Here is a 112,833-nt window from a genome sequence, read left to right as displayed (position 1 = left end):
GCCCCAGCAGTGGGACCTGCCCGCCATCAAGGCGGACAAGGCGCACGAGAAGTCGCTGGGCAGCTCGAAGGTCACGGTCGCCGTGATCGACACCGGTGTCGACGACACCCACCCCGACATCGCGCCCAACTTCGACCGCGGCGCGTCGGTCAACTGCGTGTCGGGCAAGCCGGACACGGCCGACGGGGCCTGGCGGCCCAGCGCCTCGGAGAGCCCGCACGGCACGCACGTGGCGGGTGAGATCGCGGCCGCGAAGAACGGTGTCGGCATGACCGGCGTCGCACCCGGGGTGAAGGTCTCCGGCATCAAGGTGTCCAACCCGGACGGCTTCTTCTACACGGAGGCCGTCGTCTGCGGCTTCGTCTGGGCGGCCGAGCACGGCGTCGACGTGACGAACAACAGCTATTACACCGACCCGTGGTACTTCAACTGCAAGAACGACCCGGACCAGAAGGCGCTGCTGGACGCGGTCACGCGGGCGTCGCGGTACGCGGAGAAGAAGGGCGCGGTCAACGTCGCGGCGGCCGGCAACGAGAACTACGACCTGGCCTCCGACGAGATCACCGACCCGTCGTCCCCGAACGACACCACGCCGGGTGAGCGGGTCGTCGACCCGTCCGAGTGCCTCGACATCCCGACCCAGCTGCCGGGTGTCGTCACGGTCGCCTCGACGGGTGCGAAGGGCCTCAAGTCGTCCTTCTCCAACTACGGCCTCGGCGTCGCCGACATAGCCGCCCCGGGCGGCGACTCGACCGCCTACCAGAAGCCGGAGCCGCCCGCCACGAGCGGTCTGATCCTGGGCACGCTGCCGGGCGGCAAGTGGGGCTACATGGCCGGTACGTCGATGGCGTCCCCGCACGTCGCGGGCGTCGCGGCGCTCATCAAGTCGACGCACCCGTACGCCTCTCCGGCCCTGGTGAAGGCCCTGCTGTACGCGCAGGCCGACGCCAAGGCCTGCACGGACCCGTACGACATCGACGCCGACGGCAAGATCGACGCGGTGTGCGAGGGTTCGAAGAACCGCAACGGCTTCTACGGGTGGGGCATCGCGGACGCGCTGGACGCGGTGACCAAGTAGAGCTCGTGTGGAGGTAGTCCGGGCCGGGCGGGGACACCCGCCCGGCCCGCTGCGTCCCTGCGGCAGGATTCCTTGTCATGGACGTGTATGAAGCCCCCTCGACCTGGACCGCCGAACCGGTGAGACCGGTGGCAGTTGGCCCTGCGGTTCGCGGGGAGCATCGTGTGGTTCCCGCTGGTGTGCGTGCTGTGGGGGGCGGTCGCGGCGGCGTTCATCGTCGTCGGGATGTTCGCCGAGGTGATCACGGCGTTCAGCAACACCCTCGAACGCGGCTATCTCGGCGCCATGGACGTGATGCTGAACCGGGTCGCGCGCCTGGCCTCCTGGTGCGTGTCCTGGCCGGAGTTGCGCCACGAGGGTGACGCCGGGTTCTACAAGGCGCGCGTGGACAAGGCGGTCGCGAAGTGGACCGCCCGGGCCTCGGCCCCGGTCGACCCGAACAAGCCGCGCCCGCCCGTGGAGTGTGCGATAGGCCTGCGCGCCTACCGCGGTGTGGGCGGCTGGTACGTCGCCGAGGTGGCGCTCGCGCAGGGATGGGAGCTGCGGCCGACGGACGTGCGCAAGGGAGTCCGGTTGTGGTGGTCGGCCGCGTCGAAGGTCGCCTGAGTTCGCTCTCGCGGACTTGCCAGCCATGTGAAGGCTGGTGAAGATCTCGAGGTGACCTTGACAAGACCCGTCGCCGTCCTGGTGCTGGTGGCACTGGCCGCGCTCATCCCGCTGCTCGGCCCGTCCACCGCGCTGCACGGCACCGGGGAGGCCTCCGTGCCAGGCGTCGGCGGGATAGCGCTGCTGCGCACCGTGCTGTTCGCGGCCCTGTGCGTACCGATCGGCGAGCTGTTCGTGGACCGGCTGGCGCGTTCCGTGTCGGGCACGGCCACCGGCCGACCAGCCGTGCCTCGTAGCTGGTCACCGCCCGCGGCCGCCGCCGGTTTCCTCGCCGCTCTCGGGCTCGCCTCGGTCGTGGCCACGGGCAATCTCGTCCCTGACGGCCTGTCGGACATCGACGTGGGCGGGCTCTACGCGTCCCGGGACGGCAAGCTCGCCCTGCTGGAGGTCAACGCGTTCCTCGTGGCGGGGCTGTGTGCCGTGTCGCGCCGGCCGGCCACGCAGCTGTGGCCGCTGGCCGCCGTGGTCGTCGCCGAGGCCCTGCGCGCGCACCCCGCGACCGAGCACGCCCCGCTGACCGGCTCCGGACTGACCCTCGTCCACCTGACCTGTGCGGCGCTGTGGACGGGCGGTCTGCTGCACGCGCTGCGGACCCTGCGGCTGTGGCGCTGCCGGTACGGCACGGAGGCGGGCGCCGCCCTGCTGGGCCTCTACGCGCGCGTGGCGGCCGTTCTGCTCGCCGTCATCACCGCGACGGGCGTGTGGAGTTCACTGCGCCGGATGCCCCCGGAGACGGTGCTGGGGCAACTGACGGCGACGGCGTACGGGCGCGTCCTGCTCGCCAAGGTCCTCCTCGTGGCCGCCGTGGCCGCCCTCGCCCTGTGGGCACGGCGGCGGCTGCGCCGGGCGGCCGACCCGTTGACCGCCTGTGCGCCGGCCCGGGCGGAGGTGGTCGCGCTGGGCCTGGTGGTCGCCGTGTCCGGACTGCTGACGGCCCTGCCGGTCCCCATCCGCTGGTGACGCTCCCGGACCCACTGGTGCCGTTCCCCGACCGCCGACGAGCCTCAGACGGCGCGCATCTCTCCGTACGTCGCGGCCGGCGCCCTGCGCGCGTTCAGCGCCTCGATCGTGCCGCCGGCGAGGAGGACCTGTGCGGCGATGTACGTGAGCATGATCCAGAAGTTCGGCACGGGCGGCTGCGGCCAGTCGGCGACGCCGGTGGCGATGAGTGTGTCGGAGAGCAGGAAGAGCGCACCGCCGAGCCCGGCGAAGAGACCGAGCCGGACGGCGGCTCTGTACGCCATGGCCGTGAGCAGGAGGCTGTACCCGGCGACGGGCAGGCGCAGGTCCGCGGGCAGGTCCGGCCACAGCAGCGCGACGGTGGTGACCAGGGCGGTGGCGTAGCCCAGGGCGAGCAGGCCCGCACGCGCGCGTGGGACCGCGTACCGGCTGCCGTGCGCCCGGAAGAGGACGAGGTAGCAGACGTGTCCCGCCGCGAAGCAGCCCATGCCGGCGAGGAAGGCCGGTTCGGCGTCGGACAGCAGCAGCACGTCACCGCCCCAGCCGAACAGCAGGGCGGCAACGAGCGGCCGGGGCGCCCGGCGCAGGACGGCCCAGAGCGCCAGGAGCGGCATCAGCAGCGGCTTGGCGACGGTGTGCCCGGCGTCGAAGCCGGCCGCGAGGGAGCCGAGGTCGACGGCGACGGCGAGAGCGAGGGCGCCGAGGAGGAGTCGGGAGTGGCTCACGCCGACGTGCTCTCGGCAGGCGTGCCGGCGGTGGACACCGGTGCCGCGGCCGGCGCGGGCCCCCACCCCGGCCCCCGGAACACCCGCCCCGCGCGCTCGCGCCAGTCGCGCGCCGCCTTCAGGTCCTTCGCGATGGACACGTACTCGTGCGTCGCCACCTTGAGCGGGTTGTACGTGTCGATGTTCTTGGTCAGTCCGTACACGGGCCGCACGGTCTCGGCGGCGAAGGACCCGAACAGCCGGTCCCAGACGATGAGGATGCCGCCGAAGTTGCGGTCCAGGTAACCGCCTTGGGATGCGTGGTGGACACGGTGGTGCGACGGGGTGTTGAAGACGAACTCGAACCACCGGGGCATCTTGTCGATCCGCTCGGTGTGGATCCAGAACTGGTAGACGAGGTTCGCGGAGGAGCAGAAGGCGAGCGCGGCCGGGTGCACTCCGGCGGCGATGAGGGGCACGTAGAACGGCCACACCGTCAGGGACGTCCAGGGCTGACGCAGCGCGGTGGTGAAGTTGAACTTGCGGCTGGAGTGGTGGACCACGTGGCAGGCCCACAGGATGCGGATGACGTGGTGGCCGCGGTGGGACCAGTAGTAGAAGAAGTCCTGCGCGAGCAGCATCAGCGGGACGGTCCACCACAGCACGGGCACGCGCAGGGGGGTGAGTTCGTAGAGGGCCGTGTAGAGGGCGACGATCGGGATCTTCCAGAGGAAGTCGAAGGCGAGGCTGCCGAGCCCCATGCCGACGCTCGTCGCGGCGTCCTTCGCCTCGTAGCCCGCCGCGTCCTCGTCGGGGTGGAGACGGTAGCTCACCATCTCGACCACGGTGAGCAGCACAAAGGCGGGTATCGACCACAGCACGACATCGGGCAGGTTCGGCATGCCTGAACCGTAGGACCGCCGTTCCGCCCCGGCTAGACGTTGTTACCGACAAGTATTACCGACGGTACGCGCTTGCTTCTTGGCGATCTCCGCCAATCGCCGCGCCGTCAGCACCGCCGCGTCGGCGTGACCGACCGGACCGTGCCGATCGGGATACTGCTGTACGCGCCTCCCTTCGCCGGTTTGATGGTCACCGCCGTGGCGTCGCTCATCACCAGCTCCCCGCACCGCACGCCGCCCTCGGTGGTCACCACCACGTACGGCCCGCCCTGCTGGGAGTTCGCGGGATCATCGACGGGCACGAGCCAGGAGACCGCGATCGCGGCGACGATCGCGCACAGCCCGGCAACGGACAGCCGCCGCGCCCGGATGAGGGCGGCCTGCGTGCGCACGACCTCGTCCAGGACGGCGGCGAGCAGCCGGTCACCGCTCAGCCAGGTCTGCCGTCCGAGCGGACCGTGGGCGGCCCGCACGGCTCCCAGGGCACCGGAGAGCAGCAGCACGAAGGCCAGCACCAGCAGCAGTGCCGTGGTCCAGCGCCAGGCGCCCGGCATGCCCGCGACGCTCTCGCGGCCCTTCAGGACGAAGACCACGCCGACCAGCCCCGTGAGCCCGGTCAGCCCGTTGCGCCAGCCCTCGGCCTGCCGGCGCACGGCGCCGAGCTGGTCGTACTGGAGCTGCTGCCCGAGCTGGGCGAACCGTTTCCTGGCGAGGTCGCTCACGACGCCGCCGCGCGCGCGGGCGGCACCGGAACGTCCCAGAAGGCACCGCAGCCCGAGTCGGGGGACTCCGGCGGCCGTTCCGGGTGGGGGTAACCGCAGGCGCAGTAGACCGGGATGGAGCCCGTGAGGGGTTCGGGCTCGCTCCGGTCCCGGCGCCACAGCCGCTTGGGCGGGCCCAGCACTCCGTACGCCACCCGGAAGACGGTCGCCGCTCTGCACGTCGGGCAGAGTCCCGTCACGGTGTACCAGCGGCCGTCCTCGGACCGTGCGACGGTGAAGGGCTCCTCCGGGTCGACTGCGACCTCTTGTTCACGGAACTCGGTCGGAACGTGATCGGGCATGGCTCCTCGCAGGGTTGTGTCAACGGCCTGACCGGCCTGACGGTTGTCATCGAGCCCGGTAAGGCTCCGCCGGCGGCGTCGGGGCCGGCTCGGCGGGACAGTCCGGCGGCAGGACGAGGCCGAACAGCGGCGCGTACCGGGCGAGCCGGTCGTACACCCCGCGGGGCGGCTGCCCGAGCTCTCGCGCGGTTACGGCGACGCGGTCGGCCGTCACCTCACCGCTCAGCGCGGGCGCCCGCCCGGTGTACTGCTCGGTGAGCATGATCAGGTCCTGCCAGGTCGGCACCGTGTCCGTGTCCGCTCCCGGCCGTTCCACCAGGAGGCGGAGGCCGAAGGGACGGTAGAGCGCGAGCCGGTCCCACGCCTTGGTCAACGCCCAGCCGAAGCGGGCCGCGACGCGCAGCAGTTCGAGCGGGCCGACCGGTCCGTCGCCGACGAGGTCCGGCCGGAACGAGGCGCTGTCGTGCTCGGTGGGCCGGTGCTCGCGCCAGGCGTCGGATCCGCCCTCGGCGCCGTCGGCGGGTTCCCGCCAGGGGGCTCCGAGAGGGGCGTAGCGGGCCAGGACGGCCACGCTTTCGCCGAGGGTCGCGTCGTTGGCCCGGGCGTGGGGCACGAGGACGGCAGGGTTCGGACGGGGGCGCCAGCGCGGGACATGCCCACCCCGCCTGGACAGGAGGAAGGCATTGTCCTCGTCCGTCTGCTCCGGCATGCAGCAGGCCACGACGTCAGCGGCGGTGGGTCGCAGATCGGCAGGTGCCTCGTCGGCCAGCCGGTCCAGCGCCGAGACGTCGAGCCCGACCAGCGGGCCGAGCGCGGTGAGCCGTTCGATCGCGGAGCCGAGCGTGCTGCGGGTCATCGCCGCGGCATACAGAACGAAGAAGACGTCGAGGCCATGGCGCACGGCGACGGCGCGGACCGCGTCGCCCGTGTTGCTCAACTGCAACGACTCGTCGGCGTCGTAATACCTTCGGCGTGACAGCACGTCTCGCTCCGGCCACATGAGCAGGTACCAGTCACCGGCCGAGACAGCGCGCCACTGCTCCACGAGCGCCGGCGCGCGTCCGTCCACGAAGCCCGCCTCGGCGAGTTCCGTGAGCCGTTCCGCCACCAGCGCGCCGTCGGCCCGGACCTTCCGCACGGCCTGAGCCGTCTCCAGCAGGGGCGCGGGGCATCCGGTCGGGTCGCACGGCCAGCTGTCGGTGGACCTGTCGTCGATGACGGCGCCGAGGAGGTCGCTGTCGAGCCTGGTGAAGACGCGGTCGTCCTGGTCCCCGGGAGGCGGGACGCGCAGCTGCTGCGCCGCGAGGACATCCGCAAACCGTTCGGGCACCTCGGCCACCGGGATCCCCAGCAACCCCGATGCCCTGGCCATCTGCCGGGGCGACAGGTCCAGATCGGCGTCGTAGGCGGCGATGCCGAGGCACATCGTGAACTCGGTGCGCTGCTCCTGCGTCCAGGACCGGGGTACGTCAAATCTGTAGGGCGTGGCGGCGGGAGCTCCGGCGGGAGCCGGTCCCTCCGCAGGCCAGCCGAGCCACGCGTACCGACGCAGGATCTCCTCGTACTTCTCCTGGGCCGGTGGCGTCCCCGCCTTCCGCTTCCCCGGGGCCGTGAACCGGGGGTGCCAGGCCAGCACGTTGAGCTCCTCGTGGGTGGCGATGACGTCGGCGGGGACGGCATCGGTGTCGTCCGGTACGTGCAGGGGGAATCCGGCCTCGGCGAACCGCCTGGCCCTGTCCAGGGCCTCCCGGAGGGGCAGACCCTCCACGACGCTGAACCTCCGGAGCACCGCGACTGCATCATTGACGAAGTGGCGTGCGTAATCCTCGCGCAGCAACGCGTCATAGCGCTCACCGCCGAGGAGGATCCGGCGGTCCGTGGCGTCGAGCAGCATCCGGTGCGCCGCGTCGAGTCCGGTGACGGCGGGCACGTCCAGGCCGGCGATGACGTACCGGCGCAACCGCCTCATGAGTTCCCCCAGAGTGATGCTCTCGTCCGGCGACCGCGGCAGAGCCGCCTGCCTCGTGGCACCGGACAGCCACACCTCCCGCGGGCTGACGGCGGCCTCCCAGGACTCGGGAGCGGGATAGCCGACCACGGACTCCGGCAACGCAAGTCTCTCCCAGGCCCGGTCGCCCAGTTCGATCCCGACGTTGCGCAGAACCGCCGCCCGCCAGGACAGCACCCCGGTTTTCTCCGGCAGAACGGCCACCCCGATGTCCTGCAGCGGCACCAGCCCCACGTCCAACGGGAAGCACCCCACCCTGCGGAAGTCGAGGACCGTCGCCCGGTCCCAGCCGATTCTGCTGGTCAGACGGGTATCGGCCGCCAGCAGTCGCGCTGTCACCCGGACCGCCGCAGCCGGGTGCAGCCGGGCGAACGCCCAGAGCCACTCCAGTGTCAGCCACTCCGGGGCCCCGAACGCGCGGGCGCTGTCCAGGAGTTGCTCGTCCACCCAGGCCCGGTCGTACGAGAGGATCCTGGTCCTGTCGGTGCTGATGTCCGGAGCGTGCGTCTCGCGCAGGTCCATCACGAAGCCGAAGGGATGCCCGTCCAGGTCGTGCCAGTTCTTGCCGGCACTGTTGTGCCGGTCCAGCTTCCCGGCGCTGGTGCGGAGCCAGGCGGCGGCGCTGCTGTCCTCCTGGGTCATGGACGCCGGATCCACGAGGATGCCGTCGGCCAGGAGGCATCCCTTTCCTTCCACCCACCACGCGTCGGGGCCTGCGGGAAGCGGGCGCCGGGCATCACCGAAGTAGTACAGCGCTCCTGGTTCCCACGTGCGCACGGCCTCCCCGTCCCGCTCCACCCGCATCGCGAACTCGGACCGCCACACCCGCTTGGCCAGCTCCTCCGCCACGTCGATGTCGCCGGACTGGAGGTACAGCCGCACTCGGGTGCCGCCCCCGGGCTGCGCCCCGTCGTTCCTGCGAACCCGGAACAGACTGCCGGTCGAGGCCACGTCCACGCGCAGTCCGCCGTCCGTGTCCGCGCGCCCGTACTCGTCGGTCGCCCGGGTCCAGATGCTGATCTCGTCGGCCAGCATGAAGTAGCTGAACACACCGACGCCGAAACGGCTGTTTGGATAGACCCGCAGGTCCGGGTCCGCGCGGCGCCAGCGGGCCTGTTCCCTGCGGTACTCGCGGGACTGCTCGAAGCGGCGGCCGGCCCGCGAGAAGGTGCCCCGCAGGCTCTTGTGATCCATGCCGACGCCGTTGTCCTCGCACTCCACGTAGGAGCGCCCCTCCGCGTCCGTGCCCTGCCGGAAGACGATCTCGCCCTGCCAGGTGTACGGGACGCTCCCGTCGGCCTTTCCGTAGCGCAGCCGGGCCTGCCGGTAGCGGCAGGCGTCCAGGGCGTTCTGGTACATCTCCCGGAGCGCGAGGACCGGGTCGCCGTACAGATGGGTGCCCATGAGCAGTTCGCGCATCTCGTCCTCGGCGAGGCTGAACCGCATCAGCGGGACACCGTAGGCGTCGCCCTTGACGGCGCTGTCGTACCGCGGGCGCAGCCGACGGCATGTGATCCGGTCGGGCACGTGGGCGAGGAGCGCGGCGGGCTGGGCGGAGGTGAGGTGCCGTCGCACGTTCTGTACGGCCTCGTCGGCCCAGGCGGCCAGCGTCTCCAGAGCGGCGTGCACCGCGGGGTGCGGGCAGGGCAGGTCCAGGTCGAGTGTCTTGCTCAGCCGGTCCCGCGCCCAGCGCAACTCCCGGACACTCGCCACGGCTTCGCCCGGCCGCAGCCCGTCGGCGACCCCGATGTTGTCCACCAGGACACCGGGCAGTTGCCTCAGGTCGCCGCCGAGCAGGCCCGCGACGCCCAGCAGCCAGGTCAGCTCCCGGGGGCGCCAGCGCTCCGTCGTACCGTCCGCGCGGGCGAGTTCCTCCAGGCGCCAGTGGGTGTCGGTGCGGTCCCGCTCGCCCTGGTCCGGCTCGGTGGGGGCGACCGCGATCTGCCGGCAGACCCGTACGAGTTCGTCGGTCAGTTCCTCGGTCCGGGCCGGTGCGGAGTCAGGACCGATCAGCGCCTTCGCGAGCGGAGCGAGCAACTGGGGCGCGTACGTGTCCCACAGTTGCTCCTTGCCTCCGACGTGCCGGTGCAGCAGCCAGGCGGCGACGGCCGCGGCGTCCTCGGCCCGGTCGCGTCCGGCCAGCTCGCGGCCCTTCCGCCAGAGCAGGGCGTGCGCGGCGAAGGTGTGCTCCAGGTCGACGCGTTCCGGGTCGCGCCCCAGGGAGCCGGCTTCCGGATCCAGCCGGAAGGGCTCGACCGCAGTGGTCTCCTTGACGCCCATGGCGTACACGGCCTCGCGGACGAAGGGTGCGGCCGCGAGCACCGCGAACTCGCCCGGGTCCAGGAGCGGGCCGCCCTGTGTCTGTGAGGGTGCGAGCAGGGGTCTGAGCCCGCGGGCCAGCACGCGCACCGGGTAGTCGTCGTCCGCCCAGGGGTCGGGGACCCTCGCGAACGCGGTGCTGCGCCACTTGGCGCACTCTGCCGTCAACCGCACGAGGACGCGTTGGAGTTCAGTGCGACGCGCGTCGCCGCCACCCTCGACGGCCGACCAGAGTTCGGGGTCGCGGACTGCCGCGGCCCACTCCTCGTGGAGGGTGCGGCCGGCGCAGAGTTCGACCTTCCGGATCGCCTCCGGGCCGCTGGGCGCGTAGTGGGCGGTCGGCGTCTGCCGCTGGCGGGCGGCGCGGGCGAACTCGGCGGTCCTGCGGACGGTGTGGGCGATGACGTCGGCGACCGTGCGGGGCGCGGTGTCCGACTGCAGGGCGTCGGCGAGCGCGCGGGTGAAGTGGCTGCCGAGTTCCTTGTCGGAGCCGCAGGTCTGGCCGGGGCCGCAGCCGAAGAGCACGGCCACCCGTTCCCGCCCGGCCGGGAAGTTCGTCGCCGGCCCGCCGTACGACGTGCCGCCCGACGCGGCTTCCTCGCGACAGGCGTCGACGGTCAGCAGGACCGTACCGGCACGGCACCCCTGGAGCAGTTGGGCGAGGTCGAGGCCGATGAGGCTGTCCAGCGCCACCTGCGGCGGCGTGGTCGCCCAGGTGAGTTGGGCGTCCGCGGGCACGAGGTGGTCAGCGCCGTCCACGGACAGCCCGTGTCCGGTGAAGTGGATGAGGACCGTGCCGTCTTCGGGCGCGGTGGCGCAGACCCTGCTGATCGCACTGCGGATCCGGGAGCGCAGGGCGGGCTCGTCGGGGGTCGCCCCGATCCGTTCGACGCTGTACCCGGAGGAGCGCAGCGCCCCGGTCATCAATTCGACGTCACGTCCCACCGTCTCCGTCAGGTCGTGGAAGCGCTCCGAGAGTTCGTACTGCGGAACGGCGACGATCAGCGCCTGCCTGCTCTCCCCCATCAGCCCGCTCGTCCCCCTTCGACCACTGCGCGGCACGGGCAAGAATGGCACAGGAGAGATGCGGCACATCCGGCTCCGCTCCTTGCTCCGCAGCCCCGTTGCCCTCCACCCGCCACAGCAGATGTCCCGTCAACTGCATGCGGGATGCCCGGAGAACCGCGAGCGGAATCCCCCGGTTCCTCTTGCCCGGCCACGGCGGACGCGGCACGGCACCTGACGGACCGGGCTGTCAGTCCCGGCCCGTATCCTCAGTGACCATGCTGGAAGACCTGACGACCGCGGCGTTCTCTCCCACGTCGTGGCCGGCCGCGTATCCCAAGGGGTACGCGGTCGTTGACGTGGAGACCACGGGCCTGGCCCGGGACGACCGCATCATCTCCGCGGCCGTCTACCGGCTGGACGCGCGCGGCGAGGTCGAGGACCACTGGTACACGACGGTCAATCCCGAGCGTGACCCCGGCCCCGTGTGGATCCACGGACTGACGAGCGAGGCGCTCGAGGGCGCGCCCCTCTTCCCGGACATCGCCGAGGAGTTCACGGCCCGGCTTGAGGGGCGGGTACTCGTCGCGCACAACGCCGTCTTCGACTGGCAGATGATCGCCCGGGAGTACGCGCGCGCGAAGTGCGAGGCGCCCGTGCGGCAGCGGCTGTGCACCATCGCGCTCTCCAAGGAGCTCGGCCTTCCGCTGCCCAACCACAAGCTGGAGTCCCTCGCCGCGCACTTCGGCGTCGTCCAGCGGCGGGCGCACCACGCGCTGGACGACGCGCGCGTGCTGGCGGAGGCGTTCCGGCCCAGCCTCAGGGCCGCGGCGGCGAGCGGCGTACGGCTGCCGCTGCACGAGTGCCGGCCGCTGACGGAGTGGTCGGACCGCCCTGCCACGCCCCGCATCGGCCAGCAGGCGGGCCCGCGGAGCTACGGCGGCTACCGCCAGACCGGTTGGCGCCCCTCCCGGAAGCGCCCCGCCTGCCCCTACCCCAACCCGGGGCGCTACGAGGCGGGCGGGCGGCTCAAGCAGGGCATGCGGGTCGCCTTTTCGGGTGACACCTCGACCGAGCGCGAGCTGCTGGAGGACCGGGCGACCGAGGCCGGGCTGCACGTGGCCACCAGCCTGTCCCGGCTGACCAGCCTGCTCGTCACGAACGACCCGGACTCGGGCACGTCCAAGGTGGTCAAGGCCCGGCAGTTCGGCACACCGGTCGTGGACGAGGCGGCGTTCGGGCAACTCCTCGGGGATGTGGAGCCGGCGTCGGAGGGGTGACCTTACGCGGAGCGGTGTCGCCGGGGCGACGTACGGACGGGTGATTGGCGGGCGACTCGCCCGGCGGCCGCTCGCCCGGGCCGGGGCGACGGCTCACCCTGTGGCGCATGGCGACCTGTGAGGTATGTGGCAATCAGTACGGAATGACCTTCGAGGTGCACGCACAGGGGGCGGTGCACGTCTTCGACTGCTTCGCCTGCGCGATCCACCGCATGGCCCCCATCTGCGAGCACTGCCGGGTACAGATCATCGGCCAGGGCGTCGAGGTCGACGGCCAGTGGTACTGCGGTGCCCACTGCGCCCGCGCGGAGGGAAAGGCGGGAATTGTCGACAAGGTTTGAACCCGTACCCGCCTGAATACACCCCACGACCGAGTTGTACGGTCGTGGGGTGTACCGCTTCCTGATGTCCCGGCAGTGGGTGATCCTCACACTGGTCGCCCTGCTTCTCATCCCCACGATGATCAGGCTGGGCATCTGGCAGATGCATCGCTACGAGGAGCGCACCGCACGGAACCAGCTGGTCACCGACGCACTGGCGGCCGAGCCGGTCCCCGTGGAGAAGCTGACCGCGCCCGGGCACACCGTCACCAGCGCCGAGCGGTACCGGACCGTGACCGCGAAGGGCCGCTTCGACGCGGAGGACGAGGTCGTCGTCCGCCGCCGCACCAACTCCGACGACGAGGTCGGCTACCACGTCCTGACCCCGTTCGTCCTCGACGACGGCAAGGTCCTGCTGGTCAACCGGGGCTGGATCCCCTCGGACGGCCCGAGCCAGACCACGTTCCCGAAGGTTCCCGCACCGCCGGGCGGCGAGGTGACCGTCGAGGGTCGGCTGATGCCGAGTGAGACGACCGCGGCGAGCGGCATCAAGAACCTCAAGGGCCTGCCGGACCGGCAGATCATGCTGATCAACAGCGAGCAGGAGGCCCGGCGCCTGGACGCGCGGGTGCTCGGCGGCTACATCGCGCAGACGGCTCCCGAGCCCGAGGGCGACACCCCCGAGCTGCTCGGCGACCCCGGCAAGGAGGACGCGGCGCTGAACTACGCGTACGCCGTCCAGTGGTGGCTGTTCTCCGCCGCCGTCCCGGTCGGCTGGGTGGTCCTGGCCCGCCGCGAGGCCCGGGACCGGGCGCAGGCGGCGGCCAGAGAAGCCGACGCGAGCAAGGCGGAGCCGGCGGCGGTGTGACCCCCGCCGGCCTCCCCCGGCCGCGTCAGCAGCAGCGTCCCTGCCGGCACTCCTCCCGGTGCGACCGGTTCAGTACCTCGGCCAGTTCCCGCACGTACCAGCGCACCGCCCGTGCCCAGCGCACCGCCCTCACGTCCGGGCTCCCGCCAACGGCTCGTCCGGCACGTCGAGTCGGGACTCGACGTACGGCGCCTCGGTGACCGGGGTCGAGCCCGGGGCCCGTATCGCCCGCACGCAGACCACCGCGGCGTTGCCGATCACCACGGCGACCAGCAGCAGGAACAGGGCGATCAGCACACCGTCGACCGTGGAGTTGGTGACCACGGTGTGCATGTCGTCGAGGTTCTTCGCGGGCGGCAGGACCTGACCGGCGTCGAGGGCGTCGGCGTACCGCGCGCGCTGCGCGAAGAAGCCGATCTTCGGGTCGGAGGAGAAGATCTTCTGCCAGCCCGCGGTGAAGGTGATCGCGACGACCCAGGCGAGCGGGACGCCCGTGACCCACGCCCAGCGCAGCCGGCCGGACTTGATCAGGATCGTGGTGCAGACGGCGAGGGCGATCGCGGCGAGGAGCTGGTTCGCTATGCCGAAGAGCGGGAAGAGCTGGTTGATCCCGCCGAGCGGGTCGGTGGCGCCGGTGTGGAGGAAGTAGCCCCAGGCCGCCACGACGAGGGCGCTGCACACCCAGATGCCCGGCTTCCAGTTGACCCGGCCGGCCGGCTTCCACACGTTGCCGAGCATGTCCTGGAGCATGAAGCGGCCGACGCGGGTGCCCGCGTCCACCGTTGTCAGGATGAACAGCGCCTCGAACATGATGGCGAAGTGGTACCAGAAGGCCTTCATCCCGGCGCCGCCGAAGACCCCGGAGAAGATCTCCGACATGCCGACGGCCAGGGTCGGGGCCCCGCCGGAGCGGGCGATCAGCGTCTGCTCCTCCACGGCCTTGGCGGCCTGGGTGAGCTGGTCGGGGGTGATGGTGAAGCCGAGACCGGCGACGGCGTGGGAGGCCGACTCGGCCGTCGTGCCGAGGAGGGCCGCCGGGGCGTTCATGGCGTAGTAGAGGCCCGGTTCCAGGGTCGCCGCGGCGATCAGCGCCATGATCGCGACGAACGACTCCATCAGCATGGCGCCGTAGCCGATCATCCGGACCTGGGACTCCTTCCGGATCAGCTTCGGTGTGGTCCCGGAGGAGACCAGCGCGTGGAAGCCGGACAGCGCGCCGCAGGCGATGGTGATGAAGAGGAAGGGGAACAGCGCTCCGGCGAAGACGGGCCCCGCACCCGACGAGGCGAAGTCGCTCACCGCGTCCGTGCGCAGGACCGGCGCCGCGACGACCACGCCGACCGCGAGCAGGGCGATGGTGCCGATCTTCATGAAGGTGGAGAGGTAGTCGCGCGGCGCGAGCAGCATCCACACCGGCAGGACGGAGGCGACGAAGCCGTAGCCGACGAGGCAGAACACCAAGGTCGTGGGACTGAGCGTGAAGGCGGAGGCCAGCGAGGACTCCTGGATCCAGCTGCCACCGACGATGGCGAGCAGCAGCAGGACCACGCCGATCAGACTGGTCTCGACGACCCGGCCCGGGCGGATGACGTGCAGCCAGAAGCCCATGAACAGGGCGATGGGGATGGTCATCGCGACGGAGAAGGTGCCCCAGGGGCTGTGGGCGAGGGCGTTGACGACGACCAGCGCCAGGACCCCCAGCAGGATGATCATGATGGCGAACACGGCGATCAGGGCGGCGGCCCCGCCGGCCCGGCCGATCTCGTCGCGGGCCATCTGCCCGAGCGACGTGCCGTCCCGTCGCATCGACAGGAACAGCACGACCATGTCCTGCACCGCGCCCGCGAAGATCACCCCCGCCACGATCCACAGGGTCCCCGGCAGGTAGCCCATCTGGGCCGCGAGCACCGGCCCCACCAGCGGCCCGGCGCCGGCGATCGCGGCGAAGTGGTGCCCGAGCAGCACCCGGCGGTCGGTGGGGTGGTAGTCGACGCCGTCCTCGAGGCGTTCGGCGGGGGTGGCCCTGCGGTCGTCCGGCTCCAGGACGCGGCGGGCGATGAACCGGGAGTAGAAGCGGTAGGCGATGGCGTACGACCCGAGCGCGGCGATCACCAGCCAGACCGCGGAGATCCGCTCGCCACGCGCCAGGGCGAGGACGCCCCAGGCGACCGCACCCAGGAGGGAGACGGCGGCCCAGAGCAGAATCGGCCGCATTCTGGACCTTTCCGGCACTTCTGGTTCGGATTCGGGAAGGGCTGATACGGGCATGGCGGCTCCTCACCTCGACGGGTGTGCACAACAGGGAGTGCGGATCAGCGGTGTCGGTCCGTCAGCGCGTACGCGGCGAGCAGGCACAGGCCGCAGCCCGGTACCCACGCGAGTTGGTACCAGTAGAAGAACGGCGTCCCCGCGAGCCGCGGACCGGCACCGGCGTACAGCGGGACCCACAGCAACCCGGCCGCGGGTGCGAGCAGCAGCAGGGCGACGGCGACGCGCCGTAGCCGGGGGTGCCCGGTGCGTGCCATGACCTGTGCTCCTCTCCCGCTCGCTGTCGGTCTGTGCAAGAGTTGCGCACTCGCCGGGAGTGGTTGACAGGACGTTCGAGAAAGATTTCCCGCCGGTTTCCTGTCCTCCGGACGGGCCGTCCGCGCAACTCTCGCGCGAGGGCACAGGCACACCAAGGACGGTGACCCATGGCTGACGGCGCCATGACCGCGACGTTCCTCGCCGTGATCGGCGGGGCGTCCCTGCTCGCCGTCACCGCACGGCGGCTGCGCCCGGTCGACCGGCTGCCCTCCCTGGAGGGCTGGGCCCTGGCCGACCGCTCCCTCGGCCCCGGCTGGACCTGGCTGCTGCTGGGCGGCACGATCTTCACCGCGTACACCTTCACCGCGGTACCCGGACTGGCCTACGGCAACGGCGCGCCCGCCTTCTTCGCCGTGCCGTACACGGTGATCGTCTGCCCGCTCGCCTTCGTGCTGCTGAGCCGGCTGTGGAGCGTGGCCCGGCGGCACGGCTACATCACCGCCGCCGACTTCGTGCGCGGCCGGTACGGGTCGCCGCCGCTGGCCCTGGTGGTGGCGCTGACGGGGATCCTCGCCACGATGCCGTACCTGGCGCTGCAACTGCTGGGGATCAGGGCGGTCCTGACTGCCGGGGGCGTGTACCCGCGGGGCGCTGCCGGGGACCTGGTGCTGGTCGCGCTGTTCGCGGGGCTCGCGGTGGCCACGTACCGGCACGGACTGCGGGCGCCGGCGGTCATCTCCGCGCTGAAGGCGGTCGCGGTGTTCGTCTCGCTCACCGCGGTGACCTGGCTGGTCCTCGCCCGGCTGGGCGGACCGGGCCCGGTCTTCGAGGGCGCGGCGCAGCGGCTGGGCGGCCCGGCGCTGCTGCTGTCCCCCGCGCAGCAGCCGGCCTACGCCACGCTCGCGCTCGGCTCCGCCCTCGCCCTGCTGATGTACCCCCACGTGCTCACCGCCGGCTTCGCCGCCGACGGACCCGGCACCCTGCGCAAGGTCTCGGTGGCGCTGCCCGCCTGGACCGGGCTGCTCGCGCTGTTCGGGTTCCTCGGTATCGCCGCCCTCGCCGCGGGGGTGCGGGCGCCGCGCGGCGGTGCCGAGGCCGCCGTGCCGATGCTGGTGGACCGGCTGATGCCGGCGCCGCTGGCCGGCCTGGTGTTCGCCGCGATCGCCGTGGGGGCGCTCGTCCCGGCGGCGGTGATGTCGATCGCCGCGGCCACGAGTTTCGTCCGCAACGTGTACGTCGAGTACGTCCATCCGACGGCCACGCCGAAGCGGCAGGTGCGCATCGCCAAGGCGGTGTCGCTCACCGCGAAGGTGGGGGCCGTGGCGTTCGTGTTCGGGCTGCGCGACCAGGACGCCGTCAACCTCCAGCTGCTCGGCGGCGTGTGGATCCTGCAGATCTTCCCGGCCGTCGCCGTCGGGCTGTTCACCGGGTGGCTGCACCCGCGGGCGCTGCTCGCCGGGTGGGCCGTGGGCATGGCGTCGGGGACGTACCTGGTGGTGCGCGAGGGGTTCTCCTCGATCGTGCCGCTCGGCACCGGCGCCCAGCCGCTGGAGATCTACGCAGGGCTCGTTGCCCTGCTGTTCAACCTGACCGTCGCGGTGGCCGGCACCGCGGTGCTGACCCGCCTCGGCGTCCCGCGCGGCGCCGACGCGACCGACCTGCCGTCCCGCCTGACCGTCCGGCGACGCCCGGAGACCGGAGCGAAGAACCCGTGAGACGCAGACAGAACCCCACACTGCCACCAGCACCGGCACCGGCAGCGGCACCGGCCGAGCCCCTCGCTCCCCCGGCCGGCGACTCCGCGGACCTGGAGCGCGAGGCCGGTGTCGCCCACCTCTTCGAGCTGCACTACTCCTCGATGCTGCGCCTCGCCGTCCTGCTCGGCGCCGACGATCCGGAGAACGTGGTGGCCGAGGCGTACTACCAGATCTACCGCAAGTGGCGGCGACTGCGGGACGCGGCCGCGGCGGAGGCGTATCTGCGCTCCACCGTCTGCAATCTGACGCGGATGCGGATCCGGCACCTCCAAGTCGCCCGCAGACACGAGGAGAACCCGCCGGACGACACGGTCGCCTCCGCCGAGCACGCCGCGCTGCTGCGGGACGACCAGCGCGTGCTGATCGACGCGCTCCAGCAGTTGCCGCCCCGGCAGCGCGAGGCTCTGGTGCTGCGGCACTGGCTCGGTCTCAAGGAGAGCGAGATAGCCGCCGCGATGGGCATATCCGGCGGTTCGGTCAAGACGCACACGGCACGCGGCATCGCCGCCCTGACCCAGGCGATGGAGGCCCGGCGATGACGCATCGAGACAAGACCCCGTCGCGTGGCACCGGTCCGGACCGGGCCGGTCACGGCCGCACCGAGGAGGAGCTCCGCGAGGCGCTCCGGGTCCTGGCGGGCGGGGTGCTCCCCGACCCCGACGCGTACCGCACGGCACGCGGTGACTGGCTGCGGCGCGAGCGCCGGCGGCGCCTCGTGCTCGCCGTGCTCATCACCGTCGTCTTCACGCTGGCCACCCTGATCGGCCTGTGGGTGCTCAACCAGGCCCCGTCGGACCCGGGGGTGATCTTCTCGGGCACGGGCGCCCCGGTCGCCGAGGGCACGTCACTCCCCCGGCCCTCGCCCTGATTGCCGCGCCGACTTGCCGGGAACCCGCACTCCGTGGACCCGAGCATCGAGGATTACGCGCTCATCGGCGACGAACAGACCGCCGCCCTGGTCGGCACCGACGGATCCGTGGACTGGCTCTGCCTGCCCCGCTTCGACTCGGCCGCCTGCTTCGCCAAGCTGCTCGGCGACGAGGACAACGGCTTCTGGCGCATCGCCCCCGTGGGCGCGGACCGGTGCACCCGGCGCGCCTACCGCCGCGACACCCTCGTCCTGGACACCGAGTGGGAGACCGGGAAGGGGACGGTACGCGTCACCGACCTGATGCCGCAGCGCGACGAGGCCCCCGACCTCGTGCGCGTCGTCGAGGGCCTGGACGGCGAGGTGACGCTCCACAGCGTCCTCAAGCTGCGCTTCGACTACGGCTCGATCATCCCCTGGGTACGCCGGGCCGACGGCCACCGCGTCGCCGTCGCCGGACCCGACTCGACCTGGCTGCGCAGCGAGCCGGAGGTGCGCAGCTGGGGCGAGGACTTCGGAACGCACGCGGAGTTCACGGTCCGGAAAGGGGAGAAGGTCGCGTTCGTCCTCACCTGGCACCCCTCCCACGAGCAGCGCCCGCCGCTCGTCGACCCGTACGAGTCGCTGCGCCACAGCGTCGAGGACTGGCGGGCCTGGGCAGCGCGCTGCCGCTACGACGGACCGTACCGGGACGCCGTCGTCCGCTCGCTGATCACCCTCAAGGCGCTCACCTACGCCCCGACCGGCGGCATCGTCGCCGCCGCCACCACCTCCCTGCCCGAGGAGCCGGGCGGGGTGCGCAACTGGGACTACCGCTACTGCTGGCTGCGCGACTCCACCCTCACCCTGGGCGCGCTGCTGGCTGCGGGCTACCAGGAGGAGGCCGAGGCCTGGCGCAACTGGCTGCTGCGCGCGGTCGCGGGCGACCCGGCGGACCTCCAGATCATGTACGGCCTGGCGGGCGAGAGACGGCTGCCCGAGTTCGAGCTGCCGTGGCTGTCCGGCTTCGCCGGGTCCGCCCCCGTACGCGTCGGGAACGACGCCGTGAAACAGCTACAGCTGGACGTCTACGGCGAGGTCATGGACTCCCTGTCGCTGGCCCGCATCTCGGGCCTGTCCGCCCAGCCGGACGTGTGGGCGCTCCAGACGGCCCTGATGGACTTTCTGCGCAGCCACTGGCAGCAGCCGGACGAAGGACTGTGGGAGGTGCGCGGCGGCCGGCGCCAGTTCGTGCACTCGAAGGTGATGGTGTGGGTCGCCGCCGACCGTGCCGTGCGCACCCTGGAGCGCCATCCGGAGCTGGACGGCGACCTGGACGGCTGGCGCGCGCTGCGCGACGAGGTGCACCGCGAGGTGTGCGACAAGGGCTACGACCCCGAGCGCAACACGTTCACGCAGTCCTACGGCTCGCGCGAACTGGACGCCGCGCTGCTGCTCATCCCGCGCGTCGGCTTCCTGCCGCCCGACGATCCACGGGTGATCGGCACCATCGACGCGGTGCGCAAGGAGCTGGACCACGGCGGCTTGCTGCACCGCTACAGCCCCACCGACTCGGACCAGGCGGAGATCGACGGACTGCCCGGCTCCGAGGGCACCTTCCTGGTGTGCTCGTTCTGGCTCGCGGACGCCCTGCACATGACGGGCCGTACGAAGGAGGCCCGGGAGCTGTTCGAGCGGTTGGTGGGGCTAACCAACGACGTCGGCCTGCTCTCCGAGGAGTTCGACCCGGTGACCGGCCGGCAGCTCGGCAACTTCCCGCAGGCGTTCAGCCACATCGGCCTGGTGAACACCGCCATGGCCCTGTTCGGTGAGGACGGGGCAGGATAGGGACCATGGATCTTGGACTGAAAGACCGGGTGTACGTCGTCACCGGGGCCACACGGGGCCTCGGCAACGCCACCGCGCGCGAGCTCGTCGCGGACGGGGCGAAGGTGGTCGTCTCGGGGCGGGACGAGAAGAGCGTCGCCGAGGCGGCGGCCGCGCTGGGCCCGAACGCGGTCGGGGTGGCCGTCGACAACGCCGACCCCGACGCGCCGGCCATGCTGATCGGGGCCGCGCGGGAGCACTTCGGGCGCTTCAACGGTGTCCTCGTCAGCGTGGGCGGGCCGCCGGCCGGGTTCGTCTCGGACAACACGGACGAGCAGTGGCAGGCGGCGTTCGAATCGGTGTTCCTCGGCGCGGTGCGGCTGGCTCGCGCGGCGTCGGCGGAGTTGGAGTCGGGGGGTGTCATCGGTTTCGTGCTGTCGGGGTCGGTGTACGAGCCGATTCCGGGACTGATGATCTCGAACGGGCTGCGGCCGGGGCTGGCCGGGTTCGCCAAGTCGCTGTCCGACGAACTGGGGCCGCGGGGGATCCGGGTGGTCGGCGTGCTTCCCGGGCGCATCGACACGGATCGCGTGCGCGAGCTGGACGCGTTGTCGGCGGATCCCGAGGCGACCCGGGCGGCGTCGGAGTCGCGCATTCCGTTGCGGCGGTACGGGGCGCCGGAGGAGTTCGGGCGGGTGGCGGCGTTCCTGCTGTCTCCGGCGGCTTCCTATCTGACCGGGGTCATGGTGCCGGTGGACGGCGGAGCGCGGCACGGGTTCTGAGCGCCGGGTACGGCCGGGGGCCGTCAGCTCACTCTCCCCGCACGGTGCTTGACGCCCCGCAGCCGTACCTCCGCCGGCAGTGACGCGAGACCCGCCGATGTTCCGGCGTGGGTCAGGGCACCGGTCGTCAGGTCGTGCAGGGCCGCGCCCGGGTCCACGTGCGGTTCCAGTGCGAGCCGTACATGGGCCTCGGGTGCGCTGCGGCGGCCCGTCAGACGTGCGCGGGCCCGGTCGACGCCGTCGACCCGGGACGCCTCCCCGGTGAGGACGTTCTCCAGGGCCCGGCCGCGCAGCAGGGCTCCCTCGCCGTCGCCGGTGTCCACGAGGACCTCGGCCAGGCGGCGCCGGCGCAGTACCGAGACCAGCCACCACAGGGCGAGCAGCATCGCAACGGCGAGTACGGCGATGACGATCGGCCACCACCAGCCGTCGTCCCGCCAGCGGGTGCGTTCGGCGTCGCTCATCAGCACGTCGTGCCGGCTGTCGTGGATCCACCACGAGGGTGCCGGAGCGCCGAGGCCGACGGCCAGCACGGAGCCGCCCAGCACCAGCAGCACGAGGCCCACGATCCCGAGGAACACGCGGTTGACGACTCTGAGCATCGCTGTCACCCCTTCCGGCCGGGCCGCCGGACGCGCACCGACAGCGCGGGCGGCCGGGAGAGTCCCAGTCCGCGGACCGCGTCGGTGAGCACGGCGTCCAAGTCGGTTCGAACGTCGTCCAGTTCACGGAAGTGCGACATGGCACGGACGCGCGCCCGCCTCCGGCGCACCCGCACCCGCGCCGACTGCACGCCCGCCACCTCCATGGCCCGGTCGCGCAACGCGGTCGCGGCGGCCTCCCGGTCCAGTCCGGCGCGTACGTCGGCGTGCGTGCGCCGCATCGGGAGCACGTCACGCAGGCCGGGCGTCACGGCCAGGGCCAGCAGCCAGAGCCCGAGAGCGGCGGCGACCCCGGCCCCGACGAGCACCCAGATGTCGTCGAGGGGCCGGTCGGCGAGCTGCCGGGCCAGCTCCCGGCGCCAGCTCATGACGGGCCGGTCGGCGCGCACGGACGCGATGTCGTAGAGGAACAGTCCGGCGAGTCCCAGGAGCAGCAGGGCGACGATGCCCGCAGGGACGCGGCGCGCCGACCAGAAGCGGCCTTCGCGGCCGCCCTCGCCGTCGGGTACGGGCGGCGTTCCGTTCTCGTCCGCCGACGCGGACCGGTCGGGTCCGGTGCCGGTCTGCGACTTGTCGAGGACCGGCAGGCGCTGTGTGGCGCCCTCGGGCTCGGGCGGTTCGGTGCCCCGGGGTTCGTTCATCGCGTCCTCCCCTGTCCCTCGCCGGGCCCGGCGACCAGGTGCAGCCCCTCCACCTGGACGACGACCTCCGGCACCTGCATCCCCACCAGGGCGCCCACCCGCTCGACGACGTGACGACGCACCTGGCGGCAGCGCGCGCCGACGTCGCAGGGGTAGTCGAGTTCGACGTGCACACGGACGTGCGCGACCTCGCGGTGGACCACGACGGTGGCGGACGGCCTGTCGGCGTCGGGCGGCAGCGTTCCGACGGCCTCGCGGGCCGCCTGGGAAGCGATCTTCGCGACGACCCGGTCGGCGATCCGGGTCGCGCCCCGCTCGCCCGGCGGGACGACGGTCAAGGGTCTGTCGAGCTCACCGGCCCCCGCGCTCACGGCCGTCACCGCCGCCGTTCACGGGGACGGAAGAAGTCGCCGAAGTCCATGTCCCCCTCCAGGAACCGGCCGACGACGAAGCCGACGGCGCCCAGCGCCGCCACCAGCAGGAAGGCGCCGAACCCGCCGAAGTACCCGGCGAATCCGAGTGCCATGCCGGCGATCATGCCGACGACGGCCATGCTCATGCTGCGCTCCTCAGCTCCTCATTGGCTGCGATGTCCGGTGGCCGGTGCCTCACTGGATCCGGCGCTCCGGTTCCTCTTCCTCCTCGTCCGGCAGCTTCACGTCGCTCACCGCGATGTTGACCTCGACGACCTCGAGGCCCGTCATCCGCTCGACGGCGGTGATGACGTTCTCCCGTACGTCCCGGGCCACATCGGCGATCGACACGCCGTACTCGACCACGATCTCCAGGTCGAGGGCGGCCTGGACCTCGCCGACCTCGACCTTCACACCGCGCGACACCGACTTGGCGCCGCCGGGCACGCGGTCGCGCACTGCTCCGAACGTGCGGGACAGGCCGCTGCCCATGGCGTGCACGCCGTCCACATCGCGGGCAGCGAGCCCGGCGATCTTCTCCACGACGCCGTCCGCGATGGTCGTCCGCCCGCGGGAGCCGGGGTCTCCCCCGCCCCGCTTGGTCAGCGGGCTCCGGCGCGCCGCCGACGTCTCGGTCTCCCCGCCCCGGTTCTCGGTCATGTCAGTCATCGCCGTTCGTCCTTTTCGGTTGTCGTCCTGCGACCACCGTAAGCACGGTTGCGTGGTTGCGCGCCTTTGATGCGGCAGGCTGGAGGAATGACGGCCGATCGGTGGACACAGGCAGTGAGACAACAGTTGGGCCTCGGCAGGCTCCTGCCGCTGGGTGATGCGCGCGACGGCGCCTGGATCGCCGAGCGGGCGGCAGAGGCGGTGCTGCGGCGCGCGGCATGGGACGCCCCGGGAGTGCGCCTCGACGCGCTCCGGGTCGCGCTCGCCGATCCGGCGGGCACCGGGATCCCGGCCGTGCCGGCCCCGCCGAGCGCTCTGCCGCCCGGGCCGCTGCGGGTGACGGCTGAGTTCGCGGCCACGGCCTCGCAGCCGCTGCCGACGACGGCGTCCCTGCTGCGGGCGACGCTCGCGACGGCCGCGACGCAGCGGCTCGGTCTGGCGGTGACGGAGGTGGATCTGCGCGTGACGGGCCTGCTGGACGAGGAGGCGGAACGACCCGGGCCCGCCGCGCCCCTCCCCGAGCCGCCGCGCGCCGCGCGGGCCGAGGGCGACGACGAGGGCCGCGTCGCCGCCGCCGCGCTCAAGGTCCCGGGCGTGCTTCACCTGACCGGCGCGCTGGGCCACCCGGTGCACATCGAGGAACTCCCGGGCGGGGCCGCGCTGTCGCACCGCCACGTCCGGCTGGAAATCGCGGCGCGCGAGGACCACCGGTCCCGGGACGTGGCGCGCGAGGTCCGCAGGGCGGTGCGGACGTCACTGTCGGACCACCCGACGGTGGCGGTCCTGGTGAGCGGGATCGGCTGAGGGGCGGCACCCGACGTGGGTCACGGGCACCGCACGGCCGACCGTGGCGCCCCGGCGCACGCGAACACCCGACCGGGCAGCACCCGCCACGGATCGCGATGACCGCACAGCCGGCCGTGGCGCCCAAGACGCACGGGAACAGCCGATCGGCCAGCAAGCGCCACGGATCGCAAGGACCGGACAGCCCACCATGGCTCCCCGGCGCACAGGAACAGCCGACCGGCCAACACCCGCCATGGGGCGCGGGCATCGCCCAGTCGGCGGCAACTCCCCTGGTGACGCCGGGAAGCCGCCCGGCTCAGTCCCCGATGCCCGCGAGGTCCCGCAGGCGGCGGGCCTGGGACTGGCGTTCCGCGGTGCGCTGGTCCTCGTAGGTGCGGTCCTGGGCGCCGCGCAGCAGTGCCTTGGTCTCGACGACCGCGTCGCGGGGCGCGGCGAGCACGGCCGACGCGAGGTCGCGGACCGTGTCGTCGAGTTGGTCCGCGGGCACGGCCACGTTGGCCAGCCCGGTGTTCACGGCCTCCTCGGCCGTGACGAAGCGCCCGGTCACGCAGATCTCCAGCGCGCGGGCGTATCCGACGAGTCCCACCAGCGGATGCGTGCCCGTCAGATCGGGCACGAGTCCGAGGCTGGTCTCGCGCATGGCGAACTGCACGTCGTCCGCGACGACGCGCAGATCGCAGGCGAGGGCGAGCTGGAAGCCCGCCCCGATGGCGTGCCCCTGGACAGCGGCGACGGAGACGATGTCGCTGCGCCGCCACCAGGTGAACGCCTCCTGGTACTCGGCGATGGCCGCGTCCAGCTCGGCGTCGCTCCCACGCGCGAGGTCGATGAACGACGGTTCCCCGTCGAAGCCCTCGGGCGTGAACGCCTGCCGGTCGAGACCGGCCGAGAAGGACTTGCCCTCGGCCCGCAGCACCACGACGCGGACGGAGCCCGGCAGCTGCCGCCCGGCCTCGGTCAGCGCCCGCCACAGAGCGGGGCTCTGCGCGTTGCGCTTGGCCGGATTGGCCAGCGTCACCGTGGCGATCGCGTCGTCGACGGTGAGCCGTACGCCGTCCTTGTCGAGTACGGGAACGAGGTCCTTGTCGGGCGAAGCCATGGGACGCCTCCGATGTGTGCGGTCAGCTAAGTGACTGCACAGTAACCACCCGGCCGATCAGTCGACCGACCGGGTGGCCACCATCGAAGCCGAAGGGGCCACCCGGGGTCAGGCCGTGGCCTTTTTACCCCGTGTCGCCCCGCCACGCCCTCGCAGCGTGACGCCCGACTCACTGAGCATGCGGTGCACGAAGCCATACGAGCGGCCGGTCTCCTCGGCCAACGCCCGGATGCTCGCACCGGCGTCGTACTTCTTCTTCAGGTCTGCCGCGAGCTTGTCGCGCGCGGCGCCGGTCACCCGGCTGCCCTTCTTCAGAGTCTCGGCCACCCGTGCCTCCTCATGGGAAGTGCGCTCTGGTCTCCTCATGATCACCCCTCCGGGCCCTGATGGCCACCCATTCGGCAAGGTCCGTGAGACAAGGTTGTGACGACGGGAGCGCGTGCCCACAAGTGGAATAAGAAATTCCGAAGAGTGGCGTCCGTACACCCGAACGGATCGCCACGGGAAATGCCAGGTCAGAAAGGCGTCGCGGCCGAGCCCGGAAGAATCGGGGGCTCGGCCGCGAAATCGATGTAGGACACACCTCGGTACGAGGAGATCTCACACAGATGATGGATCACCGCTAGGCCGAATGATCCATACGCCGTTGATCACGCATTCGATCAAGCGAGGGCGACGAGGTCCGCGTAGTCGGCGCCCCACAGGTCCTCGACGCCGTCGGGCAGCAGGATGATCCGCTCCGGCTGGAGCGCCTCGACGGCGCCCTCGTCGTGGGTGACGAGGACGACCGCGCCCTTGTACGTGCGCAGCGCGCCGAGGATCTCCTCGCGGCTGGCCGGGTCGAGGTTGTTGGTCGGCTCGTCGAGCAGCAGCACGTTCGCCGAGGACACGACCAGGGTGGCGAGCGCCAGGCGGGTCTTCTCGCCGCCGGAGAGGACACCGGCGGGCTTGTCGACGTCGTCGCCGGAGAACAGGAACGAGCCGAGCGTCTTGCGGACCTCCACCAGGTCCAGGTCGGGGGCGGCCGAGCGCATGTTCTCCAGGACCGTGCGCTCCGGGTCGAGGGTCTCGTGCTCCTGCGCGTAGTAGCCGAGCTTCAGACCGTGGCCGGGGACGACCGCGCCCGTGTCGGGCTGCTCCACGCCGCCCAGCAGCCGCAGCAGGGTGGTCTTGCCGGCGCCGTTGAGGCCGAGGATGACGACGCGGCTGCCCTTGTCGATGGCCAGGTCGACGTCGGTGAAGATCTCCAGCGAGCCGTACGACTTCGACAGACCCTCGGCCATCAGCGGGGTCTTCCCGCAGGGCGCGGGCTCGGGGAAGCGGAGCTTGGCGACCTTGTCGGACTTCCGCTCGGCCTCCAGGCCGGCCAGCAGCTTGTCCGCTCGGCGGGCCATGTTCTGCGCGGCGACGGTCTTGGTGGCCTTGGCCCGCATCTTGTCGGCCTGCGAATGCAGCGCGGAGGCCTTCTTCTCGGCGTTCTGCCGCTCGCGCTTGCGGCGCTTCTCGTCGGCCTCGCGCTGCTGCTGGTAGAGCTTCCAGCCCATGTTGTAGACGTCGATCTGGGCGCGGTTGGCGTCCAGGTAGAACACCTTGTTGACGACCGTCTCGACCAGGTCGACGTCGTGGGAGATCACGATGAAGCCGCCGCGGTAGGTCTTGAGGTAGTCGCGCAGCCAGATGATCGAGTCGGCGTCGAGGTGGTTGGTCGGCTCGTCGAGCAGCAGCGTGTCCGCGTCGGAGAACAGGATCCGGGCCAGCTCGATACGGCGGCGCTGACCACCGGAGAGCGTGTGCAGGGGCTGGCCGAGCACCCGGTCGGGCAGGTTGAGCGCGGCGGCGATGGTGGCGGCCTCGGCCTCGGCGGCGTACCCGCCCTTGGTGAGGAACTCCGTCTCCTGGCGCTCGTACTGCTTGAGCGCCTTCTCGCGGGTGGACCCCTGGCCGTTGGCGATGCGCTGCTCGTTGTCGCGCATCTTGCGGATCAGTACGTCGAGGCCGCGCGCGGAGAGGATGCGGTCGCGGGCGAGGATGTCGAGGTCGCCGGTGCGGGGGTCCTGCGGGAGGTAGCCGACCTCGCCGGAGCGGGTGATGGTGCCGCCGGCGGGCATGCCCTCGCCCGCGAGGCACTTGGTGAGGGTGGTCTTCCCTGCGCCGTTGCGGCCGACCAGGCCGATGCGGTCGCCCTTGGCGACTCGGAAGGTGGCGTTTTCGATGAGGACGCGGGCACCGGCGCGCAGCTCGATACCGGAGGCGGAGATCACGGACAGACTCCAGGGCGGATACGGGGGCGGGATGGGCGGCTGAGGACGTTCCCGCCGTCTAATGCGCGAGGAGAAAGGCCATGGGGGACAGTCTAACGGGGCGGTGCAAGCACTTTTTCTGCGTGCGGGTGTTCGGTTGGTCTCGCCGGGTCTCGTCTCGCCGGGTCGCTGTCAGTGGTGGGTGCGAGACTGAGCAACAGGGCCGGATCATCGGATTTCCGGCGAACCGACACAAGGGAGTGATCGGTATGGCAGGCACGTCCGGCGCGCGCCCGAGCATCTGTCCGACGCTGCTGTACGCCGACGCGAAAGCGGCGATCCGGCAGCTCACGGAGGCCTTCGGCTTCACGGAGCTGTCGGTGTTCGAGGGCGAGGACGGCGCGGTGCTGCACGCCGAGCTGGTGCAGGGCAACGGCGCGGTGATGGTCGGCAGCAAGGGCCGGGGCGGTGTGTTCGACGCGGCCATGAAGGACGCGGGCACCACCGGGGTGTACGTCGTGGTGGACGACGTGGACGCACACCACCGCCGCGCCCTGGACCACGGCGTGGAGATCCTGATGCCCCCGACGGACCAGGACTACGGCTCGCGGGACTACATGGCCCGGGACCTCGAGGGCAACGTGTGGAGCTTCGGGACGTACGCGCCGGAGATACCGGGCTGACGGCCCACGGCGGGTTCGGCTAGCTGCCTCCGGTGTGCACTTGGAACGCGGCGCGGCGTACGGCCTTGGCCAGGGCCGGGTCAGGGTGGGCCGCGGCGAGGGCGACCAGGACCTGCACGGTCCGGGGGTGTCCCACGGCCCGCACCTCGTCGAGCAGCATCGGGACGGTCGGCTGCACGGCGGACTCCAGGTGGCGCACGAGCAGCGGGGCCTCGCCGTGGTCGGCGACTGCGGCCGCGGTGTCCACCCACAGCCAGGTCGCCTCCTCCCGGGTGAGGACCTCGTGGGCGTCCTCGGGGTCGGTCCCGTCGTGCTCGGCCAGCCACAGCAGCGCGTACGGCCTGAGCGTCGGCTCGTCCAGCACGGCGCGGACGTCCGGCTCGGCGGGGGCGCCGACCACGCGCAGCGCCTCGAAGGCGAGACCGCGCAGCAGGGCGTCCTCGCCACGGGCGGCGGCCAGGAGTTCGGCGACGGCGCTGCCGACGGTCCGGGCGGCGAGCCAGGCCCGGTACTCGGCGCGGGCAGCGTTCGGGCGCAGCTGGGCGCAGCCGCGGAGCATGTCCTCGGCCGCCTGCTCGATGTTCCCGGCGGGGCTCTGCGCGGCGACGCAGATCTGCTCCAGCTTGACCCAGACCGCCCAGCTGCCGAGCGGGGTGAGCGTGGCCTGGCCGTCGCCGTAGGTGAGGGCGCCGACGGAGGCGAGGGCGCGCAGGGCCCAGTCGAGGAGCGGGGCGAGCGGGGCGTCGGTGGGCGCCGGTTCGGCCTGCGGCTCGTAGGGGATCTCGCAGCGCGCGGTGCGCAGTTCGGTGACGCGCTGCTCCAGGAGGTCGAGGAGCTGCTCCACGGGGACGGGGCCGGCGGACAGCTGGAGGAACGAGAGCACCTGCGGCATGGCCGAGACGACCTCGGCGACGGCGGCGGGCTCGTGGTCCCGGGGTTCCGGACAGGCGAGCGACCAGGCGTCGAAGAGGGCGACCCAGCCGCGCAGTACGGCACTGTCGTCGCGGTCCCAGGCGCGCAGCCGCCAGCCGGGGCGGGCGCTGTCGCCGTGCACCTCGACGAGACCGGCGAGACGGGCGGTGTCCCAGTCGGCTCTGACCTGATCCGGGGTCAGACCCAACTCGTGGGCGGCCCGTTCGGCGGTCGCGGCGGAGAGGGTGGCCTTGCCGTCGGCGGTGGCGCTGCCCCGGCCGGGGCCGAGCTCGGTGTCGGCCCAGCGGGCGACGCGGGCCGCGTCGGCAAGACCTGAGCGTGCCATTCTGGCCAGCTCCGCCGGTGCCGGGGTGCCCTCCGGGGGGCGCGGTGCGGGTCGGCGCGAGCGCCGCTGGTTCATCGCTTGGGGGGCGGCGGCCAGGGGTCGCGGGCGGACGAGTCGAAGCCTGGAGTCGCGCGGGATACGGGACGTCACGGGGGCAGTCTTCCGGTTGACGGTCCGAAAACCCAAACGGAATGTCACGGCGGGCGACGGGGATGGCCAACGCACGGGCGCCCGTGAGTGGTCGAGGGCCGCAAACAGGCCAGTGGTACGACGCTAAACGGAATCATCACGACCGGTCGGTAGGGAGCGGGACGGGACGTGGTTGCGAGGGGGCGCAGGGGGCGTGAACGGGGGGTGTGCGAGGGCAGGGGGCACTTGAGATGCGAGGGCAGGGGGCACATGAGCAGGGGTCACATGAGGGGTGTCAGGAAACGCCGCAGCGCCTCCTCGTAGCCCTGCGGGTCGGCGTTCCACATCGCTCCGTGGGGCGCGTTGCCGACGGTGCGGAGGGCGACCATGTCGGGGCGGGCGTCGGCGAGCCGGCGGGAGAACTGCCAGGGGGCCACCGTGTCGCCCGGTCCGTGGAAGAGGAGCGCCGGGATCCGGAGCCCGGCGGAGGGGTCCGTGTTCCCGCCGCGGTCGCCGTACAGGCCGGTGCGGCCCTGTGCGGCGCGGACCGCCAGGGGCAGCAGGGCGCCCGGGGTGCGGCGGGCCGCGGCGAGGGCGCGCAAGGTGGTCTCCCAGCTGAGCACCGGGGAGTCCAGGACGAGCCCGGAGACACGGTCACGCAGTCCCGAGCGGGCGGCGGCGCGCAGGGCCATGGTGGCGCCGGTGGACCAGCCGTGCAGGACGACCTGCCGGGCGCCGTAGCGCACGGCGTAGCGGATCGCCGCGTCGAGGTCGCGCCACTCGGTCTCGCCGAGGTGGTTCAGGCCGTCGGGCGGGCGGGGCGCGCCCAGGTCGCCGCGGTAGGCGAGGGCGAGCACCGGGAAGTGGCTGTTGTGCAGGAACTCCATGACGTTCATGGCGAGTTCCCGGGTGGTGCCGAGGCCGTGCACGGCGATCACCCAGGTGTCCCGGGCGCCGGGTACGAACCACGCGGGCAGGGCGCCGAGTTCGCCCGGGATGTCGATGTCGGCGTGTTCGAGGCCGAGGGCGGAGCTCGGGTTGCCGACGTGGACGTTCGGGGTGAGCCAGGCCTTGTCGCCGGGTTTCAGGGTGCCGTGCGTGACGCTCTCCAGGCGGCGCACGACGGTGTCGGCGGTGTCCGAGGCGCCGGCCAGGACGGGGCCGACGACCGCGTGGGTGCCGTTGCCGGACAGGCCGTAGCGGCCGGGCCGCAGGGCGGCCAGGTCCCGGGTGAGGCTGATCTGCCCCGCGGCGGTGCCGTGCACGGTGAGCCGGGGTTCGGTGGGCAGGGGCCGCCCGGGAGGCGCCTTGAGCGCGGCGCCGCTGGCCAACCGCCCGGCGGCCACGGCGGCCGCGCCGACCCCGATCACGGCGGTGACGGCAGCGGCCGTCGCTCTGGCAGTGCGCACGGCTCCAGTGTCCTGGCGGACCGGGCGAGCGACCAGTGGGAGGAAGCGGCGGGGTGACGGCGACGGAATCGGGGAGGGGCGGTGACACTCGGCCGGGAAGCCCCGCGTACGCCCCGGCGCATAGAGCAGGTACGCGCACCGGGGCATCGGGGGCCGTGCCCGGAGGGTGGGGAGACGCACGCTGTCGTGCGCGCTCGGAAGGTCAGCGGCGCTGGCCGTACCCGCGCAGCTGTTCCTGGACCTCCGCCAGTTGCTCCCCGGACAGCAGGCTCGGGGACAGGCCCGGTACCGATGCGGCGGTCAGCCACAGGCGGCACATCCATTCCAGCTGGGCGGTGCGGTCGTAGGCCTGGTCCAGTGTCGTGCCGTGGGTGACGGTGCCGTGGTTCTGGAGGAGGCAGCCGGAGCGGTCGGCGAGGGCGCGGAGCATGTTCTCGGCCAACTCGTCGGTGCCGTACGTGGCATACGGGGCAACCCGGACGGGTCCGCCGAGCGCGGCGGCCATGTAGTGGATCAGCGGCAGCTCGCTCACGAGCGTCGAGACGGCCGTCGCGTGCACGGCGTGGGTGTGGACGACGGCGCGGGCGCCGGTCGTGCGGTAGACCGCGAGGTGCATGGGCAGCTCGCTGGTCGGGACGAGCGTGCCGAGGACCTGCCGGCCGTCGAGGTCGACGCCGGTCACGTCGTCCGGCTTCAGGCGGTCGTAGGGGACGCCCGACGGCGTGACCAGGACCGTGTCCCCGACGCGCACCGAGACGTTCCCGGAGGTGCCGACGACGAGTCCGTCGGAGACGGTCCGGCGGGCCGTCGCGACGAGTTCCTCCCAGGCGCGCGCCTCCTGGGGGCGCACACCCCTCCCCTGCGGCTCCCTCGCATCCTGTCCGCCGCCCCGGAGGTCCCTCGCGTCCCGCCCGTCATCTCGCTGCTCAGCCATGCGGCGATCCTGCCAGGCAGGCCCTCGACATGCCGAGCCTGCCGGGTGATCAGGATCTCTTCGACGGGTCACTCGATCGACTGAAACAGTTCGCGTGCGGGGCCTAGCCCGTGGGGGCGCGGGGAGCCTGACAGCAGGGCGGAACGTTAACCCTCGATTGCGGACACCCCTGCGCCCCTCCCAGTTCATCTTCCGTTCACTCGGGTTACCTACGTTCGTCCAGCCAATGACCTCGAACGATTGCCTGGGTAAATGGAAAGCTTCTCGCTGATCCTCGCGATTGTGGTGGTAACCGCACTCGCGTTCGATTTCACGAACGGTTTCCACGACACCGCGAACGCCATGGCGACGACCATTTCCACGGGTGCCATGAGGCCCAAGGTCGCCGTCGCCATGTCCGCCGTCCTCAACCTGGTCGGCGCCTTCCTGTCGGTGGAAGTCGCCAACACGATCTCCAAGGGGCTCGTCGACGAGTCCGGCATCCGTCCCGAGGTCATCTTCGCCGCCCTGGTCGGCGCGATCCTCTGGAACCTGCTGACCTGGCTGGTCGGCCTGCCGTCGAGTTCCTCGCACGCCCTGATGGGCGGCCTGATCGGCGCCACGATCGCCTCGGCGGGCGTCGGCGCGGTGCACGGTGACGTCCTGGTCACCAAGGTGCTGATCCCGGCGATCGCCGCCCCGCTGGTCGCGGGCATCGCGGCGCTGCTCGCCACGCGGCTGACGTACTCACTCGGCAAGAAGGCCGACGGCAAGGCCTCCGAGAAGGGCTACCGCGCCGGCCAGATCGCCTCCGCGGGCCTGGTCTCCCTGGCCCACGGCACCAACGACGCCCAGAAGACGATGGGTGTCATCACCCTCGCCCTGGTCGCCGGCGGCGCCGTCGCCCCCGACTCCGACCCGCCCATGTGGGTCATCCTGTCGGCGGGTATCGCCATCGCGCTCGGCACGTACCTCGGCGGCTGGCGCATCATCCGCACCATGGGCAAGGGCCTGACCGACCTCCGGCCGCAGCAGGGCTTCGCCGCCCAGACCAGCGCGGCCACGGTCATCCTGGCCTCCTCGCACCTCGGCTTCTCGCTCTCCACGACCCACTCCGTGTCGGGCTCCGTGATGGGCGCGGGCCTCGGCCGCAAGGGCGGCGTCGTCCGCTGGTCGACGGCGACGCGGATGTTCGTCGCGTGGGGTCTGACGCTGCCGGCGGCGGCCCTGGTGGCCGCGCTCGCCGAGTACGTCACGGGCTTCGGCAGCTGGGGTACCGCGGTGGTGGCCGTCTTCCTCGTCGCCTCCAGCGCGGCGATCTGGAAGATCTCGCGGCGTGAGGTCGTCGACCACACCAACGTCAACGACACCGACGAGGCGGAGCCGGCCGGTGTGGTGACCACGGCGATGGCCGCGGTGACGCCGCCGCCGGCCGGCACGGCGACGGAGGACCCGGTGCCGTCGTTCCCGGCCCAGGCCGCCGCCGAGCGGACGCCCTCGACGACCACCACCGTCTGACCCCGCCGACCGGTAACAAGGAAGAGTCTCCGATATGAAGATCGACTGGGCGGCCCTCGGCTCCGTCTTCGGTGTCAGCCTCGTGGTCACCGTGGCCCTGGTGGCCCTGTTCACCCTCGGCATCACCGGCCTGTCCCGCCGCGAACGGGCGGTGGCCCAGGGCGGATCCGCGGGCCTCGCGGTCACCGGCGCGTACGCGTGCTTCGCCGCGTGCGCGGCGGCTGTGGGATACGGGATCTATCTGATCGTGGCCTGACGGCCTGTCCGCACGAGGTTCCCGCCGGGCGGGACAGGACTTCGGTCCTGTCCCGCCCGGTCGTCGTGTGGCAGGGGGCGGTGTGGGCTTCTCCACAGTCTCCCCTCGCAGGTCAACGGCAAGTTGACGGCTGTTCCCGGCCGTGGTGGACTGCCGGGGCCAGTAACGGCGGCAGGAGAGGAAGCCGGTGGAAGTCCGGCGCGGTCCCGCCACTGTCACCGGGGTAGCGATCCCCGGGAGCCAGGAACTCTCACCGCCGGTCTAGTCGAACCAGGGCGTGGACACCCTGAGTGAGGACATATCGCCATGCGCGGCTGCCGATCGAGGTTCAGCACCCCACCCCTGCCCGCTCCTGTGACCGGCTGAGCCCATGGGTGCCGGTCGCGTCTTCGCGTACGGCGCCGCCGCCGGTCTGATCGGTGACCTGCTGCTCGGCGATCCTCGCCGGGGGCATCCGGTCGCCGTGTTCGGGCGGGCCGCGGGCGCCGTGGAACGGGTGTTGTGGCGGGACCACCGGGGGTGGGGCGCGCTGCACACCGTGGTGTGCGCCGGAGGAGCCGTCGCGCTCGGGGGCGTCGCCGCGCGTGCCGCGCGTGACTCCGCCGTCGCCTCCGTCGCGCTGACCGGCGCCGCCACCTGGGCCGTGGTCGGGGGGACTTCGCTCGCACGGGAGGCGCGGGCCATCGGGCGTGCCCTGGAGGCGGGGGACGTCGACGGGGCCCGGGCGCGGCTGCCGCACCTGTGCGGGCGGGATCCGCAGGCGCTCGACGCCGACGGGATCGCCCGGGCCGTGGTCGAGTCCGTCGCCGAGAACACCTCCGACGCGGTCGTGGGGGCGCTCGTGTGGGGGGCCGCCGGCGGTGTGCCGGGGCTCCTCGGCTTCCGGGCCGTCAACACCCTCGACGCCATGGTCGGGCACAAGTCGGCCCGGTACCGGCGCTACGGGTGGGCCTCCGCGCGGCTGGACGATCTCGCGGGCTGGCCGGGGGCCCGGCTGACCGCCGTGCTCGCGACCCTGGCCGGGGACGACCCACGGGGAGCCGTACGAGCCTGGCGGGCCGATGCCGGCAAGCATCCGAGCCCCAACGCCGGGCCCGTCGAAGCCTCGTTCGCGGGGGCGCTCGGGGTGCGGCTGGGCGGCACCTTGTCGTACGGCGGGCGCGTCGAGCACCGGCCCGTGCTCAACGGGGCGGGGCGCGGTGTCGGCACCCGGGACATCGAACGGGCCGTACGGCTGTCCAGGCGTGTCGGCTGGCTCGCGCTCGGCGTCTGTGTCGCCGCGCGCCACATCGTGAAAGGGCGTACGTCATGACGGGCGGTGGGCTTCTCGTCGCCGGTACCACCTCCGACGCGGGCAAGAGCGTCGTGACCGCCGGGATCTGCCGGTGGCTGGTGCGGCAGGGCGTCAAGGTCGCGCCGTTCAAGGCGCAGAACATGTCCCTCAACTCCTTCGTGACGAAGGAAGGCGCCGAGATCGGGCGGGCGCAGGCCATGCAGGCGCAGGCCTGCCGCGTCGAGCCGACCGCGCTGATGAACCCGGTGCTGCTCAAGCCCGGTGGCGAGCGGAGCAGTCAGGTCGTGCTGCTGGGCAAGCCGGTCGGGGAGCTCAGCGCACGCGGGTACCACGGCGGACGGCAGCAGAAGCTGCTCGGGACCGTGCTGGACTGCCTGGAGCAGTTGCGGGGCACGTATGACGCGGTGATCTGTGAGGGGGCGGGCAGTCCCGCCGAGATCAATCTGCGGCGGACCGACATCGTCAACATGGGGATCGCCCGCAACGCCGGGCTCCCCGTGCTCGTCGTCGGCGACATCGACCGGGGCGGTGTCTTCGCCTCGTTCTTCGGGACCGTCGCGCTGCTGTCGCCCGAGGACCAGGAGTGCGTCGCCGGGTTCCTCGTGAACAAGTTCCGGGGGGACGTGTCCCTGCTGGAGCCGGGCCTCGACATGCTCGAGGGGCTCACCGGGCGGCGTACGTACGGCGTTCTGCCCTTCCGGCACGGGCTGGGGATCGACGAGGAGGACGGGCTGCGCGTCTCCCTGCGGGGGACGGTCCGGGAGTCCGTCGTGGCCCCGCCGGTCGGCGAGGACGTGCTGCGCGTCGCCGTGTGCGCCGTTCCGCTGATGTCCAACTTCACGGACGTGGACGCGCTGGCCGCCGAACCGGGTGTCGTGGTGCGGTTCGTGGACCGGCCGGAGGAACTCGCCGACGCCGACCTCGTCATCGTGCCCGGGACCCGGGGGACGGTCCGTGCGCTGGAGTGGCTGCGGGAGCGCGGGCTGGCCGGCGCGCTCGTGCGCAGGGCCGCCGAGCAGCGGCCCGTCCTCGGGATATGCGGCGGCTTCCAGATCCTCGGCGAGCACATCGAGGACGACGTGGAGAGCCGCCGGGGTCATGTCGAGGGCCTCGGGATCCTGCCCGTGCGGGTGCGGTTCGCCCGCGAGAAGACCCTCACGCGGCCTGCGGGCGAGGCCCTCGGGGAGCGCGTCGAGGGCTACGAGATCCATCACGGCGTCGCCGACGTCACCGGAGGGGCCTCCTTCTTGGACGGCTGCCGGGTCGGCCAGACCTGGGGCACGCACTGGCACGGCTCGCTGGAGTCGGACGGGTTCCGGCGGGCCTTCCTGCGCGAGGTGGCGGCCGCCGCGGGGCGCCGCTTCGTACCGGCGCCGGACACCTCGTTCGCCGCGCTGCGCGAGGAGCAGCTCGACCGGCTCGGCGACCTGATCGAACAGCACGCGGACACGGACGCGCTGTGGCGGCTCATCGAGTCGGGCGCGCCGCGAGGACTGCCCTTCATTCCACCGGGAGCGCCCGCATGAGCACTGTGTTGTTGTTGTCGACCGCCGACACGGACCTGCTGGCGGCCCGGGCCGCCGCCGGAGCCTCGTACCGGATCGGCAACCCGACCCGTGTGGACGTCCAGGAGGAGCTTCCTGCACTCCTCGACGGCGCGGACATCGCCGTCGTGCGGCTGCTCGGCGGCAAGCGGGCCTGGGAGGACGGGCTCGCCGCGCTGAAGGCGTCCGGCGTCCCGACCGTGCTGCTGGGCGGAGAGGCGGTGCCCGACGCGGAGCTGATGGCCGAGTCGTCGGTGCCCGCCGGTGTCGTGGCGGAGGCGCTGAAGTACCTCGTGGAGGGCGGGCCGGCCAACCTCACCGAGCTGGCGCGGTTCCTGTCCGACACCGTGCTGCTCACGGGCGAGGGCTTCGCCGCGCCGCAGCGGATGCCGGAGTACGGCGTCCGGGGCGAGCGCGCCCGGGCCGGGGGCCGGCCGACCGTCGGCGTGCTCTTCTACCGGGCGCACGAACTGAGCGGCAACACCGCCTTCGTGGACACCCTGTGCGACGCGATCGAGGCACGGGGCGCCAACGCGCTTCCCGTGTACTGCGGTTCGCTGCGCGGGGCCGACGCGGGGCTGTACGAGATCCTCGGGCGGGCGGACGCCCTCGTCGCCACCGTCCTCGCCGCCGGCGGCGCCCACGCCTCGCAGGCCTCGGCGGGCGGTGACGAGGAGTCCTGGGACATCGGCGCCCTCGCCGAACTGAACATCCCCGTGCTGCAAGGGCTGTGCCTGACGTCCTCGCGGCGCGCCTGGGAGGCCTCCGACGCCGCCCTGTCCCCCATGGACGCCGCGATGCAGGTGGCGATCCCGGAGTTCGACGGGCGGCTGATCACCGTGCCGTTCTCCTTCAAGGAGCAAGGCGCGGACGACGTGCCCGTGTACGTCGCCGACCCGGAGCGGGCCGCACGGGTCGCCGGGATCGCCGTACGGCACGCGCGGTTGAGGCACAAGGCGAACGCCGACAAGCGCCTCGCGCTGGTCTTCACCGCGTACCCGACCAAGCACTCCCGGGTCGGCAACGCCGTCGGGCTGGACACCCCGGCCTCGGCGGTACGGGTGTTGGACGCCCTCAGGGACGCCGGGTACGGCCTCACCGAGTACCCCGAGGGCGGTGACGAGCTGATCCACCGGCTCATCGCGGCCGGCGGGCACGACGTGGAGTGGCTGACGGACGAGCAGTTGGCCGCCGCGCCCGCGCGGGTGCCGCTGGCGGACTACCGGGCCTGGTTCGAGAAACTCGACCCGGAGCTGAGGGACGCCATGACCGAGGCGTGGGGCGAGCCGCCGGGCAGCCTCTACGTCGACGGGGACGACATCGTGCTGGCGTCGCTGCAGTTCGGGAACGTCGTGGTGATGATCCAGCCGCCGCGCGGCTTCGGGGAGAACCCGATCGCGATCTACCACGACCCGGACATGCCGCCGTCCCACCACTACCTGGCGGCCTACCGCTGGCTGGAGAACAGTTTCGGCGCCGACGCGATCGTGCACATGGGCAAGCACGGCACCCTGGAGTGGCTGCCCGGCAAGGGCCTCGGGCTCAGCGGCGGGTGCGCCCCGGACGCCGTGCTCGGGGAGCTGCCGCTGATCTACCCGTTCATCGTCAACGACCCGGGAGAGGGCACCCAGGCCAAGCGGCGCGGGCACGCCACGGTCGTCGACCACCTGGTGCCGCCGATGGCCCGTGCCGACACCTACGGCGACCTGGCCAAGCTGGAGCAGCTCCTGGACGAGTACGCGCTCGTCTCCGACCTGGACCCGGCGAAGGCCCCGGCCGTGCGCGCGCAGATCTGGACCCTCGTCAAGGCCGCCGAGCTGCACCACGACCTGCATGTCGACGAGCAGCCGGACGACGAGGCGTTCGACGAGTTCGTCATGCACATCGACGGCTATCTGTGCGAGATCAAGGACGTGCAGATCCGGGACGGCCTGCACATCCTGGGCGGCGGCCCGGTCGGTGAACCGCGCGTCAACCTCGTGCTGGCGGTGCTGCGCGCCTCGCAGGTGTGGGGCGGGCAGGCCGACGCGCTGCCGGGGCTCAGGGCGGCACTGGCGGAGCACTTCGGGCTGGTGGAGAAGGATCTGCTGGCCGAGCCGGGCGCTCCGGTGAAGGTGCCGGCGGGGCTGACGGGCCTGGTGGCGGGACCGGCCCGCACCGCCGCCGACGCGATCGACCTGCTGGAGCAGCTGTGCCGGCGGATCGCGCAGGGCATGGAGGAGCGCGGCTGGGCGGTCGCCGAGGTCCCGGCGCTGGTCCGGGAGGTGCTCGGCAGGGACGTCGCCGACGCCGTGGCGGTGCTGGAGTTCGCCTGCACCGAGGTCGTGCCGCGGCTGGCCAGGACCACCGACGAGATCGGGCACATCCTGCGGGCCCTGGACGGCGGTTACGTCCCCGCGGGTCCCTCCGGTTCGCCGACCCGCGGCCTGGTCAACGTCCTGCCGACGGGACGCAACTTCTACTCCGTCGACCCGAAGGCGATCCCGTCCCGGCTGAGCTGGGAGGTCGGGCAGTCGCTCGCGGACTCGCTGGTGCAGCGGTATCTGACCGACACGGGTGAGTACCCGAAGTCCGTAGGCCTGACGGTGTGGGGCACCTCGGCGATGCGCACCCAGGGCGACGACATCGCCGAGATCCTGGCGCTGCTGGGCTGCCGGCCGGTGTGGGACGACGCCTCGCGCCGGGTGACCGGGTTCGAGGTGATCCCCCCGGAGGAGCTCGGCCGGCCGCGCATCGACGTGACGGTCCGCATCTCGGGTTTCTTCCGGGACGCGTTCCCGCACGTGGTGGGGCTGATCGACGACGCCGTCCGCAAGGTCGCCGGGCTGGACGAGCCCGCCGGGCAGAACTACGTCCGGGCGCACGCCGACGAGGACACCGCCGAGCACGGCGACCGGCGCCGGGCGACCGCCCGGATCTTCGGCTCCAAGCCGGGGGCGTACGGGGCCGGTCTGCTGCCGCTGATCGACGCCCGCAACTGGCGCTCCGACGCGGACCTCGCCGAGGTGTACGCGGTGTGGGGCGGCTACGCCTACGGGCGGGGGCTCGACGGACGGGCCGCGCGCGGGGACATGGAGACGGCGTTCCGGCGGATCGCGGTCGCCGCGAAGAACGTCGACACACGTGAGCACGACCTCGTCGACGCCGACGACTACTTCCAGTACCACGGCGGCATGGTCGCCATGGTCCGCCATCTGACGGGCGCGAGCCCCGAGGCGTACGTCGGCGACTCGGCCACCCCGGACCAGGTGAAGACCCGCACGCTGGGCGAGGAGACGCACCGGGTGTTCCGCGCCCGCGTGGTCAACCCGCGCTGGATGGCGGCCATGCGGCGGCACGGCTACAAGGGCGCCTTCGAGATGGCCGCGACCGTGGACTACCTGTTCGGGTACGACGCCACGGCCGGGGTCGTGGACGACTGGATGTACGAGAAACTCAGCGCCGAGTACGTCTTCGACCCCGAGAACCGGGAGTTCATGAAGACGTCCAACCCCTGGGCGCTGCGCGGCATCACCGAGCGGCTGCTGGAGGCCGCCGACCGCGGACTGTGGGCGGAGCCGGACGCGGAGACGCTGGACCGGCTGCGTGCCACGTACCTGGAGCTCGAAGGCGACTTGGAAGGTGACGACAAGTGAGCACCCCGTTCCCGTTCACGGCCGTGGTGGGCCAGGACGACCTGCGGCTCGCGCTGCTGCTGAACGCCGTGTCGCCGGCGGTCGGCGGTGTGCTGGTGCGCGGTGAGAAGGGCACCGCCAAGTCGACGGCCGTGCGGGCGCTGTCCGCGCTCATGCCGGAGGTGGACGTCGTCCCCGAGTGCCGCTTCTCCTGCGACCCCGGCTCCCCCGACCCCGCCTGCCCGGACGGGCCGCACGCGCCGGGAGCCGACGGCCGGTCCCGTCCGGCCCGGATGGTCGAGCTGCCCGTCGGCGCCTCGGAGGACCGGCTGGTGGGCGCCCTGGACATCGAGCGGGCGTTGTCGGAGGGCGTGAAGGCCTTCGAACCGGGCCTGCTCGCCGCCGCGCACCGCGGCATCCTCTACGTCGACGAGGTCAACCTCCTCCACGACCACCTGGTCGACCTGCTGCTGGACGCGGCCGCGATGGGCGCCTCGTACGTGGAACGCGAAGGCGTCTCCGTACGGCACGCGGCCCGCTTCCTGCTCGTCGGCACCATGAACCCCGAGGAGGGCGAACTGCGGCCGCAGTTGCTCGACCGGTTCGGGCTGACCGTCGAGGTCGCGGCCTCGCGGGAGCCCGAGCAGCGGGTGGAGGTCGTCAGGCGGCGGCTCGCCTACGACGCCGATCCGGCCGGTTTCGCGGCCCGGTGGGCGGACGAGGAGGCCGACGTACGGGCGCGGATCGTCGCGGCGCGGGAGCTGCTGCCGTCCGTGCGGCTGGGCGACGGGGCGCTGCGGCAGATCGCGGCGACCTGCGCGGCCTTCGAGGTCGACGGCATGCGCGCCGACATCGTGATGGCGCGCACGGCGACGGCGCTGGCGGCCTGGGCGGGGCGTACGGACGTGCTCGCGGAGGACGTCCGGCAGGCCGCGCTGCTCGCGCTGCCGCACCGGCGGCGGCGCAACCCCTTCGACGCGCCGGGTCTTGACGAGGACAAGCTGGACGAAACCCTGGAGGAGTTCTCCGGGGACGACGACCCGGACCAGGACCCCGACCCGGACCCGGACCAGGGGCCGGACGGGCCCGGTGGGGGCGGCGGGCAGCCGGAGCCCGACGACGGGTCGCAGGGCGACGACACCGGGGCCACGCCCGAGGCCGGGGAGAACGGGCAGCCGCAGCCGTCGGGCGCCGGTGAGCAGTCGGCCGTACGGTCGGCCGAGCCGTTCCGGACCAAGGTGCTGAGCGTGCCCGGGATCGGCGAGGGCGCCGCCGGGCGGCGTTCGCGGGCGCGGACCGAGCACGGGCGCACGACCGGCTCCCGGCGGCCCCGGGGAACCCTCACGAAGCTGCACCTGGCGGCGACCGTGCAGGCCGCGGCCCCGCACCAGCGGGCACGCGGGCGGTCCGGGCCGGGGCTGGTGGTGCGCCGGGACGATCTGCGGCAGGCCACCCGCGAGGGGCGCGAGGGCAATCTCGTGCTGTTCGTCGTGGACGCCTCCGGGTCGATGGCGGCGCGGCAGCGGATGAGTGCCGTGAAGGGGGCCGTGCTGTCGCTGCTGCTGGACGCCTACCAGCGGCGGGACAAGGTGGGGCTGGTGACGTTCCGGGGTTCGGGCGCGGACGTCGCGCTGCCGCCGACCTCGTCCGTGGACGCGGCCGCGGGCCGGCTGGAGTCGCTGCCGACCGGCGGGCGCACGCCGCTCGCCGCCGGGCTGCTGCGCGCGCACGACGTGCTGCGGGTGGAGCGGCTGCGGGATCCGGCACGGCGGCCGCTGGTCGTGCTGGTGACGGACGGGCGGGCCACCGGGGGCCCGGAGCCGGTCGCCCTGGCCGGGCGGGCGGCACGGCTGTTCGCGGCCGAGGGCGTCGCGTCCGTCGTCGTGGACTGCGAGGCCGGGCCGGTGCGGCTCGGGCTCGCCGGGCAGCTCGCCGGTGAACTGGGCGGCACCGCTGTGACGCTGGACGAGCTGCGGGCCGACTCGATCGCCGGGCTGGTCAGGGATGTGCAGGGAACTTCGAGGAGGGCCGCGTAATGCCGCAGGGACAGCCGAGTGTCATTCCGGACGACGGTCTGACGACCCGACAGCGCCGGAACCGGCCGCTCGTGGTCGTGCACACGGGCGTCGGCAAGGGCAAGTCGACCGCCGCCTTCGGGCTCGCGCTGCGGGCCTGGAACCAGGGCTGGCCGATCGGGGTGTTCCAGTTCGTCAAGTCGGCGAAGTGGAAGGTCGGCGAGGAGAACGCGCTGCGTGTGCTCGGCGCCTCCGGCGAGGGCGGGTCCGTCGCCTGGCACAAGATGGGCGAGGGCTGGTCCTGGGTGCAGCGCGACGCGCAGCTCGACAACGAGGAGAAGGCCCGGGAGGGCTGGGAGCAGGTCAAGCGGGACCTGGCGGCGGAGACGTACCGGTTGTACGTGCTGGACGAGTTCGCCTACCCGATGCACTGGGGGTGGATCGACACCGACGAGGTCGTGGACGTCCTGCGCAACCGGCCCGGCACCCAGCATGTGGTCATCACGGGGCGCAACGCTCCCGAGAAGCTCGTGGACTTCGCCGACCTCGTGACCGACATGTCCAAGGTGAAGCACCCGATGGACGCGGGGCAGAAGGGACAGAGGGGCATCGAGTGGTGACGTCCTCGTCCGTGCCCCGGCTGGTCGTCGCCGCGCCCTCCTCGGGCAGTGGCAAGACCACCGTCGCCACGGGGCTGATGGCCGCGTTCGCCGCGCGGGGGCTCGCCGTGTCCCCGCACAAGGTCGGGCCGGACTACATCGACCCCGGGTACCACGCGCTCGCGACCGGGCGGGTGGGGCGGAACCTCGACGCGTACCTGTGCGGGCCGGAGCTGGTCGGGCCGCTGTTCCTGCACGGGGCGCGCGGGTGCGATCTCGCCGTCGTCGAGGGCGTGATGGGGCTGTACGACGGGGCCGCCGGGGAGGGGGAGCTGGCCTCCACGGCTCATGTCGCGAAGCTGTTGCGGGCGCCGGTGGTGCTGGTCGTCGACGCGTCGTCGCAGTCCCGGTCGGTGGCGGCGCTCGTGCACGGGTTCGTCTCCTGGGATCCGGAGGTGCGGGTCGGGGGCGTGATCCTGAACAAGGTCGCGTCGGACCGGCACGAGGTGATGCTGCGGGAGGCGCTGGAGCAGACGGGGGTGCCGGTGCTCGGGGTGTTGCGGCGGGCTCCGCAGGTGGACACGCCGTCGCGGCATCTGGGGCTGGTGCCGGTCGCCGAGCGGCGGGCCGAGGCTGTGGAGGCGGTTGCGGCGATGGCCGCGCAGGTCTCCGACGGTTGTGATCTCGGCGGGCTGATGGAGTTGGCCCGGAGTGCGGGGGTGTTTTCGTGCGAGGCCTGGGATGCGGCTGCGGCTGTGGCTTGCTCGCCCCCGCCGCCCCTACCCGTCCCGTCCTCCAGGGGCTCCGCCCCTTCGACCCCGCCAGGGGGCCCCGCCCCCTGGACCCCCGATCGGCCTGAACCGCCTCGTCCTCAAACGCCGGACGGGCTGGTCCTCGCCGTCGCCGGCGGTGAGGCATTCACCTTCTCCTATGCCGAGAACACCGAGCTGCTCGCCGCCGCCGGTGCCGATGTCGTGCCCTTCGATCCGCTGCGGGACGAGGAACTGCCCGAAGGGACACGGGGATTGGTGATCGGGGGCGGGTTCCCCGAGGTGTACGCCGCCGAGCTGTCCGCCAACGAGCCCCTGCGCAAGGCCGTCGCCGACCTGGCGGAGAGCGGCGCTCCGGTGGCCGCCGAGTGTGCCGGGCTGCTGTATCTGTGCCGGGAGCTGGACGGACTGCCCATGTGCGGGGTGCTGGACGCCGGGGCGCGGATGACCGGGCGGCTGACCCTGGGGTACCGGGACGCCGTGGCCGTCGGCGACAGTGTGCTCGCGGCGGCGGGGACGCGGATGCGGGGCCACGAGTTCCACCGGACCGCCGTGGAGCCCGGGGCGGGGGCCGAACCCGCCTGGGGCCTGCGGACCCCTCAGCGGCGCGTCGAGGGGTTCGTGCAGCGCGGTGTGCACGCGAGCTATCTGCACACGCACTGGGCCGCGGAGCCCGGTGTCGCCCGTCGGTTCGTGGAGAGGTGCCGGACGTCATGAGCAGCAGGCTGGTCGGTGTCGGGGTCGGGCCCGGGGATCCGGAGCTGGTGACCGTCAAGGGCGTGAACGCCCTGCGGGAAGCCGAGGTCGTCGTCGTGCCCGTGATGGACACGGGCGAGCGAGGACGCGCCGAGGCGACCGTGTTGCACTACGTGCCCGAGGAGAAGGTCGTCCGGGTCGTGTTCGCGCTGAACGAGCGGAGCGACCGCGCTCGGCGGGAAGCGGCCTGGGACGCGGCGGGCGAGCGGGTCGCCGAGCTGCTGCGCGGGCACGCGGCCGTCGCCTTCGCGACCATCGGGGATCCCAACGTGTACTCCACGTTCACGTATCTCGCGCAGACCGTCGCCGAGCTGGTGCCTGGCACCGTCGTCGAGACCGTCCCCGGGATCACCGCCATGCAGGACCTCGCCGCGCGGTCGGGCGCCGTACTGACCGAGGGGACCGAGCCCCTCACGCTGGTGCCCGTCACGGCGGGGGAGACGGTGCTCAAGGAGGCCCTCGCCGGGCCCGGGACGGTCGTCGCCTACAAGTTCGGCCGGCAGGCGCACGAGGTCGCCGAGGCGCTGCGGGAGACCGGGCGGATCGGCGACGCGGTGTGGGGGTCGGCGCTGGGGCTGGCGGAGGAGTCGATCCGGTCGGCCGCCGAACTCGGCGGCGTTCCCCTGCCCTACCTGTCGACGCTCATCTCACCGGCGCGGCGCGACGGCGGACGGGGCGGAAAGCTCTGACTCGCCCGTCCGTCACCCCGCCTGTCGGAACCCCCCTGTACGAGAGGACCACTCCATGGCCGACGCCCCCACCGGCAAGGTGACCTTCGTCGGTGCCGGCCCCGGCGCCGCCGACCTGCTGACGTTCCGTGCCGCGCGCGCCATCGCCGAGGCCGACGTGGTGATCTGGGCGGCGAGCCTGGTCCAGGCGGAGGTCCTGCAGCACGCGCGCGAGGACGCGGAGGTCCTCGACTCGGCGGCCATGTCCCTGGAGGACGTCGTGGCCGTGTACCGCCGAGCACGGGAGGAGGGTCTGCGCGTCGCCAGGATCCACTCCGGTGACCCCGCCCTGTGGGGCGGCACCCAGGAGCAGCTCGACCGGTGTGCCGGGATCGGCATCGCGACCGAGGTCGTGCCCGGGGTGTCCGCCTTCTCCGCCGTCGCCGCGCTCGCGGGGCGCGAGCTGACCGTTCCCGAGGTCGCGCAGTCCGTCGTCCTGACGCGGCTCGGCGGTGGCAAGACGCCCATGCCGCCCGGGGAGGAGGTCCGCGAGTTCGCCAAGCACGGCACCACCATGGCGATCTTCCTCTCCGCGGCCCGCAGCGGGCAGCTGGTGCGGGAACTGCTGGAGGGCGGATATCCGACGACGACCCCGGTCGTCGTCGCCTACCAGGCGACCTGGCCCGAGGAGCTGATCGTGAAGTGCACGATCAGCACGCTGGAGGAGACGGTCAAGGAACACAAGCTCTGGAAGCACACGCTGTTCCTGGTCGGCCCGGCGCTCGACGCGCACGGCACGCGCTCGCACCTGTACCACCCGGGTCACTTCCACGGCTACCGCAAGGCCGACCCCGAGGCCCGCAGGGCCCTGCGTGAACGGGGTGCCGGCCGATGATCGTCCGGCCTCCTGTACGTGTCGAGGACCTCGAAGAAGGAGTCGCGCAGTGATCGGCCTCATTTCCGCAACCGCGGCGGGAGCGGCCGCGCGAGACCGGCTGGCCGCCGCCTGGCCGGACCGCACGCGCGTGTACGAGGGTCCCGTCGGGGACGCCGTGCGGGCGGCGTTCGCGCAGTGCGAGCAGCTCGTGTGCTTCCTGGCGACGGGGGCGGTGGTACGGCTGGTGGCTCCGCTGCTGGCCGGCAAGACGGCGGACCCGGGCGTGGTGTGCGTCGACGAGGGCGGCCGGTTCGCGGTGTCCCTGGTGGGCGGGCACGCGGGCGGGGCCAACGAACTCGCCCGGGAGGTCGGGGAGTTGCTGGGCGCCGAGCCGGTCGTGACGACGGCGACGGACGCCGTGGACCTGCCCGGCCTCGACACCCTCGGCCTGCCCGTGGAGGGCGATGTCGCCGGGGTCACCCGGGCGTTGCTGGACGGTGAGGCGGTGGCGCTGCGGGCCGAGGTGGCCTGGCCGCTGCCGCCGCTCCCGGTGGCCGCCGAGGGGTCGTACACGATCCGGCTGACCGACCGGCTCGTCCGGGCGGCCGAGCGCGAGGTGGTGCTGCGCCCGCCGTCGCTGGTCGTCGGGGTCGGGGCGTCGAAGGGTGCCCCCGTCGAGGAGGTGCTCGGACTGGTCGAGGACGTCCTGCGGGAGGCCGGGCTGGCCGCGGCGTCGGTCGCCGAGCTCGCCACCGTCGACGCCAAGGCCGGGGAGCCCGGCCTCGTCGAGGCCGCACGGCGGCTCGGTGTGCCCCTGGTGACGTACCCCGCCGGTGAGTTGGCCGGTGTGGACGTGCCCAATCCGTCCGACGCGCCGCTCGCCGCCGTCGGTACGCCCTCGGTCGCGGAGGCCGCCGCACTGGTGCGCGGGGGCGAACTCCTCGTCCCCAAGCGGAAGTCGGCCGCGAGCCCTGCCATGGCGACCTGTGCCGTCGTACGGCGCCCGGGGCGCGGGCGGCTCGCGGTGGTCGGTCTCGGGCCGGGTGCCCGGGATCTGCTGACCCCGCGTGCGAGGGCGGAACTCCGTCGCGCTGCCGTGCTCGTCGGACTCGACCAGTACGTCGACCAGATCCGCGATCTGCTGCGGCCCGGCACCCGGATCCTGGAGTCGGGTCTCGGGGCCGAGGAGGAGCGGGCGCGCACGGCCGTCGAGGAGGCCCGCCAGGGGCGGGCCGTCGCGCTGATCGGCAGCGGGGACGCGGGCGTGTACGCCATGGCCTCCCCCGCGCTCGCCGAGGCCTCCGACGACATCGACGTGGTCGGCGTGCCCGGCGTGACGGCGGCGCTCGCGGCCGGCGCGATCCTGGGCGCGCCGCTGGGCCACGACCACGTGTCGATCAGCCTGTCCGACCTGCACACGCCGTGGGAGGTCATCGAGCGGCGGGTACGGGCGGCGGCCGAGGCCGACATCGTGGTGACGTTCTACAATCCGCGTTCGCGTGGCCGCGACTGGCAGCTGCCCAAGTCGCTGGGCATCCTCGCCGAGCACCGGGCACCGACGACGCCGGTCGGTGTCGTGCGCAACGCCTCGCGGCCGGACGAGTCCGCCCGGCTCACGACGCTGGCCGCGCTCGATCCGGCGACGGTCGACATGATGACGGTCGTCACCGTGGGCAACACCGCGACCCGGGAGATCGCCGGGCGGATGGTGACGCCGCGCGGCTACCGCTGGCAGGAGGAGCCCGAGTGAACCGCGTCCACCGCCCCACGTCCGCCGAGGAGAACCTGTGACCACCCCGCCCGCCCTGCTCATCGCCGGCCACGGCACCCGTGACGACGCCGGAGCCGAGGCGTTCCGCGACTTCGTGCGGGAGCTGGGGGCCCGCCACCCGGAACTGCCCGTCGCGGGCGGCTTCATCGAACTGTCCCCGCCGCCGCTGGGCGAGGCCGTCGCCGAGCTGGTGGAGCGGGGCGTACGGCGGTTCGCCGCCGTGCCGCTGATGCTGGTGTCCGCCGGGCACGCCAAGGGCGACATCCCGGCGGCGCTGGCCCGCGAGCAGGAGCGGCACCCCGGGATCTCGTACACGTACGGGCGTCCGCTCGGTCCGCACCCGGCGCTGCTGAACGTGCTGGAGCGGCGGCTGGACGAGGCGCTGGGCGGCGCGGCGGGACGCAGGCCGGGTGACCGGGCCGATGTGACGGTGCTGCTGGTGGGGCGCGGCTCGACGGACCCGGACGCCAACGCCGAGGTGCACAAGGCGGCGCGGCTGCTGTGGGAGGGGCGCGGGTACGCGGGGGTCGAGACGGCGTTCGTGTCGCTGGCGGCGCCGGACGTGCCGAGCGGGCTCGACCGGTGCGCGCGGCTGGGCGCCCGCCGGATCGTGGTGCTCCCCTACTTCCTGTTCACCGGCATCCTGCCGGACCGGGTGCGGCTCCAGACCGAGGGCTGGGCGGCGGCGCACCCGGAGGTCGAGGTGCGCTCGGCCGACGTCATCGGGCCGGAGCCGGAGCTGCTGGACCTGGTGTGGGAGCGGTACGCGGAGGCCGTCGAGGGTGATCTGCGGATGAACTGCGACTCGTGCGTGTACCGCGTCGCGCTGCCCGGCTTCGAGGACAAGGTGGGGATGCCGCAGCAGCCGCACTTCCACCCGGACGACGACGGTCACCACCACGGGCACGGCCACGGCCACCAGCACGGGGCGCACTCCCATGCCCACTGACGGCGGCCACGATCTGCGGCACCACGGGGACGCGGAGGTCCGGGACGACGGCGGCTCGCTCGTCGACCTCGCGGTGAACGTCCGCGCGGACACCCCTCCGCCGTGGCTGCGGGAGCACATCGCCGCGTCGCTGGGCGGGCTGGCGGCCTACCCGGACGGGCGGGCCGCGCGCGCGGCGGTGGCGGCGCGGCACGGCCTGCCGGTGGAGCGGGTGCTGCTGACGGCGGGGGCGGCGGAGGCGTTCGTGCTGCTGGCGCGGGCGCTGAAGGTGCGGTGGCCGGTCGTGGTCCACCCGCAGTTCACGGAGCCGGAGGCCGCGCTGCGCGACGCGGGGCACACGGTCGACCGGGTGCTGCTGCGGGAGGAGGACGGCTTCCGGCTGGACCCGGCGGCCGTCCCCGAGGCCGCGGACCTGGTGGTGATCGGCAATCCGACGAACCCGACGTCGGTGTTGCACCCGGCGGAGGTGATCGCCTCCCTCGCCCGGCCCGGGCGGCTGCTGGTGGTGGACGAGGCGTTCATGGACGCGGTGCCGGGCGAGCCGGAGGCCCTGGCGGACCGTGTCGACGTGCCCGGGCTCGTGGTGCTGCGCAGCCTTACCAAGGCGTGGGGGCTGGCCGGGCTGCGGATCGGGTACGTGCTGGCGGCGCCGGAGACCATCGAGGATCTGGAGCGGGCGCAGCCGCTGTGGCCGGTGTCGACGCCGGCGCTGGCGGCGGCACAGGCGTGCGTGGGGCCGCGGGCGGTGGCGGAGGCGGCCCACGCGGCGCACCGCGTCGCCGCGGACCGGGCCCACCTGGTGACGGGCCTCGCCCGCTTCGCCCCGGCCGGGCTGCGGGTGGTCGAGCCCGCGCAGGGCCCGTTCGTCCTGATCCGGCTTCCGCGCGCGGCGACCGTCCGCGGCCGCCTGCGCGACCTCGGCTACGCCGTGCGGCGCGGGGACACCTTCCCCGGCCTGGACGAGGAGTGGCTGCGGCTGGCGGTGCGGGACCGGGGAACGGTGGACGGGTTCCTGCGGGCCCTGGAGCGTGCCCTGGCGGGCTGACGGCTCACCGCCGGGCGGCGTCCCGGCCGTGTGCGTCCCGGTAGGTCCCCGGCCCCGCCATCCCGGCCCGGGACTTCGAGGCCGGCTCCAGCGGCGCGGCTACCCGACCACGCGCCCGTTCAGCACCACCCGGCGCGGTGCCGCCAGCACGCCCACGTCCTTCCGCGGGTCCTCGTCGTAGACGACGAGGTCGGCCGGGGCGCCCTCGTCCAGGCCGGGGCGGCCGAGCCAGGTCCGGGCCGTCCAGGTCCCCGCGGCCAGGGCCTCGACGGGCGGGATGCCCGCGGTGACCAGTTCTGCGACCTCGGCCGCCGCGAGGCCGTGGGCGAGTCCGCCGCCGGCGTCGGTGCCGACGAAGACCGGGATCCCGGCGTCGTAGGCGTTCCGCACGGTGTCGTAGCGGCGTTCGTGGAGCCGGCGCATATGGGCCGACCAGCGCGGGAACCGGGCCTCGCCGCCGTCGGCGAGCTGCGGGAAGGTCGCGATGTTGACCAGCGTCGGGACGATGGCGACGCCCCGTTCGGCGAACAGCGGGACGAGGTCCTCGGTCAGGCCCGTCGCGTGCTCGACGCAGTCGATGCCCGCCTCGACGAGGTCCTGGAGGGAGTCCTCCGAGAAGCAGTGCGCGGTGACCCGGGCGCCCAGCCGGTGCGCCTCGGCGATCGCCGCCTCCACCGCCCCGCGCGGCCAGCAGGCCGACAGGTCGCCGAGGTCGCGGTCGATCCAGTCGCCGACCAGCTTCACCCAGCCGTCGCCCCGCCGCGCCTCCTGGGCGACGTAGGCGACCAGGTCGTCCGGCTCGATCTCCCAAGCGTAGTTGCGGATGTAGCGGCGAGTGCGGGCGATGTGCCGCCCGGCGCGGATGATCTTCGGCAGGTCGTCGCGGTCGTCGATCCAGCGGGTGTCGGAGGGCGAGCCCGCGTCGCGGATCAGCAGCGTGCCCGCGTCCCGGTCGGTCAGCGCCTGCTTCTCGGCGACGTCCCTGGGGACCGCGCCGTGCCGGTCGAGGCCCACGTGGCAGTGCGCGTCGACGAGGCCGGGCAGGGCCCAGCCCCTGACGGTACGGATGTCGCGGGCGCCGGCGGGACGGTCGTAGGAGATCCGGCCGTCGACGACCCACAGCTCGTCGCGGACCTCCTCGGGTCCGACGAGCACCCGTCCCTTCACGTGCAGCACCGTGCGATCGCTCATGTACGGCACCTTAGTGAGCCGCTAGTCGGCCTTGCCCACCTGGTCCGAGGTCTCCTCCTCCACCTCGGCCATGGCGGGGTCGAGGAGGCGGGAGAGGAAGTGGCGGGTGCGGTCGTGGCGCGGGTCGCCGATGACCTGCTCGGGGGTGCCGTCCTCGACGATCACGCCGCCGTCCATGAAGACGACCCGGTCGGCGACCTCGCGGGCGAAGGTCATCTCGTGGGTGACGACCATCATCGTCATGCCCTCGTCGGCGAGCATCCGCATCACCGCGAGGACGTCCCCGACCAGTTCGGGGTCCAGCGCCGAGGTCGGCTCGTCGAACAGCATCACCTCGGGACCCATGGCCAGGGCCCGGGCGATGGCGACGCGCTGCTGCTGGCCGCCGGAGAGGGAGGAGGGGTAGGCGGCCGCCTTCTCGGACAGGCCCACGCGCGCCAGGTTCTCGGCGGCCACCTTCGCGGCCGCCGCCTTGTCGCGGCGCAGCACCCGCCGCTGCGGCAGGGTGAGGTTCTCGGTCACCGTCAGGTGCGGGAACAGGTTGAACTGCTGGAAGACCATGCCGATGCGGCGGCGTGCCGCGTCGATGTCGACGTCCGGGTCGGTCAGTTCCGTACCGCCGACGAACACCTGCCCCTTGGTCGGCTCCTCCAGCAGGTTCACGCAGCGCAGCAGTGTCGACTTGCCGGAGCCGGACGGGCCGATGACGCAGACCACCTCGCCCCGGCCGATCTCCAGGTCGATGCCGCGCAGCACCTCGTTGGCGCCGAACGACTTGTGCAGCGCGCGTACCTCGATCTCGGGTCGGCTCATTTCACGGCCTCCTGGGCCTTCGCCTCCATACGGCGTACGACGAAGCCGAGCGGGATCGTGACCAGCAGGTAGCACAGTCCGGCGACCAGGATCGGCGTGGAGTTGGCGGTCTGGCTGGCCAGGTCGCGGCCGTACTTGGACAGTTCGCGCTCCTCCAGGGTGACGCCGAGGAACAGCACCAGCGAGGAGTCCTTGAACAGCAGCACCAGTTCGTTGGTGAGCGGCGGCAGGATGACGCGGAACGCCTGCGGGATGATGATGGAGACCATGGCCCGCGTGGGCGAGAAGCCGAGCGAACGGGCCGCCTCCATCTGCCCCTTGGGCACGGCCTGGATGCCGGCGCGGATGGTCTCCGCCATGTAGGCGGCGGCCACCAGGCCGAGCGCGAGGGCGACCTTTCCGTACGTGCCGCCGATGATCTCGGTGCCGGGGAAGGCCAGCGGCACGGCGACGCCGATGAAGATGAAGATCAGCAGGGCGGGCAGACCGCGGAAGATCTCGATGTAGATCCCGGCGAGCCAGCGGTACGGGCCCACGGAGGACAGCCGCATCAGCGCGATCACCATGCCGAGGGCCAGCCCCACGGCGAAGCCGGTCACCGTGTAGAGCACGGTGTTCTTCAGCGCCAGCTCGATGACGTCCGGGAACATGCGCTCGGCGATGTCCGCCTGCGCGAACTGGTTCTGGAGCCGGTCCCAGTCGGCCGAGACCGCGAAGACGATCACGGCCGCGACGAAGACGGCGTACTGGACGCCGCGCGAGATGCCGCGCTTCTGCCGCCGGGTGAGGCCCTTCTTCTTCGGCTGGACTTCGGGCGTGGCCGTGTCGGTCATGAGGCGGCGGGCGACGCGGCGGACTCGTCGTACGGGCCGATCCACTGTTCGTACAGCTTCTTGTACGTGCCGTCGGCCTTGGCGTCCTCGATCGCCTTGTTGATCGCGGTGCGGAGCTTGGTGTTGCCCTTCTTCACCGTGAAGCCGTACTGCTCACCGGTGTCGAGGTTGTCGACCACCTCGAAGGCGTCGGCGTTGGCCTTGTCCTTCAGCCAGCCCTGGACGACGGGGTAGTCGATGACGACGGCCTGGACCTGCCCGGTGCGCAGGCCGTTGAGGACGGCGTCGGAGGACTCGAAGGAGACCGGGTCGAGGCCCTTGCTCTTGGCGTAGTCCTCACCGGTCGTCTGTGCCTGGGCGCCGAGCTTCTTGCCCTTGAGGCCGGCGAAGGAGGAGATGCCGCTCTTCTTGTCGACCAGCACGGCCTGGGTGGCGTTGAAGTACGGGTCGGAGAAGTCGACGTTCTTCTTGCGCTCCTCGGTGATGGTCATGCCGGCCGCGGCGAGGTCGCACTCGCCGGAGTTGAGGAACGCGCCGGTCTTGAAGTTCTCGAAGGGTGTGTCGAGGATGTCCTGCTGCACGCCCAGGTCCTTGGCGACCAGGTCGATCAGCGCGACGTCGAAGCCCTGCACCTTGCCGTCGATCTCCGACTGGAACGGCGGATACGGCAGGTGGGTGCAGGTGGTGAGCTTGCCCGCCTTGACGACTTCGACGCCGCCCGCGGCCGTCTTCGAGCCGCTGCCGCCGTCGTCGGTGGAAGTGCAGCCGGCCACGAGCAGCAGCCCGGCCGTCGCGGTGGTGGCGGCCAGGATGCGGGCCCGGTGCCCGGGGTGCGTGTTCACGGCGAGCCTCCTGTGAGTGAACTGTGGGTTCCGATCATAAGGAGAAGTTTGAGTGGCTCAAAACAATCCGATGGCCGCGAGGACGTCGGGCCTGCGAAGTCACCGGTCGTAGCGGGCTGGGGCGCGGTCGTGGCGGGCTGGGGCGCGGCGGTTACGCTCGTTCCCGTTGTTCCCGCGAGTAGTCCCGCGAGTTGTCCCCGCACGTGAAGAGAGTGCCACCGTGACGCATCCGTTTCTGGACCTGGCCCCGCTCGGGGCGGACCGTTTCGCCGCGATCGAGGACCGTGTGGCGCGGCTGCTGAGCACCGAGCAGGACGTCGTGATCATGCAAGGTGAGGCGCTGCTGCCGCTGGAGGGCGCGATCCGTGCCGCGGCCGGTCCGGGCACGACGGCCCTGAACGTCATCACGGGGCCGTACGGGCAGACCTTCGGCGACTGGCTGCGCGACTGCGGGGCGACGGTGGTCGACCTGGCGGTGCCCTTCCACACGGCGGTCACGGCCGAGCAGATCCGGCAGGCCTTCGCCGAGCATCCGGAGATCGACTTCGTGTCCCTGGTGCACGCGGAGGCGGCGACCGGAAACACCAATCCGGTCGCGGAGATCGGCGAGGTGGTGCGCGCGCACGGGGCCCTGTTCTACCTGGACGCGGTGGCGTCGATCGGTGCCGAGCCGGTGCTGCCGGACGCGTGGGGCGTGGATCTGTGCGTGATCGGGGCGCAGAAGGCGATGGGCGGCCCGGCGGGTGTATCGGCCGTGTCGGTGAGCGAGCGGGCCTGGGCCCGGATGGCGGCGAACCCGCGGGCGCCGCGCCGGTCGTATCTGTCGCTGCTCGACTGGAAGGAGCGGTGGATCGACGGCGGCCGCAAGGCGCTGCTGCACGCTCCGGCGCAGCTGGAGATGCTGGCGCTGGAGGCGTGCGTGGAGCGGATCGAGGCGGTGGGCCTGGAGGCGGTCATGGCCCGGCACGCGTCGGCCGCGGCGGCCACGCGGGCCGGGGCGGTCGCGCTCGGTGGCGGGCTGGAGCCGTATGTGTACGAGGCGCGGGACGCGGCGCCCGTCGCCACGACGCTCCGGGCGCCGTCCGGGGTGGTGGCGTCGGAGCTGGTGGCCAGGGCGCTGGAGGCGGATCCGGCGGTGCCGGTCGCCGCCGGCGGGGGTGCTCTGGCCAAGGAGATGATCCGGGTCAACCACTACGGGCCCGATGCGACGCCGGGGGCCGTGCGGGCGAGTCTGGCGGCGCTGGGGGCCGCGCTCTCGGAGGCCGGGCTGTCGATGGACGTGGAGGGGGCGCTGCGGGCGGCCGGGGAGGCGTGGCGGGAAACCCTCTAGAGGGCCCGCCGTTGTCGGTGGCTCGTGCCAAGCTCCCCGCATGACCACCAACACCCCCGCCGAGACCCCCATCACCCTTCCCGACGGCCGTCCCGTCCCGCACCTCACCGGTGACGAGCGGGCCATGCTCGAGAGCTGGCTGGACTTCCACCGGGCCACGCTGGCGCTGAAGTGCGCCGGGCTGGACGACGCGCAGGTGCGGACCGCGTCGGCCGAGCCGTCCACGCTGACGCTGCTCGGGCTGGTGCAGCATCTCGCCGAGGTCGAGCGGAACTGGTTCCAGCGGGTGGCCGTCGGCCTCGATGTGCCGCCGGTGTACGAGGACGGCACCGGCTACACGCTGGACCCGTCGCGGGGGATCGACGAGGCGCTCGGGATCTGGCGGCGGGAGATCGAGCGGGGGCGGGAGCTGTGTGCGGGGCTGCCGCTGGACCACATCGGGCGGGTCGCCGAGGGGCCGGTGCCCGGGATGGAGGTCAGCATGCGCTGGGTGCTGATCCACATGATCGAGGAGTACGCCCGGCACAACGGTCACGCCGATCTCCTGCGGGAACGTATCGACGGAGTGACCGGGGCTTGAATTAAACGTGTTTCCGAGACGGCCCACATGTAAGCTGGCACACAATTAGGAATTGTTTCAAGAACAGCTTCCCGTATTCTTCTGCCCGCTTTTCCTGATCCTAAACCCAAAGATTTTGAGGACACCTGGAGAAGGAATTCGGGCAGATCTCGTGGTGATTACACGGCTGTGACGCGTTACACACCGTGACTGTTTTGCCCGGTATTACCCGGGCAATATCGGGCATACCTCTGCCCTTTTGCGCGAACCCTCGCGCCCGCGCGATAACACAGGCCTGGCTCATACGTAACCCCTGTCGGCGATGCAATTTTGAATTTCCCTGGGTAAGTTCAATTCGCATGACTGCCGTACAAGCAGATCCGCAAATCGACCGCCCAACGGTGGCTGACGGAGCCGCGCTCTGGCGGATGGCGAAGGACTCGAAGGTTCTCGACCTGAACTCGTCCTACAGCTATCTGCTGTGGTGCCGCGACTTCGCGGCCACGTCGGCCGTGGCGCGTGACGAGCACGGCGAGCCGATGGGTTTCATCACCGGGTACGTGCGGCCGGACAGCCCGCACACCCTGCTGGTCTGGCAGGTGGCCGTGGACGAGGCGCACCGCGGGCGCGGGCTGGCCGCCACGCTGCTCGACGGTCTGGTCGCCCGGACCGTCGCCGAGCGCGGGGTGACGACGGTGGAGACCACCATCACCCCGGGCAACACCGCCTCGGAGCGCCTGTTCACGTCGTTCGCCGAGCGTCACGGCGCCCGGCTGGAGCGCGAGGTGCTCTTCGACACGGCCGTGTTCCCCGACGGGCCGCACGACCCCGAGGTCCTGTACCGCATCGGCCCGCTGTCCCACTGACTTCCCGCCGGACTCCCGCAGACTTCCCCCACGTACCGAGGAGCGATTCGTCGTGACCATCACCCAGCCCGACCTGAGTGTCTTCGAGACCGTTGAGTCCGAGGTGCGCAGCTACTGCCGCGGCTGGCCCACCGTCTTCGACCGTGCGGTGGGCAGCCGCATGTACGACGAGGACGGCCATGAGTACCTCGACTTCTTCGCCGGAGCGGGGTCACTGAACTACGGGCACAACAACCCCGTCCTGAAACGCGCCCTGATCGACTACCTGGAGCGGGACGGCGTCACGCACGGGCTCGACATGTCGACCACCGCCAAGCGCACGTTCCTGGAGGCCTTCCAGAACCTGCTGCTGCGGCCGCGCGACCTGCCGTACAAGGTCATGTTCCCCGGCCCGACCGGCACCAACGCCGTGGAGGCCGCGCTGAAGCTGGCGCGGAAGGTGAAGGGGCGCGAGTCGATCGTGTCCTTCACCAACGCCTTCCACGGCATGTCGCTGGGCTCGCTGGCCGTGACCGGCAACGCCTTCAAGCGGGCCGGCGCCGGTATCCCGCTGGTGCACGGCACGCCCATGCCGTTCGACAACTACTTCGACGGCACCGTCGAGGACTTCCTGTGGTTCGAGCGGCTGCTGGAGGACCAGGGCTCCGGCCTGAACAAGCCGGCCGCCGTGATCGTCGAGACCGTGCAGGGCGAGGGCGGCATCAACGTGGCCCGGCCCGAGTGGCTGCGCGCCCTGTCCGAGCTGTGCCAGCGCCAGGACATGCTGCTGATCGTCGACGACATCCAGATGGGCTGCGGCCGTACCGGCGCCTTCTTCTCCTTCGAGGAGGCGGGCATCGTGCCGGACATCGTCACCGTCTCGAAGTCGATCAGCGGCTACGGCATGCCGATGTCGCTGTGCCTGTTCAAGCCGGAGCTCGACGTCTGGGAGCCCGGCGAGCACAACGGCACCTTCCGCGGCAACAACCCCGCGTTCGTGACGGCCACCGCGACCCTGGAGACGTACTGGGCCGACGGTTCGGCGATGGAGAAGCAGACCCGCAAGCGCGGCGAGCAGGTCGAGCAGGCCATGATCTCCATCACCGAGGAGAACCTGGCCGACGTGAAGGAGTACCGGGGCCGCGGCCTGGTGTGGGGCATGGAGTTCCACGACAAGGACCGCGCGGGCAAGGTCGCCAAGCGCGCCTTCGAACTCGGCCTGCTCATCGAGACGTCCGGGCCGGAGAGCGAGGTCGTGAAACTGCTCCCCGCCCTGACCATCACGCCCGAGGAACTGGACGAGGGCCTGTCGACGCTGGCCCGCGCCGTCCGCGAGACCGCCTGACCGAGCAACCGGCACCACCCCATTTAGGAGGCATCGCAGCACCGTGATTGTCCGTTCGTTCAAGGAGATCGAAGGTACCGACCGGCACGTGAAGTCGGCGTCCGGCACGTGGGAGAGCAAACGCATCGTCCTCGCCAAGGAGAAGGTCGGCTTCTCCCTGCACGAGACGATCCTGTACGCGGGTACGGAGACGTCGATGTGGTATGCGAACCACATCGAGGCCGTCGTCTGCGTGGAGGGCGAGGCCGAGCTGACCGACCGCGAGACCGGGAAGTCGTACACCATCACTCCCGGCACCATGTACCTCCTGGACGGGCACGAGAAGCACACGCTGCGGATCAAGAAGGACTTCCGCTGCCTCTGCGTCTTCAATCCGCCCGTGACCGGACGGGAGGACCACGACGAGAACGGCGTCTACCCGCTGCTCACCGAGGAGGTGTGACGTTTCCATGACCGCCATCACCGACACCACCACCGGTATCCCCGACCTGTACCCCAGTCGTGGCGCCACCGAGGTGCTCACCCCGCGCCAGGACCCGGTCGTCTGGGGCGCTCCCGACGCGCCCGGTCCGGTCGCGCCGGCCGACCTGCTGTCCTTCGAGCGTGACGGCTTCCTCGCCATCGACGAGCTCATCGGGGACGACGAGGTCGCCGTCTACCGCAACGAGCTGAACCGGCTGATGAACGACCCGGACATCCGCGCCGACGAGCGGTCGATCGTCGAGCCGAAGTCCCAGGAGATCCGCTCGGTCTTCGAGGTCCACAAGATCAGCGAGGTGTTCGCCAGGCTGGTGCGGGACGAGCGGGTCGTCGGCCGGGCGCGGCAGATCCTCGGCTCTGACGTCTACGTCCACCAGTCGCGGATCAACGTCAAGCCGGGTTTCGGGGCCAGTGGCTTCTACTGGCACTCGGACTTCGAGACGTGGCACGCCGAGGACGGTCTGCCGCGGATGCGCACGGTGTCGGTCTCGATCGCGCTGACCGAGAACTACGACACCAACGGCGGACTCATGATCATGCCGGGGTCGCACAAGACGTTCCTCGGGTGCTCTGGGGCCACGCCGAAGGACAACTACAAGAAGTCGTTGCAGATGCAGGACGCGGGCACGCCGTCGGACGACGCGCTGACCCTGCTGGCCTCGCAGCACGGCATCAAGTTGTTCACGGGCAAGGCCGGTTCGGCGACCTGGTTCGACTGCAACTGCATGCACGGCTCCGGCGACAACATCACGCCGTTCCCGCGCAGCAACGTGTTCATCGTGTTCAACAGCGTGGAGAACACGGCGGTGGAACCGTTCGCGGCGCCGGTGCGGCGACCGGAGTTCATCGGTGCGCGGGACTTCACGCCGGTGCGGTGAACGACCCCCCGGCCGGGGGTCCGGGGGTTGGCCCCCGGAGAACACAGCATCGGTGCGCGGGACTTCACGCCGGTGCGGTGACCACTGGTCGCCGGTGAAGTGACCGCTGCGCGCCGGTGAAGCGACCGCTGGTCGCCGGTGAAGTGACCGGATGACACAGCTGCCGGGTGGGGCCTCCTCGTGTGGGACGGGAGGCCCCGCCCGGTTTTGTCATGCGGCCAGGACCTCCAGCAGACGGTCGACGTCCGCCGGGGTGTTGTAGAGGTGGAACGCCGCCCGCAGGTTCCCCGCCCGGTCGGACACCTGGATGCCCGCGCGGCTCAGCTCTTGCTGCCGGTGGCCGAGCCCCGGCACGGACACGATCGCCGAGCCCGGCGCGGGCACCGGCGCGTGGCCCAGCTCGGCGAGCCCGACGCGGAAGCGGTCCGCGAGGGCGACGTCGTGGGCGTGCACGACGTCGACGCCGATCTCCTCCAGCAGCTCCAGGGAGGCGCGCAGCCCGGCGTAGGTGAAGAGCGAGGGGCTGATGTCGAAGCGCCGTGCGGAGTGGGCGAGTTCCTCGACCGGGCCGTAGCAGCTCTCCCAGGGGACCTCACCGGCGACCCAGCCGGCGAGCAGCGGCGTGAGCCCGCCGAAGTCCTGCGGGGTGACGAAGAACGCGGCCCCGTGCGGCCCGAGCAGCCACTTGAAGCCCACGGCGGCCAGGAAGTCGTCGGCGTCGGCCTCCATCGGCAGCCAGCCGGCCGACTGGGAGGCGTCGACGTAGGTACGGGCGCCGTGCGCCCGGGCCGCCTCGCGCACGGCCGGCAGGTCGGCGAGCCGGCCGTCGGCGGACTGGGCGGTGCTGACCGCGACGAGCGCGGTGCCGGGGCGGACCGACTCGGCGAGCCGCTCCAGGGGAACGGCGCGCACCTTGAGGTCGCCGCGCGCGTGGAAGGGGTTCACCAGGGAGGCGAAGTCGGCCTCCGCAGTGAGGACTTCGGCGCCCGCGGGCAGCGAGGCGGCGATCAGTCCGCCGTACTCGGCGACCGAGGCGCCGGTGGCGACCCGCTCGGCCGGCACGCCGGCCAGCCGGGCGAAGGAAGCGCGGGCGGCCTCGACGTCCTCGTACAGGGGACCCAGGGGTGTGCCCTCCGCGCGCATCCGCACCGCCTGCTGTACGGCGGTGACGGTACGGGCGGGCAGGAGCCCGTTGCTCGCGGTGTTGAGGTAGGTGTGCTTCGGGGCGAACTCGGCACGGACGAGGTTCTCGAAGGTCTCCATGGAACCACTCTGCGTCCCCTGGATCTCCCCGTCCATTGCCGATTTCTGCGTGATGCCGCTAAGAAGCGCTTATAAATGCGCCCCGACCTGCGGTTTCAGCGCTGGGGCACCGCACAGCCGTCCGGGCCGCACGCGTCCGCGTCCCCGCTGTCCACCAGCTTCAGCGGCGAGCGCTCGCCGTACGCCTGGGTCAGGGCCTGGGCGAAGACCTCCGCGGGCTGGGCACCGGAGACGCCGTACTTGCGGTCGAGCACGAAGAACGGCACACCGCTCGCGCCGAGCTGCGCGGCCTCGCGCTCGTCGGCGCGTACCTCGTCGGCGTAGGCCCCGGGGTCGGCGAGCACCGCACGGACGGCCTCCGCGTCCAGCCCGGCGGACACGGCGAGCTCCACCAGCCGCTCGTCGTCGTCGAACACGGAGCGCTCCTCGGCGAAGTTCGCCCGGTACAGCAGGTCGAGCAGCTGCTCCTGGCGCCCCTGCTCCTTGGCGAAGTGGAGCAGGCGGTGCATGTCGAAGGTGCTGCCGTGGTCGCGGCCCCGGGTGCGGTAGTCCAGCCCCTCGGCGGCGGCCTGCGCGCCCAGGTTGTCCTCACCGGCCTCGGCCTGCGCCGGGCTCATCCCGTACTTCCTGGTGAGCATCGTGATCACGGGCTGGATGTCGCCCTTGGCGCGGCCCGGGTCCAGCTCGAAGGAGCGGTGCACCACCTCGACGTCGTCACGGTGCGGGAAGTCCCGCAGCGCCTTCTCGAAGCGGGCTTTGCCCACGTAGCACCAGGGGCAGGCGATGTCGCTCCAGATCTCGACGCGCATGTCTTCGGCTCTCTCCAGCTCGTACGGGGTGCGGAGGCTCCCTCCGCCGAGTTGGTGAACGTTCAAGCAGACGATTTCATTCCGCGGCCAGGGAGAGCCGCATCGTCAGATGGTGATCCCGCGGCTCGGCCGGTTCCGGCACCCACCCCTGCCGCCGGTAGAACCCCTGCGCCCGCGCGTTGTCGACATGCACGTCGAGAACGGCCATCCGCCGGCCGTCGGTCTGCCACTCCTCGACGCACGCCGCGTGCAGGGCGGTGCCGATGCCGCCGCGCCAGTGGTCGGGGTCGACGTGGAACTGGAACAGCTTCACCGTGTCCGCCGGGGCGCCCTCGGGAGTCCGGAAGGAGGCCAGGCCGACGATGCGCCCTGCCTCCACCACGCACAACACCCGCCCCTCCGGCCGCGCGAGGGCGCTCTCCCAGATGGCGAGCCAGTCGGTGCCGTCCTGTGGCAGCCCGTCGGGGTAGTACGTCGCCCGGGCACGCGCGTGCAGCGCGACGACGTCCGCCACCTCGGCGGGCAGGGCGGTACGGATCACTCTCTCCGGAGTCACTCGGTTCATGATCATGCAACGCAGGACGCCCCCGGCCGGGACGTGGTTCCCCGACAGGCCTCAGCTGCCGTCGCGCAGGTCGTTCGGCCAGTGCGGCCTGAACTCGACGTGGTCGTACGTCACCACGCAGCCCTCCCCCATCGGCGACTGGGTCATGAAGCCGATCAGGGCCGCGCCCGTCTCCTTTTCGTCGCCCAGCGTGAAGAGGCGGACGAAGGTCCACCGTTCACCGTCGCGGGAGGCGTGGAAGGCGAAGGCGCGGCCGGTGCGGCTCACCCGTAGCCAGACGGAACTGCCGTCGACGGTGAAGGAGTTGGCGTCGTCGGAGTGGCCCCGGGTGACCACCGTGCAGACGGTGGGCACGTCCGGGGAGTACTCCAGGCAGAGCTTGGCCCAGGCGCGCTCGCCGACATGGACGTAGAGCACCCCGGCGTCGAAGGCCGCGCCGAACCCGACCGTGACCCGGGCGATCAGCTGGAAGTCCCCTTCGGGCGCCCCGAGCAGCCGCGGCGCGTCGGAGGCGGGGTCCAGCCCTTCCCCGGTGGGCGGCACGAACCGGTCCTGCCGAGCCCCGGCCCACCCGGTCAGCACCCCGTCCTCGTAGGACCAATGGGCCTCGGGCCCGTAGGAGCGCAGGGGGAAAGGAAGTTCGGGAAGTTCGAGATCCATTCGGCCAAGTCTTTCAGGTCCGGCCTCCAGAGGCGCGGGACGGTGTCAATGTGCGGCTCCGCCGCGTGGGCGCGACAAGCCACAAAGAACCGGCAGCCCGCAACTCACCGCACCCCTACGGCGCTACCGCTCCAAACGCCCGTTGAACCGACGAGGCAGCCCCAACGGGTTCTCGTCCCGCAGCTCCGCCGGCAGCAACGCCTCCGGCGCGTTCTGATACACCACCGGCCGCAACCACCGCTCGATCGCCGTCCCGCCCACCGACGTGGACGTGGACGTCGTGGCCGGGTACGGCCCGCCGTGATGCTGAGCCGGCGCGACGGCGACCCCCGTCGGCCAGCCGTTCACCAGCACGCGCCCGGCCAGCGGCGTCAGCTCCTGGAGAAGCTCCGCGCCCCGGCCCTGGCCGGCGGCCTCCTCCTCGGACAGCTGCACCGTCGCCGTGAGGTTGCCCGGCAGACGCGACAGCACGGCCTTCACCTCGGCCTCGTCCTCGTAGCGGGCCACCACGGTGACCGGCCCGAAGCACTCCTCCAGGAGCAGGTCGTGCTCCCCCTCCTGCGCCAGCCTGCTCGCCGGAACCGTGAGGAACCCGGCGCTGACGGTGTGCTCGCCGCCCGCACCCGGGGTGACCGGGGAGTCGACGTCGGGCAGCTCGGCCCGCTCGGCGACGCCGGCGACGAAGTTGTCGCGCATGCGGTGGTCGAGCAGGACCCCGGCGTCGGTGTCGCTGACCGCGTCGGTCAGCGACTTCAGCAGGGCGTCACCGGCGGCGCCGGCCGGCGCCAGGACGAGGCCCGGCTTCACGCAGAACTGGCCGACGCCCAGCGTCATCGACCCGGCGAGGCCCGCGCCGATCGTCTCGGCGCGCTCGGCGGCCGCGGCCTCGGTGACCACGACCGGGTTCAGCGAGCCCAGTTCGCCGTGGAAGGGGATCGGGACCGGGCGGGCGGCGGCCGCGTCGAAGAGGGCCCGGCCACCGCGCACCGACCCGGTGAAGCCGGCCGCCGAGACCAGCGGGTGCTTGATCAGCTCGACGCCCGCCTCGAAGCCGTGCACCAGCCCGACGACGCCCTCGGGGATGTCGTGCCGGGCGGCGGCGCGGCGCAGCACCTTCGCGACGTACTCGGACAGGGCCGGGTGGTCCGGGTGCGCCTTGACGACGACCGGGCAGCCGGCCGCGAGGGCGCTCGCGGTGTCGCCGCCGGCGACCGAGAAGGCGAACGGGAAGTTCGACGCCGAGTAGACGGCGACGACGCCCAGGGGCACCTTGTAGCGGCGCAGGTCCGGGATCGGCGGGGTCGCGGTGTCGTCGGGGTGGTTGATGACGACGTCGAGGAAGGCGCCTTCGTCGACGATGTCGGCGAAGGCCCGCAGCTGGTAGCAGGTGCGGGTGAGCTCACCGGTCAGCCGGACCGGGCCGAGCGCGGTCTCGGCGTCGGCGGTCTCGACGAGACCGTCCTTGGCCGCCTGAAGCTCCTCGGCGGCGCTGCGCAGGAAGGCCGCGCGCACGGTACGGTCCGCGAGTGAGCCGCGCGCCTCGTGCGCGGCGCGGACGGCGGCGTCGACCTCCTGGGCTGTGGCCTCCACCGCAACCTGTTCACGCTGCTTCCCGGTTCGGGGGTCGACACTCCAGACTGGTGCTGCTGCCACCGCGGGTCCCTCCACACATGTAATGCCGCAGTACTGGGTCATCCACCAGGGGCGTTCGATATACTGAACGCTGTCTCTGATGATGAATATGCTGTGGAGACTATTTCCCGTCGAACGAAGGGGTCAAGGGCGATGTCGGCTGGCGAGACGGGCGGCGGGGCGCAGGTCAAGTCCGCGGTACGAACGGTTGAACTGCTCGAATACTTCGCCGGGCGTCCCGGTATGCACTCGCTCGCGGCGGTCCAGGAGGCCGTCGGCTACCCCAAGTCCAGTCTCTACATGCTGCTCCGCACGCTCGTCGAGCTGGGCTGGGTGGAGACCGACGCGACGGGCACGCGGTACGGCATCGGCGTGCGGGCCCTGCTGGTCGGCACCTCCTACATCGACGGCGACGAGGTCGTGGCGGCGGCCCGCCCGACCCTGGACCGGCTCTCGGACGACACCACCGAGACGATCCACCTCGCCCGCCTCGACGGCACGAACGTCGTCTACCTCGCCACCCGCCAGTCGCAGCACTACCTGCGTCCCTTCACCCGGGTCGGCCGCCGGCTGCCCGCGCACTCCACGTCCCTCGGCAAGGCGCTGCTGAGCACCTACTCCGACGAGCAGGTCCGCAAGATGCTCCCGGAGACGCTGCCCGCGCTGACCGAGAACACGATCACCGACCGCGAGAAGCTCATCGAGGAGCTGCACCAGGTCCGGGAGCAGGGCTTCGCCGTGGACCGCGAGGAGAACACGCTGGGGCTGCGCTGCTTCGGGGTGGCCATTCCGTACCGCACGCCGGCGCGGGACGCCATCAGCTGCTCGGTGCCGGTGGCCCGGCTGACCCCGGCGCACGAACAGCTCGTGAAGGACGCGCTGTTCGACGCGCGGGACCGGCTGACACTGGCCACCCGTAGGCTCTGAGACATGAATGTCGAGCTGCGCCAGGTCCACGACAGCGATCTGCCGGTCTTCTACCGGCAGATGAACGACCCGGAGGCTCTCCATATGGCGGCCTTCACCCCCGAGGAACCGGCCGACCGGGACGCCTTCGACGCCCACTGGGCCAAGATCCGGTCCTCCGACGCCGTGGTCCGCACGGTGCTGGCGGACGGCGACGTGGTCGGCAGCGCGGCGGTGTACGGCGTGCCGGGCGAACGCGAGGTGACGTACTGGGTCGACCGCGCGTACTGGGGCAAGGGCATCGCCACGGCGGCGCTGCGGGCGCTGGTCACGGAGGTCCCCGAGCGCCCCCTGTACGCCCGGGCGGCATCGGACAACGCGGGCTCGCTGCGCGTACTGGAGAAGTGCGGTTTCCGTACCGTCGCCACGGCCAGCGGGTACGCCAGCGCGCGGGGTGCCGAGATCGAGGAGACGGTCCTGCTCCTGGAGGGCTGAGCGGCGGCGCCCGCCTCTCCCCCGTCCGGCGGAGGCGGATCGTCGTCGTGCAGGAGGTGCCGCCGGCCTGCCTCGCGGGAGCCTGAGTGCATGACGCAGTCACTCGCTCCCGCAACCGTCACCGCCGTCCGTCTCAGCGGGCCCCGGCGGATCCTCCGTGCCGTCGCCGTCCTCTCCTGCGTGCCGTACCTCGGGCTCAAGGCCGCCTGGATCGCCGGGAGCCACGTCGGGATCCCCGAGGGGAGCGGCCTGCTCGACGACCGGGTGGGCATGGCCGTGATCAACGGACTGTCCGTGCTGGTGGACAGCGCGGTGATCGTGCTGGCGCTGGTGCTGACCCGGCCGTGGGGGCTGCGGGTGCCCGCGTGGCTGCTGGCGTTTCCCATGTGGATCGCCACCGGGCTGCTCGCGCCGATCATGGCGGGGTTCCCGGCGCAACTGGTCGTGAGGGCGTTCGGAGGCGGTTCCGTATCGGACCAGGCCCAGGAGCCCTTCCTCCACGAGTGGGTGTTCACCGTCGTGTACTCGGGGTTCATCCTCCAAGGGCTAGCCCTCGGCGGCCTCTTCGTGCTCTACGCCCGCGACCGCTGGGGGCATCTGTGGCGGGGCCGGGTCTGGGAACTGCCCGCTGGTGTCGTCGGGCCGGCGCACCGGGCCCTCGCCGCCGTGGCCGCCGTGCTCGCCCTGCTGCCCCTCACCCTCCACGTGCTCTGGGCCTGCGGTGTCACCGCCGGACTCAGCGAGGGCCGGGCGGCGGACCGGGGCGGTGACTTCCACGTCCTGGAAGCCGTCTACGCGGTGTTCCTCGTCGCGGCCGTCTCCGGCGGCTTCCTGCTGGCCTTCCGGCGCGGCCGGGCGCTGCCCGTGGCGGTGCCGCTCGGCCTGGCCTGGGTCGGTTCGGGCGCCGTGGCCTGCTGGGGCGGCTGGCTGACGCTCGCCTCCCTCGGCGGCGTGGAGGACATCGCCGACCGCCCCACGCCGCTGATGAACCTCGCCTACGCTGGGCAGATGCTCGTCGGATTCCTCGTCGCCGCCATCGGCGTCTACTACTTCGCCGAGCGCTCGGCCCGGGCCGCACGGCGGGCCGCGTGAGACAGGCCGCCCGGTCCCTGTTCGGCCGGCGGGCCCGGCTGCGCTGGGTGCATCTGATCCTCGGCGGCGCGCTCGCCATGCCGTACGTCCTGGTCGGCTCGGTGATCATCGGTCCGGCCACCGGCGGCACGAACGTCTTCGGGTCCTTTCCGCTCCAGCTCGCCTCCTTCGGCGTGGGGCTGCCGCTCGCCGCCGTCACGTCCGTGTTCCCGCTGACCCGGCCGCTGGAGGCCGCCGCCGCGCGCTGGCTGTGCGGTGTCGACGCGGACCGGCTCGCCTTCGGACCGGCCCGGACGCGGGGCGAGAAGGGCCGTACGGCGGGCTGGTTCACGCTGCATCTCGGGTTCGGCGGGATCATCGCCGGGATGTCGCTGGCCGTGCCGCCGTTCGCCACCGTGCTGATCCTGCTGCCGGTCTTCGCCGGACTCGGCGGCACCCGGCTCGGGCTGCCCGAAGTCTTCCACCACGCCTGGGCCTTGGCGCTCGCGCCGGTCGCTGGCGCGGCGATGCTCGTGGCCCTCGCCGGCTGCGCCGCCGGCAGCGGTGCGCTGCTGGCCCGCTGGGCGCCCGCGCTGCTCGGCCCGTCTCCCGAGGGACGGCTCGCGGCCGCCGAGGCACGCGCCGCCGACCTGGCCGTCCGCAACCGGCTGGCGCGGGAGCTGCACGACTCCGTCGGCCACGCGCTGAGCGCCGTCACCCTCCAGGCGAGCGCGGCGCGCCGCGTCCTCGACTCCGACCCGGAGTTCGTCCGTGAGGCCCTCGCCGCGATCGAGGACACGACCCGGCGTACCGTCGGCGAACTCGACGCCGTACTGGGCGTGTTGCGCGAGGGCGGCGCCCCCGGCACGGCCCCGGCGCCGACCCTCGCGGCCGACCTCGACGGTCTGCTGCGCCGCACCCGGGCGGGCGGACAGCGCGTGACGGCCACGGTCGACGCCGACCCGGAGACCCTGCCCCCTCTGCTGTCCCGCGAGGGCTTCCGGATCGTGCAGGAGGGGCTGAGCAACGCCCTCAAGCACGCGGGCGACCGGGCCGCCGTGGACGTCCGGATCGCGGTGGCGGACGGGTGGCTGGAGATCACCGTGGAGAATCCGGTGACCGGCCCAGCGACGGTCACCGGACCAGCGACGGTCACCGGCCCCGCGTCCTCCCGCCCCGGCGGCGGCCACGGGCTGCGCGGCATCGCGGACCGGGTCAGGCTGCTCGGCGGGACCATGACGGCCGGACCGGCCGCCGGATCGCGCGGACCGGCCGGAGAGACCTGGCGGCTGCACGTACGTCTGCCGATGAAAGGAACCGCATGACCCGCCCGACGCCGATCCGTGTCGTCCTCGCCGACGACGAGCGCATGGTCCGCACCGCGCTGCGCGCCATCCTCTCCGCCGAGCCGGACCTGGAGGTGGTGGGCGAGGCGGCCACCGGTGCAGAGGCCGTGTCGGTCGTGCGGGACCTGCGGCCGGACGTCGTCCTCATGGACGTCCGCATGCCGGAGATCGACGGCATCCGCGCCACCGAGCAGATCCTCGCCACCCTGGACGAGCCGCCCCGGATCGTCGTCGTGACGACCTTCGAGAACGACTCGTACGTGTACGACGCGCTGCGCGCCGGAGCCGCCGGGTTCCTGCTGAAGCGGTCGGACGCCGACGCGCTCGTGCAGGCGGTCCGGCTGGTGGCGCGCAGCGACAGCCTGCTGTTCCCGGCGGCCGTCCGCACCCTCGCGACCGAGCACGCACGCGCGCACCCGGCGCCGCCCGCGTGGGTGGCGAAGCTGACGGGGCGCGAGCGGGAAGTGCTGCGGCACATGGCGGAGGGGCTGACCAACGCGGAGATCGCCCGCCGGATGGAGGTCGGCCCCGCCACGGTGAAGTCGCACGTGGCGGCGGTGCTGGCCAAGACGGGCACCCGGGACCGTACGCAGGCGGTCATCGCGGCCTACGAGGCAGGGTTCCTGAACGTCGGATGAGAAACAGGACGGGCGGGAACGATCCGCCCGGCATTGCTCGTCCTCAGTTCGGGATGAACAAGACGATCAGGCGCGCATCGGTCTTCGCGCTGCTGCTGGTGTTCGCTCTGCTGGTCAGGGCGACCTGGGTGCAGTTCTACGAGGGCCAGGCGCTCGCAGACGACAAGGACAACCGGCGGAACGCGATCGAGACGTACTCGGCGCCGCTCGGGAACATCATCGTGGGCGGCCGGTCGGTCACCGGCTCGGCCCCGACGACGACCGGCGACCTCAAGTACAAGCGCACATACAGGGACGGCGAGCTGTACGCGGCGGTGACGGGCTACGCGTCGCAGGCGTACGCGCCGACCCAACTGGAGGGCATCTACACCGACCTGCTCAACGGCACGGACAGCCGGCTGAAGTCCGTGATGGACACCGTCACCAACCAGCGGGCCGACCCGGGCAACGTGGTCACGACGATCGACCCGGACGTGCAGAAGGCGGCGTTCGACGCGCTCGGCGACAAGAAGGGCGGGGCCGTCGCCATCGACCCGAAGACCGGGAAGATCCTCGCGGTCGTGTCGTCCCCGTCGTACGACCCCTCGTCGCTGACCGACGCCAACACCGGCGGTACGGCCTGGAAGAAGCTCACGGCGGACCCGGAGAAGCCGCTGGTCAACCGTGCGTTGCGGCAGCCGCTGCCGCCGGGTTCGACATTCAAGCTGGTGGTGGCGGCGGCCGCGCTGGAGGACGGCCTGTACGCGTCGGTGGACGACCCGACCGACAGCCCCGACCCGTACACGCTGCCGGGCACCACGCGGGAGCTGACGAACGAGAACCCGAACGCGCCCTGCACGAACGCCACCATCCGTACGGCGTTGGAGTACTCGTGCAACAACGTCTTCGCGAAGATGGCCGTCCAGCTGGGCCAGGACAAGGTGAAGTCGATGGCCGAGAAGTTCGGCTTCAACGACGACAAGCTGGACGTGCCGGTGCGGGCCTACACGAGCGTGTACCCGTCCGGCATGTACCCGTCGCAGACGGCGCTGACGGGCATCGGCCAGTTCGACGTCACCGCGACGCCGCTCCAGATGGCCATGGTGTCGGCGGCCATAGCCAACGGCGGCAAGCTGGTTTCGCCGCATATGGTTGCGCAGATCACCAACAGCGGTGGTGATGTGCTGCAGGACTACGACGACGAGGCGGGCTCGAAGGAGATCGTCAGCTCCTCGACCGCCGAGCAGTTGCAGTCGGCGATGCAGACGGTCGTGGACCAGGGTACGGGCACGAACGCCCAGGTCCCGGGCGCGACCGTGGGCGGCAAGACGGGTACGGCCCAGCACGGCGAGAACAACAGCCAGGTGCCGTACGCCTGGTTCACCTCGTACGGGAAGTCCGACTCGTCGGGCAAGGAGGTCGCCGTGGCGGTCGTCGTGGAGCAGTCGAACGCGGCCCGCTCGGAGGTCAGCGGCAACGGCCTGGCGGCGCCGGTCGCCAAGGCGATGATGGAAGCGGCGCTCAAGGAATGAACCTCAGCTGCCGATAAGCCGTCTGTAGAGACGAGACGGGCCGCCCCCCTCCCCCCGGGGGCGGCCCGTCATCGTTACTTCGCTCCCAGCAGCTGCTCGATCGGGTCGATCGCGAAGTACACGAGGAACAGCGCCGAGGTACCCCACAGCAGCCAGTGGACCTCCTTGGCCTTGCCGAGCACGGTCTTGATGACGACGTAGGCGAGGAAGCCGGCGCCGATGCCGTTGGTGATGGAGTAGGTGAACGGCATCACGGCGATGGTGAGGAACGCGGGGATGGCGATGTCGTAGCGGTCCCAGTCGATGTGCTTGACCTGGGTCATCATCAGGAAACCGACGGCGACCAGGGCGGGGGCTGCCGCCTGGAGCGGGACGATGGTGAGCAACGGGGTCAGGAACAGCGCGAGGCCGAACAGTGAGCCGGTGACCAGGTTGGAGAAGCCGGTGCGCGAGCCCTCGCCGACGCCGGCCGCGGACTCGATGTAGGAGGTCGCCGAGGAGGCCGAGGCAGCGCCGCCCGCGACCGCCGCGGCGCCGTCGATCAGCAGCACCCGGCCGAGGTTCGGGACCTTGCCCTCCTCGTCGAGCAGGCCCGCCTCGGCGCTGATGCCGACGACCGTGCCCATGGTGTCGAAGAAGTCCGACAGGATCAGGGTGAAGATCAGCAGCACGACGGTGATGACCCCGACGCCGGGGGCGCTGAAGGCACCGAACAGGTCGAAGTCGCCGATGAGTCCGAAGTCGGGAGCGTCGACGAGCTTGCCGGGCCAGGACGGTGTGGTCAGGCCCCAGCTCTTGATGTCGGCTATGGAGTTGATCACTATCGCCAGCGCCGTCATGGTGACGATGCTGATCAGGATGGCGCCCTTGACCTTGCGGGCGAGCAGGCCGATCGTCAGCAGAACGCCGAGGCAGAAGACCAGCATCGGCCACCCGGCGAGCGTTCCGGTGCCGCCCAGCTGAACCGGCACGGTGGTGTTCGCGGCGTCCGGGATGCGGCTGACGAACCCGGCGTCGACGAAGCCGATGAAGGCGATGAACAGGCCGATACCGACGCTGATCGCCTGCTTGAGCGGCTGGGGTATGGCGTGCATGACGGCCTCGCGCAGGCCGGTCACCACCAGCACGCAGATCAGCAGGCCTTCGAGGACGATCAGGCCCATCGCGTCGTCCCAGCTCATCAGCGGGGCGATCTGGAAGGCGACCACGGCGTTCAGGCCGAGTCCGGCGGCGAGCGCGAGGGGCAGATTGCCGCCCACGCCCATGATGATCGTCATGACCGCGGCCACCAGGGCGGTGGCGGTGGTGAGCTGGACGGCGTCCAGCTGGTGCCCGAACTTGTCCTTCGCGCTGCCCAGGATGATGGGATTCAGGACAAGGATGTAGGCCATCGTGAAGAACGTGGCGAAGCCGCCGCGTATCTCACGGCCGAAGGTGGATCCCCGCTCGGAGATCTTGAAGAACCGGTCGACGCTGTTCACCGCCGGTGGTGCGGCGTCGGGCCGGTCGGCCACCTTCTGGGATTCGGACATGACGGGTGCTCCTCGGTGCCTGGGTGATCGGGGTGCGGATGCTGGCTGGATTGTTCCCGCGTTGAACCACATTCAGGTTTTCTTCGTGTTACGGAATCAGAGTCCGGCCTGCCATACGCCGTTCGAAGCTCCGTACGAACCATCCTGAGAACGCTGCTACGCTTCCCGATCTCGTCCGGACCTCCCCCGGATGATCACATGTCATCTACATGACACGCATAGGCACCCCGGCCCGGAGTGCCCGAAGCCGCTGCGAGGAGAGGTCGCCCGTGGGCACAGTCGTCGACGACGCCGCCTCCGTGGAGTTCCACGCCTTCTTCGAGCGTCACTACGCCGAACTGTCCCGTCTGGCCTACCTGCTGACGGGCGAGTCGGACACCGCCGACGACCTGGCGGCGGACGCGTTGCTGGCGCTGTGGCACCGCTGGGACCGGGTGCGCTCCGCCGACCATCCGGCTGCGTACGCGCGCGGTGTGGTCGCCAATCTGGCCCGGACCCGGATCCGCAGCGCCGTGCGGGAGCGGCGGCGCATCGCCCTGTTCTGGTCGCAGCGCGAGGAGAACACCGAGAACCCGGACGTCGCGGGCGTGGTCGACGTCCAGAAGGCGTTGCGCAGGCTGCCGTTCCGCAAGCGGGCCTGTGTGGTGCTGCGGCACGCGTTCGACCTCTCGGAGAAGGACACCGCGCTCGCGCTCGGCGTCTCGGTGGGTACGGTGAAGAGCCAGACCTCCAAGGGAATGGCCGAACTCCAGCGGTTGCTGGGCACACAGGGAGTACCGCAGCGGATGCACGCGGCGGTGGGCACTCCCCGTTGCCCGCCGGTCGTGGAAAGCTTGCGGGCGCGCACCGGTGAGGGCGGAGGAAGGGACCGATGACGATGCGGCGGGACGTGCACGAGGAGCTGCGCGCCCGGCTGCACGAGGCGGCCGGGACGCACCAGCCCGACCGGGAGCAGATCCTGGCCCGGGTCGAGCGCGGTATGGCCGGTCCGGCCGGTTCCGGCCACCGGGTGACGCGTCCGCCGGTGTTCGGGTGGATGCGGGTGGCCGGTGCGACGGCCGCGGTGGCGGGTGTGCTGGCGGTGGGCGGTTACGCGGTCGCGTCCGCGGTGAAGGAGGAGACCGCCCCGCAGCAGCAGGGCGTGGCGACGACGCCCACGCCCACGCCGTCGCCGGAGGCGACGAGCCGGGCCCCCGCGCCGCCGGTGGATCCCACGCCGTCCGCCCCGCCGGAGCGCCGCGAGTCCGCTCCGCCGCCCTCACGGACGCCGAGTACCTCCGTCACGGGGCGGCCGCCCGCCGCCACGGAGGACGGGCCGCTGTGGTCGGACGGCTCGGTCGACCCGCACAGCAACGACTTCTGGGCGCAGAGCAACATCACGGTCAAGACGCGCGAGGAACTGACCGCGCTGACCGTGCGGTTGAGCGTCGCCCAGACCGGCGGGGTGTCCGACGCGGGAGCGTGGCGGTCGCTGCCCGAGCAGGACTTCACGCTCACGGTCGGCGAGCGGGACGGCTTCCTCGTCTACACCTGGACCCTGAAGGAGGGCCGCAAGGTCCCGGCGGGCGAGTGGGTGTTCGCGGGCCAGTTCGACCACGAGCGCGGCGGCCGTGACGCCGGCGCCGACCGCTACACGGTGACGGCCGCCGCCGGTGCGGAGCGGCTGTCCGTGGGCGGCGGTTTCGCGGCCGTGGACGACACCGACGACGACTCGTGAAAAATTTCTGAAGGCAACGGCAACCCTTCCCTCACCGGTGGCGACCACCAGGCGCAAGAGTCACCACCCATTGAGGAATCGGTACATGACTGCACCAGCAGAACAGCGCGTCCGCCATCGTCGCCGGGTCACCAAGCGGCGGGCCATGATCGCCGGGTTATCGGCGTTCGGCATCACGGGAGCGGCGATCGTCACCACGTCGATGCTGTCCACCGCGGGCGCCGCGTCCTCCTGGCCCACGGACAAGGGCAAGACGCCCGTGTCGGAGACCATCCCGGTCTCCGGTGTCCGCGACGGCGGGATGAAGATGTTCTACGGCTCCGGCGCGCTCGGCGGCGACAGCCAGGACGAGGGCCAGGCCCCCCTCTTCGAGCTGGCCGACGGCGCGACCCTCAAGAACGTCATCATCGGCACCCCGGCCGCGGACGGCGTGCACTGCAAGGGCAGTTGCACGCTCCAGAACGTGTGGTGGATGGACGTCGGCGAGGACGCGGCCAGCTTCAAGGGCAAGTCGTCGTCGGCCGTGTACAAGGTGATCGGCGGCGGCGCGAAGAACGCCGACGACAAGGTGCTCCAGTTCAACGGCGCCGGCACGCTGAACGTCTCGGGCTTCCAGGTGCAGAACGCCGGAAAGCTGGTGCGCTCCTGCGGCAACTGCAAGACGCAGTACAAGCGCACGGTCGTGCTGAACGACATCGACGTCACGGCGCCCATGAACTCGATCGTCGGCGTGAACGCCAACTACGGCGACACGGCCACGCTGTCGAAGATCCGCATCCACGGCGACAGCAAGAAGAAGATCAAGACGTGTGTGCGCTTCGAGGGCAACAACACGGGCAAGGAGCCCAAGGAGCTGACCCCGCCCGGGCCGGACGGCAAGACCTGCAAGTTCAAGGCCTCGGACATCAGCTACCAGTGATGCCGCAGCACGTGTGAGCTCCGGCCGGCCCGAATCCCCCTCGGGCCGGCCGGATGCCGGATGTCCGGGCCCCCAGTCGGACTTCCCGGCACCCCGACCCTCCGGAGCCCCCCTCCGGACGGTCGAACAGCCCTGGCCGAGCCCCCCTCGGCCAGACGGCAGGACGCCCCCGCCGGTTCACACCGGCGGGGGCGTCGCCATGCGGCGAGAGCCTCTAGTCCATCGTCGAGCCGACGGTCGTCGAGCCGGTGGTCAGGAATGTCGTCGCGGGGAGGGATCCGTCCGCCCGGCGCGCTCCGTACGCGCTGGTCGCGTCCGTCGACCTGAAGGGCGGGGCGGCGACGCCGCCGTCCCAGTCGTTGCCTGCGGAGACGGCCGAGGTGCCCAGCTCGGCGGGCCCGCCCTCGTCGCTCGCGGCGAGGTTCCTGCCGAGGCGGGCCTTGCCGGTGGCGAAGTGGAAACCGTTGTGGGCGTTGGCGTACGTGGTGTTGCGGTTCATGGCGATGGCGCCGGTGTTGGAGCTCTCGGTGAAGCCGTGCAGCGTGTTGCCCCAGGCGGCGTTGTTGTCGACGACATGGGCGACGGACGCTCCGCCGCCGCCCAGTTCGAAGCCGTTGCCGTTGCCCTCGAAGGCCGGGTCGTTCCAGCGGTTCTCGCCGTTGCCGAAGGCCCAGGAGTGCTCGATGGTGACCGGTGAGGAGAACTGCCAGAGGTCGAGGCCGTCGTCGGAGTTGTCGTACAGCCGGGCACCGGTGATCCTGTTGCCCGTCCCTGAGCCGAACTTGACGGCGATGCCGTCGGCGTTCCGGCCGTGGCCGGCCGGGTCGTAGTTGCCGTGGCTGTCCAGGTTCTGCACGAGGTTGCCGGTCGTGCCGTCGCCGCGCAGGGTGAAGCCGGAGTCGCCGTTGTCCGCGGTGACGAGGTTCCTGAAGACGCCTCCGACGGAGGACGTCGCGACGAAGCCCTGGGCGGGTGAGTTGACGAAGGCGAGGTTCTCGACGGTCCAGTGGTCGCCGTGGACGGCGGCCAGCCAGGAGCCGGCGGGCAGTTTCGAACCGTCGATCCGGACCTTCTCGCCGCCGTGCGCCCGCAGGGTGATGCGTGCCGAACTGGTGCCGCTGGCCGTGGACTTGAGGGTGGCGTCCGGATAATAGGTGCCGCCGCGGACCTGGATGGTGGTCCCCGCGGTGGCGTTCTTCACGGCCGCTTCGAGCTGGGCCGCGGTGGAGACGGTGACCGTCGACGAGGCGGCCTGCGCGCCGCCTCCCGAGAGCCCGAGGTAGACGCCGCCCGCCCCCGAGGCGCAGACCACCGCGGCGGCGACGGCGAGCGTACGGGTCCTGCGGTGGCGTCCTGCGCTGAGCAGCACGAAGCGGTCCTTTCCTGGGGAACGGGAACGGAAACGGTCGGAGGGGCCCGCTCCGTCCCGTTTCCGACCAGCAGTCGCCGCCGCGCCGCGAAAGGGTTGCCGCCGTCACGTGCACCGGCGTGCCCGAGCTTGCGAAAGTTTCGGAACCACCCGCCTCATGCACACCCGTTGACGCCCTGTCCCCGTCCGGTGAAACTCCGATGGCCGCTACCCAACAGAATCCCCCAGACTCCGACAGGAAGTGTCATGCGCCCCCGCACGCTCCTGCTCCCGTTCCTGGCCCTGACCGGCCTCCTCCTGACCCTTCTCACGGCGCCACCCGGCGCCGCGGACTCCGGAGCACCACCCGTGAAGCACTCCAAGTACGCCGGCTATCTCTTCGCCTACTTCACGGGCGAGGGCACCGCCGACGGCGAGCAGATCCGTTACGCCCTCAGCCGGGGCAACGACGCGCTGCACTGGCGTGAGCTGAACGCCGGCAAGCCGGTCCTGACGTCGACGATCGGCGAGAAGGGCCTGCGCGACCCGTTCGTGATCCGCTCCCCCGAGGGCGACAAGTTCTTCCTGATCGCCACCGACCTGCGGATGTACAAGAACTCCAGCGGCAGCTGGGACCAGGTGCAGCGGCACGGCAGCAAGTCGATCATGGTCTGGGAGTCCACCGACCTGGTCAACTGGACCGACCAGCGTTTGGTGAAGGTCTCCCCGGACAACGCGGGCAACACCTGGGCCCCGGAGGCCTACTGGGACGACGAGCTCGGTGAGTACGTCGTCTTCTGGGCGTCGAAGCTGTACGCCGACGACGACCCGGAGCACAAGGGCAACACGTACAACAAGATGATGTACGCGACGACCAAGGACTTCCGCACCTTCAGCGAGCCGAAGATCTGGAACGACCCCGGCTACTCGGTGATCGACTCCACGGTCGTGAAGTACAAGGACGAGTACTACCGCTACACCAAGGACGAGCGGGACCCCAGCTCCTCCAGCCCCTGCTCCAAGTTCATCACCGGTGAGAAGTCGACGTCCCTGACCTCGACGAAGTACGAGTTCGTGGCCGACTGCATCGGCAAGGGCGCGATGGACCGCGGTGAGGGCCCGACGGTGTTCAAGTCGAACACCGAGAAGAAGTGGTACCTGTTCAGCGACGAGTACGGCGGCCGGGGCTACATCCCGTTCGAGACCACCGACCTCGCCTCGGGCAAGTGGACCCCGTCCACGAACTACCAGCTCCCGGCGAGCCCCCGGCACGGCACGGTGCTCCCGGTGACACAGAAGGAGTACGACCGGCTGCTGGCGGCCTACCCGGCCACGCCCACCTCGGTCGTGGACGCGACGGCCAAGCACCAGAAGGGCTACTCGATCGTCACGGACAGCGCGTCCAAGGTCGTGCTGCCGATGGAGCCGGATGCCGATCTGCGCGGCCTCGCCCCGAAGCTGTGGGTCGGTGAGGGCGCCGTGCTGAGCCCGAAGTCCGGCACGCGCCGCGACTTCCGCAAGCCGCAGAAGTACACCGTGACGGCGGCCGACGGCACCAAGCGCACCTGGACGGTCGAGGCGGTCCGTACCCGCAGCCCGCTCCTGCCCGGCCTCAACGCCGACCCGGACGTGCAGTACTTGAACGGCAGGTACTGGATCTACCCGACGACGGACGGCTTCCCCGGCTGGAGCGGCACCAAGTTCAAGGCGTACTCGTCGAAGGACCTGGTCAACTGGAAGGACCACGGCGTCATCCTCGACCTCGGGCCGGACGTGACCTGGGCCGACAAGAACGCCTGGGCGCCCGCGATCGCCGAGCGCGACGGCAAGTACTACTTCTACTTCTGCGCCGAGCAGCAGATCGGCGTGGCGGTGGCCGACTCCCCCGCCGGCCCCTTCAAGGACGCGCTCGGCAAGCCGCTGGTCGCCAAGGGCGGGGCGCTCAAGGGCCAGATGATCGACCCGTCGGTCTTCACGGACGACGACGGCCAGGCGTACCTGTACTGGGGCAACGGACGCGGGTACGTCGTGCCGCTGGGCGACGACATGGTGTCCTTCGACGCGTCGAAGGTGCAGGACATCACCCCGGACAACTTCCGCGAGGGCTCCTTCGTGATCAAGCGCAAGGGCACGTACTACTTCATGTGGTCGGAGGACGACACCCGCAGCGAGAACTACCACGTGGCGTACGCGACGGGACCGTCCCCGCTCGGCCCGTGGACCAAGCGCGGGACGATCCTCGAGAAGCGGCCCGAGTACGGCATCCTCGGCACGGGTCACCACTCGGTGGTGAACACCCCGGGCACCGACGACTGGTACATGGTCTACCACCGCTTCGCCCTCAACGGCCCCGGCAGGCCCGGCGGCGACGGCATGCACCGGGAGACCACCATCGACCGCATGGAGTTCGCGGCCGACGGCGGCATCAAGCCGGTGGTGCCGACGCTGGAGGGCATCAAGCCGGTACGGCGATGAGCCTCACAGGACGTCGTCGAGCCAGTTGAAGACCTCGTCCTGCATCTCGTGGGTGAAGACGTGGCCGAGCTCCGGCCACGTCTTCGTCCGTATCCGGTCCTCGGCGTGGCGTGACCGCCAGACGGCACGCAGCTTGTCGTACGCGACCCGTACGCCCTCGGCCGGGAACAGCGTGTCGAGCCCGCCGCTGAGGAACAGCATCGGCCGGGGTGCGGCGATGCTCGCCACGTCGGGGATGTCGAGGTGCCGGGCGAGCCCCGGGTGGAGCATGTAGTACGCCGACTGCCCGCGCAGCGTGTTGTTGCCGGGCACCATCATCTCCTTCAGGCCGGTCATCCAGCAGACGCTCGCGGCGGCGGCGACGTGGTCGCTGAGGGCGGCGGTCTGCCAGGCGCGGTAGGCGCCCATCGAGAAGCCGACGGCCGCGACCCGCCGGGCGTCCACGTGGTCCAGTCCGGCCAGGAAGGCGGCGGCCCGCTGGTCCTCCCGGGCCATGAGCCCGGCGAGCGAGGAGCCTAGGTTGTAGAAATTGGAGGCGAGGGCCTGCTGCTGCTCGTAGGCGAGAGGCCCGCGATCGCCCCAGCCGAGCGCGTCCAGGCACAGCACCACATAGCCGCGCCGCGCCAGTTCGTCCCCGACGAACCGCCCGCTGAAGTACTTGTCCGCCCAGGCCCGGGCGGAGGCGAGCCGCGTGTCGTCGTACCAGGGCCGGACGAGCTTCTCCTTCCCGATGTCGAACCTGGCGCCATGGTCGTGCAGGAGGAGCACGGCGGGGAAGGGTCCCTTGCCGTGCGGGGTGAGAAGGGCGCCGCGTACCCGTTCGTAGCGGGTGAGGGAGACGGTGACCAACTGCCGCGTATATCCCTCGCCCTGGGCACGACCACCGGTCTCCGGTGTGTACGGCGTCCCGTCCTGCCGTTCGACGAGCAGGTGCTCCTCGACCATGGCCCGGGCGGCACGCCGCCAGGCGCGGAAGTCGCGGACCGGGGATCGCCCCCAGGCGAGCGGGAAGGTCAGGGCGTCCTTCAGTGCCGGGTGGAAGTCGGGCAGCGGGCCGTCCACGACCGCCGCCTCCGCCCCGCTCACCGCTCCCCCGGCCAGCAGGGCCGTGCTCGCCCCGACCACGAACGTCCGCCGGCCGAGCGGCTCATGGGTACCCATACGACCTCCCTGTTCCGGAGTGCCGCAGCACGTGACGCTCGACCGCCGACGGGGACGTCAGGGCGCGGTAGTCGTACACGTCGGCGGGATCCCAGCCGACGTCGCTCCCGAGGCCGAGACCGCTCGCCACGGCGTCGAGCCGGGCGGGCCGGCCGTTGAACCAGGAGCCGGTGTCGCGGAACCGTTCGCCCCCGTAGTCCGCGACGGCGAGCGACGGCCGGCCCCCGGGGTACCGGAAGACGTTGCGCTCGGAGAAGATCGCGGACTCCACGCCGACGCCCAGGGCGTAGAGAGGCGCCTGCCCCCGGTGGACGTTGTTGACGACGTGCACCTGCCCGAAGCGGATACGCGGGGCGCGCTGCACGATGCCGCTGAACAGGTTGCGGACGAAGGTCACCTTGAGGTGCCCCCGGTCCCGGTCGCCGCGCCCGTCGCCCGACCCGATCAGGATCGCCTTGTCGTGATCGACGAACCGGCTGTCGGAGACGGTGACGAAGTCGGAGCCGTCCTCGATGTCCAGCAGCCCGTCGTGCCGCTGCACGCGCTCGCCGTGGAAGCCGAGGGGCGCCTCGCGGTCGGGGAAGCGGCCGTCGGTGAAGGTGCAGTGGTCGATCCAGATGTTCTTGCCGGTGATCACGGTGAGCGCGTCGAAGCGGGCGTTCCAGCTTCCGTGTGTGCCGTCGTCCGGGGACCAGCTGGTGAAGTGGTCGACGGGCGCCTCCAGATGCAGGTTCCGCACGATGATGTCGCTGCCGGTGTTGACCGTCAGGAACACCCCGAGCAGCCGGGCGTCCCGGCCCACGCCGACGAGCGTGGTGTTGCTCGGCACGGTGAGCTGGATCTGCGCCTTCTCCTTGTTCGACCCGGTCTGGCGCAACTGCCGCTGCTGCTTGCAGTGGTCGAAGCGGGTGTCGGACCAGACGGCGCCGTCCTCGCCGAAGCAGGACATGTACTTGCCGAGGTCGTATCCGGGCGCGTAGTCCTGCTCGCCGAGCAGGGAACCGTCGTCCGCCTCGTGCCCGGAGATGTCACCGACGACCCGGATGACCTTGGGCGCGGTGGGTGCGCCGCCGTTCGCCAGGGCCTGCTTGAGCTCGGCGCGGGTGTCCACCGTCCAGGTGGTACCGCCCGCCCCGCCGGTGGTGCCGGAGCCGGTCGAGGCCCAGCCGACGGGGGCGCGTTCGGCGGCGGAGGCCGGCGAGACCGGCCAGAGCAGGCAGAGGCCGAGGAGGAGAGCAGCGGCCCTACGCATAGGGCCGCCAGTCGCCGAGGTACGTCTCCCTGGTGTGCGACCGGGCCTGTGCGCGGGTGAGTCGCGGCCGGTTCTCCGGAACGTGAACCGCCGCCCCCGGCCCCGAGTTCCGGTACTCGGCGAACCGCATGGTCTGCCAGGGGTGGGCGTCCCGCATGTTGGTGTACGGAGCCACCGCGTCGATGCCCGGACCGATCCGGGTCTCCCGCACCACCAGCGACGGCCAGGCCGTGGTCTCGTACGACGGGACCCAGGGCCGGGCCAGCTTGTACGCCCCGTCCTCGGCGCCCGAGGTGATCCGGCAGCGGACGGCGAGGATGCCGTGCGGGTTGGCCCGGGCCGTGGAGGGGGCGAAGACCATGCCCTTGGGGGTGAAGTCCACGTCCCGTGCCAGCGTGCGGAAACGGCAGTGCTCGAAGACGGCCGTGGCCCGCCCGAAGACGAAGTCGACGTCGCCCTCGATGTAGCAGTGCCGGAAGTACTGCCGGTCGAAGGTGCCGAGCGCGGTCGTGTCGACGAAGAGGGTGTCCTGGTGGGCCAGGAGCCGGACGTTCTCGAAGCGGGTGCGGTCGCCGTACGTGTACGCCGCGACCGCCTGTGTGCCGGTGATCTCCGGATGGTCGGCGCGCAGCCAGTCGTTGGCCAGGGTCAGGTCGCGGACGGTCAGCCCGGGGGCCGCGGAGGTGAAGGTCGCCGAGCCCGCCGTGCCGTACGTGCCCGAGCCGTCCGGCTTGGGCGTGCCGTTGGCGTTGTCGTACACGATGACGGCGTCACGCGGGTCCCGGGTGGCACCCCTGAGGGTCAGTCCGGCCTTCCCCGCCGGGACGCTGACGACCTCGCGGTACGTCCCCGGGTGCACGACGACGGTCCAGCGCGGCCCGCCCACGGCGTCCACGGCTGCCTGCACGGAGTCGCCGGGCCGGACGTGGAGGACGCGGTGACGGCCGGGCGCGGCGAAGGCGGGTGCGGCGCCGGTGGCGGCCAGGCCGCCGGCGAGTCCGGTGAGAAGGGTGCGCCGGCGCACTCAGCACGCCTCCTTCCACGGCTCCCAGTCGCCGAGATAACCGGCGCGGGTGGCCGACCGGGCCTGCTCGGAGGTGAGCTGGGGCCGGTTCTCCGGAACCGGTACGGCGGCGCCCGGTCCCGTGTTGCGGTACTCGGCGAACCGCATCGACTGCCAGGGGTGGGCGTTCGACATGTTGGTGTAGGGCGCGACCGCGTCGATGCCCGGGCCGAGCCAGGTGTCCCGGACGGTGAGCATGGGACGGGCGGTGGTGTCGGAGCTGGGCACCCAGGGGCGGGCCAGCTTGTAGTGGCCGTCGGGAGCCTCGCTGTCGACGCGGCTCCTCGTCACCAGGTACCCGAGGGGGTTGGCACCGGCCGTCGAGGGGGCGAAGACGAAGCCGTACGGGGCGGCCGACAGGTCGGTCCGGTTCAGTGTCCGGAAGCGGCAGTGCTCGAAGACGGCGGTCGCCCGCCCGAAGACGAAGTCGACGTCGCCCTCGGCGTAGCAGTGGGCGAAGTACTGGCGGGCGAAGATGCCCAGCGCCATCGAGTCGGCGTACAGGGTGTCCTGGTGGCCGAGGAACCGGCAGTGGTGGAAGGCGGACCGGTCGCCCTGGACCTTGATGGCGACGGCCTGGGTGCCGGTGGTCCCGGGGTGGTCCGCGCGCAGCCAGTCGTTGGCGAAGGTGATCCAGCGGGCGGTGAAGCCGTCGGCCTGCACGGTCGTGGTGGCGGAGCCGGTGGTGCCGTGGGTGCCGCCGCCGGGCTTGGGCGTCCCGGCCGCGTTGTCGTACACGATCACGACGTCACGGGGGTTCTCGCTCGCCCCGATCCAGGTCATCTCCGTACGGGCGGAGTCGACGGCGACGGTCTGCCGGTACGTGCCCGGGGCGATGACGAGGGTGTGTCCGCTGCCGTGCGCCGCGGCGACGGCATCCCGGACGGTGGTGAAGTCACCGGCGCCGCCCGGGTGGACGTACAGGGTCCTGGATGTCAGGCGGGCGGCCGGTGAGCCGTACCGGCCGAACGGGCGCGGCCGGGTGCCGGCGGCCCGCGCGGGGACGGCGGCGAGGCCGCCGACGGCACCCGCTGCGGCGGTCGTGAGGAGGAACTTGCGGCGGGAGAGGGGGACATGGGGCTGCGAGAGCATACGGGTGCTCCTTCGCGGTGCGGCTGGTGCGGGGTGGCTGTGGTGAGCTGGGAAAGGGCCGGGGCGGGCGCACCCCGGGGCGGGGGTGCGATGCGGGCCGCCCCGGCCGGTTCACAGGCCGGTCAGGTCAGGTCAGCAGACGCGGCCGGCGCCCGCGCGGGCACCGACGATGCCGGGGACCGCCTTCGCCGGGTCGACGCCGGCCCGCAGCGTCGGAGTCCAGCCGGCGCCCGACTGGAGCGTCTCGCCGGGGATCTCCGCGTTGTGCACGGCGATCAGGTCGACGGCCTTGCCGTTGACGTGGTTGCCGCCCGCGGTGACCGGCGCCTCGTTCCACTTCTTGAGGATCTTCGCCGGGCTCACGCCCTGCGCCAGCGTGAACGCGTTGTGCTCGGCGACGAGCCGGGACTCCTTGCCGATGCCGTAGACGTAACCCCACTTCTGGCCCTTGGTGACCACGAAGTGGTTGTTGTACGAGTCGACCTGCCCGAACCGCACGCGCGGCGCCCGCTCGACGATGCCCTCGAAGCGGTTGTGGTGCAGCGTGACCTTCAGCTTGCCCGTGTCGTCGGCGGTGGCGCTGTCGCTGTTGCCGATCAGCATGGTCTTGTCGTGGTCCTTGAACGAGTTCCAGGACACGGTCACGTGGTCGGAGCCGCGGACGACGTCGAGCAGCCCGTCGTGCTGCTGGTAGGTCTTGCCGAAGTAGGACGGCAGGGAGCTGTCGGGGTAGCGGCCGTCGGTCAGGGTGTTGTGGTCGACCCACACGTGCGTGGAGCCGTAGACCACCACCCCGTCGTACTCACTGTTCCAGGCACCGGTCTTGTTGTCGTCGGTAGGGTCCCACTGCGGGAAGCAGTCGACCGGGGCCTCGATGGTCAGGTTCCGGACGATGACGTTGTCGACTCCCTTGATCTGGAGGCTGCCGCCGAGGATCCCGGAGTTCTTGCCCACGCCGATGATGGTGGTGTTGGCGGGCACGTTCGCCTTGATGGCCTTGTCCTGCTGGGCGGCTGAGGCGGCCCGCAGCTCCTCCTGCTCACCGCTGACCGGCTTGTCGTGCCCCCAGACGGCCGGGTCGTAGGCGGCGAGGTACTTCTGGAAGTCGTACCCCTCGGCCTCGAACGCCTCACAGCCCTGGGAGACGGCGTCGATCATCCCCTTCACCTTGATGATCCTGGGCGCGGACCCGCCGTCCTTCAGGGCGGCCTTGAACTGCTCCCAGGTGGTGACGGTGTAGACGTGCGCGGCATCGGCCGCGGCACCGCCCGAGGTACCGGTGCCGTACGCCCCCCACCCGTCATTGGCCCCGAGCGTCTGGCGGGCCACGTCCCGGGGCCCGGCCTGCGCGGCGGTACCGCTCAGGGACAGCACCAGCGCGGCACACCCGACCACCGCGGCGACCTTCACTCTGGCATGATCATGACACTTCCGAACGTTCATGGTGCGGCTCTCTTCCTACTGCGTCGGGGGGGTGTTACGCGGCGGCTTCCGGCCAGGTGATCCACGACTCGGGAATCCGCTCGTCCAGCCGGCGCACATCGCGCGGCCCGAGCACCCGGGTCCGGAGCAGCTCCCTCGCCGCCAGCCGGGCCACGGCGATGGCGCCCGGCGGATTGAAGTGCGTGTTGTCCTGCTCGGTGGCGGTCCAGTTGAAGTACTTCTTCGTCTCCTCGACCCCGAGCTCCTGCCACAGGGCGAGCGACAGCGCCTGGATGTCGAGCAACGCGACCCGCTCCTCGGCGGCGAGCGCCCGCATGGCCGCCGGGTACTCGCCGTGCGTCGTCACGGCCTTCCCGGCGCCGTCGAACCTCCGCCGCTCGACGGAGGTGGCGAGCACGGGCCGCGCCCCACGGGCCCGGGCCCCCTCGACGTACATCCGCAGATGGTCCTGGTACGTCGTCCAGGGCTCGGTGTAGCGAGTGGGGTCCTCCGCCTTCTGGTCGTTGTGACCGAACTGGATGAGGAGGAAATCGCCGGGCTGGATCGCGGACAGAATCACCTCCAGCCGCCCTTCGTCGACGAAGCTCTTGGAACTCCGCCCGTTCACAGCGTGATTGGCGACCGGCCTGTTCTTGCCGAGAAAGAACGGAAGCGCCATACCCCACCCGGTCTCAGGAGTGGCGTTCGCATACTTCTGGGCGGCGGTGGAATCACCGGCGATGTAGAGGGTGCGATGACGGTGACCGCCGGCTTGTGCGGTACCGGTGACGGAAAACGCGAGAGGTACGGAGGCGACAGCGGCGACAGCGACTTGTCTTCGACTGAGAGACATGAATGAAACTCCCTAGGGGCGCGGGGCTGTATCGATTTGCGGCTCCGCCGCGTGGGCGCGACAAGCCAGGGACGGCCCGCACCCTGCACACCACAGGCCGTCCCACGGCGAAACCCAGCGAAAATCAACCCTTCTGCTGGTTCCACTCCTCCTGCGCGGTGTTCAGCTGCTCAGCCAACGTGTCCAGGAATTCCTTCGCACTCATCTTCCCGAGCAGCACCTTCTGGAGGTTCGGCTCGTTGTCGGCCTTGGAGATCGTGTTCCAGTCCGGCAGGTAGTACGGCAGCTGCACGATCGTCGTCGATCCGTCCGACAACGCGTCAGCAGCCAGCTTCGTGGGCTCGGCCTTGGAAATCCACGCGTCCTTCGCCGCGTCCGTGTTCGACGGCACCTGCCCCGCCGCCTCGTTGAACTTCGAGTTCTCCGCCTTGGACGTGGCGAACTCGATGAACTTCCACGCGGCGTCCTTGTTCTTGGAGCTCTTGAACAGCCCCATGCCGTCGACCGGGTTGGAGACCTGGACCCGCTTCCCGCCGGGACCGGTCGGCTGCGGAATACCGCGGAACTTGTCGACCCCGAGCGCCTTCACATGGTCCTGGTACGACCCGAGGTTGTGGTTCAGCATCCCGATCGTGCCGGAGTCCCACTGCGCGACCATCTTGGTGAAGTCGTTGTTGAGGTCGGCCGCGGGGGTGACCTTCTTGTACAGCGCCGCGTACTTCTCCAGCGCCGCCACGTTCTTGGGGTCGTTGACGGTGGTCTTCTCACCGCTGGAGTCCCAGAACGAGGTGATCCCGGACTGCCCGTACATCGCGTCGAGCGCCTGGGCGATGGAGCCCGCGCCACCGCGGATGGTGTAGCCGAACTCGTTCTTGCCCTTGTTCGTGAGTTTGTTCGCGGCCTCGAAGAACCGGTCCCAGGTCGTCGGCTCCTGGAGCCCCGCCTTCTTGAACAGGTCGGTGCGGTAGTACAGCACACCGTTGTTCGCGGAGGTCGGGATCGAGTACAGCTTGTCGTCGCCACCGCCGGCCGCCTTCAGCGACTCGACCATGTCCTTGTTGAGCTTGCCGTTGAGCGAGGACTTGGCGAGCCGCTCGTCCAGCGGCTCCAGCGCGCCCTGTGCGGCGAACCCGGCGAGCATCGCCGCGCCGACCCCGCCGACGTCCGGCAGACCGCCGCCCTGGAGGGCGGTGTCGACCTTGGACTGGTACTCGGTGGAGGCGATCCCGACGTACTCGACCTTGATGTCCGGGTTGGCCTTCTCGAAGTCGGCGATGACCTCCTTCCAAATTTCGGTGCGGACACCGCCGTTGTTGTCCCAGAAGACGATCTTTCCCTTGCCGCTGCCGTCGGCGCCCTTGTCGCCGCCCGCCCCGCTGCCGTCGTCGCCGCAGGCGGTGACGGTCAGCGCGAGTACGGCCCCCAGGGCGACGGCCGTGGCGGCGCGCCTGCTTCTGCGATTGCTGATCTTCATTGGTCGGCTCTCTTCTTCTGGATCCAGCGGGACTTGAAGGTGTGGGGGGTCAGTGGCGGGCGTGGGGTGCCCAGTCGTCCGTGCCCCTGAGGTAGGCGGCGACGGTGTGGGACCGGGCCTCCTGGTCGCTCAGCTGCGGACGGTCGGCGGTGACCGTCGCGCCCGGGCCGTGGTTGCGGTACTCGGCGAACCGCGCGTCCTTCCACGAGAACCCGCTCATGTCGGTCCACGGCGAGGACTTGATCGCGGCGGGCAGTTCGGTGTCGCGGATCAGCACCTGGCCGATCGCGTCGGGCTCGCCGCCCGGGTGCCAGGGCCGGCCCAGGTGGAAGCTCCCGGCGGGGGCGTCACTGACGATCTTCGACCTGGTGATCAGGAACCCGTACGGGTTGCCCTTCCAGGTCGAAGCCGCCGTGATGTAGCCGTTGTTGGTGTCCGAGCCCCGGCTCAGCGCCCGGATCACCGACCGTTCGATCACCGTCGTGGCCCGGCCGTAGACGAAGTCGACGTCGCCCTCGATGTAGGAGTCGCGGACGTAGACCCGGCTGACGGTGGTCAGCTTGGGGCTGTCGGTCATCAGCGTGTCCTGGTTGCCCAGGAAGGCGGTGTCCTCGAAGACGATCCGGTCGCCGGTCGTCTTCATCGCCAGCGCCTGCTCGCCTTTCAGCTCGTGCGCGGCCTCGTCGAAGTCGTTGCCGAAGGTGAGGTTGCGAGCCGTCACGTCGTTCGCGGCGATCCGGACAGTGGCGCTTCCGGTCGAACCCCCGTATTCGGCGGGCGTGTCGAAGACGATGACGGTGTCGGACCGGTCCTGTCCGGTCCCCCGCAGCACGAGGTGCGGCTTGGTCGCGGGGATGAACACCTTCTCGCGGTACGTGCCGGGCGCGACGGCGATCGTGAGCGGGGTGTCGTTGCCCTCGGGCACGGCGTCCACGGCGGACTGCACGGTCGGGTAGTCGCCCGGGACGTGCAGCACGACCGGGCCGCCGATCCGCTTCTGCGGCCCGGAGAACCGCTTCACCAGCGCGGGCACGGCCGCGGCCGGGTCGAGCCGGTAGTCGTAGAACGCGCGCGGGTCGAACGCCGTGCCCCACGCGTCGTGCCGGCCGGTGGTGTTCCGCAGGATCGACCCGCGCTGCACCAGCTCGGCGGTGGCGTCGGCCTGGTAGGGGTGCTGGACGCCGTCGTAGAAGCTGTTCTCGATGACCATCTTCGTCCGGCCGCGCGACCAGTTGCCGTACGTCCAGACGGGGTCGCCGTCGGAGAGCTGCGAGGACAGGTAGTTGTTGTAGAGGTGGGCGTAGGCGACGTTGTCGGCGGACGGGTTGCGCTGCTTGGTGCCGCGGAACCAGTTGTGGTCGACGGTGATCTGCGTCTTGACGTTCGGGGTCCAGCCGATGCCGAAGGTCTTGTTGTTGTTCGTGAACTGGTTGTGGGAGACGGTCACGTACTCGCTGTCCTTGCGGATGTCGAGCTGGCCGTCGCAGATCCGCGAGAAGCGGATGTGGTCGATCCACACATGGTGGGCGGTGTCGAGGCGGATGCCGTCGTAGTCGGTGTCCTTGCAGTCCCAGTTGCCCTCGATGGCCGTGTCGCGGATGGCGAGGTTGCGGATGATCACGTTGTGCGTGCCGGGGTCGAGGGTGAAGCCGCCGTGCACGATCTCGGCGGTGTCGCTCACGCCGATGATGGTCTTGTCGGAGGCGACGGGTATCTCCGTGCCGAAGGGGTCCATGTCCAGGGAGCCCTTGACGCGGATGACGTACGGCTCTTCGGCCGCCGCGTACTTGGCGAGCGCGGCCTGGTCGGTGACGGTGACGACCTTGCCGCCCGCGCCGCCCGTGGTGCCGCCGGCGAGGGAGGCGAAGCCGTGCGGCCGGTCGGTCCAGCGGTCCGCGGCGGGCACGGCCCGGGACTGCGGGGCTGCCTGTGCGTCCCCGAGGGTCCCGAGGCTGAGCGCGGCGACGAGGCCGAGCACGGCGGCCACGACCTTGCCGTGCCCCGGTCTCGACAAGCGCTTGCTACGGAAGTGCGTCATTGCGGCTCCCAACAGGCGTACGACTTCGGGTGTGTTACGAGGCGCTGATCCGGAACTGGGTGAAGGTGGCCGCGCCGGCGTGTCCCTGGCCGGCGGGCGCGAGGGCGACGAGGCCGAGCAGGGCGCCGACCCAGCGCCACGGGGTGGCGGCGAAGACCGGGCCCGACGGCCGGAAGCCGTCGCCGACGTCGGCCGAGAAGCGGCAGCGGGCACCCGCGCCGATCTCGATCCGCAGCCGGGCCCGGCCCCCGGGCGCGAGCCGCGGGTGGGCGGCGTCGCGTTCGGCGTCCGCCACCGCCTCGGCGAACCGGTGCACGAGGTGCGCGGTCCCGTCCGCGCCCCGCTGGAGGCCGATCCAGCCGAACGCGTCCCCGAGGACGGCGAGACCGGCCCGGGCCCCGGGCTCGTCGCTGTCGAGCCGCAGTTCCACCTCGACCGTGCAGGGCGTGCCCGGCAACCGCTGGGTGAGGACGTTCGGCAGCTTGCGCAGATCGTGCGCGTCGGCCGAGCGGACGCAGGCCAGCCGGAGGCCGTCCCCGGAGTGCTGGGTGGCCCAGCCGTCGCCGGGGTTGGCCGTCCACTGCCACTGGCGGCCGTACCGTCCGCCGGGGAAGTCGTCGTCGGTGGCGGGCGCGGCGGGCGGCTGCGGCGGCAGGCCGGGCTTCTGGTGCACGGCGACGGGGGCGCCGTCGTCCCCGAGCACCGGCCAGCCGTCCCCACCCCAGCGCATCGGCTGGAGGTGCACGACCCGGCCGTAGGCGCCGCGCTGCTGGAAGTGCAGGAACCAGTCCTCGCCGGACGCGGTGCGCACCCAGCCGCCCTGGTGGGGGCCGTTGACGTCGGTGTCCTTCTGCTCCAGGACGATCCGCTCCTCGTACGGCCCGAAGAAGCCGCGCGAGCGGAAGGCGCCCTGCCACCCCGTCTCCACTCCCCCGGCGGGGGCGAAGATCCAGAACCAGCCGTCGTGACGGTAGAGCTTGGGACCTTCGAGGGTGAACCAGCCGGGTATGCGGTCGGCGTCGACGATCACCTTGCCCTCGTCGAGGAGTTCGGTGCCGTCGGGGCGCATCCGGTGCCCGGTGAGGCGGTTCTTGACGCCCGACCGCGACTTGGCCCAGGCGTGGACCAGATAGGCCTCGCCGGTGTCCTCGTCCCACAGGGGGCAGGGGTCGATCAGGCCCTTGCCGGCCTTCAGCAGGTGCGGGCGGGTCCAGGGGCCCCTGATCTCGGGGGCGTTGACCTGGAAGATGCCCTGGTCGGGGTCGCCCCAGAAGATCCAGAACCGTTCGTCGTGGTACCTGAGGGACGGGGCCCAGACGCCGCAGTCGTGGCGGGGTTTCTCGAACTCCTCCGCCGGTTCCAGACGGTCGAGCGCGTGGCCGACCAGCGTCCAGTTCACCAGGTCGCGGGAGTGGAGTAAGGGCAGTCCGGGGGCGCGGCCGAAGCTGGAGGCGGTCAGGTAGAAGTCGTCGCCGACGCGGACGACGTCCGGGTCGGACCAGTCGGCGTCGAGGATCGGGTTGCGGTAGGTCTCGGTGGTCACGGGCTCACCGCCTTGCGGACGAGGGCCGCCGCGGCGTCCCGGTCGAGGCGGCCGTCGGCGACGACGGTGACCACGCGGCGGACGACGGTCTCGCCCGGCGGGATCGGCAGCCGCTCGCCGTGCGCCAGCGAGGAACCGACGCCCGGGTACTCCTCGGTGCGCACGAACCACGGGTCGCGGCGGGTCTGTTCGGTGGCGCCGGCGAAGACCAGCGTCCAGGTGCCGCCCCTCAGGGCGAGCCAGTCGGCGGGACGGCCGTGGACCCGCTCCTCGCCCTCGGCCCCGGCCGAGAAGACCTCCGGCGCGGAGGATTCCTTGCGGGCCCGCCAGAAGAAACCGCCGTAGGCCGCGCCCGGTCGCCCGTTGGTCGCGGGGCTGCCGATCGACAGCGGGTACTTGGTGACGTTGGTGAGGGAGAAGGTGAGGTCCAGTGCCCAGGCCTGGTCGGTGAGTTCGGTGGCCGCGACCGTACGGCGCTCGCGCAGCAGCTCACCGCCCGCCGCCACCCAGCGCAGCTCCTCCACGAAGCCGTCCGGGTCGCGCAGCTGGAACATGACGTGCCGCTGGGAGCCGTGGTTGTCCAGCTCGGTCGGGCCCTGGTCGCGGACGTAGGTGCGCCCGCCCCAGAAGTTGAACCCCTCGACGTCGGGAACGGCGACACCGACGCCGAGGTGGTGTGCGTGGTCGGCGGGGGTCAGCTCGGTGACCGCCGTGCCGGCCAAGGTGGTGACGGGGTGCAGATAGGGGCGCGGGGAGAGCCGGGCCGGCAGCTCGGGCCGGGTGACGTACCGGCCGACCGGCCGTCCCGCGACACGCAGCACCGCGGTGTCGTTGCTGCTGGTCATCTGGTGCTCACCTCTTTCGACAGGTGCTCCGAGGTCAGTGCCCAGGGGGCGCCCAGCTCGGAGTAGAGGGAGAGGGTGTCGGCGGCGGCCGCGACGAGCCCGTCGACGCCGGGCACCACCCGGCGGTTCTCGCCCGGGACGCGGTGCCAGGCGGTGTCCGGCAGGGGTGCCGGGTCGGGGGCCGTGCGGATGGCCTCCACGACCTTCATGAAGGCGCCGGTCTCCTCCGGCGGGACCAGCAGGTCCGCCCCGGTGGTGAGGTGCGCGACGAGGTTCTCCAGCAGGTCGGTGCGGCCGTGCTCGAACTCCTCCGGACCGTGCCCCGCGCGCTGGAGCAGCACGCGGTCCTGCTTGTACCAGAAGGTGATCCGGCCGGTGCTGCCGTGCACCAGGACGTACGGCTCGTCCGCCTGCTCGGCGCACAGGGTCGCGGCGACGGTGACCGGGTGGCCCTGGGCGGTGCTGACCCGGACGCACGAGGTGTCGTCGGACTCGATGGCGTTGGCGCGCAGCAGTTCCGTCTCGATGCCGGTGACGTCCTCGGCGCGGGTGCTGCCGCCGAGGGCGAGGGCGGTGGCGACGGCGTGGGCGAGCGGGTTGGTCAGCGCCCCGTCGATCACGTCGACGCCGTTCAGCCGCCGCTTGCCCGCCCAGGGCGCCCGCCGGAAGTAGTCCTCGTTCCGCACCCAGGCACCGGCCCCGCCGAGCCCGGCCAGCTGCCCGATCGCGCCCTCGGCGATCAGCTCGCGGATGGCGGGCACGGCGTGCGAGCCCAGCGACTGGAAGCCGATCTGGCAGACGACACCGGCCGCCGCGACCCCGTCGGCCATGCGGCGGAACTCCGCGTACGAGGGGGCGGGCGGCTTCTCCAGCAGGAGGTGCACGCCCCGCTCGGCCGCCGCGAGGGCCAGGTCGGTGTGGGTGGGGATGGGTGTGCAGATCACGGCGATCCGGGCGCCCGTGGAGTCCAGCAGGGCGCCGAAGTCGGCGGACTGCTCGGGCGTGCCCAGGCCGTCGAGCTCCGCCTCGGTCAGCGGCGTCAGTTCGCAGACGCCGGCCAGCCGTACGAGGCCCTTCTCCTGGAGGCGGCGGATGTTCTCGACGTGCCAGCGGCCGTGGCCCCGGGCGCCGGCGAGGACGACAGGCAGAGGTGTGTTCATGGAGTCGATCATGCGACCGGTCACGGGATCCTCCCCGCACCCGCGCCGCGGGCCACGGCCCGGTCGGCCACGGCGGCGCTGTCGATCCGCCCGTGCAGGGCGGGCGTCCAGCCGACATCGCCCGTCAGGTCGCGCTCACTGCCCGAGTTGTAGGCGTTGTAGATCATGAGCAGGTCAACCGGAAAGCCGTTGAAGAGCGTGCCGCTCTGGTGCAGGGCGCTGCCGTTCCAGCTCTTGACCAGGTCGGCGACCTCCACGTGGCCGGGCGCGTGGAAGGCGTTGTTCTCCGCGTGGATCCTCGACTCGGTGGAGACGCCGAGGGAGTAGCGGTAGTCGTCGCCGGTGATCTCGTAGCGGTTGTTGTAGAGGTGCACCTGGCCGAAGCGGACCCGCGGGGCACGCTGGACGACCGACTCGAACTCGTTGTGGTGGAGCGTGACCCGGAGCTTCCCGCGGTCGCCGGTGGCGGTGTCGCCGTTGCCGATGAGCATCGCCTTGTCGTGGTCCGCGAACCGGCTCCAGGAGACGGTCACCAGATCCGAACCGTTGGTGATGTCCAGCAGTCCGTCGTGGCGCAGGTAGTTGCGGGCGAAGTGGGTGGGCTCCTCGGCGTCCGGGTGGCCCTTGTCGCTCAACGTCACATGGTCGACCCACACATGGGTGGCGCCGGCCAGCCAGATCGTGTCGTACGCCGTCTTCCAGTCGCCGAGGCCGCCGGTGTTGGGCTGCCAGACGGGGAAGCAGTCGTAGGCGTCGCGGATGTCGAGGTTGCGGATGATCACGTTGTCCGCGTTCCGCACCTGGAGGCTCGCGCCCTTCAGGACGGCCGAGTCGCCGAGCCCGACGATGGTGGTGTTGGAGCCGACGGGCAGCACGACCCGCTCGGCCTGCTTCGCGGCGGAGGCCTGGCGGGCCTCCTCCTGCGGGCCGCTGGGCTTGGCCGAGCCCCAGGTGCGGGGGTCGTAGGCGGCGAGGTACTTCTTCAGGCTGTAGCCGCCGGTGGCGTAGTCGGAGCAGTCGAGACGGTCGCCGTCGTCGTCGGTGTTGGCGTCGATGGTCCCGGCGATCTTGATGATCTTCGGGGTGTCGCTGCCGCCGTCGAGGGCGCGGACGAGTTCCGCGCGGTCCGTGACGGTGTGGACGTGGTCGGCGTCGGCGGCCGCGCCTCCGGTGGTGCCTTCACCCGCGGAGGCCCAGCCGTCGTTCGCGGGCAGCGTGTCGCGGCTGATGTCACGGTCCTCCGCGTGGGCGGGGACGCAGAGCACGCCCACCAGCCCTGCCGCGACGGCGAGTTGGCGCAGTCTCATCCCTTCACCGCCCCCGCGCTGAACCCGGTGATCAGCCACTTCTGGATGAAGGCGAACACGAGCACGACCGGCACGGCCGCGATGATGCCGCCCGCGGCGAGGGCGCCCAGGTCGACGCTGTCCGCGCTCATCAGGGTGTTCAGGCCGACCGGGATGGTCTGCTTGTCCTGGTTGTTGAGGAACATCAGGGCGAACAGGAAGTGGTTCCAGGAGTGCACGAAGGCGAAGGAGCCGACGGCGATCAGACCCGGCCGCAGCAGCGGCAGCACGACGATCCGGAAGGCCGTCATGCGGCCGCAGCCGTCCACCCAGGCCGCCTCCTCCAGGGAGTACGGCACGTTCTTGATGAAGTTGCTGATCAGGATCATCGACAGCGGTAGCTGGAAGACCGTCTCGGCGAGGATGACACTGCCGAGGCTGTTGATCATCTGGAGTTCGGCGAAGATCTCGAACAGCGGGACCAGCAGCAGCGCACCCGGCACGAACTGGGAGCACAGCAGGGCCAGCATGAACGCCCGCTTGATCTTGAAGTCGAACCGGGCGAGGGCGTAGCCGCCGGCCAGGGCGACGAGGGTCGTCATGACCAGGGTGGCGACGCCGACGAGCACGCTGTTGGCGAAGTAGGTGCCGAAGCTGCGCTCCGTCCACACCTTCTCGAAGTGGTCGAAGGTCATCGGCCAGGGCACCAGCGACGTCGAGCCGGCCGGGCGCAGGGCGAACAGCAGGATCCAGTAGAAGGGGATGAGGGTGAAGACCAGGTAGATCCCCAGGGGCAGGTAGATCTGCCAGCGGGGCGCCTCGTCCCAGGCGCGCTTGCCCTTGGCGGGGCGCGGCGGTTCGGGGGCCGCGGGCGCCGGGGCGGGCGCCGCCTTGGTGGCTTCCTTGACGCTCACTTGCTCTCGCCTCCGAACTTGCTCAGCCGCAGATAGACCATGGAGCAGAAGAGCAGGATCACGAACGCCACCGTGGTCAGGGCCGACGCGTAGCCGAAGTTGTGGGCGTCGACGGATGTGTTGGCGATGTACAGCGGCAGCGTGGTCGTCTCACCCGCGGGGCCGCCGCCGGTCAGCGTGTAGAGCAGGTCGACGTTGTTGAACTCCCAGACCGCGCGCAGCAGCGTGGACAGGATGATGGCGTCCTTCAGATGGGGCAGCGTGATGTGCCAGAACTGCTTGATCCGGCTGGCCCCGTCGACCTCGGCGGCCTCGTAGAGGTCCTTCGAGACGGACTGGAGGTCGGCGAGGATGAGGATCGCGAAGAAGGGCACCCCGCGCCACAGGTCGGCGACGATCGCCGCCGGGAAGACGGTGGAGGTGTCCGACAGCCAGCTCGTGCCGTAGGAGCCGATGCCGAGGTCCGCGAGGTAACGGGTGATGCCCGTCTGGGAGTTGTAGAGCAGCACCCAGATCGCGGAGGTGAGGACACCGGAGACGGCCCACGGGGAGAAGACCATCGCGCGTCCCAGGCCCCGGCCCACGAAGGTCTGGTTGACGATGAGGGCCAGTGCGAGACCGAACAGCAGCTGGAGGCCGACCTCGACGAAGACCCACTTGGCGCTGAAGACCAGGGTGTCCCAGAAGACGGGGTCCTCGGTGAAGGCGTGGACGAAGTTGTCGAAGCCCGCGTATCCGTTCCGCCAGGGCTTGGTGGGGTTGTAGTTCTGCAGGCTGTAGTAGAAGACGCTGATGACCGGGTAGGCGATGAAGCCCAGCATGAGCAGGGCGGCCGGTGCGATCAGCAGGTAGGGGAGCCTGCGCGGGGTGGCGGAGGCACGGCGCCGCCGGGGTGGCGCGGGCGGTTTCGCCACGGCTGCGGCTTGGGCCATGACTGTTCTCCGATCTCAGTACGTCGGTGGTACGTCGTGCGTGCGCGGGAAGCGCTTTCTTCCTGTGCAGGGTCGTGCCGGGTCGTGCCGAGGTGCGTGGGTGGTGCCGTCGTGCGTGGGTGGCGCGTGGGTTCAGCCCGCGTACGGGTCCTGCACCTTGCCCGGACGGGCCAGGAACTCGAAGTCGCAGCCGGTGTCGGCCTGCGTGATCTGCTCGTTGTAGAGCGCGCCGTAGCCGCGCTCGTACCGGATGGGCGGCGGCGTCCAGTCCGCCCTGCGCCGCTGGAGCTCCTCGTCGTCCACATGGAGGTGGAGGGTGCGCGCCTCGACGTCCAGGGTGATGGAGTCGCCGGTGCGGACGAGGGCGAGCGGTCCGCCCACGTACGACTCGGGCGCGACGTGCAGCACACAGGCGCCGTAACTCGTGCCGCTCATCCGGGCGTCGGAGATGCGGACCATGTCCCGGACGCCCTGCTTGAGCAGGTAGTCGGGCAGGGGCAGCATCCCGTACTCGGGCATGCCCGGGCCGCCCTTGGGACCGGCGTTGCGCAGCACGAGCACGTGGTCGGGGGTGATGCCGAGCGACGGGTCGTTGATGGTGCGCTGCATGGTCTTGTAGTCGTCGAAGACGACGGCGGGTCCGGTGTGCTTGAGCAGGTGCTGCTCGGCGGAGATGTGCTTGATGACGGCGCCGTCCGGGCAGAGGTTGCCGCGCAGCACGGCGACCCCGCCCTCGGCGGCGACCGGGTTGTCCCGGGTCCGGATGACGTCGTCGTTGTGCACCTGCGCGCCGGCGAGCTGTTCCCGCAGCGTGTCGTACGAGACGGTCGGCCGGTCCAGGTGGAGCAGGTCCGTGATCCGGGAGAGGAACCCGGGCAGGCCGCCCGCGAAGTGGAAGTCCTCCATCAGGTACGTCTGTCCGCCGGGCCGTACGTTGGCCAGCACCGGGACCGTACGGGCGATGCGGTCGAAGTCGTCGAGGGTGAGCCGGACGCCCGCGCGGCCGGCCATGGCGATCAGGTGGATCACGGCGTTGGTGGAGCCGCCGAGGCCGAGCACGGTCGTCACGGCGTCGTGGAAGGCGTCGGCGCTGAGGATGTCGCTCAGCTTCCGGTCCTGGTGGACCAGTTCGACGATCGTCATCCCCGCCTTGGCGGCCATGCGGTCGTGCCCGGAGTCGACGGCCGGGATGCTGGAGGCGCCCGGGACCGTGACGCCGAGCGCCTCGGCGGCGGCGGTCAGGGTGGATGCGGTGCCCATCGTCATGCAGTGGCCGGGCGAGCGGGCGAGGCCGCTCTCCAGCTCCTGCATCTCGCAGTCGCCGATGACACCGGCCCGCTTGTCGTCCCAGTACTTCCACATGTCGGTGCCGGAACCGAGGACCTCGTTGCGCCAGTGGCCCGGCAGCATGGGCCCGGCCGGCACGAACACCGCCGGCAGGTCCGCGCTCGCCGCGCCCATGAGCAGGGCGGGCGTGGACTTGTCGCAGCCTCCCATCAGGACGGCCCCGTCGACCGGGTACGACCGCAGCAGCTCCTCGGTCTCCATGGCGAGCATGTTGCGGTAGAGCATGGGGGTCGGCTTCTGGAAGGTCTCGCTCAGGGTCGAGACCGGGAACTCCAGCGGGAAACCGCCCGCCTGCCAGACACCGCGTTTGACCGCCTGGGCGCGGTCCCTGAGGTGCACGTGGCAGGGGTTGATGTCCGACCAGGTGTTGAGGATCGCGATGACGGGCTTGCCGAGGTGCTCCTCGGGCAGGTAGCCGAGCTGACGGGTACGGGCGCGGTGGCTGAAGGTACGCAGCCCTTCGGTGCCGTACCACTGGTGGCTGCGCAGGTCCTCCGGACGCTTCCTGGGTGTACTCATATCGACCACCCGGCGGCGATGGCGGCGACCTCGGCGCGCTCGCCCTCGGGCAGCGGCCTGCTCGGCGGGCGGACCTCGCGGCGGCACAGCCCGAGGGAGGCGAGTGCCTCCTTGACGACGGTGACGTTGTTGGCGGAGCCGTTCGCGGCACGCAGTTCCTCGAAGCGGCGGATCTGCTCCCAGACCTTCATGGCGGCCGGGTAGTCGCCGGAGCGCAGCGCCTCGATCATGTTCAGGGAGACGGCCGGGGCGACGTTGACGAGCCCGGAGGTGAAGCCGGTGGCGCCCGCGGAGAAGTAGGAGGGCGCGTAGGGCTCGGCGAGGCCGGCCACCCACACGAACCGTTCCAGCCCGGCGTCCCGGGCGAAGGCGGCGAACTTGGCGGCGTCCGGGACGGCGTACTTCACGCCGATGACGTTCGGGCAGGTGTCGGCGAGTTCGGCGAGCCGGGCACCGGTGAGCTGCGCGTTGCGGATGTACGGCACGACGCCCAGCTCGGGCACGGCCTCGGCGATGGCACGGTGGTAGTCGACCCAGCCGGCCTGCGAGACGTACGGGTGGACGGGCTGGTGGACCATCACCATCCGGGCGCCGAGCTCACGGGCGTGCCGGGCGGACGCGACGGCGGTCGGGATGTCGTGTCCGACGCCCACCAGGACGACGGCCCGCTCCCCCGCCTCCTCGATCGTCAGCTCCGTGACCAGACGCCGCTCTTCGGGGGTCAGCGCGTAGAACTCGCCGGTGTTGCCGTTCGGGGTGAGGGTCGTGATGCCGCCGTCGAGCAGGCGGCGCAGCAGGGCCCGGTAGGTGTCCTGCTCGACGGAGCCGTCCTCGGCGAACGGCGTCACCGGGATCGCCACCACGTCGGCCAGGGCCGCCCGCTGGGTCTCGAACGCCACGCTGCTCATTCCTGACCTTCCTGTTCCAGTCCCGCCTGGGGGAAAGCGCGCTGCACGAAGGACGCGATGTGGGAGTGGAGGGCGCGGGCCGCGCCGTCGGCGTCGCCGTCGAGGGCGAGCCGGAGGATTTCGCGGTGCTCGCCGGCCTCCCGCTCCCAGGAGGGTGAGGCGGCCCACGCGACGGCGGAGACGAGGGCGGCCTGGTCGCGGACCTCGTCGAGCATCCGGCCGAGCAGCGGGTTCCCGCACGGCAGGTACAGGGCGCGGTGGAACTCCCGGTTGGCCAGGGAGCGTTCGGCGGTGTCGGTGGCGGCGTCGGCCCTGGTCAGGGCATCGCGGGCGGCCTCCAGGGAGGCCCCGCGGTGCACGGCCCTCTTCAGCGCCTCGGGCTCCAGCAGCAGCCGGACGTCGTAGACCTCGCGCGCCATGTCCGCGTCCACCATGCGCACCGTGACGCCCTTGTACTGGCTCATCACGACCAGCCCGGTCCCGGCGAGGGTCTTGAGCGCCTCGCGCACCGGGGTCTTCGACACCCCGAACTGCGCGGCGAGCTCGGTCTCGACCAGCGCCTGGCCGGGCGTCAACTGCCCGGTGAGGATGCGGTGTTTGATCCCCTCCAGCACGTACTGCGTGCGGGAGGGGATCGGCGTGGGCACAGAGGTCATGCGCGCCTCTCGGATCTCGCGTCCCTGGGGATCGCGTATCGGATCTCGCGTATCGCGTCTCATATATGACGTACGAAGTACGACGCGATGACGTTAAGAGGGCGCGTTTGTTTCGTCAATGCTTCTGACGAAGGAAGTAGCAATCGCTTTCTACGACCTGGGCTTCCAGCCTTCTACGACCCGGGCTTCCACCCCGGATCCCGCCCGCTCAGCCCCACCGCCCGGTCCAGCAGGGGCGCGTCCGGCCCGACGGGGACGACGGGACCGAAGATCTCGCCCCGGCTCGGGTCGTCGACCGACGCGGCGAGGAAGTCGTGGCAGGTCTGGAGCGCGGCCGGGTCGGGGGCGTACGGCCGGCCGGTCGCGCGGGCCAGGTCCCAGCCGTGGATCACCAGCTCGTCGGTGGCGACGAGCCCCGCGATCTCGCCGGGCAGGTCGACGCCCCCGGCCCGGGTCATGCCGGTCCAGGCGGCCGGGTCGCGCCAGGCCTCGGCCAGTTCGGCGAGGACCTTGGCCAGCTCCTCGCGCCAGCCGGGCCCGATGTCCGGGAGCGCGGAGCCCGGGCTGGTGTCGGTCGTGGCGCCCAGGTCCTTGCGGCCGGCGTCACGGAAGGCGACGGTCAGCCCGACCAGGTGGCCCAGCAGGTTGCGCACCGCGTACTCCGGGCAGGGCGTCGGGTCCGCCAGTTGCTCGTCGGTGACGCCTTCGGCCAGGCGCGCCAGGACCGCCGTCTGCGGCCCGAGGTCGAGGGTCGGGGTGGTGTCGGTCATCCGCTGTTCCTCCTGGTTTCGTTCCTGGGAGGTAGACCGACGGCGACCGCGGAACTCATCGTCCGGCCGCCCGTTTTCTACGGCACTTTCCCGATTCCCGCTCACGGGCCTTAGAACCACGATGACCAGGCATGACGAACAGAACGACCTGGCCCGTGGTACGTGTCCTGCGCGACCGCGACGCCGGGCTCTGCCTCTCCGGCGTGGTGGTCTCCGGCTTCGGCACCTCGGCGCTGTGGCTGGCGTCCGGGGTGTGGGTCAAGGACCTCACCGGCTCGGACGGCCTGGCCGCGCTGTGCGTGCTCGCCCTGTGGCTGCCGGCCCTCGGCGGCCCGCTGCTGGGCACCCTCGCCGACCGGGTCCGCCGCAAACCGCTGCTGATCGGCCTGAACCTGCTGCTGGCCGCGCTCCTGCTCACTCTCGTGGCCGTCGACGCCCCGGGTGATCTCTGGCTGCTCTACGCCGTGCTGTTCGTATACGGCGCGGCGGGCGTCGTCCATGACGCGGCCGAGTCGGCACTGGTCGCGACCGCCGTCGACCGGTCCCTGCTCGGCGACTTCAACGGCCTGCGCATGACGGCCAACGAGGGCATGAAACTCCTGGCCCCGACGGCGGGCGCGGGCCTGTACGCGGCGTACGGCGGCGCGAGCGTCGCCCTCCTGGACGCGGCGACGTTCGTCCTGGCCACGGGCCTGTACGCGGCGCTGCGGGTACGGGAGGAGAAACCGGCGCCGCCCACCGGCAGCCGCCGGGAGCGGACCGCCGAGGGCGCCCGCCACCTGTGGGCGCACCCCGTGCTGCGCCCCCTGGTCCTGGCGGGCGGCGCCACCATGCTGTGCGCCGGCCTGAACGGGGCGATGCTCTACGCCGTCGTCGACGACCTCGGCCGCTCCCCCGCGTACGCCGGTGTGCTGTACGCCGCACAGGGCGCCGGGTCGATCGCGGTCGGACTGCTCTCCGGCACCGCCCTGCGCCGCCTGGGCGAGCGGCGCTTCGCGGCGTTCGGCATCGCCCTGCTGGCGCTCGCGGTGGCCCTGCGGGCGGTGCCGTCCGACCCGTCGGCGCTGGTGGGCAGCGCGGCGATCGGGGCGGGGCTGCCCGCCGTGCTGATCGCCACGCTGACGTCCGTGCAGCGCGAGACGCCGGATGCGCTGCTGGGCCGGGTCACCGCCACCGCCAACACGCTGGTGTACACGCCGAACGTGGTCGGGCTCGCCGCCGGGGCGGCCCTGGTCGAGCTGGTGAGCCACCGGCTGGTGCTGGTGGCCCTGGGCGTGGTCCTGCTGGTGACGGCGGCCCTGCTGGTTCAGAACCCGGCGAGAGCGGAGCGGACCGTCTCCAGGTCGCCGTCGGACGCCAACCCGGCGTGATAGAGCCGCAGTTCGCTGGCGCCGAGCCGCCGTGCCTCGGCTGCGTCGGCGGCGAGCGTGCCGGGGCTGCCGCCCATGCCGGAGACGACGGTGAAGTTGGCGGCGATGACCGCGCCCGCCTTGCCCTGCCGGGCGAACGGCGTCAGGGTGCCGGTGCCGCCCGCGCAGGGTACGACCACCCCGTCGGCGACGGACAGGATGTGCGCCGGGTCGACCCCTGGGTTGGCGCCGACGTGGTAGGACACCGGGTCCGCGTGCAGCAGCACCTGGAAGCCGTCGGGTGCGGCCGCCCGTACCGCCGCCACGGCCTCCTCCTGGAGCGTGCGGGCGGTCGCGTCTCGGTACGCGCGCGTGGTGTTCGCGAGCGTCTCGCCGAGGAGCTTCTCGACGCCCGTCCAGCCTCCGTCGGAGGGCGTCACCCCCTGCCACACCGGCTCCAGCGCGGTCCGTACCGCGGCGGCCAGCTCGTCGGCGTCCAGGCCGTGCCGGCCGTAGCCCTCCCGGCAGGCCGGGCAGAAGCACAGCGCCATCAGGTACTGCCCGGCGTCACCCAGGCCGACGCCGCCGGTCTTGTCGTGGGCGTGCAGATGCTGGAGGCCGTACCAGCCGAGGGACTCCAGCTCGGTCCCGCGCGCCCCGGGCCGTACGGCCGCCTCCGCCGCCAGGTCGGTCAGGTACGCGCGCGTGGCGGGCTGCGCGATGCACGGCGCCCAGGGGTAGCGGTCGCCGTAGGCGTTGACGACCGAGGTGTCCGGGTGCTCGGCTCCCAGGCGGGAGTTGTGCGCGAGGACGACCCAGGTGTGCACCTCCAGCCCGGCGTCCGCGAGCGCCGTGGCCGCCTCGCCGAAGGCGTCCCCGGGGGCCCAGTCACCGGCCGCGTAGGGGCGCAGTTCCCGCCCGGCCCAGCGGTCGCCCGCCGGGTACAGCACGGCGGCGTGCTCGGCGGTGACGACGCGGTGGCGCGGGTGGCGGGGCGTGAGCGCGCGCGTGGAGTGGTAGGCGGCGGCGAGCGTCGCCTGCTGCACGCCGAGCGCGGCGATCCGCGCGGGCGCCTCCGGGTCCCCGTTGACGTCCCAGGGGTAGACGAATGCCGATGCCTTCACTTGGCCTCCTCAAGCAGCGCGTAGCCGCGCTCGATCACTTCGGCGAGCTGCTTGACATGATCCTCGGTCGGCTCGTGCAGCGGGGGCCGTACCTCCCCCACGTCCAGTCCGCGCAGCCGCACGCCGGCCTTCACGAGGGCGACGGCGTAGCCGCGGCCCTGGGCGCGCAGTTCGACGAAGGGGCGGTAGAAGCCGTCGAGCAGCTTCTCCACCACGCTGTCGTCGCCGACGCGGAGCGCCTGGTGGAAGGCGAGGGCGATCTCGGGCGCGAAGCAGAACACGGCGGACGAGTAGAGCGTGACACCGAGGGCGCGGTAGGCGAGCTGCGTCTGCTCGGCGGTCGGCAGGCCGTTGAAGTAGAGGAAGTCGCCGGTGACCTCGGAGCGTACGGCGCTGACGATGCGCTGCATGAGGTCGAGGTCGCCGAGCCCGTCCTTGAGGCCGATGATCCCGTCCGTGCGGGCCAGTTCGACGACGGTCTCCGGGGTGAAGACCGCGTTGTCGCGCTGGTAGACGACGACGGGCAGCAAGGTCGCGGCGGCGATCTCCCGGTAGTGCCGCAGCAGCCCTTCCTGCCCGGCGACGACGAGATACGGCGGCATGGCGAGCAGCCCGTCCGCCCCGGCCGCCTCGGCGAGGCGGGCGTAGCGCACGGCGAGCGCGGTGCCGTACCCGGCGCCCGCGACGACCGGCACCCGCCCCTCGGCCGCCTCGACGGCCGCCCGGACGCACCGCTCGAACTCCTCGGGCGTCAGCGCGTGGAACTCGCCGGTGCCGCAGCAGGCGAACACGGCGGCCGCTCCGGCCTCGACCCCGCGGCGCACGTGCGCGCGGTAGGTGTCGAGGTCCACGGAGCCGTCGGGGCCGTAGGCGGTGACCGGGAAGAACAGCGGTCCGCTGGGGATGTCGAGTCGAGCGGCGAGAGGGGCTGACGTCACGAGCTCTCCCGGTTCCATATTCATGATTGCCGTCTATATCTCTGAACGACCCCACGCTAAGGCGCCGCCTCGACGCCGGTCAAGCGCGCGAACCCGCCACGCACCAGCGGATTCGCTCTTTCCGCGGCATACTTGACGGGCTCCGCCCCAGATCCTTAGCGTGTCCACGCATATGAATGCCGTGCACTCATCTGCACGGATGCCGTGCACCCATCCGCACGGTGGGAGATTCAAGGAGACCGAGGATGCCCGCTCCCCGCACCGTCCTGCTCACCGGCGCCGCCGGCGGCCTCGGCACCCTGATGCGGGGCCTGCTCCCGGACTACGGCTACGAGCTGCGTCTGCTCGACATGCGGCCGATCGAGGGCGCCCCGGACGCGATCACCGCCGACCTCTCCGACAAGGACGCCGTGCGCGAGGCGGTCCGCGGCGTCGACGCGATCATCCACCTCGCGGGCATCTCCCTGGAAGCCCCCTTCGAGAAGATCCTCAAGGCGAACATCGAGGGCACCTACCACCTGTACGAGGCCGCCCGCGAGGAGGGCGTCGGCAGGATCGTCTTCGCCTCCTCCAACCACGCCGTCGGCTACACCCCGCGCCCCCAGGGCGACGACCCCCTGATCCCGGTCGACACCCCCCGCCGCCCGGACACCTTCTACGGCCTGTCCAAGTGCTTCGGCGAGGACCTCGCGCAGCTCTACTGGGACAAGCACGGCCTGGAGACGGTCTCGGTGCGGATCGGCTCCTGCTTCCCCGAGCCGACCAGCGTGCGCATGCTCTCGGTGTGGATGAGCCCCGCCGACGGCGCCCGCCTCTTCCACGCGGCCCTGACCGCCGAGCACGTCGGCCACACCGTCGTCCACGGCTCCTCCGCGAACACCCGGCTGTGGTGGGACCTCACCACCGCCCGCGCGCTCGGCTACGAGCCGCAGGACGACTCCGAGCCGTGGGCCGAGAAGCTCATCGCCGAGCAGGGCGAGCTGGACCCGGAGAACGAGGCGCACGCCTACCTCGGCGGCCACTTCGTGACGGACCCGCCGATCTGGCCGTACTGACCGGAAAGATTCGTCGCGAGAGGGCGGGCGGGCAGGAAACGGGCCCGCCCGCTCGGGCATACGGGCACGGCCCGGATGCGGCCGGGCAGCGCCCTCAGGGGCGCGGGGAACCGCGCGACCAGCCACGACGCAGCCGCAGACGCCCACGACCGGCCTGCGACACGCCGCGCATCTCCAGGACCGAACGGGCACACACGGGCAGGAACACTTCCGCAACAGACCTGGTCGCCATGGAACACCCGCTGTAGAAATTCCCCCATGGCCCGACCGAGGGCCCGAACGGGCAGCACAGCAGGAAGGCGGGTGACGGCCATGACCAGAACCGCGGAAGAACGCCAGCGCGAGATCGTGCTGGCCGCGCGGCGCGCCGGCTCCGTCGACGTCACCGCCCTCGCCGCCGAACTGGGCGTGGCCAAGGAAACCGTACGACGGGACCTGCGTGTCCTGGAGGACCACGGCCTGCTCCGCCGTACCCATGGCGGCGCCTACCCGGTGGAGAGCGCCGGCTTCGAGACGACGCTCGCCTTCCGCGCCACCAGCCACGTCCCCGAGAAGCGCCGCATCGCGACCGCCGCCGCCGACCTGCTCGGCGACGCCGAGACCGTCTTCGTCGACGAGGGCTTCACCCCCCAGCTCATCGCCGAGGCACTCCCCCGGGACCGGCCGCTGACCGTGGTCACCGCGTCCCTGCCGGTCGCCGGCGCCCTCGCCGAGACCGACAGCGTGTCCGTGCTGCTGCTCGGCGGCCGGGTCCGCTCCGGCACCCTCGCCACCGTCGACCACTGGACGACGAAGATGCTGGCCGGTTTCGTCGTCGACCTGGCGTACATCGGCGCCAACGGCATCTCCCGCGAACACGGCCTCACCACCCCCGACCCGGCCGTCAGCGAGGTCAAGACCCAGGCGGTGCGGGCCGCCCGCCGCACGGTCTTCGCGGGCGTGCACACCAAGTTCGGAGCGGTCAGCTTCTGCCGGTTCGCCGAGGTCGGCGCGCTGGAGACGATCGTGACGAGCACGCTCCTCCCGGCGGCCGAGGCCCACCGCTATTCACTGCTCGGCCCACAGGTCATCCGCGTCTGACCCACCGATCCCCGTCCCCACAGGGCTCAGCCACGCCCTGCCATGCCCCATATCTCCCCTTACATCCAGGAGCGATCCATGCGAACCCAGAGCCGACGACGGCCACCGCGAGCCACGCTCGCCATGGCCGCCGCAGGGACGCTGCTCGCCCCGCTGCTCTCCGGCTGCTGGGTCGGGGCGGGCGGGGCCGGATCCGGCGGCGACGCCATCAACGTCCTGATGGTCAACAACCCCCAGATGGTCGAGCTCCAGAAGCTCACCCGCGCGCACTTCACCGAAGAGACCGGCATCAAGGTCAACTTCACCGTCCTGCCCGAGAACGACGTCCGCGACAAGATCAGCCAGGACTTCGCCAACCAGGCCGGCCAGTACGACGTCGCCACGCTGTCCAACTACGAGATACCGATCTACGCCCGCAACGGCTGGCTGCACGAGATGAACGGCTATCTGGCCAAGGACCCGGCCTACGACGAGCAGGACATCCTGAAGCCGATGCGCCAGTCCCTCACCGGGGACGACGGCAAGCTCTACGGCCAGCCCTTCTACGGCGAGTCGTCGTTCCTGATGTACCGCAAGGACGTGTTCGAGAAGAAGGGCCTGACGATGCCCGCGCGCCCCACCTGGCAGCAGGTGGCGGACCTCGCGGCGAAGGCGGACGGCGCGGAACCGGGCATGAAGGGCATCTGCCTGCGCGGCCTGCCCGGCTGGGGCGAGGTGATGGCCCCCCTGACCACCGTCGTGAACACCTTCGGCGGCACCTGGTTCGACAAGAACTGGAAGGCGCGGCTCGACTCCCCCGCCTTCGAGAAGGCCACGAAGTTCTATGTCGACCTGGTCCGCGAGCACGGCGAGTCCGGCGCCGCCCAGGCCGGCTTCGCCGAGTGCCTGAACAACATGACCCAGGGCAAGGTCGCCATGTGGTACGACGCCACCTCCGCGGCCGGATCCCTGGAGGCGGCGAACTCCCCGGTCAAGGGCAAGGTCGGCTACGCCCCCGCCCCGGTCGAGAAGACCGACTCCTCGGGCTGGCTCTACACCTGGGCCTGGGGCATCCAGAAGGCCTCCCGCAACTCCGACGACGCCTGGAAGTTCGTCTCCTGGGCGTCAGGCAAGAAGTACGAGCAGCTGGTCGGCGACCGGATCGGCTGGTCCAACGTCCCGGCCGGCAAGCGGGCGTCGACGTACGCCGACGCCGACTACCGCAAGGAGGCCGCCGCCTTCCAGGAGATGACCAAGGAGGCCATCGAGGGGGCCCGGCCGGGCGATCCGGGGGTGCAGCCGCGGCCCGCGCCCGGCATCCAGTTCGTCGGCATCCCCGAGTTCACCGACCTCGGCACCAAGGTCTCGCAGGAGATCAGCGCGGCCATCGCCGGACGCCAGTCCGTCGAGTCGGCCCTGAAGAAGTCGCAGGCGCTCGCCGAGAAGATCTCCGAGGAGTACGAGGGACGATGACCGCCACGACAACGGCCCCCCTGGCCGCTCCCGAGACGCCCGCCCCGGTCCGCCGGCCCTCCGCCCGCCTGCGCGCCTGGGCGACCCGCGCCCCGCTGCTCCCGGCCCTGATCTTCATGATCGTCGTCACTCAGCTGCCCTTCGTGGCCACGTTGGTGATCTCCTTCTTCGACTGGAACTCCCTCTATCCCGACGCCCGGCACTTCACGGGCCTCGACAACTACCAGGAGGTCCTCACCGACGCGGACCTGCGCCAGTCGGTGTGGACGACCGTCCTGCTGACGGTGGCGGTGGTCCTGGCCAGCCTGGTGCTGGGACTCGTCCTGGCGCTGCTGCTGGACCGGAGGTTCCGCGGCCGGGGCATCGTGCGGACGCTGCTGATCGCACCCTTCCTGGTGGTACCGGTCGCGGCGGCCCTGCTCTGGAAGCATGTGCTCTACAACCCCGAATACGGCCTGTTCAACGGGTTGTTGCACTATGTGGGCGGCCCACAGCCCGACTGGATCTCGAACACCCCGCTGCTCGCGGTCGAAGCGTCGCTCGTCTGGCAGTGGACGCCGTTCATGATGCTGATCCTGCTGGCCGGCCTCCAGAGCCGCGACCACCAGCAGATCGAGGCCGCCCGGGTCGACGGCGCGAGCGACTGGCAGATCTTCGTCCACCTGACGCTCCCGCACCTGCGCCGCTACCTCGAACTGGGCGCCCTGCTGGGCTCGATCTACATCGTCCAGAACTTCGACGCGGTCTTCACGATCACGTCCGGCGGCCTCGGCACCGCCAACCTCCCCTACACCGTCTACCAGAGCTTCTACCAGGCCCACGAGAACGGCCTCGCCTCGGCCGCGGGCGTCCTGGTGGTCATCGGCTCGATCATCATCGCGACCTTCGCCCTCCGCGTCGTGTCGTCCCTGTTCCGCGAGGAGGTGTCCGGCGCATGAGCACGACCGCCCTGCGTGTGAGCCGTGTCCGAGGCAAGGGTGCGGGCCTGGGCCTGCTGGCCTGGCTGCTCGGCATCGCGTTCTTCCTGCCCATCGCGTGGATGGCGCTGACGTCGTTCCACTCCGAGCAGGACGCCGCGACCAACCCGCCGTCCTTCGCGGCGGCCCTGACCCTGGACGGCTACCGCGAGTTCTTCGGCGCCGGCGGCGGCGCGAGCCCCTGGCCGGCGCTGATCAACTCCACGGTCGCGTCCGTGGCCTCGACCCTGCTGGTCCTGCTGCTGGCCTTCCCGGCGGCGTACGCGCTGTCGATCAACCGCGTCCGCAAGTGGACGGACGTCCTGTTCTTCTTCCTCTCCACGAAGATGCTGCCGGCGGTCGCGGGCCTGCTCCCGATCTACCTCTTCGCCAAGAACGCCGGGATGCTCGACAACATCTGGCTGCTGGTCATCCTCTACACCTCCATGAACCTGCCGATCGCGGTGTGGATGATGCAGTCGTTCCTCGCCGAGATCCCGGTCGCGGTGATCGAGGCGGCCCGGGTGGACGGGGCACGGCTGCCGACGGTCCTCGCGCGCGTGGTGGCCCCGATCGCCCTGCCCGGCATCGCGGCGACCGCCCTGATCTGCTTCATCTTCAGCTGGAACGAACTGCTCTTCGCACGGGTGCTGACCGGCGTGGTCGCCGAGACCGCCCCCGTCTTCCTGACCGGCTTCATCACCAGCCAGGGCCTGTTCCTGGCGAAGGTGTGCGCCGCGTCGCTCGTCATCTCCCTGCCGGTGCTCGCCGCGGGGTTCGCCGCCCAGGACAAGCTCGTCCAGGGCCTGTCGTTGGGAGCCGTCAAATGAAGGCCGCCGTCATCGAGTCCGTGGGCAGGGCCGTCGTCGCCGAGGTCCCGGACCCGACGCCAGGGCCGCGCGAGGTCGTCGTCGAGGTCGCGGCCTGCGGGCTGTGCGGCACGGACCTGCACATCCTCCAGGGCGAGTTCGCCCCCAAGCTGCCGATCGTGCCCGGGCACGAGTTCGCGGGCGAGGTGGTCGGGGTCGGCACCCGGGTCACCGAGGTGTCGGTGGGCGACCGGGTCGCCGTCGACCCCTCCCTGTACTGCTACGAGTGCCGCTACTGCCGCACCGGCCACAACAACCTCTGCGAACGCTGGGCGGCGATCGGCGTCACGACGGCGGGCGGGGCCGCGACGTACGCCCTCGCCCCCGTGGCGAACTGCGTGAAGCTCCCCGAGCACGTCCGCACGCAGGACGCGGCCCTGGTGGAGCCCCTGTCCTGCGCGGTACGCGGCTACGACGTGCTCCGGTCCCGCCTCGGCGCGCACGTCCTGATCTACGGCTCCGGGACGATGGGCCTGATGATGCTGGAGCTGGCCAAGCGCACGGGTGCGGCGAGCGTGGACGTCGTCGACGTGAACCCGGCCCGCCTGGAGACGGCCCGCCGCCTCGGCGTCTCGGCGTCGGCGGCCAATCCGGACGAACTCGACCGCCCGCAGGGCTGGGACCTGGTCGTCGACGCCACGGGCAACGCGGCGGCGATCCAGGACGGCCTGGACCGGGTGGCGAAGGCCGGCACGTTCCTCCAGTTCGGCGTGGCCGACTACGCGACCCGCGTGACGATCGACCCGTACCGCATCTACAACCAGGAGATCACCATCACGGGCTCGATGGCGGTGCTGCACAGCTTCGAGCGGGCGGCCGAGCTGTTCGCGAACGGGGTCCTCGACCCCGACGTCTTCATCAGCGACCGGATCCCGCTGGAGAGGTACCCGGAGGCGCTGGAGCAGTTCGCGTCAGGGGTCGGCCGCAAGATCGTGGTCGTGCCGTAGGGAACACACCGCTGTGGGCGGGGGCAGCGAAATCCGGTGTGACGCCCGCCCCCGCCCCCTTACGCTCACGGCATGCCACGACCCCACGGATTCAGCTATGAGCAGCACACCGGCGGAACGGTCCGCATCACCCACCACGGCCGCCCCGCCACCACGCTGAACGGCCCCCGGGCCGAGCAGTTCATCGCCGAGGTCGAGGCCTCCGACCCCCAGCTCGTCATGGCCCGCTGGACCGGGAACTACAAGCGGGGCAACGAACGCACCGCCCGTGATCACCCGCGCAACCGTCGCTGACCCGAATGGGCGCCGGGTAAGGGAACGGCAAAACCGCCTCGATCGTTCACCCGGCATGACAGCTATGACCCCCGGCTCGAACATCCCCCTGTCCGCCGCCCGCGTGACGGTTGACGTCGCCGCCCCGGTGCGGCTCGACGTATCGGGCCTGCTGCTCACCGCCGACGGCAAGGTGCGCTCCGACGACGACTTCATCTTCTACAACCAGCCGTCCGGCCCGGGCGTGACCTACCGCTCGGGCGGCGGCACCACGCCCGACGCGATCGTGGTCGACACGACGGCCGTGCCCCCCGGCATCGAGAAGATCGTCGTCACGGCGAGCCCGGACGCCGCGGGCCAGACCTTCCGGGGCATCGAACCGACGGCCACGATCCGCAGCGCGGACGACAGCTCCGTCCTGGCCTCGTTCACGCCCCCGCAGCTCGGTGACGAGACGGCCCTGGTGATCGTGGAGATCTACCTGCGCAACGGCCAGTGGAAGGCCCGAGCCGTCGGCCAGGGATACGCCAACGGCCTCGCGGGCATCGCCACGGACTTCGGTGTCTCGGTGGAGGAGCCGGCCGCCCCGGCCCAGCAGCCGGTGACCCCGCCGCCGGCCCCGACGCAGGCGCCGGTGGCTCCGCCGGCCCCGCCCGTCACCACACCCGCGGCGCCTCCGGCTCCGGCCACGCCCCCGCCGCCCGCGCCGGGCGCCGGGAAGATCAACCTCGACAAGGGCCGCGTCAGCCTCCAGAAGAACCAGACTGTCTCCCTGATCAAGGGCGGCCGCCCCCTGCTCTCCTCGGTCAAGATGGGCCTCGGCTGGGAGCCGGCGTACCGCGGCAAGGACATCGACCTGGACGCCTCGGTCATCGCCTACGGGCCGCAGCGCAACCACATCGACAGCTGCTACTTCGGCAAGCTCCAGATCGTGGGCGGCGCGATCCGCCACTCCGGCGACAACCTCACGGGCGAGGGCGGCGGTGACGACGAGGTCATCACGGTCGACCTCGGCCGACTGCCCCAGGAGGTCACGGGCCTGGTCTTCACGGTCAACTCCTTCTCCGGCCAGAAGTTCACCGAGGTCGCCAAGGCCTACTGCCGCCTCCTGGACGGCACCACCGGCGAGGAACTGGTCCGCTTCGACCTCACCAGCGCCGAGCCGCAGACCGGCGTGATGATGGCCAAGCTGATCCGCCAGTTCTCCGGCGAGTGGGAGATGACGGCGATCGGCGACTTCGTGAAGTCCCGCACGGTGAGGGGGATGGTGAAGCCGGCGGCTCAGTCTCTGTAGCCAGGGCCGGAGCCGGCCACCTGACGAAGCGCTAGTGGGCCGGCTGCCGGGTGTGCACCCTGCCGAGGAAGTCCCGCACCAGGGCCACGACTTCCTCCAGGTGCGTCTCCAGCAGCCAGTGCCCGCCGTCGAGCAGGTGCAGCTCGGCGTCCGGCAGGTCACGCAAGTAGGCGCGGGCGGCGCCCTCGGGCATGTAGCCGTCCTGAGGGCCCCAGGCGATCAGCGTCGGGGGGCGGTGCTCCCGCAGGTACGTCTGGTACTTCGGGAACCAGTCGAGGTTCTCCCGCAGGCCCTCCATCAGCCCGACCATGATCTCGCGGCGCTGCGGGGAGTCCAGCAGCGGCCAGGACAGCTTCCACAGGTCGGGACTGATCCGTTCGACGAGCCGCTCGTCGATCTCGCCGACGAACTCGTCGCGCAGCCCCTCCTCGGTCACCGCCTCCAGCAGCCGCGCCCGCCCTTCGGGCGTCGGGTTCGCCCAGTACTCCTTCAGCGCCCCGTACTTCGGGCCGAGTTCGTCCTCGTAGATGTCGCCGTTCTGGACGACGAGGGCCGCCACGCGCTCCGGGGCGCGCATCGCCAGCCGCAGTCCGATCTGCGACCCGTAGTCGTGCAGGTAGAGGGCGTACCGCCGGAGCTCCAGCGTGTCGGTGAACCGCTGGAGGAAGTCGGCGTACCCGTCGAAGGTGTACGAGAAGCCCCCCGAGTCCGGGGTGTCGCTGTAGCCGAAACCCGGGAAGTCGGGTGCGACGAGCCGCCACCGGTCGGCGAGGGCAGGCAGGAAGGCTCGGTACTGGAACGAGGAGGACGGGTATCCGTGCGGGAGCAGAACGACGGGGGCGTCCGGGGGACCTGCCTCGCGGTAGAAGACGCGCATCCCGTCGATGTCGGCGTACCGGTGTGCTGTCCTGTGGTTCGGGGCGTCGATACTTCTCGCCTCCTGGCTGGTCAGGCACGGAACCAGGCCGGAGTACCCACGCCGTGCCCGACGAAACGGGACGCCCCACGAGGTCTCAGGGCCGCAGCCCCTCCGTCAGCAATGTCAGATAGCGGCGGATGTGTTCGCCCTCCCCGTCCGCCAGCTCCGCCGCCGTCGACACGCCGTGCGCCAGCCGCAGTACGTCGACCGGCTCGACGTCCCGCCGGAGCGTGCCCTCCTCCTGCGCTGCCCGGACCAGGCGCTCCGCCGCGCTCTTCACCGAGTCGCCGCAGGCCGTGGCCACGGTGGAGCCGGTCTGTGTGACGGCCGGGCCCAGCAGGGCCCTGAGGCCGCGCATCCGGACCATCCCGGCGCCGAGTTCGTACAGCCACTCCCCCAGCGCCTCGCCCGGCGGCAGTTCGGCCTCGAGTTCGGTGGCCCGGGCCGCGATCGCCTCGACGCGGTCGAGGTACGCGGCCTCCAGCAGCGCGTGCCGGGTCGGGAAATGCCGGTAGAGCGTGCCGGAGCCGACGCCGGCCCGCTTGGCGATGTCGTCGAGCGACGCGCCCTCCCCGTGCTCGGCGAAGGCCTCCGCGGCCACTTCCAGCAACCGCTCGTAGTTGCGCCGAGCATCCGCCCGCATGGGCCTGACCTGCGCCATGCAGCCACTCCTCACGAACCGGGGACCCACGAACCGGAGACCCTCTCCGCACCTTATCGAGAACGGCCGGCGGTCGGAGGTCCGCACACCCGCCGCCCTACATCTTCATCGCCCCCGCCGCCAGATCCCGCAGGAAGTGCCGCGCCCCGATCAGGAACACGACGATCAGCGGGATGACGCTCATCAGCGCGCCGGCCATCACCAGCGAGTAGTCGGTGTTGTAGAGGATGTTGAGATTCGCCAGGGCGACCTGGAGGGTGACCTTGTCGGGGTCGATCATGACGACCAGGGGCCAGATGTAGTCGTTCCAGAGGCCGATGAACGTGAAGATGCCGAGGAAGGCGAGGGCCGGCCGGAACAGCGGCAGGACGACCGTCCAGTAGAGGCGGAAGAAGCCGGCGCCGTCGATCCGCCCGGCGTCCAGCAGTTCGTCCGGCAGCGAGTTCTGGGCGTACTGCCGCATCCAGAAGATGCCGAAGGCGTTCGCCGCGCCGGGAATGATCAGCGCCTTCAGGGATCCGGCCCAGCCGAACTCGGCCATGGTCACGAACTGCGGTACCAGGGAGAGCTGCGCGGGGATCATGTACGTGACGAGCAGCATGCCGAAGAGGAACTTCTTCGCCGGGAACTCGTACTTGGCGAAGGCGAACGCGGCCAGCGAGTCGAAGAACAGCACCAGCACGGTCCCGAGCACGGCGACGACGACGGTGTTGAACAGCGAGCCGAAGAAGTCGACGGTGTCGAGCACCCGCCCCATGTTGTCCAGTAGATGCGGCCCCGGCACCAGCTTGGGCGGATAGCGGTAGATGTCCTGCGTGGTGCCGGAGGCCAGCACCACCAGCCAGTAGAAGGGGAACAGCGAGACCAGCACGCCGAGCAGCAGCACCGCCCGGACGCAGATGCGGCTGAGCCTGCTGCCGGAGCCGATGGCCAGGCCCGCGCTCCCGGTCGTCCTCTGTTCAGCGGCCACGGCGTGCCCCCTTGCGGCGCAGCAGACCGGCGATGCCGGGCCGGCGGTCGTCGTCCGAGCCGGCGACCAGGCGCCAGTTGATGACGGTGAAGACGGCGATGATCGCGAAGAGGACCCAGCCCATGGCGGCGCCGTAGCCGAACTGGTGCTCCTTGAAGGCCTTCTGCCACAGATAGAGCACGATGGTCATCCCTTCC

Annotated in this window: 104 protein-coding genes and 1 riboswitch (2 of these 105 only partly in view); of the genes, 51 read left to right on the top strand and 53 right to left on the bottom strand. The window is 71.6% G+C overall.

The window, feature by feature from the left end:
* From ABFX81_RS28375 to ABFX81_RS28365, 3 genes are all read left to right on the top strand, one after another.
* Window positions 1–1,078, top strand: partial view of a S8 family serine peptidase gene (locus tag ABFX81_RS28375; protein ID WP_086854499.1) — the 3' portion only. The gene continues 443 nt to the left of window position 1, outside the view; the window shows 1,078 of its 1,521 coding nt (coding positions 444–1,521); the start codon falls outside the window, past its left edge; its stop codon occupies window positions 1,076–1,078.
* Between the two features lie 135 nt (window positions 1,079–1,213).
* Entirely contained in the window at window positions 1,214–1,684 is a 471-nt protein-coding gene (locus tag ABFX81_RS28370) for a hypothetical protein (RefSeq protein ID WP_346138852.1), read from the top strand.
* 51 nt (window positions 1,685–1,735) lie between these two features.
* The gene (locus tag ABFX81_RS28365) at window positions 1,736–2,704 is read left to right on the top strand and encodes a CopD family protein (protein WP_346138851.1); all 969 of its coding nucleotides are present in this window, start codon (window positions 1,736–1,738) and stop codon (window positions 2,702–2,704) included.
* Window positions 2,705–2,748: 44 nt separating this feature from the next.
* Here the strand turns inward: ABFX81_RS28365 and ABFX81_RS28360 are convergent, their stop codons facing one another.
* The 5 genes from ABFX81_RS28360 to ABFX81_RS28340 form a co-directional block, all read right to left on the bottom strand.
* Window positions 2,749–3,429, bottom strand: a complete 681-nt coding sequence (locus ABFX81_RS28360; RefSeq protein ID WP_086854513.1) for a lysoplasmalogenase family protein — start codon at window positions 3,427–3,429, stop codon at window positions 2,749–2,751.
* Complete coding sequence (locus ABFX81_RS28355; RefSeq protein ID WP_346138850.1) at window positions 3,426–4,310, bottom strand: sterol desaturase family protein; 885 nt, start codon at window positions 4,308–4,310, stop codon at window positions 3,426–3,428. Before ABFX81_RS28355 ends, ABFX81_RS28360 begins: the two co-directional genes overlap by 4 nt.
* 107 nt (window positions 4,311–4,417) lie before the next feature.
* The gene (locus tag ABFX81_RS28350) at window positions 4,418–5,032 is read right to left on the bottom strand and encodes a hypothetical protein (RefSeq protein ID WP_086854546.1); all 615 of its coding nucleotides are present in this window, start codon (window positions 5,030–5,032) and stop codon (window positions 4,418–4,420) included.
* Window positions 5,029–5,373: a hypothetical protein gene (locus ABFX81_RS28345; RefSeq protein ID WP_086854545.1), complete on the bottom strand. Its 345-nt coding sequence runs from the start codon at window positions 5,371–5,373 to the stop codon at window positions 5,029–5,031. The genes ABFX81_RS28350 and ABFX81_RS28345 overlap by 4 nt, the downstream gene beginning before the upstream one ends.
* 46 nt (window positions 5,374–5,419) lie before the next feature.
* Window positions 5,420–10,726, bottom strand: coding sequence for an HD domain-containing protein (locus tag ABFX81_RS28340; RefSeq protein WP_346138849.1), 5,307 nt, complete (start codon window positions 10,724–10,726; stop codon window positions 5,420–5,422).
* Between the two features lie 257 nt (window positions 10,727–10,983).
* Between ABFX81_RS28340 and ABFX81_RS28335 the strand changes: the two genes are divergently transcribed.
* From ABFX81_RS28335 to ABFX81_RS28325, 3 genes are all read left to right on the top strand, one after another.
* On the top strand, window positions 10,984–11,985 hold the full coding sequence (locus ABFX81_RS28335; protein ID WP_346138848.1) for a DEDDh family exonuclease: 1,002 nt from the start codon (window positions 10,984–10,986) through the stop codon (window positions 11,983–11,985).
* A 107-nt stretch (window positions 11,986–12,092) separates the two neighbouring features.
* A complete protein-coding gene (locus ABFX81_RS28330; RefSeq protein WP_086852200.1) occupies window positions 12,093–12,326 on the top strand; it encodes a hypothetical protein in 234 nt (77 codons plus the stop codon).
* A gap of 49 nt (window positions 12,327–12,375) precedes the next feature.
* Window positions 12,376–13,173 (top strand): SURF1 family cytochrome oxidase biogenesis protein, encoded by a 798-nt coding sequence (locus ABFX81_RS28325; protein WP_346138847.1) that lies wholly within the window; start codon window positions 12,376–12,378, stop codon window positions 13,171–13,173.
* Between the two features lie 129 nt (window positions 13,174–13,302).
* On the opposite strand, the gene ABFX81_RS28320 is transcribed toward ABFX81_RS28325, so the two are convergent.
* Complete coding sequence (locus tag ABFX81_RS28320; RefSeq protein ID WP_086852195.1) at window positions 13,303–15,441, bottom strand: carbon starvation CstA family protein; 2,139 nt, start codon at window positions 15,439–15,441, stop codon at window positions 13,303–13,305.
* Between the two features lie 44 nt (window positions 15,442–15,485).
* Window positions 15,486–15,698: a DUF3311 domain-containing protein gene (locus ABFX81_RS28315; RefSeq protein WP_086852193.1), complete on the bottom strand. Its 213-nt coding sequence runs from the start codon at window positions 15,696–15,698 to the stop codon at window positions 15,486–15,488.
* Between the two features lie 168 nt (window positions 15,699–15,866).
* Here ABFX81_RS28315 and ABFX81_RS28310 point away from each other — a divergent pair, with 168 nt between their 5' ends.
* The 5 genes from ABFX81_RS28310 to ABFX81_RS28290 are packed head-to-tail and all read left to right on the top strand — an operon-like array spanning window position 15,867 to window position 20,912.
* Window positions 15,867–17,414 (top strand): sodium:solute symporter family transporter, encoded by a 1,548-nt coding sequence (locus ABFX81_RS28310; protein WP_086852191.1) that lies wholly within the window; start codon window positions 15,867–15,869, stop codon window positions 17,412–17,414.
* Window positions 17,411–17,995, top strand: a complete 585-nt coding sequence (locus tag ABFX81_RS28305) for a SigE family RNA polymerase sigma factor (protein WP_346138846.1) — start codon at window positions 17,411–17,413, stop codon at window positions 17,993–17,995. Before ABFX81_RS28310 ends, ABFX81_RS28305 begins: the two co-directional genes overlap by 4 nt.
* Complete coding sequence (locus ABFX81_RS28300) at window positions 17,992–18,324, top strand: hypothetical protein (RefSeq protein WP_086852189.1); 333 nt, start codon at window positions 17,992–17,994, stop codon at window positions 18,322–18,324. The genes ABFX81_RS28305 and ABFX81_RS28300 overlap by 4 nt, the downstream gene beginning before the upstream one ends.
* Before the next feature lie 33 nt (window positions 18,325–18,357).
* The gene (locus ABFX81_RS28295; protein ID WP_086852186.1) at window positions 18,358–20,151 is read left to right on the top strand and encodes a glycoside hydrolase family 15 protein; all 1,794 of its coding nucleotides are present in this window, start codon (window positions 18,358–18,360) and stop codon (window positions 20,149–20,151) included.
* Between the two features lie 5 nt (window positions 20,152–20,156).
* Window positions 20,157–20,912 (top strand): SDR family oxidoreductase, encoded by a 756-nt coding sequence (locus ABFX81_RS28290; RefSeq protein WP_086852184.1) that lies wholly within the window; start codon window positions 20,157–20,159, stop codon window positions 20,910–20,912.
* A gap of 23 nt (window positions 20,913–20,935) precedes the next feature.
* Here the strand turns inward: ABFX81_RS28290 and amaP are convergent, their stop codons facing one another.
* From amaP to ABFX81_RS28265, 5 genes are read right to left on the bottom strand one after another with little or no spacing between them, the layout of a single operon-like run.
* Window positions 20,936–21,514: an alkaline shock response membrane anchor protein AmaP gene (gene amaP, locus ABFX81_RS28285; RefSeq protein ID WP_428837219.1), complete on the bottom strand. Its 579-nt coding sequence runs from the start codon at window positions 21,512–21,514 to the stop codon at window positions 20,936–20,938.
* 5 nt (window positions 21,515–21,519) lie between these two features.
* Window positions 21,520–22,215 (bottom strand): DUF6286 domain-containing protein, encoded by a 696-nt coding sequence (locus tag ABFX81_RS28280; RefSeq protein ID WP_086852180.1) that lies wholly within the window; start codon window positions 22,213–22,215, stop codon window positions 21,520–21,522.
* Complete coding sequence (locus tag ABFX81_RS28275; protein ID WP_086852178.1) at window positions 22,212–22,595, bottom strand: Asp23/Gls24 family envelope stress response protein; 384 nt, start codon at window positions 22,593–22,595, stop codon at window positions 22,212–22,214. The genes ABFX81_RS28280 and ABFX81_RS28275 overlap by 4 nt, the downstream gene beginning before the upstream one ends.
* Window positions 22,592–22,774 (bottom strand): hypothetical protein, encoded by a 183-nt coding sequence (locus ABFX81_RS28270; protein WP_086852176.1) that lies wholly within the window; start codon window positions 22,772–22,774, stop codon window positions 22,592–22,594. Before ABFX81_RS28270 ends, ABFX81_RS28275 begins: the two co-directional genes overlap by 4 nt.
* A gap of 49 nt (window positions 22,775–22,823) precedes the next feature.
* Window positions 22,824–23,297, bottom strand: a complete 474-nt coding sequence (locus ABFX81_RS28265) for an Asp23/Gls24 family envelope stress response protein (RefSeq protein WP_086852174.1) — start codon at window positions 23,295–23,297, stop codon at window positions 22,824–22,826.
* A gap of 87 nt (window positions 23,298–23,384) precedes the next feature.
* On the opposite strand from ABFX81_RS28265, the gene ABFX81_RS28260 reads away from it, so the two are divergent.
* Window positions 23,385–24,101 carry a nucleopolyhedrovirus P10 family protein gene (locus ABFX81_RS28260; RefSeq protein ID WP_086852173.1) on the top strand — a complete coding sequence of 239 codons (717 nt, stop codon included), beginning with the start codon at window positions 23,385–23,387 and terminating at the stop codon, window positions 24,099–24,101.
* A gap of 298 nt (window positions 24,102–24,399) precedes the next feature.
* Here ABFX81_RS28260 and ABFX81_RS28255 read toward each other — a convergent pair whose 3' ends face one another.
* The 3 genes from ABFX81_RS28255 to ABFX81_RS28245 form a co-directional block, all read right to left on the bottom strand.
* The gene (locus tag ABFX81_RS28255; RefSeq protein ID WP_086852171.1) at window positions 24,400–25,203 is read right to left on the bottom strand and encodes an enoyl-CoA hydratase-related protein; all 804 of its coding nucleotides are present in this window, start codon (window positions 25,201–25,203) and stop codon (window positions 24,400–24,402) included.
* Between the two features lie 108 nt (window positions 25,204–25,311).
* Window positions 25,312–25,530, bottom strand: a complete 219-nt coding sequence (locus tag ABFX81_RS28250; protein ID WP_010037790.1) for a helix-turn-helix domain-containing protein — start codon at window positions 25,528–25,530, stop codon at window positions 25,312–25,314.
* Window positions 25,531–25,865: 335 nt separating this feature from the next.
* On the bottom strand, window positions 25,866–27,464 hold the full coding sequence (locus tag ABFX81_RS28245; protein ID WP_086852169.1) for an ABC-F family ATP-binding cassette domain-containing protein: 1,599 nt from the start codon (window positions 27,462–27,464) through the stop codon (window positions 25,866–25,868).
* Between the two features lie 248 nt (window positions 27,465–27,712).
* Between ABFX81_RS28245 and ABFX81_RS28240 the strand changes: the two genes are divergently transcribed.
* Window positions 27,713–28,126, top strand: a complete 414-nt coding sequence (locus ABFX81_RS28240) for a VOC family protein (RefSeq protein ID WP_086852167.1) — start codon at window positions 27,713–27,715, stop codon at window positions 28,124–28,126.
* 19 nt (window positions 28,127–28,145) lie between these two features.
* Here the strand turns inward: ABFX81_RS28240 and ABFX81_RS28235 are convergent, their stop codons facing one another.
* From ABFX81_RS28235 to ABFX81_RS28225, 3 genes are all read right to left on the bottom strand, one after another.
* Window positions 28,146–29,534 (bottom strand): hypothetical protein, encoded by a 1,389-nt coding sequence (locus ABFX81_RS28235; protein ID WP_346138845.1) that lies wholly within the window; start codon window positions 29,532–29,534, stop codon window positions 28,146–28,148.
* A gap of 260 nt (window positions 29,535–29,794) precedes the next feature.
* Window positions 29,795–30,922: an alpha/beta hydrolase gene (locus tag ABFX81_RS28230; RefSeq protein WP_346138844.1), complete on the bottom strand. Its 1,128-nt coding sequence runs from the start codon at window positions 30,920–30,922 to the stop codon at window positions 29,795–29,797.
* 202 nt (window positions 30,923–31,124) lie between these two features.
* Window positions 31,125–31,856 carry a class II aldolase/adducin family protein gene (locus ABFX81_RS28225; protein WP_086850356.1) on the bottom strand — a complete coding sequence of 244 codons (732 nt, stop codon included), beginning with the start codon at window positions 31,854–31,856 and terminating at the stop codon, window positions 31,125–31,127.
* Window positions 31,857–32,108: 252 nt separating this feature from the next.
* Here ABFX81_RS28225 and ABFX81_RS28220 point away from each other — a divergent pair, with 252 nt between their 5' ends.
* The 13 genes from ABFX81_RS28220 (at window position 32,109) to cobC (ending at window position 49,511) form a co-directional block, all read left to right on the top strand.
* The gene (locus ABFX81_RS28220) at window positions 32,109–33,353 is read left to right on the top strand and encodes an inorganic phosphate transporter (protein WP_086850355.1); all 1,245 of its coding nucleotides are present in this window, start codon (window positions 32,109–32,111) and stop codon (window positions 33,351–33,353) included.
* A 34-nt stretch (window positions 33,354–33,387) separates the two neighbouring features.
* A complete protein-coding gene (locus ABFX81_RS28215) occupies window positions 33,388–33,609 on the top strand; it encodes a hypothetical protein (RefSeq protein ID WP_033310903.1) in 222 nt (73 codons plus the stop codon).
* A 129-nt stretch (window positions 33,610–33,738) separates the two neighbouring features.
* A riboswitch (cobalamin riboswitch) is annotated at window positions 33,739–33,878 on the top strand.
* Window positions 33,879–33,979: 101 nt separating this feature from the next.
* Entirely contained in the window at window positions 33,980–34,921 is a 942-nt protein-coding gene (locus ABFX81_RS28210; protein WP_086850354.1) for a cobalamin biosynthesis protein, read from the top strand.
* Window positions 34,918–36,429: a cobyric acid synthase gene (locus ABFX81_RS28205; RefSeq protein WP_086850353.1), complete on the top strand. Its 1,512-nt coding sequence runs from the start codon at window positions 34,918–34,920 to the stop codon at window positions 36,427–36,429. The genes ABFX81_RS28210 and ABFX81_RS28205 overlap by 4 nt, the downstream gene beginning before the upstream one ends.
* Entirely contained in the window at window positions 36,426–40,082 is a 3,657-nt protein-coding gene (cobN, locus tag ABFX81_RS28200) for a cobaltochelatase subunit CobN (protein WP_346138843.1), read from the top strand. Before ABFX81_RS28205 ends, cobN begins: the two co-directional genes overlap by 4 nt.
* On the top strand, window positions 40,079–42,097 hold the full coding sequence (locus tag ABFX81_RS28195) for a putative cobaltochelatase (protein ID WP_086854040.1): 2,019 nt from the start codon (window positions 40,079–40,081) through the stop codon (window positions 42,095–42,097). The genes cobN and ABFX81_RS28195 overlap by 4 nt, the downstream gene beginning before the upstream one ends.
* Window positions 42,097–42,696, top strand: coding sequence for a cob(I)yrinic acid a,c-diamide adenosyltransferase (gene cobO, locus ABFX81_RS28190; protein ID WP_086854042.1), 600 nt, complete (start codon window positions 42,097–42,099; stop codon window positions 42,694–42,696). Before ABFX81_RS28195 ends, cobO begins: the two co-directional genes overlap by 1 nt.
* Window positions 42,690–44,162, top strand: a complete 1,473-nt coding sequence (locus ABFX81_RS28185) for a cobyrinic acid a,c-diamide synthase CobB (RefSeq protein WP_346138842.1) — start codon at window positions 42,690–42,692, stop codon at window positions 44,160–44,162. Before cobO ends, ABFX81_RS28185 begins: the two co-directional genes overlap by 7 nt.
* Window positions 44,159–44,890, top strand: a complete 732-nt coding sequence (cobI, locus tag ABFX81_RS28180) for a precorrin-2 C(20)-methyltransferase (protein WP_086851528.1) — start codon at window positions 44,159–44,161, stop codon at window positions 44,888–44,890. Before ABFX81_RS28185 ends, cobI begins: the two co-directional genes overlap by 4 nt.
* 55 nt (window positions 44,891–44,945) lie before the next feature.
* Entirely contained in the window at window positions 44,946–45,764 is an 819-nt protein-coding gene (cobM, locus tag ABFX81_RS28175) for a precorrin-4 C(11)-methyltransferase (RefSeq protein ID WP_086851476.1), read from the top strand.
* A 49-nt stretch (window positions 45,765–45,813) separates the two neighbouring features.
* Window positions 45,814–47,496 carry a precorrin-3B C(17)-methyltransferase gene (gene cobJ, locus ABFX81_RS28170; RefSeq protein WP_086851478.1) on the top strand — a complete coding sequence of 561 codons (1,683 nt, stop codon included), beginning with the start codon at window positions 45,814–45,816 and terminating at the stop codon, window positions 47,494–47,496.
* A gap of 37 nt (window positions 47,497–47,533) precedes the next feature.
* The gene (locus ABFX81_RS28165) at window positions 47,534–48,466 is read left to right on the top strand and encodes a CbiX/SirB N-terminal domain-containing protein (protein WP_086851480.1); all 933 of its coding nucleotides are present in this window, start codon (window positions 47,534–47,536) and stop codon (window positions 48,464–48,466) included.
* Window positions 48,456–49,511 (top strand): Rv2231c family histidinol phosphate aminotransferase CobC, encoded by a 1,056-nt coding sequence (gene cobC, locus ABFX81_RS28160; protein ID WP_086851482.1) that lies wholly within the window; start codon window positions 48,456–48,458, stop codon window positions 49,509–49,511. Before ABFX81_RS28165 ends, cobC begins: the two co-directional genes overlap by 11 nt.
* Before the next feature lie 99 nt (window positions 49,512–49,610).
* Here cobC and ABFX81_RS28155 read toward each other — a convergent pair whose 3' ends face one another.
* The 4 genes from ABFX81_RS28155 to ABFX81_RS28140 are packed head-to-tail and all read right to left on the bottom strand — an operon-like array spanning window position 49,611 to window position 53,190.
* Entirely contained in the window at window positions 49,611–50,702 is a 1,092-nt protein-coding gene (locus tag ABFX81_RS28155) for an amidohydrolase family protein (RefSeq protein WP_086851484.1), read from the bottom strand.
* A 21-nt stretch (window positions 50,703–50,723) separates the two neighbouring features.
* Window positions 50,724–51,515, bottom strand: a complete 792-nt coding sequence (locus ABFX81_RS28150; RefSeq protein ID WP_086851487.1) for an ATP-binding cassette domain-containing protein — start codon at window positions 51,513–51,515, stop codon at window positions 50,724–50,726.
* Window positions 51,512–52,348, bottom strand: a complete 837-nt coding sequence (locus tag ABFX81_RS28145) for an ABC transporter permease subunit (RefSeq protein ID WP_086851489.1) — start codon at window positions 52,346–52,348, stop codon at window positions 51,512–51,514. Before ABFX81_RS28145 ends, ABFX81_RS28150 begins: the two co-directional genes overlap by 4 nt.
* On the bottom strand, window positions 52,345–53,190 hold the full coding sequence (locus tag ABFX81_RS28140; protein WP_086851491.1) for a transporter substrate-binding domain-containing protein: 846 nt from the start codon (window positions 53,188–53,190) through the stop codon (window positions 52,345–52,347). Before ABFX81_RS28140 ends, ABFX81_RS28145 begins: the two co-directional genes overlap by 4 nt.
* Before the next feature lie 220 nt (window positions 53,191–53,410).
* Here ABFX81_RS28140 and ABFX81_RS28135 point away from each other — a divergent pair, with 220 nt between their 5' ends.
* The 6 genes from ABFX81_RS28135 (at window position 53,411) to thpD (ending at window position 58,627) form a co-directional block, all read left to right on the top strand.
* A complete protein-coding gene (locus ABFX81_RS28135) occupies window positions 53,411–54,520 on the top strand; it encodes an aminotransferase class V-fold PLP-dependent enzyme (protein ID WP_086851493.1) in 1,110 nt (369 codons plus the stop codon).
* Window positions 54,521–54,560: 40 nt separating this feature from the next.
* Entirely contained in the window at window positions 54,561–55,100 is a 540-nt protein-coding gene (locus ABFX81_RS28130) for a mycothiol transferase (RefSeq protein ID WP_086851495.1), read from the top strand.
* Window positions 55,101–55,438: 338 nt separating this feature from the next.
* Entirely contained in the window at window positions 55,439–55,945 is a 507-nt protein-coding gene (gene ectA, locus ABFX81_RS28125) for a diaminobutyrate acetyltransferase (protein ID WP_059422330.1), read from the top strand.
* 52 nt (window positions 55,946–55,997) lie between these two features.
* Window positions 55,998–57,269 (top strand): diaminobutyrate--2-oxoglutarate transaminase, encoded by a 1,272-nt coding sequence (gene ectB, locus ABFX81_RS28120; protein WP_086851497.1) that lies wholly within the window; start codon window positions 55,998–56,000, stop codon window positions 57,267–57,269.
* Window positions 57,270–57,312: 43 nt separating this feature from the next.
* A complete protein-coding gene (locus ABFX81_RS28115) occupies window positions 57,313–57,711 on the top strand; it encodes an ectoine synthase (RefSeq protein ID WP_059422332.1) in 399 nt (132 codons plus the stop codon).
* A 16-nt stretch (window positions 57,712–57,727) separates the two neighbouring features.
* On the top strand, window positions 57,728–58,627 hold the full coding sequence (gene thpD / locus ABFX81_RS28110; RefSeq protein ID WP_346138865.1) for an ectoine hydroxylase: 900 nt from the start codon (window positions 57,728–57,730) through the stop codon (window positions 58,625–58,627).
* Window positions 58,628–58,837: 210 nt separating this feature from the next.
* On the opposite strand, the gene ABFX81_RS28105 is transcribed toward thpD, so the two are convergent.
* The 5 genes from ABFX81_RS28105 to ABFX81_RS28085 all read right to left on the bottom strand — a co-directional run bounded on the left by ABFX81_RS28105 (window position 58,838) and on the right by ABFX81_RS28085 (window position 63,577).
* Entirely contained in the window at window positions 58,838–59,890 is a 1,053-nt protein-coding gene (locus ABFX81_RS28105) for an aminotransferase class V-fold PLP-dependent enzyme (RefSeq protein ID WP_346138841.1), read from the bottom strand.
* A 95-nt stretch (window positions 59,891–59,985) separates the two neighbouring features.
* Window positions 59,986–60,699: a DsbA family protein gene (locus tag ABFX81_RS28100; protein WP_086851503.1), complete on the bottom strand. Its 714-nt coding sequence runs from the start codon at window positions 60,697–60,699 to the stop codon at window positions 59,986–59,988.
* A gap of 76 nt (window positions 60,700–60,775) precedes the next feature.
* The gene (locus ABFX81_RS28095; protein WP_346138840.1) at window positions 60,776–61,270 is read right to left on the bottom strand and encodes a GNAT family N-acetyltransferase; all 495 of its coding nucleotides are present in this window, start codon (window positions 61,268–61,270) and stop codon (window positions 60,776–60,778) included.
* 45 nt (window positions 61,271–61,315) lie between these two features.
* On the bottom strand, window positions 61,316–61,924 hold the full coding sequence (locus ABFX81_RS28090) for a DUF1349 domain-containing protein (RefSeq protein ID WP_086851508.1): 609 nt from the start codon (window positions 61,922–61,924) through the stop codon (window positions 61,316–61,318).
* 123 nt (window positions 61,925–62,047) lie between these two features.
* A complete protein-coding gene (locus tag ABFX81_RS28085; protein ID WP_086851510.1) occupies window positions 62,048–63,577 on the bottom strand; it encodes an aldehyde dehydrogenase family protein in 1,530 nt (509 codons plus the stop codon).
* 132 nt (window positions 63,578–63,709) lie between these two features.
* Here ABFX81_RS28085 and ABFX81_RS28080 point away from each other — a divergent pair, with 132 nt between their 5' ends.
* From ABFX81_RS28080 to ABFX81_RS28055, 6 genes are all read left to right on the top strand, one after another.
* Window positions 63,710–64,483, top strand: a complete 774-nt coding sequence (locus ABFX81_RS28080) for an IclR family transcriptional regulator (protein ID WP_010037854.1) — start codon at window positions 63,710–63,712, stop codon at window positions 64,481–64,483.
* Window positions 64,484–64,486: 3 nt separating this feature from the next.
* Window positions 64,487–64,957 (top strand): GNAT family N-acetyltransferase, encoded by a 471-nt coding sequence (locus tag ABFX81_RS28075; protein WP_086851512.1) that lies wholly within the window; start codon window positions 64,487–64,489, stop codon window positions 64,955–64,957.
* Between the two features lie 90 nt (window positions 64,958–65,047).
* Entirely contained in the window at window positions 65,048–66,049 is a 1,002-nt protein-coding gene (locus tag ABFX81_RS28070; protein ID WP_086851514.1) for a hypothetical protein, read from the top strand.
* Window positions 66,046–67,353, top strand: a complete 1,308-nt coding sequence (locus tag ABFX81_RS28065; protein WP_086851516.1) for a histidine kinase — start codon at window positions 66,046–66,048, stop codon at window positions 67,351–67,353. The genes ABFX81_RS28070 and ABFX81_RS28065 overlap by 4 nt, the downstream gene beginning before the upstream one ends.
* Complete coding sequence (locus tag ABFX81_RS28060) at window positions 67,350–68,012, top strand: response regulator (RefSeq protein WP_086851518.1); 663 nt, start codon at window positions 67,350–67,352, stop codon at window positions 68,010–68,012. Before ABFX81_RS28065 ends, ABFX81_RS28060 begins: the two co-directional genes overlap by 4 nt.
* A 53-nt stretch (window positions 68,013–68,065) precedes the next feature.
* Complete coding sequence (locus ABFX81_RS28055) at window positions 68,066–69,523, top strand: penicillin-binding transpeptidase domain-containing protein (protein WP_086851520.1); 1,458 nt, start codon at window positions 68,066–68,068, stop codon at window positions 69,521–69,523.
* Between the two features lie 74 nt (window positions 69,524–69,597).
* On the opposite strand, the gene ABFX81_RS28050 is transcribed toward ABFX81_RS28055, so the two are convergent.
* The gene (locus ABFX81_RS28050) at window positions 69,598–71,055 is read right to left on the bottom strand and encodes a solute carrier family 23 protein (protein WP_086851522.1); all 1,458 of its coding nucleotides are present in this window, start codon (window positions 71,053–71,055) and stop codon (window positions 69,598–69,600) included.
* Window positions 71,056–71,324: 269 nt separating this feature from the next.
* On the opposite strand from ABFX81_RS28050, the gene ABFX81_RS28045 reads away from it, so the two are divergent.
* The 3 genes from ABFX81_RS28045 to ABFX81_RS28035 all read left to right on the top strand — a co-directional run bounded on the left by ABFX81_RS28045 (window position 71,325) and on the right by ABFX81_RS28035 (window position 73,691).
* Complete coding sequence (locus ABFX81_RS28045) at window positions 71,325–71,930, top strand: SigE family RNA polymerase sigma factor (protein ID WP_086851523.1); 606 nt, start codon at window positions 71,325–71,327, stop codon at window positions 71,928–71,930.
* Entirely contained in the window at window positions 71,927–72,772 is an 846-nt protein-coding gene (locus tag ABFX81_RS28040) for a hypothetical protein (protein WP_086851524.1), read from the top strand. The genes ABFX81_RS28045 and ABFX81_RS28040 overlap by 4 nt, the downstream gene beginning before the upstream one ends.
* Window positions 72,773–72,857: 85 nt before the next feature.
* Window positions 72,858–73,691, top strand: coding sequence for a pectate lyase (locus ABFX81_RS28035; protein ID WP_086851526.1), 834 nt, complete (start codon window positions 72,858–72,860; stop codon window positions 73,689–73,691).
* 214 nt (window positions 73,692–73,905) lie between these two features.
* Here ABFX81_RS28035 and ABFX81_RS28030 read toward each other — a convergent pair whose 3' ends face one another.
* Window positions 73,906–75,060: a right-handed parallel beta-helix repeat-containing protein gene (locus ABFX81_RS28030; RefSeq protein WP_346138838.1), complete on the bottom strand. Its 1,155-nt coding sequence runs from the start codon at window positions 75,058–75,060 to the stop codon at window positions 73,906–73,908.
* A 246-nt stretch (window positions 75,061–75,306) separates the two neighbouring features.
* Here ABFX81_RS28030 and ABFX81_RS28025 point away from each other — a divergent pair, with 246 nt between their 5' ends.
* Window positions 75,307–77,514 carry a family 43 glycosylhydrolase gene (locus ABFX81_RS28025; protein WP_086854824.1) on the top strand — a complete coding sequence of 736 codons (2,208 nt, stop codon included), beginning with the start codon at window positions 75,307–75,309 and terminating at the stop codon, window positions 77,512–77,514.
* Window positions 77,515–77,517: 3 nt separating this feature from the next.
* On the opposite strand, the gene ABFX81_RS28020 is transcribed toward ABFX81_RS28025, so the two are convergent.
* From ABFX81_RS28020 to ABFX81_RS27935, 18 genes are all read right to left on the bottom strand, one after another.
* Window positions 77,518–78,675 carry a dienelactone hydrolase family protein gene (locus ABFX81_RS28020; protein WP_086854825.1) on the bottom strand — a complete coding sequence of 386 codons (1,158 nt, stop codon included), beginning with the start codon at window positions 78,673–78,675 and terminating at the stop codon, window positions 77,518–77,520.
* Complete coding sequence (locus tag ABFX81_RS28015; RefSeq protein ID WP_086854826.1) at window positions 78,662–79,927, bottom strand: pectate lyase family protein; 1,266 nt, start codon at window positions 79,925–79,927, stop codon at window positions 78,662–78,664. Before ABFX81_RS28015 ends, ABFX81_RS28020 begins: the two co-directional genes overlap by 14 nt.
* Complete coding sequence (locus tag ABFX81_RS28010; RefSeq protein WP_086854827.1) at window positions 79,920–80,951, bottom strand: pectinesterase family protein; 1,032 nt, start codon at window positions 80,949–80,951, stop codon at window positions 79,920–79,922. The genes ABFX81_RS28015 and ABFX81_RS28010 overlap by 8 nt, the downstream gene beginning before the upstream one ends.
* A complete protein-coding gene (locus ABFX81_RS28005; protein ID WP_346138837.1) occupies window positions 80,952–82,082 on the bottom strand; it encodes a pectinesterase family protein in 1,131 nt (376 codons plus the stop codon). It abuts the gene before it with no gap.
* A gap of 132 nt (window positions 82,083–82,214) precedes the next feature.
* Complete coding sequence (locus tag ABFX81_RS28000) at window positions 82,215–83,525, bottom strand: pectate lyase family protein (protein ID WP_086853473.1); 1,311 nt, start codon at window positions 83,523–83,525, stop codon at window positions 82,215–82,217.
* A 34-nt stretch (window positions 83,526–83,559) separates the two neighbouring features.
* A complete protein-coding gene (locus tag ABFX81_RS27995; protein ID WP_086853472.1) occupies window positions 83,560–84,357 on the bottom strand; it encodes a GDSL-type esterase/lipase family protein in 798 nt (265 codons plus the stop codon).
* Window positions 84,358–84,481: 124 nt separating this feature from the next.
* The gene (locus ABFX81_RS27990) at window positions 84,482–85,831 is read right to left on the bottom strand and encodes an extracellular solute-binding protein (RefSeq protein WP_086853470.1); all 1,350 of its coding nucleotides are present in this window, start codon (window positions 85,829–85,831) and stop codon (window positions 84,482–84,484) included.
* Between the two features lie 49 nt (window positions 85,832–85,880).
* The gene (locus ABFX81_RS27985; RefSeq protein ID WP_086853468.1) at window positions 85,881–87,869 is read right to left on the bottom strand and encodes a pectinesterase family protein; all 1,989 of its coding nucleotides are present in this window, start codon (window positions 87,867–87,869) and stop codon (window positions 85,881–85,883) included.
* A 34-nt stretch (window positions 87,870–87,903) separates the two neighbouring features.
* A complete protein-coding gene (locus tag ABFX81_RS27980; protein ID WP_086853466.1) occupies window positions 87,904–89,412 on the bottom strand; it encodes a family 43 glycosylhydrolase in 1,509 nt (502 codons plus the stop codon).
* Complete coding sequence (locus tag ABFX81_RS27975) at window positions 89,409–90,257, bottom strand: DUF6807 family protein (RefSeq protein ID WP_086853464.1); 849 nt, start codon at window positions 90,255–90,257, stop codon at window positions 89,409–89,411. The genes ABFX81_RS27980 and ABFX81_RS27975 overlap by 4 nt, the downstream gene beginning before the upstream one ends.
* Window positions 90,254–91,417: a Gfo/Idh/MocA family oxidoreductase gene (locus ABFX81_RS27970; protein ID WP_086853475.1), complete on the bottom strand. Its 1,164-nt coding sequence runs from the start codon at window positions 91,415–91,417 to the stop codon at window positions 90,254–90,256. Before ABFX81_RS27970 ends, ABFX81_RS27975 begins: the two co-directional genes overlap by 4 nt.
* 20 nt (window positions 91,418–91,437) lie before the next feature.
* Window positions 91,438–92,724, bottom strand: coding sequence for a pectate lyase family protein (locus ABFX81_RS27965; RefSeq protein ID WP_086853462.1), 1,287 nt, complete (start codon window positions 92,722–92,724; stop codon window positions 91,438–91,440).
* Window positions 92,721–93,617 (bottom strand): ABC transporter permease subunit, encoded by an 897-nt coding sequence (locus ABFX81_RS27960; protein WP_086853460.1) that lies wholly within the window; start codon window positions 93,615–93,617, stop codon window positions 92,721–92,723. Before ABFX81_RS27960 ends, ABFX81_RS27965 begins: the two co-directional genes overlap by 4 nt.
* Window positions 93,614–94,549: an ABC transporter permease subunit gene (locus tag ABFX81_RS27955; RefSeq protein ID WP_086853458.1), complete on the bottom strand. Its 936-nt coding sequence runs from the start codon at window positions 94,547–94,549 to the stop codon at window positions 93,614–93,616. The genes ABFX81_RS27960 and ABFX81_RS27955 overlap by 4 nt, the downstream gene beginning before the upstream one ends.
* A gap of 132 nt (window positions 94,550–94,681) precedes the next feature.
* Window positions 94,682–96,415: an L-arabinonate dehydratase gene (araD, locus tag ABFX81_RS27950; protein WP_086853456.1), complete on the bottom strand. Its 1,734-nt coding sequence runs from the start codon at window positions 96,413–96,415 to the stop codon at window positions 94,682–94,684.
* On the bottom strand, window positions 96,412–97,323 hold the full coding sequence (locus ABFX81_RS27945; RefSeq protein ID WP_086853454.1) for a dihydrodipicolinate synthase family protein: 912 nt from the start codon (window positions 97,321–97,323) through the stop codon (window positions 96,412–96,414). The genes araD and ABFX81_RS27945 overlap by 4 nt, the downstream gene beginning before the upstream one ends.
* Window positions 97,320–97,979: an FCD domain-containing protein gene (locus ABFX81_RS27940; RefSeq protein ID WP_086853452.1), complete on the bottom strand. Its 660-nt coding sequence runs from the start codon at window positions 97,977–97,979 to the stop codon at window positions 97,320–97,322. The genes ABFX81_RS27945 and ABFX81_RS27940 overlap by 4 nt, the downstream gene beginning before the upstream one ends.
* 173 nt (window positions 97,980–98,152) lie before the next feature.
* The gene (locus ABFX81_RS27935) at window positions 98,153–98,749 is read right to left on the bottom strand and encodes a TIGR03086 family metal-binding protein (protein WP_086853450.1); all 597 of its coding nucleotides are present in this window, start codon (window positions 98,747–98,749) and stop codon (window positions 98,153–98,155) included.
* A gap of 131 nt (window positions 98,750–98,880) precedes the next feature.
* Between ABFX81_RS27935 and ABFX81_RS27930 the strand changes: the two genes are divergently transcribed.
* Window positions 98,881–100,119 carry an MFS transporter gene (locus ABFX81_RS27930; protein WP_086853448.1) on the top strand — a complete coding sequence of 413 codons (1,239 nt, stop codon included), beginning with the start codon at window positions 98,881–98,883 and terminating at the stop codon, window positions 100,117–100,119.
* On the opposite strand, the gene ABFX81_RS27925 is transcribed toward ABFX81_RS27930, so the two are convergent.
* Entirely contained in the window at window positions 100,056–101,222 is a 1,167-nt protein-coding gene (locus tag ABFX81_RS27925; RefSeq protein ID WP_086853446.1) for a hypothetical protein, read from the bottom strand. The genes ABFX81_RS27930 and ABFX81_RS27925 overlap by 64 nt on opposite strands.
* The gene (locus ABFX81_RS27920) at window positions 101,219–102,160 is read right to left on the bottom strand and encodes a 5-dehydro-4-deoxyglucarate dehydratase (protein WP_346138836.1); all 942 of its coding nucleotides are present in this window, start codon (window positions 102,158–102,160) and stop codon (window positions 101,219–101,221) included. Before ABFX81_RS27920 ends, ABFX81_RS27925 begins: the two co-directional genes overlap by 4 nt.
* Before the next feature lie 245 nt (window positions 102,161–102,405).
* Between ABFX81_RS27920 and ABFX81_RS27915 the strand changes: the two genes are divergently transcribed.
* The 8 genes from ABFX81_RS27915 (at window position 102,406) to ABFX81_RS27880 (ending at window position 110,086) form a co-directional block, all read left to right on the top strand.
* A complete protein-coding gene (locus ABFX81_RS27915; protein ID WP_346138835.1) occupies window positions 102,406–103,215 on the top strand; it encodes an NAD-dependent epimerase/dehydratase family protein in 810 nt (269 codons plus the stop codon).
* 312 nt (window positions 103,216–103,527) lie between these two features.
* The gene (locus ABFX81_RS27910) at window positions 103,528–104,295 is read left to right on the top strand and encodes a DeoR/GlpR family DNA-binding transcription regulator (protein ID WP_346138834.1); all 768 of its coding nucleotides are present in this window, start codon (window positions 103,528–103,530) and stop codon (window positions 104,293–104,295) included.
* Between the two features lie 78 nt (window positions 104,296–104,373).
* Window positions 104,374–105,747, top strand: a complete 1,374-nt coding sequence (locus ABFX81_RS27905) for an extracellular solute-binding protein (RefSeq protein ID WP_086854847.1) — start codon at window positions 104,374–104,376, stop codon at window positions 105,745–105,747.
* The gene (locus ABFX81_RS27900; RefSeq protein WP_086854848.1) at window positions 105,744–106,685 is read left to right on the top strand and encodes an ABC transporter permease subunit; all 942 of its coding nucleotides are present in this window, start codon (window positions 105,744–105,746) and stop codon (window positions 106,683–106,685) included. Before ABFX81_RS27905 ends, ABFX81_RS27900 begins: the two co-directional genes overlap by 4 nt.
* Window positions 106,682–107,533: an ABC transporter permease subunit gene (locus tag ABFX81_RS27895; RefSeq protein WP_086854849.1), complete on the top strand. Its 852-nt coding sequence runs from the start codon at window positions 106,682–106,684 to the stop codon at window positions 107,531–107,533. Before ABFX81_RS27900 ends, ABFX81_RS27895 begins: the two co-directional genes overlap by 4 nt.
* On the top strand, window positions 107,530–108,519 hold the full coding sequence (locus tag ABFX81_RS27890; RefSeq protein ID WP_086854850.1) for an alcohol dehydrogenase catalytic domain-containing protein: 990 nt from the start codon (window positions 107,530–107,532) through the stop codon (window positions 108,517–108,519). The genes ABFX81_RS27895 and ABFX81_RS27890 overlap by 4 nt, the downstream gene beginning before the upstream one ends.
* 72 nt (window positions 108,520–108,591) lie before the next feature.
* A complete protein-coding gene (locus tag ABFX81_RS27885; protein ID WP_086854851.1) occupies window positions 108,592–108,813 on the top strand; it encodes a hypothetical protein in 222 nt (73 codons plus the stop codon).
* A 64-nt stretch (window positions 108,814–108,877) separates the two neighbouring features.
* Window positions 108,878–110,086 (top strand): TerD family protein, encoded by a 1,209-nt coding sequence (locus tag ABFX81_RS27880; RefSeq protein WP_346138863.1) that lies wholly within the window; start codon window positions 108,878–108,880, stop codon window positions 110,084–110,086.
* A gap of 31 nt (window positions 110,087–110,117) precedes the next feature.
* On the opposite strand, the gene ABFX81_RS27875 is transcribed toward ABFX81_RS27880, so the two are convergent.
* From ABFX81_RS27875 to ABFX81_RS27860, 4 genes are all read right to left on the bottom strand, one after another.
* Entirely contained in the window at window positions 110,118–110,963 is an 846-nt protein-coding gene (locus ABFX81_RS27875) for an alpha/beta fold hydrolase (protein ID WP_086855202.1), read from the bottom strand.
* Between the two features lie 136 nt (window positions 110,964–111,099).
* Entirely contained in the window at window positions 111,100–111,666 is a 567-nt protein-coding gene (locus ABFX81_RS27870; protein ID WP_086855201.1) for an SbtR family transcriptional regulator, read from the bottom strand.
* A 97-nt stretch (window positions 111,667–111,763) separates the two neighbouring features.
* Complete coding sequence (locus ABFX81_RS27865; protein ID WP_346138833.1) at window positions 111,764–112,636, bottom strand: carbohydrate ABC transporter permease; 873 nt, start codon at window positions 112,634–112,636, stop codon at window positions 111,764–111,766.
* On the bottom strand, window positions 112,626–112,833 hold the 3' end of the coding sequence (locus ABFX81_RS27860) for a carbohydrate ABC transporter permease (protein WP_346138832.1). It continues 812 nt past the right edge of the window; only the last 208 of its 1,020 coding nucleotides appear in the window; its start codon lies off the right edge, out of view; its stop codon occupies window positions 112,626–112,628. The genes ABFX81_RS27865 and ABFX81_RS27860 overlap by 11 nt, the downstream gene beginning before the upstream one ends.

The organism is Streptomyces coeruleofuscus, from assembly GCF_039532725.1.
Taxonomy (GTDB): domain Bacteria; phylum Actinomycetota; class Actinomycetes; order Streptomycetales; family Streptomycetaceae; genus Streptomyces; species Streptomyces coeruleofuscus.
This window is presented reverse-complemented; position numbering and strand designations above follow the sequence as displayed.

Coding starts and splice junctions, on each gene's coding strand:
- ABFX81_RS28355 (WP_346138850.1), bottom strand. CDS start 4,310: ATGCCGAACCTGCCCGATGTCGTGCTGTGGTCGATACCCGCCTTTGTG.
- ABFX81_RS28345 (WP_086854545.1), bottom strand. CDS start 5,373: ATGCCCGATCACGTTCCGACCGAGTTCCGTGAACAAGAGGTCGCAGTC.
- ABFX81_RS28340 (WP_346138849.1), bottom strand. CDS start 10,726: ATGGGGGAGAGCAGGCAGGCGCTGATCGTCGCCGTTCCGCAGTACGAA.
- ABFX81_RS28335 (WP_346138848.1), top strand. CDS start 10,984: ATGCTGGAAGACCTGACGACCGCGGCGTTCTCTCCCACGTCGTGGCCG.
- ABFX81_RS28330 (WP_086852200.1), top strand. CDS start 12,093: ATGGCGACCTGTGAGGTATGTGGCAATCAGTACGGAATGACCTTCGAG.
- ABFX81_RS28320 (WP_086852195.1), bottom strand. CDS start 15,441: ATGCCCGTATCAGCCCTTCCCGAATCCGAACCAGAAGTGCCGGAAAGG.
- ABFX81_RS28315 (WP_086852193.1), bottom strand. CDS start 15,698: ATGGCACGCACCGGGCACCCCCGGCTACGGCGCGTCGCCGTCGCCCTG.
- ABFX81_RS28310 (WP_086852191.1), top strand. CDS start 15,867: ATGGCTGACGGCGCCATGACCGCGACGTTCCTCGCCGTGATCGGCGGG.
- ABFX81_RS28300 (WP_086852189.1), top strand. CDS start 17,992: ATGACGCATCGAGACAAGACCCCGTCGCGTGGCACCGGTCCGGACCGG.
- ABFX81_RS28290 (WP_086852184.1), top strand. CDS start 20,157: ATGGATCTTGGACTGAAAGACCGGGTGTACGTCGTCACCGGGGCCACA.
- amaP (WP_428837219.1), bottom strand. CDS start 21,514: ATGCTCAGAGTCGTCAACCGCGTGTTCCTCGGGATCGTGGGCCTCGTG.
- ABFX81_RS28280 (WP_086852180.1), bottom strand. CDS start 22,215: ATGAACGAACCCCGGGGCACCGAACCGCCCGAGCCCGAGGGCGCCACA.
- ABFX81_RS28270 (WP_086852176.1), bottom strand. CDS start 22,774: ATGAGCATGGCCGTCGTCGGCATGATCGCCGGCATGGCACTCGGATTC.
- ABFX81_RS28265 (WP_086852174.1), bottom strand. CDS start 23,297: ATGACTGACATGACCGAGAACCGGGGCGGGGAGACCGAGACGTCGGCG.
- ABFX81_RS28260 (WP_086852173.1), top strand. CDS start 23,385: ATGACGGCCGATCGGTGGACACAGGCAGTGAGACAACAGTTGGGCCTC.
- ABFX81_RS28255 (WP_086852171.1), bottom strand. CDS start 25,203: ATGGCTTCGCCCGACAAGGACCTCGTTCCCGTACTCGACAAGGACGGC.
- ABFX81_RS28240 (WP_086852167.1), top strand. CDS start 27,713: ATGGCAGGCACGTCCGGCGCGCGCCCGAGCATCTGTCCGACGCTGCTG.
- ABFX81_RS28225 (WP_086850356.1), bottom strand. CDS start 31,856: ATGGCTGAGCAGCGAGATGACGGGCGGGACGCGAGGGACCTCCGGGGC.
- ABFX81_RS28220 (WP_086850355.1), top strand. CDS start 32,109: ATGGAAAGCTTCTCGCTGATCCTCGCGATTGTGGTGGTAACCGCACTC.
- ABFX81_RS28215 (WP_033310903.1), top strand. CDS start 33,388: ATGAAGATCGACTGGGCGGCCCTCGGCTCCGTCTTCGGTGTCAGCCTC.
- ABFX81_RS28210 (WP_086850354.1), top strand. CDS start 33,980: ATGGGTGCCGGTCGCGTCTTCGCGTACGGCGCCGCCGCCGGTCTGATC.
- ABFX81_RS28205 (WP_086850353.1), top strand. CDS start 34,918: ATGACGGGCGGTGGGCTTCTCGTCGCCGGTACCACCTCCGACGCGGGC.
- cobN (WP_346138843.1), top strand. CDS start 36,426: ATGAGCACTGTGTTGTTGTTGTCGACCGCCGACACGGACCTGCTGGCG.
- cobO (WP_086854042.1), top strand. CDS start 42,097: ATGCCGCAGGGACAGCCGAGTGTCATTCCGGACGACGGTCTGACGACC.
- cobI (WP_086851528.1), top strand. CDS start 44,159: ATGAGCAGCAGGCTGGTCGGTGTCGGGGTCGGGCCCGGGGATCCGGAG.
- cobM (WP_086851476.1), top strand. CDS start 44,946: ATGGCCGACGCCCCCACCGGCAAGGTGACCTTCGTCGGTGCCGGCCCC.
- cobC (WP_086851482.1), top strand. CDS start 48,456: ATGCCCACTGACGGCGGCCACGATCTGCGGCACCACGGGGACGCGGAG.
- ABFX81_RS28155 (WP_086851484.1), bottom strand. CDS start 50,702: ATGAGCGATCGCACGGTGCTGCACGTGAAGGGACGGGTGCTCGTCGGA.
- ABFX81_RS28150 (WP_086851487.1), bottom strand. CDS start 51,515: ATGAGCCGACCCGAGATCGAGGTACGCGCGCTGCACAAGTCGTTCGGC.
- ABFX81_RS28145 (WP_086851489.1), bottom strand. CDS start 52,348: ATGACCGACACGGCCACGCCCGAAGTCCAGCCGAAGAAGAAGGGCCTC.
- ABFX81_RS28130 (WP_086851495.1), top strand. CDS start 54,561: ATGACCACCAACACCCCCGCCGAGACCCCCATCACCCTTCCCGACGGC.
- ectA (WP_059422330.1), top strand. CDS start 55,439: ATGACTGCCGTACAAGCAGATCCGCAAATCGACCGCCCAACGGTGGCT.
- ABFX81_RS28105 (WP_346138841.1), bottom strand. CDS start 59,890: ATGGAGACCTTCGAGAACCTCGTCCGTGCCGAGTTCGCCCCGAAGCAC.
- ABFX81_RS28100 (WP_086851503.1), bottom strand. CDS start 60,699: ATGCGCGTCGAGATCTGGAGCGACATCGCCTGCCCCTGGTGCTACGTG.
- ABFX81_RS28095 (WP_346138840.1), bottom strand. CDS start 61,270: ATGATCATGAACCGAGTGACTCCGGAGAGAGTGATCCGTACCGCCCTG.
- ABFX81_RS28090 (WP_086851508.1), bottom strand. CDS start 61,924: ATGGATCTCGAACTTCCCGAACTTCCTTTCCCCCTGCGCTCCTACGGG.
- ABFX81_RS28080 (WP_010037854.1), top strand. CDS start 63,710: ATGTCGGCTGGCGAGACGGGCGGCGGGGCGCAGGTCAAGTCCGCGGTA.
- ABFX81_RS28075 (WP_086851512.1), top strand. CDS start 64,487: ATGAATGTCGAGCTGCGCCAGGTCCACGACAGCGATCTGCCGGTCTTC.
- ABFX81_RS28070 (WP_086851514.1), top strand. CDS start 65,048: ATGACGCAGTCACTCGCTCCCGCAACCGTCACCGCCGTCCGTCTCAGC.
- ABFX81_RS28060 (WP_086851518.1), top strand. CDS start 67,350: ATGACCCGCCCGACGCCGATCCGTGTCGTCCTCGCCGACGACGAGCGC.
- ABFX81_RS28055 (WP_086851520.1), top strand. CDS start 68,066: ATGAACAAGACGATCAGGCGCGCATCGGTCTTCGCGCTGCTGCTGGTG.
- ABFX81_RS28050 (WP_086851522.1), bottom strand. CDS start 71,055: ATGTCCGAATCCCAGAAGGTGGCCGACCGGCCCGACGCCGCACCACCG.
- ABFX81_RS28040 (WP_086851524.1), top strand. CDS start 71,927: ATGACGATGCGGCGGGACGTGCACGAGGAGCTGCGCGCCCGGCTGCAC.
- ABFX81_RS28035 (WP_086851526.1), top strand. CDS start 72,858: ATGACTGCACCAGCAGAACAGCGCGTCCGCCATCGTCGCCGGGTCACC.
- ABFX81_RS28025 (WP_086854824.1), top strand. CDS start 75,307: ATGCGCCCCCGCACGCTCCTGCTCCCGTTCCTGGCCCTGACCGGCCTC.
- ABFX81_RS28020 (WP_086854825.1), bottom strand. CDS start 78,675: ATGGGTACCCATGAGCCGCTCGGCCGGCGGACGTTCGTGGTCGGGGCG.
- ABFX81_RS28015 (WP_086854826.1), bottom strand. CDS start 79,927: ATGCGTAGGGCCGCTGCTCTCCTCCTCGGCCTCTGCCTGCTCTGGCCG.
- ABFX81_RS28005 (WP_346138837.1), bottom strand. CDS start 82,082: ATGCTCTCGCAGCCCCATGTCCCCCTCTCCCGCCGCAAGTTCCTCCTC.
- ABFX81_RS28000 (WP_086853473.1), bottom strand. CDS start 83,525: ATGAACGTTCGGAAGTGTCATGATCATGCCAGAGTGAAGGTCGCCGCG.
- ABFX81_RS27995 (WP_086853472.1), bottom strand. CDS start 84,357: ATGTCTCTCAGTCGAAGACAAGTCGCTGTCGCCGCTGTCGCCTCCGTA.
- ABFX81_RS27990 (WP_086853470.1), bottom strand. CDS start 85,831: ATGAAGATCAGCAATCGCAGAAGCAGGCGCGCCGCCACGGCCGTCGCC.
- ABFX81_RS27985 (WP_086853468.1), bottom strand. CDS start 87,869: ATGACGCACTTCCGTAGCAAGCGCTTGTCGAGACCGGGGCACGGCAAG.
- ABFX81_RS27975 (WP_086853464.1), bottom strand. CDS start 90,257: ATGACCAGCAGCAACGACACCGCGGTGCTGCGTGTCGCGGGACGGCCG.
- ABFX81_RS27970 (WP_086853475.1), bottom strand. CDS start 91,417: ATGAACACACCTCTGCCTGTCGTCCTCGCCGGCGCCCGGGGCCACGGC.
- ABFX81_RS27965 (WP_086853462.1), bottom strand. CDS start 92,724: ATGAGACTGCGCCAACTCGCCGTCGCGGCAGGGCTGGTGGGCGTGCTC.
- ABFX81_RS27955 (WP_086853458.1), bottom strand. CDS start 94,549: ATGGCCCAAGCCGCAGCCGTGGCGAAACCGCCCGCGCCACCCCGGCGG.
- araD (WP_086853456.1), bottom strand. CDS start 96,415: ATGAGTACACCCAGGAAGCGTCCGGAGGACCTGCGCAGCCACCAGTGG.
- ABFX81_RS27945 (WP_086853454.1), bottom strand. CDS start 97,323: ATGAGCAGCGTGGCGTTCGAGACCCAGCGGGCGGCCCTGGCCGACGTG.
- ABFX81_RS27940 (WP_086853452.1), bottom strand. CDS start 97,979: ATGACCTCTGTGCCCACGCCGATCCCCTCCCGCACGCAGTACGTGCTG.
- ABFX81_RS27935 (WP_086853450.1), bottom strand. CDS start 98,749: ATGACCGACACCACCCCGACCCTCGACCTCGGGCCGCAGACGGCGGTC.
- ABFX81_RS27930 (WP_086853448.1), top strand. CDS start 98,881: ATGACGAACAGAACGACCTGGCCCGTGGTACGTGTCCTGCGCGACCGC.
- ABFX81_RS27915 (WP_346138835.1), top strand. CDS start 102,406: ATGCCCGCTCCCCGCACCGTCCTGCTCACCGGCGCCGCCGGCGGCCTC.
- ABFX81_RS27910 (WP_346138834.1), top strand. CDS start 103,528: ATGACCAGAACCGCGGAAGAACGCCAGCGCGAGATCGTGCTGGCCGCG.
- ABFX81_RS27905 (WP_086854847.1), top strand. CDS start 104,374: ATGCGAACCCAGAGCCGACGACGGCCACCGCGAGCCACGCTCGCCATG.
- ABFX81_RS27900 (WP_086854848.1), top strand. CDS start 105,744: ATGACCGCCACGACAACGGCCCCCCTGGCCGCTCCCGAGACGCCCGCC.
- ABFX81_RS27895 (WP_086854849.1), top strand. CDS start 106,682: ATGAGCACGACCGCCCTGCGTGTGAGCCGTGTCCGAGGCAAGGGTGCG.
- ABFX81_RS27890 (WP_086854850.1), top strand. CDS start 107,530: ATGAAGGCCGCCGTCATCGAGTCCGTGGGCAGGGCCGTCGTCGCCGAG.
- ABFX81_RS27885 (WP_086854851.1), top strand. CDS start 108,592: ATGCCACGACCCCACGGATTCAGCTATGAGCAGCACACCGGCGGAACG.
- ABFX81_RS27880 (WP_346138863.1), top strand. CDS start 108,878: ATGACCCCCGGCTCGAACATCCCCCTGTCCGCCGCCCGCGTGACGGTT.
- ABFX81_RS27875 (WP_086855202.1), bottom strand. CDS start 110,963: ATGCGCGTCTTCTACCGCGAGGCAGGTCCCCCGGACGCCCCCGTCGTT.
- ABFX81_RS27870 (WP_086855201.1), bottom strand. CDS start 111,666: ATGGCGCAGGTCAGGCCCATGCGGGCGGATGCTCGGCGCAACTACGAG.